General features: G+C 61.5%; 106 protein-coding genes and 2 pseudogenes (2 of these 108 cut by a window edge). 47 read left to right on the top strand and 61 right to left on the bottom strand.

The annotated features are described in order from the left end of the window. On the bottom strand, positions 1–351 hold the 5' portion of the coding sequence (locus tag ACSQ20_RS23945; RefSeq protein WP_436024871.1) for a hypothetical protein. The gene continues 15 nt to the left of window position 1, outside the view; 351 of the gene's 366 nt are visible here — the first part of the coding sequence; it begins with the start codon at positions 349–351; its stop codon lies beyond the left edge, outside the window. A gap of 476 nt (positions 352–827) precedes the next feature. On the opposite strand from ACSQ20_RS23945, the gene ACSQ20_RS23940 reads away from it, so the two are divergent. Beyond that, the gene (locus ACSQ20_RS23940; protein ID WP_436024869.1) at positions 828–1,157 is read left to right on the top strand and encodes a TfoX/Sxy family protein; all 330 of its coding nucleotides are present in this window, start codon (positions 828–830) and stop codon (positions 1,155–1,157) included. A gap of 76 nt (positions 1,158–1,233) precedes the next feature. Further along, a complete protein-coding gene (locus ACSQ20_RS23935; RefSeq protein ID WP_436024867.1) occupies positions 1,234–1,512 on the top strand; it encodes a penicillin acylase family protein in 279 nt (92 codons plus the stop codon). Here ACSQ20_RS23935 and ACSQ20_RS23930 read toward each other — a convergent pair. Beyond that, positions 1,509–2,723, bottom strand: coding sequence for an RNA-guided endonuclease InsQ/TnpB family protein (locus ACSQ20_RS23930; RefSeq protein WP_436024865.1), 1,215 nt, complete (start codon positions 2,721–2,723; stop codon positions 1,509–1,511). The genes ACSQ20_RS23935 and ACSQ20_RS23930 overlap by 4 nt on opposite strands. A gap of 22 nt (positions 2,724–2,745) precedes the next feature. Here ACSQ20_RS23930 and tnpA (ACSQ20_RS23925) point away from each other — a divergent pair, with 22 nt between their 5' ends. The 3 genes and pseudogenes from tnpA (ACSQ20_RS23925) to ACSQ20_RS23915 all read left to right on the top strand — a co-directional run bounded on the left by tnpA (ACSQ20_RS23925) (position 2,746) and on the right by ACSQ20_RS23915 (position 4,140). Further along, a complete protein-coding gene (gene tnpA, locus ACSQ20_RS23925) occupies positions 2,746–3,147 on the top strand; it encodes an IS200/IS605 family transposase (protein ID WP_436024863.1) in 402 nt (133 codons plus the stop codon). A 116-nt stretch (positions 3,148–3,263) separates the two neighbouring features. Next, positions 3,264–3,683, top strand: a pseudogene (locus ACSQ20_RS23920) (penicillin acylase family protein); the annotation flags it as partial. Between the two features lie 61 nt (positions 3,684–3,744). Further along, on the top strand, positions 3,745–4,140 hold the full coding sequence (locus ACSQ20_RS23915; protein WP_436024861.1) for a penicillin acylase family protein: 396 nt from the start codon (positions 3,745–3,747) through the stop codon (positions 4,138–4,140). Positions 4,141–4,171: 31 nt separating this feature from the next. Here the strand turns inward: ACSQ20_RS23915 and ACSQ20_RS23910 are convergent, their stop codons facing one another. After that, positions 4,172–4,549 (bottom strand): hypothetical protein, encoded by a 378-nt coding sequence (locus ACSQ20_RS23910; protein ID WP_436024859.1) that lies wholly within the window; start codon positions 4,547–4,549, stop codon positions 4,172–4,174. Between the two features lie 316 nt (positions 4,550–4,865). On the opposite strand from ACSQ20_RS23910, the gene ACSQ20_RS23905 reads away from it, so the two are divergent. From ACSQ20_RS23905 to ACSQ20_RS23895, 3 genes are read left to right on the top strand one after another with little or no spacing between them, the layout of a single operon-like run. After that, a complete protein-coding gene (locus ACSQ20_RS23905; protein ID WP_436024857.1) occupies positions 4,866–6,113 on the top strand; it encodes a cyclic nucleotide-binding domain-containing protein in 1,248 nt (415 codons plus the stop codon). Positions 6,114–6,144: 31 nt separating this feature from the next. Beyond that, positions 6,145–6,909 (top strand): flagellar motor protein, encoded by a 765-nt coding sequence (locus tag ACSQ20_RS23900; protein ID WP_436024855.1) that lies wholly within the window; start codon positions 6,145–6,147, stop codon positions 6,907–6,909. Positions 6,910–6,931: 22 nt separating this feature from the next. Then, complete coding sequence (locus ACSQ20_RS23895; protein ID WP_436024853.1) at positions 6,932–7,642, top strand: OmpA family protein; 711 nt, start codon at positions 6,932–6,934, stop codon at positions 7,640–7,642. 46 nt (positions 7,643–7,688) lie between these two features. Here ACSQ20_RS23895 and ACSQ20_RS23890 read toward each other — a convergent pair whose 3' ends face one another. From ACSQ20_RS23890 to ACSQ20_RS23845, 10 genes are all read right to left on the bottom strand, one after another. Beyond that, on the bottom strand, positions 7,689–8,012 hold the full coding sequence (locus tag ACSQ20_RS23890; protein WP_436024851.1) for a hypothetical protein: 324 nt from the start codon (positions 8,010–8,012) through the stop codon (positions 7,689–7,691). 23 nt (positions 8,013–8,035) lie between these two features. Further along, on the bottom strand, positions 8,036–8,524 hold the full coding sequence (locus ACSQ20_RS23885) for a hydroxymyristoyl-ACP dehydratase (protein ID WP_436024849.1): 489 nt from the start codon (positions 8,522–8,524) through the stop codon (positions 8,036–8,038). Further along, positions 8,521–9,348, bottom strand: coding sequence for a beta-ketoacyl synthase chain length factor (locus ACSQ20_RS23880; RefSeq protein WP_436024847.1), 828 nt, complete (start codon positions 9,346–9,348; stop codon positions 8,521–8,523). Before ACSQ20_RS23880 ends, ACSQ20_RS23885 begins: the two co-directional genes overlap by 4 nt. Positions 9,349–9,350: 2 nt before the next feature. Further along, on the bottom strand, positions 9,351–10,607 hold the full coding sequence (locus ACSQ20_RS23875) for a beta-ketoacyl-[acyl-carrier-protein] synthase family protein (protein ID WP_436024846.1): 1,257 nt from the start codon (positions 10,605–10,607) through the stop codon (positions 9,351–9,353). A gap of 5 nt (positions 10,608–10,612) precedes the next feature. Next, on the bottom strand, positions 10,613–11,524 hold the full coding sequence (locus ACSQ20_RS23870; RefSeq protein ID WP_436024844.1) for a polysaccharide deacetylase family protein: 912 nt from the start codon (positions 11,522–11,524) through the stop codon (positions 10,613–10,615). Continuing rightward, positions 11,521–13,992: an MMPL family transporter gene (locus ACSQ20_RS23865; RefSeq protein WP_436024842.1), complete on the bottom strand. Its 2,472-nt coding sequence runs from the start codon at positions 13,990–13,992 to the stop codon at positions 11,521–11,523. Before ACSQ20_RS23865 ends, ACSQ20_RS23870 begins: the two co-directional genes overlap by 4 nt. Further along, positions 13,989–14,525, bottom strand: coding sequence for an outer membrane lipoprotein carrier protein LolA (locus ACSQ20_RS23860; protein ID WP_436025869.1), 537 nt, complete (start codon positions 14,523–14,525; stop codon positions 13,989–13,991). The genes ACSQ20_RS23865 and ACSQ20_RS23860 overlap by 4 nt, the downstream gene beginning before the upstream one ends. 75 nt (positions 14,526–14,600) lie before the next feature. Continuing rightward, a complete protein-coding gene (locus tag ACSQ20_RS23855) occupies positions 14,601–15,536 on the bottom strand; it encodes an LpxL/LpxP family acyltransferase (protein WP_436024840.1) in 936 nt (311 codons plus the stop codon). Next, positions 15,533–17,293 carry an AMP-binding protein gene (locus tag ACSQ20_RS23850; protein WP_436025867.1) on the bottom strand — a complete coding sequence of 587 codons (1,761 nt, stop codon included), beginning with the start codon at positions 17,291–17,293 and terminating at the stop codon, positions 15,533–15,535. The genes ACSQ20_RS23855 and ACSQ20_RS23850 overlap by 4 nt, the downstream gene beginning before the upstream one ends. Positions 17,294–17,333: 40 nt before the next feature. Then, entirely contained in the window at positions 17,334–17,999 is a 666-nt protein-coding gene (locus ACSQ20_RS23845; protein WP_436024838.1) for a hypothetical protein, read from the bottom strand. A 425-nt stretch (positions 18,000–18,424) separates the two neighbouring features. On the opposite strand from ACSQ20_RS23845, the gene ACSQ20_RS23840 reads away from it, so the two are divergent. The 6 genes from ACSQ20_RS23840 (at position 18,425) to ACSQ20_RS23815 (ending at position 23,709) form a co-directional block, all read left to right on the top strand. Next, the gene (locus tag ACSQ20_RS23840) at positions 18,425–18,712 is read left to right on the top strand and encodes a phosphopantetheine-binding protein (RefSeq protein ID WP_436024836.1); all 288 of its coding nucleotides are present in this window, start codon (positions 18,425–18,427) and stop codon (positions 18,710–18,712) included. Positions 18,713–18,730: 18 nt separating this feature from the next. Further along, positions 18,731–19,447 carry a 3-oxoacyl-ACP reductase FabG gene (gene fabG / locus ACSQ20_RS23835; protein ID WP_436025865.1) on the top strand — a complete coding sequence of 239 codons (717 nt, stop codon included), beginning with the start codon at positions 18,731–18,733 and terminating at the stop codon, positions 19,445–19,447. 81 nt (positions 19,448–19,528) lie between these two features. After that, complete coding sequence (locus ACSQ20_RS23830) at positions 19,529–20,881, top strand: NAD(P)/FAD-dependent oxidoreductase (protein ID WP_436024834.1); 1,353 nt, start codon at positions 19,529–19,531, stop codon at positions 20,879–20,881. Between the two features lie 14 nt (positions 20,882–20,895). Then, positions 20,896–22,092: an endoribonuclease L-PSP gene (locus ACSQ20_RS23825; RefSeq protein WP_436024832.1), complete on the top strand. Its 1,197-nt coding sequence runs from the start codon at positions 20,896–20,898 to the stop codon at positions 22,090–22,092. Beyond that, positions 22,089–22,913, top strand: a complete 825-nt coding sequence (locus ACSQ20_RS23820) for a lysophospholipid acyltransferase family protein (RefSeq protein ID WP_436024830.1) — start codon at positions 22,089–22,091, stop codon at positions 22,911–22,913. Before ACSQ20_RS23825 ends, ACSQ20_RS23820 begins: the two co-directional genes overlap by 4 nt. A 16-nt stretch (positions 22,914–22,929) precedes the next feature. Further along, positions 22,930–23,709: a glycosyltransferase family 2 protein gene (locus tag ACSQ20_RS23815; protein ID WP_436024828.1), complete on the top strand. Its 780-nt coding sequence runs from the start codon at positions 22,930–22,932 to the stop codon at positions 23,707–23,709. A gap of 346 nt (positions 23,710–24,055) precedes the next feature. Here ACSQ20_RS23815 and tnpA (ACSQ20_RS23810) read toward each other — a convergent pair. Continuing rightward, a pseudogene (tnpA, locus tag ACSQ20_RS23810) lies at positions 24,056–24,471 on the bottom strand (IS200/IS605 family transposase). Between tnpA (ACSQ20_RS23810) and ACSQ20_RS23805 the strand changes: the two are divergent. After that, on the top strand, positions 24,437–25,651 hold the full coding sequence (locus ACSQ20_RS23805; RefSeq protein ID WP_436024826.1) for an RNA-guided endonuclease InsQ/TnpB family protein: 1,215 nt from the start codon (positions 24,437–24,439) through the stop codon (positions 25,649–25,651). The pseudogene tnpA (ACSQ20_RS23810) and the gene ACSQ20_RS23805 overlap by 35 nt on opposite strands. On the opposite strand, the gene ACSQ20_RS23800 is transcribed toward ACSQ20_RS23805, so the two are convergent. The 3 genes from ACSQ20_RS23800 to ACSQ20_RS23790 form a co-directional block, all read right to left on the bottom strand. Further along, a complete protein-coding gene (locus ACSQ20_RS23800; RefSeq protein ID WP_436025863.1) occupies positions 25,648–26,151 on the bottom strand; it encodes a hypothetical protein in 504 nt (167 codons plus the stop codon). The genes ACSQ20_RS23805 and ACSQ20_RS23800 overlap by 4 nt on opposite strands. 202 nt (positions 26,152–26,353) lie before the next feature. After that, complete coding sequence (locus ACSQ20_RS23795; RefSeq protein ID WP_436024824.1) at positions 26,354–26,851, bottom strand: DUF1348 family protein; 498 nt, start codon at positions 26,849–26,851, stop codon at positions 26,354–26,356. A 19-nt stretch (positions 26,852–26,870) separates the two neighbouring features. After that, complete coding sequence (locus tag ACSQ20_RS23790) at positions 26,871–27,473, bottom strand: TetR/AcrR family transcriptional regulator (protein WP_436025861.1); 603 nt, start codon at positions 27,471–27,473, stop codon at positions 26,871–26,873. Between the two features lie 98 nt (positions 27,474–27,571). On the opposite strand from ACSQ20_RS23790, the gene ACSQ20_RS23785 reads away from it, so the two are divergent. After that, positions 27,572–28,255, top strand: coding sequence for a YceI family protein (locus ACSQ20_RS23785; RefSeq protein WP_436024822.1), 684 nt, complete (start codon positions 27,572–27,574; stop codon positions 28,253–28,255). 4 nt (positions 28,256–28,259) lie between these two features. Here ACSQ20_RS23785 and ACSQ20_RS23780 read toward each other — a convergent pair whose 3' ends face one another. The 4 genes from ACSQ20_RS23780 to ACSQ20_RS23765 all read right to left on the bottom strand — a co-directional run bounded on the left by ACSQ20_RS23780 (position 28,260) and on the right by ACSQ20_RS23765 (position 33,913). Beyond that, on the bottom strand, positions 28,260–30,494 hold the full coding sequence (locus ACSQ20_RS23780; RefSeq protein WP_436024820.1) for a putative bifunctional diguanylate cyclase/phosphodiesterase: 2,235 nt from the start codon (positions 30,492–30,494) through the stop codon (positions 28,260–28,262). Positions 30,495–30,524: 30 nt separating this feature from the next. Then, positions 30,525–31,532 (bottom strand): ABC transporter substrate-binding protein, encoded by a 1,008-nt coding sequence (locus tag ACSQ20_RS23775; protein ID WP_436024818.1) that lies wholly within the window; start codon positions 31,530–31,532, stop codon positions 30,525–30,527. Positions 31,533–31,663: 131 nt separating this feature from the next. Next, a complete protein-coding gene (gene tdh / locus ACSQ20_RS23770) occupies positions 31,664–32,695 on the bottom strand; it encodes an L-threonine 3-dehydrogenase (protein ID WP_436024816.1) in 1,032 nt (343 codons plus the stop codon). Positions 32,696–32,713: 18 nt separating this feature from the next. Continuing rightward, on the bottom strand, positions 32,714–33,913 hold the full coding sequence (locus ACSQ20_RS23765) for a glycine C-acetyltransferase (protein WP_436024814.1): 1,200 nt from the start codon (positions 33,911–33,913) through the stop codon (positions 32,714–32,716). Between the two features lie 157 nt (positions 33,914–34,070). Between ACSQ20_RS23765 and ACSQ20_RS23760 the strand changes: the two genes are divergently transcribed. The 5 genes from ACSQ20_RS23760 (at position 34,071) to ACSQ20_RS23740 (ending at position 40,013) form a co-directional block, all read left to right on the top strand. Then, positions 34,071–34,718, top strand: coding sequence for a helix-turn-helix domain-containing protein (locus tag ACSQ20_RS23760; RefSeq protein ID WP_436025859.1), 648 nt, complete (start codon positions 34,071–34,073; stop codon positions 34,716–34,718). Positions 34,719–35,135: 417 nt separating this feature from the next. Then, complete coding sequence (gene ltrA / locus ACSQ20_RS23755; protein WP_436018321.1) at positions 35,136–36,668, top strand: group II intron reverse transcriptase/maturase; 1,533 nt, start codon at positions 35,136–35,138, stop codon at positions 36,666–36,668. Positions 36,669–36,712: 44 nt separating this feature from the next. Continuing rightward, the gene (locus ACSQ20_RS23750) at positions 36,713–37,048 is read left to right on the top strand and encodes a DUF2471 family protein (RefSeq protein ID WP_436024812.1); all 336 of its coding nucleotides are present in this window, start codon (positions 36,713–36,715) and stop codon (positions 37,046–37,048) included. Positions 37,049–37,221: 173 nt separating this feature from the next. Beyond that, positions 37,222–38,256, top strand: coding sequence for an ABC transporter substrate-binding protein (locus ACSQ20_RS23745; protein ID WP_436025857.1), 1,035 nt, complete (start codon positions 37,222–37,224; stop codon positions 38,254–38,256). A 56-nt stretch (positions 38,257–38,312) separates the two neighbouring features. Continuing rightward, complete coding sequence (locus ACSQ20_RS23740) at positions 38,313–40,013, top strand: GMC family oxidoreductase (RefSeq protein ID WP_436024810.1); 1,701 nt, start codon at positions 38,313–38,315, stop codon at positions 40,011–40,013. On the opposite strand, the gene ACSQ20_RS23735 is transcribed toward ACSQ20_RS23740, so the two are convergent. From ACSQ20_RS23735 to ACSQ20_RS23710, 6 genes are all read right to left on the bottom strand, one after another. Then, the gene (locus ACSQ20_RS23735; protein WP_436024808.1) at positions 40,010–41,437 is read right to left on the bottom strand and encodes an aldehyde dehydrogenase family protein; all 1,428 of its coding nucleotides are present in this window, start codon (positions 41,435–41,437) and stop codon (positions 40,010–40,012) included. The two genes, ACSQ20_RS23740 and ACSQ20_RS23735, sit on opposite strands and share 4 nt — an antisense overlap. Before the next feature lie 25 nt (positions 41,438–41,462). Beyond that, a complete protein-coding gene (locus ACSQ20_RS23730; protein WP_436024806.1) occupies positions 41,463–42,257 on the bottom strand; it encodes an ABC transporter permease in 795 nt (264 codons plus the stop codon). After that, entirely contained in the window at positions 42,254–43,165 is a 912-nt protein-coding gene (locus ACSQ20_RS23725; RefSeq protein ID WP_436024804.1) for an ABC transporter permease, read from the bottom strand. The genes ACSQ20_RS23730 and ACSQ20_RS23725 overlap by 4 nt, the downstream gene beginning before the upstream one ends. Next, a complete protein-coding gene (locus ACSQ20_RS23720) occupies positions 43,162–44,526 on the bottom strand; it encodes an NAD(P)/FAD-dependent oxidoreductase (RefSeq protein WP_436024802.1) in 1,365 nt (454 codons plus the stop codon). The genes ACSQ20_RS23725 and ACSQ20_RS23720 overlap by 4 nt, the downstream gene beginning before the upstream one ends. A 4-nt stretch (positions 44,527–44,530) precedes the next feature. Further along, positions 44,531–45,241, bottom strand: coding sequence for an HAD-IA family hydrolase (locus ACSQ20_RS23715; protein WP_436024800.1), 711 nt, complete (start codon positions 45,239–45,241; stop codon positions 44,531–44,533). A 73-nt stretch (positions 45,242–45,314) separates the two neighbouring features. Then, positions 45,315–46,391, bottom strand: coding sequence for an ABC transporter ATP-binding protein (locus ACSQ20_RS23710; RefSeq protein ID WP_436024798.1), 1,077 nt, complete (start codon positions 46,389–46,391; stop codon positions 45,315–45,317). Positions 46,392–46,491: 100 nt separating this feature from the next. Between ACSQ20_RS23710 and ACSQ20_RS23705 the strand changes: the two genes are divergently transcribed. Further along, positions 46,492–47,469: a LysR family transcriptional regulator gene (locus ACSQ20_RS23705; RefSeq protein ID WP_436024796.1), complete on the top strand. Its 978-nt coding sequence runs from the start codon at positions 46,492–46,494 to the stop codon at positions 47,467–47,469. A gap of 179 nt (positions 47,470–47,648) precedes the next feature. Here the strand turns inward: ACSQ20_RS23705 and ACSQ20_RS23700 are convergent, their stop codons facing one another. After that, positions 47,649–48,854 carry a DNA-binding protein gene (locus ACSQ20_RS23700; RefSeq protein WP_436024794.1) on the bottom strand — a complete coding sequence of 402 codons (1,206 nt, stop codon included), beginning with the start codon at positions 48,852–48,854 and terminating at the stop codon, positions 47,649–47,651. A gap of 1,791 nt (positions 48,855–50,645) precedes the next feature. Between ACSQ20_RS23700 and ACSQ20_RS23695 the strand changes: the two genes are divergently transcribed. Beyond that, entirely contained in the window at positions 50,646–52,001 is a 1,356-nt protein-coding gene (locus ACSQ20_RS23695) for a replication initiation protein (protein ID WP_436024792.1), read from the top strand. 125 nt (positions 52,002–52,126) lie between these two features. Here ACSQ20_RS23695 and ACSQ20_RS23690 read toward each other — a convergent pair whose 3' ends face one another. Further along, a complete protein-coding gene (locus tag ACSQ20_RS23690; RefSeq protein ID WP_436024790.1) occupies positions 52,127–53,185 on the bottom strand; it encodes a ParB/RepB/Spo0J family partition protein in 1,059 nt (352 codons plus the stop codon). A gap of 24 nt (positions 53,186–53,209) precedes the next feature. Next, positions 53,210–53,872, bottom strand: a complete 663-nt coding sequence (gene parA / locus ACSQ20_RS23685) for a ParA family partition ATPase (protein WP_436024788.1) — start codon at positions 53,870–53,872, stop codon at positions 53,210–53,212. Between the two features lie 832 nt (positions 53,873–54,704). Here parA and arsC point away from each other — a divergent pair. Then, entirely contained in the window at positions 54,705–55,064 is a 360-nt protein-coding gene (arsC, locus tag ACSQ20_RS23680) for an arsenate reductase (glutaredoxin) (protein ID WP_436024786.1), read from the top strand. Between the two features lie 317 nt (positions 55,065–55,381). Beyond that, positions 55,382–55,945: an NADPH-dependent FMN reductase gene (locus tag ACSQ20_RS23675; RefSeq protein ID WP_436024784.1), complete on the top strand. Its 564-nt coding sequence runs from the start codon at positions 55,382–55,384 to the stop codon at positions 55,943–55,945. 24 nt (positions 55,946–55,969) lie between these two features. Here the strand turns inward: ACSQ20_RS23675 and ACSQ20_RS23670 are convergent, their stop codons facing one another. Together ACSQ20_RS23670 and ACSQ20_RS23665 are read right to left on the bottom strand one after the other, a co-directional pair. Continuing rightward, on the bottom strand, positions 55,970–56,749 hold the full coding sequence (locus tag ACSQ20_RS23670; RefSeq protein WP_436024782.1) for a hypothetical protein: 780 nt from the start codon (positions 56,747–56,749) through the stop codon (positions 55,970–55,972). Positions 56,750–56,809: 60 nt separating this feature from the next. Beyond that, on the bottom strand, positions 56,810–59,059 hold the full coding sequence (locus ACSQ20_RS23665; protein WP_436024780.1) for an ATP-binding protein: 2,250 nt from the start codon (positions 59,057–59,059) through the stop codon (positions 56,810–56,812). 498 nt (positions 59,060–59,557) lie between these two features. On the opposite strand from ACSQ20_RS23665, the gene ACSQ20_RS23660 reads away from it, so the two are divergent. The 6 genes from ACSQ20_RS23660 to ACSQ20_RS23635 all read left to right on the top strand — a co-directional run bounded on the left by ACSQ20_RS23660 (position 59,558) and on the right by ACSQ20_RS23635 (position 65,391). After that, positions 59,558–59,926 carry a response regulator gene (locus tag ACSQ20_RS23660; protein ID WP_436024778.1) on the top strand — a complete coding sequence of 123 codons (369 nt, stop codon included), beginning with the start codon at positions 59,558–59,560 and terminating at the stop codon, positions 59,924–59,926. Continuing rightward, a complete protein-coding gene (locus ACSQ20_RS23655) occupies positions 59,919–60,542 on the top strand; it encodes a chemotaxis protein CheC (RefSeq protein WP_436024776.1) in 624 nt (207 codons plus the stop codon). The genes ACSQ20_RS23660 and ACSQ20_RS23655 overlap by 8 nt, the downstream gene beginning before the upstream one ends. Next, entirely contained in the window at positions 60,539–61,480 is a 942-nt protein-coding gene (locus tag ACSQ20_RS23650; RefSeq protein WP_436024774.1) for a sensor domain-containing diguanylate cyclase, read from the top strand. Before ACSQ20_RS23655 ends, ACSQ20_RS23650 begins: the two co-directional genes overlap by 4 nt. A 247-nt stretch (positions 61,481–61,727) precedes the next feature. Beyond that, positions 61,728–62,576: a presqualene diphosphate synthase HpnD gene (gene hpnD / locus ACSQ20_RS23645; protein WP_436024772.1), complete on the top strand. Its 849-nt coding sequence runs from the start codon at positions 61,728–61,730 to the stop codon at positions 62,574–62,576. A 116-nt stretch (positions 62,577–62,692) separates the two neighbouring features. Then, positions 62,693–64,687, top strand: a complete 1,995-nt coding sequence (gene shc, locus ACSQ20_RS23640) for a squalene--hopene cyclase (RefSeq protein ID WP_436024770.1) — start codon at positions 62,693–62,695, stop codon at positions 64,685–64,687. Positions 64,688–64,716: 29 nt separating this feature from the next. Beyond that, positions 64,717–65,391 (top strand): phosphorylase, encoded by a 675-nt coding sequence (locus ACSQ20_RS23635; RefSeq protein ID WP_436024768.1) that lies wholly within the window; start codon positions 64,717–64,719, stop codon positions 65,389–65,391. A 43-nt stretch (positions 65,392–65,434) separates the two neighbouring features. Here ACSQ20_RS23635 and ACSQ20_RS23630 read toward each other — a convergent pair whose 3' ends face one another. Next, a complete protein-coding gene (locus ACSQ20_RS23630; RefSeq protein WP_436024766.1) occupies positions 65,435–66,289 on the bottom strand; it encodes an MlaA family lipoprotein in 855 nt (284 codons plus the stop codon). Next, on the bottom strand, positions 66,282–68,918 hold the full coding sequence (locus ACSQ20_RS23625) for an MMPL family transporter (RefSeq protein ID WP_436024764.1): 2,637 nt from the start codon (positions 68,916–68,918) through the stop codon (positions 66,282–66,284). Before ACSQ20_RS23625 ends, ACSQ20_RS23630 begins: the two co-directional genes overlap by 8 nt. Positions 68,919–69,253: 335 nt before the next feature. Between ACSQ20_RS23625 and ACSQ20_RS23620 the strand changes: the two genes are divergently transcribed. Further along, positions 69,254–69,850: an MlaC/ttg2D family ABC transporter substrate-binding protein gene (locus ACSQ20_RS23620; protein WP_436024762.1), complete on the top strand. Its 597-nt coding sequence runs from the start codon at positions 69,254–69,256 to the stop codon at positions 69,848–69,850. A gap of 46 nt (positions 69,851–69,896) precedes the next feature. Here ACSQ20_RS23620 and ACSQ20_RS23615 read toward each other — a convergent pair whose 3' ends face one another. Then, on the bottom strand, positions 69,897–70,538 hold the full coding sequence (locus tag ACSQ20_RS23615; protein WP_436024760.1) for a response regulator: 642 nt from the start codon (positions 70,536–70,538) through the stop codon (positions 69,897–69,899). Next, positions 70,535–71,980 carry a cache domain-containing protein gene (locus ACSQ20_RS23610; protein ID WP_436024758.1) on the bottom strand — a complete coding sequence of 482 codons (1,446 nt, stop codon included), beginning with the start codon at positions 71,978–71,980 and terminating at the stop codon, positions 70,535–70,537. Before ACSQ20_RS23610 ends, ACSQ20_RS23615 begins: the two co-directional genes overlap by 4 nt. Positions 71,981–72,196: 216 nt before the next feature. On the opposite strand from ACSQ20_RS23610, the gene ACSQ20_RS23605 reads away from it, so the two are divergent. Together ACSQ20_RS23605 and ACSQ20_RS23600 are read left to right on the top strand one after the other, a co-directional pair. Next, the gene (locus tag ACSQ20_RS23605; protein WP_436025855.1) at positions 72,197–74,272 is read left to right on the top strand and encodes a carbon starvation CstA family protein; all 2,076 of its coding nucleotides are present in this window, start codon (positions 72,197–72,199) and stop codon (positions 74,270–74,272) included. 18 nt (positions 74,273–74,290) lie between these two features. Further along, positions 74,291–74,494, top strand: a complete 204-nt coding sequence (locus ACSQ20_RS23600; protein WP_436024756.1) for a YbdD/YjiX family protein — start codon at positions 74,291–74,293, stop codon at positions 74,492–74,494. A 118-nt stretch (positions 74,495–74,612) separates the two neighbouring features. On the opposite strand, the gene hpnH is transcribed toward ACSQ20_RS23600, so the two are convergent. Further along, positions 74,613–75,767 carry an adenosyl-hopene transferase HpnH gene (gene hpnH / locus ACSQ20_RS23595; protein ID WP_436024754.1) on the bottom strand — a complete coding sequence of 385 codons (1,155 nt, stop codon included), beginning with the start codon at positions 75,765–75,767 and terminating at the stop codon, positions 74,613–74,615. Positions 75,768–75,777: 10 nt separating this feature from the next. Then, positions 75,778–76,722 carry a 4-hydroxy-3-methylbut-2-enyl diphosphate reductase gene (gene ispH / locus ACSQ20_RS23590; protein WP_436024752.1) on the bottom strand — a complete coding sequence of 315 codons (945 nt, stop codon included), beginning with the start codon at positions 76,720–76,722 and terminating at the stop codon, positions 75,778–75,780. Positions 76,723–77,024: 302 nt separating this feature from the next. Between ispH and ACSQ20_RS23585 the strand changes: the two genes are divergently transcribed. Beyond that, positions 77,025–78,221, top strand: a complete 1,197-nt coding sequence (locus ACSQ20_RS23585) for a glycosyltransferase (RefSeq protein WP_436024750.1) — start codon at positions 77,025–77,027, stop codon at positions 78,219–78,221. A 37-nt stretch (positions 78,222–78,258) separates the two neighbouring features. On the opposite strand, the gene ACSQ20_RS23580 is transcribed toward ACSQ20_RS23585, so the two are convergent. The 3 genes from ACSQ20_RS23580 to ACSQ20_RS23570 form a co-directional block, all read right to left on the bottom strand. After that, positions 78,259–78,744 (bottom strand): hypothetical protein, encoded by a 486-nt coding sequence (locus tag ACSQ20_RS23580; RefSeq protein ID WP_436024748.1) that lies wholly within the window; start codon positions 78,742–78,744, stop codon positions 78,259–78,261. 105 nt (positions 78,745–78,849) lie between these two features. Continuing rightward, positions 78,850–79,860, bottom strand: a complete 1,011-nt coding sequence (gene hpnA / locus ACSQ20_RS23575) for a hopanoid-associated sugar epimerase (RefSeq protein ID WP_436024746.1) — start codon at positions 79,858–79,860, stop codon at positions 78,850–78,852. A 96-nt stretch (positions 79,861–79,956) separates the two neighbouring features. Next, the gene (locus ACSQ20_RS23570) at positions 79,957–82,662 is read right to left on the bottom strand and encodes a sensor domain-containing protein (protein WP_436024744.1); all 2,706 of its coding nucleotides are present in this window, start codon (positions 82,660–82,662) and stop codon (positions 79,957–79,959) included. A 193-nt stretch (positions 82,663–82,855) separates the two neighbouring features. Here ACSQ20_RS23570 and ACSQ20_RS23565 point away from each other — a divergent pair, with 193 nt between their 5' ends. Continuing rightward, positions 82,856–83,152: an acylphosphatase gene (locus tag ACSQ20_RS23565; protein WP_436024742.1), complete on the top strand. Its 297-nt coding sequence runs from the start codon at positions 82,856–82,858 to the stop codon at positions 83,150–83,152. A gap of 28 nt (positions 83,153–83,180) precedes the next feature. Then, positions 83,181–84,077 carry an EamA family transporter RarD gene (rarD, locus tag ACSQ20_RS23560; protein WP_436025853.1) on the top strand — a complete coding sequence of 299 codons (897 nt, stop codon included), beginning with the start codon at positions 83,181–83,183 and terminating at the stop codon, positions 84,075–84,077. 5 nt (positions 84,078–84,082) lie between these two features. Here rarD and ACSQ20_RS23555 read toward each other — a convergent pair whose 3' ends face one another. The 3 genes from ACSQ20_RS23555 to ACSQ20_RS23545 all read right to left on the bottom strand — a co-directional run bounded on the left by ACSQ20_RS23555 (position 84,083) and on the right by ACSQ20_RS23545 (position 85,710). After that, complete coding sequence (locus ACSQ20_RS23555) at positions 84,083–84,607, bottom strand: DUF962 domain-containing protein (protein WP_436024740.1); 525 nt, start codon at positions 84,605–84,607, stop codon at positions 84,083–84,085. A 91-nt stretch (positions 84,608–84,698) separates the two neighbouring features. Next, positions 84,699–84,965: a hypothetical protein gene (locus ACSQ20_RS23550; protein WP_436024738.1), complete on the bottom strand. Its 267-nt coding sequence runs from the start codon at positions 84,963–84,965 to the stop codon at positions 84,699–84,701. Then, entirely contained in the window at positions 84,958–85,710 is a 753-nt protein-coding gene (locus tag ACSQ20_RS23545) for a DNA/RNA non-specific endonuclease (protein WP_436024736.1), read from the bottom strand. The genes ACSQ20_RS23550 and ACSQ20_RS23545 overlap by 8 nt, the downstream gene beginning before the upstream one ends. 265 nt (positions 85,711–85,975) lie before the next feature. On the opposite strand from ACSQ20_RS23545, the gene ACSQ20_RS23540 reads away from it, so the two are divergent. From ACSQ20_RS23540 to ACSQ20_RS23505, 8 genes are all read left to right on the top strand, one after another. Next, a complete protein-coding gene (locus ACSQ20_RS23540) occupies positions 85,976–87,511 on the top strand; it encodes an efflux transporter outer membrane subunit (RefSeq protein ID WP_436024734.1) in 1,536 nt (511 codons plus the stop codon). A 44-nt stretch (positions 87,512–87,555) separates the two neighbouring features. Then, positions 87,556–88,845, top strand: a complete 1,290-nt coding sequence (locus ACSQ20_RS23535; RefSeq protein WP_436024732.1) for an efflux RND transporter periplasmic adaptor subunit — start codon at positions 87,556–87,558, stop codon at positions 88,843–88,845. Positions 88,846–88,880: 35 nt separating this feature from the next. Beyond that, entirely contained in the window at positions 88,881–89,576 is a 696-nt protein-coding gene (locus ACSQ20_RS23530; RefSeq protein WP_436024730.1) for an ABC transporter ATP-binding protein, read from the top strand. Between the two features lie 16 nt (positions 89,577–89,592). Next, a complete protein-coding gene (locus tag ACSQ20_RS23525; RefSeq protein WP_436024728.1) occupies positions 89,593–90,738 on the top strand; it encodes an ABC transporter permease in 1,146 nt (381 codons plus the stop codon). Further along, complete coding sequence (locus ACSQ20_RS23520; RefSeq protein WP_436024726.1) at positions 90,735–91,913, top strand: ABC transporter permease; 1,179 nt, start codon at positions 90,735–90,737, stop codon at positions 91,911–91,913. Before ACSQ20_RS23525 ends, ACSQ20_RS23520 begins: the two co-directional genes overlap by 4 nt. A gap of 33 nt (positions 91,914–91,946) precedes the next feature. Next, positions 91,947–92,495 carry an N-acetyltransferase family protein gene (locus tag ACSQ20_RS23515; protein ID WP_436024724.1) on the top strand — a complete coding sequence of 183 codons (549 nt, stop codon included), beginning with the start codon at positions 91,947–91,949 and terminating at the stop codon, positions 92,493–92,495. A 106-nt stretch (positions 92,496–92,601) separates the two neighbouring features. Next, on the top strand, positions 92,602–93,039 hold the full coding sequence (locus tag ACSQ20_RS23510) for a VOC family protein (RefSeq protein ID WP_436024722.1): 438 nt from the start codon (positions 92,602–92,604) through the stop codon (positions 93,037–93,039). Between the two features lie 29 nt (positions 93,040–93,068). After that, the gene (locus ACSQ20_RS23505; RefSeq protein ID WP_436024720.1) at positions 93,069–94,010 is read left to right on the top strand and encodes an SMP-30/gluconolactonase/LRE family protein; all 942 of its coding nucleotides are present in this window, start codon (positions 93,069–93,071) and stop codon (positions 94,008–94,010) included. A 32-nt stretch (positions 94,011–94,042) separates the two neighbouring features. Here the strand turns inward: ACSQ20_RS23505 and ACSQ20_RS23500 are convergent, their stop codons facing one another. The 7 genes from ACSQ20_RS23500 to ACSQ20_RS23470 form a co-directional block, all read right to left on the bottom strand. Continuing rightward, entirely contained in the window at positions 94,043–95,680 is a 1,638-nt protein-coding gene (locus tag ACSQ20_RS23500; protein WP_436024718.1) for an AMP-binding protein, read from the bottom strand. A gap of 19 nt (positions 95,681–95,699) precedes the next feature. After that, positions 95,700–96,095, bottom strand: a complete 396-nt coding sequence (locus ACSQ20_RS23495; RefSeq protein ID WP_436024716.1) for a RidA family protein — start codon at positions 96,093–96,095, stop codon at positions 95,700–95,702. Between the two features lie 31 nt (positions 96,096–96,126). Beyond that, positions 96,127–97,311, bottom strand: coding sequence for an acyl-CoA dehydrogenase family protein (locus ACSQ20_RS23490; RefSeq protein ID WP_436025851.1), 1,185 nt, complete (start codon positions 97,309–97,311; stop codon positions 96,127–96,129). A gap of 13 nt (positions 97,312–97,324) precedes the next feature. Further along, positions 97,325–98,182 (bottom strand): enoyl-CoA hydratase family protein, encoded by an 858-nt coding sequence (locus ACSQ20_RS23485; protein ID WP_436025849.1) that lies wholly within the window; start codon positions 98,180–98,182, stop codon positions 97,325–97,327. Between the two features lie 52 nt (positions 98,183–98,234). Continuing rightward, a complete protein-coding gene (locus ACSQ20_RS23480) occupies positions 98,235–98,723 on the bottom strand; it encodes a MarR family winged helix-turn-helix transcriptional regulator (RefSeq protein ID WP_436025847.1) in 489 nt (162 codons plus the stop codon). 74 nt (positions 98,724–98,797) lie between these two features. Then, positions 98,798–99,577: an SDR family NAD(P)-dependent oxidoreductase gene (locus tag ACSQ20_RS23475; RefSeq protein WP_436024714.1), complete on the bottom strand. Its 780-nt coding sequence runs from the start codon at positions 99,575–99,577 to the stop codon at positions 98,798–98,800. Beyond that, entirely contained in the window at positions 99,574–101,934 is a 2,361-nt protein-coding gene (locus tag ACSQ20_RS23470) for a bifunctional salicylyl-CoA 5-hydroxylase/oxidoreductase (protein ID WP_436024712.1), read from the bottom strand. The genes ACSQ20_RS23475 and ACSQ20_RS23470 overlap by 4 nt, the downstream gene beginning before the upstream one ends. Positions 101,935–102,163: 229 nt before the next feature. Between ACSQ20_RS23470 and ACSQ20_RS23465 the strand changes: the two genes are divergently transcribed. Next, positions 102,164–103,558 (top strand): hypothetical protein, encoded by a 1,395-nt coding sequence (locus ACSQ20_RS23465; RefSeq protein WP_436024710.1) that lies wholly within the window; start codon positions 102,164–102,166, stop codon positions 103,556–103,558. 216 nt (positions 103,559–103,774) lie between these two features. On the opposite strand, the gene ACSQ20_RS23460 is transcribed toward ACSQ20_RS23465, so the two are convergent. The 8 genes from ACSQ20_RS23460 to ACSQ20_RS23425 all read right to left on the bottom strand — a co-directional run bounded on the left by ACSQ20_RS23460 (position 103,775) and on the right by ACSQ20_RS23425 (position 110,890). After that, entirely contained in the window at positions 103,775–104,932 is a 1,158-nt protein-coding gene (locus ACSQ20_RS23460) for an IS66 family transposase (RefSeq protein ID WP_436025845.1), read from the bottom strand. 18 nt (positions 104,933–104,950) lie between these two features. After that, positions 104,951–105,271 carry an IS66 family insertion sequence element accessory protein TnpB gene (tnpB, locus tag ACSQ20_RS23455; RefSeq protein ID WP_436024708.1) on the bottom strand — a complete coding sequence of 107 codons (321 nt, stop codon included), beginning with the start codon at positions 105,269–105,271 and terminating at the stop codon, positions 104,951–104,953. After that, positions 105,271–105,588, bottom strand: a complete 318-nt coding sequence (gene tnpA, locus ACSQ20_RS23450) for an IS66 family insertion sequence element accessory protein TnpA (protein WP_436024706.1) — start codon at positions 105,586–105,588, stop codon at positions 105,271–105,273. The genes tnpB and tnpA (ACSQ20_RS23450) overlap by 1 nt, the downstream gene beginning before the upstream one ends. 410 nt (positions 105,589–105,998) lie before the next feature. Beyond that, positions 105,999–107,000 carry a hypothetical protein gene (locus ACSQ20_RS23445; RefSeq protein ID WP_436024705.1) on the bottom strand — a complete coding sequence of 334 codons (1,002 nt, stop codon included), beginning with the start codon at positions 106,998–107,000 and terminating at the stop codon, positions 105,999–106,001. A 447-nt stretch (positions 107,001–107,447) separates the two neighbouring features. Then, positions 107,448–108,374: a hypothetical protein gene (locus ACSQ20_RS23440; RefSeq protein ID WP_436024703.1), complete on the bottom strand. Its 927-nt coding sequence runs from the start codon at positions 108,372–108,374 to the stop codon at positions 107,448–107,450. Between the two features lie 90 nt (positions 108,375–108,464). Beyond that, the gene (locus ACSQ20_RS23435; RefSeq protein WP_436024701.1) at positions 108,465–109,412 is read right to left on the bottom strand and encodes a hypothetical protein; all 948 of its coding nucleotides are present in this window, start codon (positions 109,410–109,412) and stop codon (positions 108,465–108,467) included. Further along, positions 109,393–110,382, bottom strand: coding sequence for a S8 family serine peptidase (locus tag ACSQ20_RS23430; protein ID WP_436024699.1), 990 nt, complete (start codon positions 110,380–110,382; stop codon positions 109,393–109,395). Before ACSQ20_RS23430 ends, ACSQ20_RS23435 begins: the two co-directional genes overlap by 20 nt. A 10-nt stretch (positions 110,383–110,392) precedes the next feature. Next, positions 110,393–110,890 carry a hypothetical protein gene (locus ACSQ20_RS23425; RefSeq protein ID WP_436024697.1) on the bottom strand — a complete coding sequence of 166 codons (498 nt, stop codon included), beginning with the start codon at positions 110,888–110,890 and terminating at the stop codon, positions 110,393–110,395. Positions 110,891–111,591: 701 nt separating this feature from the next. On the opposite strand from ACSQ20_RS23425, the gene ACSQ20_RS23420 reads away from it, so the two are divergent. After that, positions 111,592–112,101, top strand: coding sequence for a DUF1697 domain-containing protein (locus tag ACSQ20_RS23420; RefSeq protein WP_436024695.1), 510 nt, complete (start codon positions 111,592–111,594; stop codon positions 112,099–112,101). 294 nt (positions 112,102–112,395) lie between these two features. Here ACSQ20_RS23420 and ACSQ20_RS23415 read toward each other — a convergent pair whose 3' ends face one another. Further along, the gene (locus ACSQ20_RS23415) at positions 112,396–113,367 is read right to left on the bottom strand and encodes a DUF6708 domain-containing protein (RefSeq protein ID WP_436024693.1); all 972 of its coding nucleotides are present in this window, start codon (positions 113,365–113,367) and stop codon (positions 112,396–112,398) included. Between the two features lie 12 nt (positions 113,368–113,379). Further along, positions 113,380–115,343, bottom strand: partial view of a T6SS effector BTH_I2691 family protein gene (locus tag ACSQ20_RS23410; RefSeq protein WP_436024691.1) — the 3' portion only. It continues 616 nt past the right edge of the window; 1,964 of the gene's 2,580 nt are visible here — the last part of the coding sequence; its start codon lies beyond the right edge, outside the window; the stop codon is at positions 113,380–113,382.

Raw genomic sequence — 115,343 nt, 5'->3', positions numbered from 1 at the left:
CGAGAAGACGCTAGCGGCCTTTTCCTTGATGCGTTGCCAAAGCGTCTGGTAACCGAGGTCCTGCCATCGTGTCAGTTCCAGCATTTTGATTTTGACGCCCGGTACCGCATCGGCTGATTTCGACCGGCGTATGCCGCGCAATTCCATAAAGACGGTCGTGCGTGTCCACCGCGTGCCGTTTGGGTGTTCGGGCGTCGGAGGGAAATTGGCAACCTGTCTGGTTACGCCCTCGTAGACCCCCGGTCCAGGCATCCAAGGAGGCAGGGTATTGAAAGCCCACGTCTTGTGCGCGGTGCTCTCGGCCGCCTGGGGCGCCCAGCCGGTGGCGCCGATTCCGAATTCCTTCGCCACATCCGATGGCAGTCGCTCGCAACTAACTGTAGGGGCCCAGGCGCTTCGAATCGCGGCCGCTCCTGTTTCACGAAAGCGCGCGCGTACCGGAAGGCCCATCGGGGGAATTGGCACAGGCGGGTAGTTGGCTCTAAACGGATGCACCGTTGTGAAGCCGATGGTCGATGGGCGTCTTGTCGGCCTAACCAATGCATCGCCCTTTGCCTCTGCCGTTTCGCCCGCATCCTCCGGACGCTCGGGTCGTGATCCAAAACCATTGACTCCACCGAGATTCACGATGACGCCCTCCTGAGTATGATTTGATGGCGAAGCTTATCGGCGGGTCCGCTTCGCCGCAGCGAAGCTGCGAACAATCGCTACGCGAAGCGAAGCGCGAAAAACCACGAGGCCGAGCCGCTACATCACGCCAATGAGGATCGCCTATGCTGTCACCTGCACGCTTACATATCGACGCAACCGACAGGAAGCACAATGCAATGGCACGCGATCACGGGCTGGAAGCACTATTGAACGAGGAATTAGGCAGCGTTTCAGGGCTCACGGAAAAAGCGATGTTCGGCGGTTGGGCATGGCTCGTGGACGGCAATCTTCTTTGCTGCGCGCGCGATGACGGCATGCTCGCACGGCTCGGCAAGAATCAAGACGGGTGGGCGCTGGAAGTGCCCGGCATCGAGCCGATGTTCTCGGGCGAACGACGGATGCATGGCTGGGTACGCGCCGCGCCGCATGCATGGGGCAATGATGCGCTACGCGGCAAGCTCGTGCAAAGTGCGCTCGCGTTCGTCAGAACACTGCCTGCGAAATAGCGATTGGCGATTAGCGATGACTGCGTCAATCGAATCGAAGGCAAAAGCATCAACGAGAAAATCGCGTGCGGTGAGCATGCTCGTCTACGTGATCGGCGCCATTTGCGTGACGGCGCTGGCGTTGGCGATGGCCGCGCTGTTCATCGTTCGCGCGAGCCTGCCGCAGCTCGACGGCGAGCGCGTCGAGCGTTCTCTCGGGGCTGTTGTGCGGATGGAGCGCGATGCGCTGGGCGTCGTCAGCTTGTCCGGCACTTCGCGTGACGACCTCGCTTATGCGACAGGTTTCGTGCACGCGCAGGATCGCTTCTTTGACATCCTCTCCGCCCTGAAGGACGGAGATTCCTACCGCGCTTAGGCCGCGATGGCCTGAGTCACTTCGGCGGGCTCCTGCTTCTTCGAGCGGCCTGACCGCACCGTCTCTCCACAGGCTAACAAGCGCTGTCCGCGCTCTAACACATTGATCGCGCCGACGTAATCGGCGTTTGCTTCGTGGCCGCAGCGCACGCACGCAAACAGCGCTTGTGTCTTGCGGTTTTCCGCTGAAATATGGCCGCATGACGGGCACGTGCGGCTCGTGTTCTGCGGCGGGACGGCGACGAAAAAGCCGCCGCGCCACGCCGTCTTGTACTGCAACTGGCGGCGAAACTCGAACCAGCCTTGGTCGAGAATCGACTTATTGAGTCCGGACTTCGCGCGGACATTGCAGCCCTGCGCGTCGGCCGTACCGGCTGCTGATTTGCTCATATTGCGCACCTGCAAATCCTCGACGGCGATCATTGCGTGGTTTTTACTGATCGCATTCGATGCTTTGTGCAGGAAGTCGTTGCGCGCGTTCGCGATGTGCGCATGAATGCGCTGAACGCCGGCCTTCGACTTTTTCCAGTTCGACGAACCTTTGACCTTGCGGGCCATGCGCCGCTGATACTTCGCGAGGCGCTGTTCGTGCTTTTTGAAGCTCGCCAGCGGCACGATATACGTGCCGTCGCTCAGCGTTGCGAAGCGGGTCACGCCGACGTCGATACCGACCGCCGGGCCGTGCGGAACCGATTGCTCGACTTCGCGCTTCGTCAGGATCGAGACGTACCACTTGCCCGCGCGCAGCGATACGCTCGCGCTGCGCACTTCGCCGAGTACATCGCGGCTATTGCGGTAACGCAGCCAGCCGAGTTTCGGAACCTTGATGCGGCCATTGCTGCTATCGATCGCAATCTGATTCTTGTCGGGGAATTGGAAACCGTCGTGCTCGCCCTTGCGCTTGAAACGCGGGAACTCTGCGCGCTTGGCAAAGAAGTTTTGGAATGCGCGATCGCAGTCCTGCGTCGCCATCATAAGCGAATGGCGCGGAGCTTCAGCGAGCCATGGCGTATCAGCGCTGTTGCGCCACGCCGTCAGGTGCTTGCCAATCGCGAACTTTCCGATGAACTTCCCGCCCGCCGCGTGGTTTTCCTTCTGCAACGCCAGCGCCTTGTTATAGACGAACCGGCACGCGCCCGCGAACCGGCGCATAGTGCGCGCTTGTTCGCCGGTCGGCATGAGTTCGAATTTGAAGGCTTGGAGTCGTTCCATAGGCCAAAGTATACTTTGGCCTATGGCCATCGACAACGACATCCGGCGCGAATGCCGCTGCGTTTTCTTGATGCGCGCACATTTGGTCTTCGTGACCAAGTATCGGCGTGGCGTGTTCACAAAAGAGATCATCGACGATCCGCACGTCATGTTCGCCAGCGTGTGCGCCGACTTCGAGGCTGAACTGGTGGAGTTCGACGGCGAGGACAACCACGTACACCTTCTGGTGAACTATCCGTCCAAAGTTGCCGTGGCGGCACTCGTGAACAGCCTGAAGGGTGTTTCGAGCCGCATGATCCGCAAGAAGAACTGCCCGAGCATGCGGCGCAAGCTGTGGGGCGGTGCGCTTTGGTCCCCGTCCTATTTCGCCGGTAGCTGCGGCGGGGCGCCTCTCTCAGCGATACGCGAGTACATCGAGCAATAGCGAACGCCGCACTAAGCGCCCTAGACGGACGGCTCCGGCCGTCCGCGCGGTCCCTCCTCCCGCTGAACGGGGACGATTGCCGCGCATTTGTTCAATATGGCGAAATACGTCGGACGTTGGCGCGGTCGGCGTTACAGCAGCGCGTATCGCCGGAATTGCTCGCCTTTATGCTGCCCACGTCCAGTCATTGGGACGCACCGCTCGATCGCGTATCGATGCCGCGCAGCGCGTCGATCATACCTGCTCTGCCCGAGTGGCTGCGCACGCCGCAGCCCGAACCACTGAAACAAAACCATACACAAACATCGACACTCGCACTCGATTGCGATCCACTCACGTGCGGCACTCTTTCGATAACGGGCAGCAACGCTTGGGCCGTCGATGCGGCGCATAGTGCCGGGCATCACGCAATGATCGCCAGCGACATGCACCTTTCGTTAGGACTGCCGAATATCTGGCATCGCATGTCGCTTGCGTATCGCGCAACGAACGGTGACGTGCGCCGAGTAACCGGCGTGACGCTGCCGGGCACGCCGACGGTGACAGCCGGCAGCAACGAGCAAGTCGCCTGGGGCTTTACGAACAGCTACGGCCGTTTTGTCGATCGACCGCGCGATTTCGGAAGTCACACTGGAGCGCGGCTCGCTCGAACGGGCGAGTTGGGGAGCACACAACCGTGCGGCCATCATGCATCCGTTTGCGCGCATGGTGCCAGCGCCGTTTTCCGCGCTGCGCCGGCTGCTCGCCGCACCACAGGAACCGCTTCCAGCCGACTCCAACATGCCGCGCGTGCAGGGGCAGTCGTTCGGTGCCTCCGAACGCATGGCCGTATCACCCGGACACGAGCAGGAAGGAATTTTCCATATGCCGGGCGGCCAGTCCGGCAACCCTGCTTCACCGTATTTTCTCGCGGGCCATCAAGCCTGGGTCAGGGGAGAGGCAACCCCATTTGAACCGGGCGCGGCCGAGCATCGCCTCGTGCTGCGGCCGTAGGCACCGCGCACCGCTCACCGCTCACCGCTCATCACGTGTGAGACGACGCTGCCCATGTTGCAATGACCAGAAGCACAAACCCCACCACAGCGACAGCGGCGTGCACGACGACGAGCCATTTTGGCAGTGCCAGCATCTTCCAGTGATAGCAGAGGTTGAGCACCGCGCCGCCTGCCGCTGCGAGTAAAAAGAGGATCAGCGCGGCGAGCGCCAAGCCCGGTAACCCGGTGACAGCAGCGGCGTAGAGCAGCAATGTCAGCGCCGCGGCGGCAGCCACGCCGTGCAACATCGCAAGCCACGCTGGCGGGTGGGGTTGGCCGGCAAAACGCATACCGGCCATCGTCAAACCACCGAGCGCACCGAGCGCCAGCAGCACCGTTGACGTTTTCAATACCAATGCGAGTTCCATGGCGTACTCCGTAACGAACGCGGTATCCGTACCGTGCCAACATAGTGTTAGACGTCGCGTGTTTTCACCGCGTTCCGACAGCAAGCACCGCAATTTTCTTGCCGGCGAAGCCTCCAGCCAGACCCGTTTGCATGGAAAACGCATAGATGACAACTGCAATGCTCGAATTCCCTGCCCTCAATTTCCTTCTTTTCGCTAAAGACGCCTCGTATGCGTGTCGTTATTAAGACATCGATTCGCAGTTCAGCCATTGCCATCAAGAGCAACGCAAGCGCGACGCCAATCGAGGGACGGGTCCTAAAAGCGGGGGATTATCTTGAAACAAAAACAGTCGACCTGGACGCGCTCGGCGACGCCGGGTGAAGTCATCTATTCCGAAGGTTTCGCCGGGGACCCGGTCATCTATGTGATCTCCGAAGGCAAAGTCGAGATCTCCACTTATTGCGATGAAAAGAAAGTCGTTCTCGGCACCTTGGGAAAAGGCGATTTTTTCGGCGAAGCGGCGTTGCTGCCCGCCGAGCCGCGCGCACAAACCGCGAAGGCGCTGACCTTTTGTCAATTCACGGTCATCGAAACGAGCATGATCGAGCAGGAGCTCGAGCGAGCTTCCCCGCTATTGCGGCATTTGGTGCGCACCACCATCCGGCGCGGGAAAAAGAAAGACGACTTGCTCGCAACCTATACGCATGCCGATTTCCTTCCGGGCGTGGTGTCCTATGCCCACGTGCTCGCGCTGATGGCCAGTGCCGAAGCCACTGCCGACACTTCCTCCGATGGCTGGGGACGACGCGGGCAGCCGGAAGAAGTGGCGGTGACGCTGCCCAATGCGATCAAGAAATTCCGGGCGATTGCCGGCCATTCGCGCCCGCACGTCATGACCATGCTGCGGCGGATGGAAAAGCTCAATCTCGTCACGCTGGACATCGGACGCGCCGAGCATTTGGCCAACAATGGCCGTTATGCCGCGCAAGACGGCGCCACGGCCCGGCAAGTTATCAAGTTCGATCCGGCGCGCATCATCGAACGAGCGCAGCAGGTGGGCGATCACGATCTCGACGTCGCCATCAACAGCGAACTCGAACTAATCGAGTTGTCCGATCTGGAAACGCTGATTGGCGTGGAAAAGAGAATCATCTTGAACAAGCTTTCGCATGGCGAGATTGCCGAAGACTTGTTCGCCTTTCGCAAAACGCAAGTACTCAACTACGTCGAGCAAAAAGGTATCAACTATTTCACGCGGCGCAACGCGCGGCCGAGCGGTGACATGCAATCGCTCGACGACCTCGAATCTGTCGACCAGCGCACGCTGTTCGAAGCTGTCAGCGCCACCGATACCTACGACCTGGCCAAACTGCTCGCGACGCTCACCGACCCGGTGGTCGCGCAACGGTTGCAGTCCGTGATGACCGAGGCGCGCAAGAAGGAAGTTTCGTGGGTCATGCGCCGCGAGATCAAGATCGATCCACTCGAAGTGAATGACATCGAGCAGCGTTTCATCGAAGCGGTCAGAACGATCCGTGCATCGGCGGGCGGCGCATCCGCGCAGGTTGGCCGCGAAGCTTGAACATTTTTGACGGTAGCTGGGGAGAGCCGGTATGGATCTGCTGACGATATTCGGCGCGCTGCTCGGCACGCTCGCCATTGCCACAGGATTTTGGCTGGAGGGCGGACAATTCGGAATGCTTTTTCAGGTCGAAGCTTTCGTCATCGTGGTGGGCGGCACGCTGAGCGCGGTGATGATTCAAAACACGTGGGCCAGATTCTACGACGGGATCAAACAGCTGCATCTCGCGTTCATGAAGACGCGGCAGGTCGATCGCGAAAACCTTTCGGCGCTGTTGGAATGGGGCGATCAAGCCAAGCTCAACGGCATGCTTGCATTCGAATCGCTCGACATGAGCGGCATCAACCCGTTCGCGCGGCGCGGGCTCGAGTTGCTCGCGAACGGGGTCTCCACGGCCGTGCTCGAAGATGCATTGCGGCGTGAGCTGGCGGCTTACGAACGCAACCGCATGGCCGCTGCGCGCATTTGGCAACAAGCGGGCGGATATTCGCCGACGTTCGGCATTCTGGGCGCCGTGTTGGGCCTGATTCACGTGACCGGCCATATCCTCGAACCTGCGCAGCTCGGAGCCGGCATTGCGGCCGCGTTCACCGCGACGCTTTACGGCCTCGCGTTTGCCAACGTGGTTTTTCTGCCGCTCTTCGGCAAGATCAAGGCGCAAGTCGAAAGCGAACTGCGGTTCAGAAGGCTTTATCTCGACGGCTTGTTGGCAATCTCGCGCAAAGAATCGCCGCAGACGATCGAGACGCGCCTCGCCGCAGAGGTCCGCGAGCGGTCCGCCGAACTGCTGGCCTGATCTACTCGACATCCTCGCCATCATGAATATTTTTGCCGGCGATAAGCACATGTCATCCGATGCGATCGGACACGAACATGGACATGAACACGACGACGATGCCGAAGAGCGTTCGGAGCGTTGGCTGATTTCGTATGCCGATCTCATCACCACGTTGATGGTGTTCTTCCTTGCGCTTTACGTACTGGAGCTGGCCAGATACCGAGAACTCGAGAGCAAGACGCTCGAAGCACGCGTCGTCCAGCATGTCGATGGTTCCGCGAGCAGCGCGGGGAGCGTGGGCGACGGCCCGCGGCAGGCCGCGCAAAAGACACTGCATGCGTTGCTGAGTCCGCTTGGCGAGAACCGCCAGATCGCGATGAAGGATACTTCGCAAGGCGTTGAAATCGCGATCAACGCCAAGCTGCTTTTCAATTCCGGCGATGCGCAATTGCTGCCGAATTCGTTCGGTGTCCTAAGCGATATCGCACAGGTACTGGCAACGCACTCGGCCCGCAACATCCTCGTCGAAGGGCATAGCGACAGCGTGCCCATCTCGAACGCGAAATTCGCGTCGAACTGGGAGTTGTCATCCACGCGTGCGGGTGCCGTCGTGCGTTTCCTGGTGGACAAAGGCGTCGCGCCGCATCGGTTGTCCGCGGTCGGCCGCGCCGACAACGACCCGCTCATGCTCGGCAACGACGAAGCAGCACGCGCGGCGAACCGGCGCGTGACCATCCTCGTTCAATACTGACCGCTTCCGACGCTCGCCGGCTCCCGCAAAAGCTCACCGAACTCCGTTACTGCGCCGTACCGTTCGAAGCCGGTTCGTGACTGTCCGACTTCGATTTACTGACCGTCCTGTGGATGGCATCCTTCGTCGCGTGATAACCGTTGCGGGCGCCCTGCGCTACCGCATGCCCGAACTTCTTCGAGGTCTCGGCGGTTGCATGTGCCGCCTCCCGCGCATCGGAGCCGATATGCTTGCCGGCCGCTTTCGCGTTTTCCTTGAAATCATGCGCGGCTTGCCCAACGTCGGCCTGCGCTGCCGGGACCAAAGCGGGTACGAAAGCCCCGATAACAAACGCTGCCGTTAACCATTTACGAGTACGAGCCGTCTTCAAGAGTGAACTCCTTATAAGGAAGATCATGCATCTGTGCCATCGAGCGATGGCCCGATAGCGGACGCATCGAGTATCACGGCGGCACGGCCGGATAGCACCGTGCGGCCCGCGCATTGCAAGGCGAAACGATAGAGCACGTTATTGGCGTCGCCGCCGATCCGCTGCGCTTCGACGCTCAACCAGTCTTGCAGCGTATCGAGCCGCGCCACCTGCATCTCGACATTGCGAACACTCGCAAGAAAGCCCGCACGCGGACGCTCGAGCGCCGCGCCAAGCATCGCCCCATGCGCGGCCATCGCCTGCGCCGCGTATTCAATTCCGCAGACGGCGGCAAGGCGTCCGTTCGCGCGCAGCGGGTTGTTTGGGTCGCGGTGACTCGTCGCGCGGCAGACGATCGTGTCGTCGCTCCATGCGAGCACCTGATCGAGCAGACACATCGCGCCGCTATGCGGAATGCGCGCCGCGATCCACGCATGATCGAGCGGCTGCGCCAAGTATTCGACCGGTTTCATATAGCGGCTCCTGCATGACGATCGATCACCGCTATCTCGACGCCGAGCCGCATGTCGCTCAAGTAGTCGAGCACGACGCGCGTCGATTGCCGTGTTGCAAGCGCTTCGAGCAAAGGCAGCGAGCGCGCAGCGGGATGATTGCGGCGCAATGCTTCGACGAGCGGCGAGGATTGTGTCGTAGCCGGTTCGGTCGTCAGCGCGATATCGATGCGGGCAAGCGAGTGCGCGCTTGGCTGCGGCGCCAGCACGAGGGCCACGCCGAACGCATCGTCGATCGGACGCAACTCGCGCAACGGGCTCGGATAATCGACGTCGAATGCCACCAGCAGCGCGGCTTTTCCGTCAACGGCCACCTCGCCCACACTCTCGAGCAGCCCCGCCACAAAGCTGCCGTCATAGGCGGCCAGCACATTCGACGACGCCATCGAACCGGTGGCGATGCTCCAGTATCCGGCCGGCGCGTTATGCACGGAGTTATGAAAGCGCGTCGGCGACAACGTCCGGTCCTCTCCCGCCAGCGTTTCGCAGACCGCATGGCAGTTGTGGCCATCAGCGCCCGATGACGCGAAGACCGACTGCAACGTAGCCGGGTCGTGCCCGCTCGCCGCCACGGCCTCGGAGCCGATGGCAAGCACGAGCTTGACCGGCGCACCCGTGCGACGCCGCTCGGCGGAAGGAAGCGCAGCGGGCGGCGGCAACACCGTTCGCTGCGGAACGTAAGCGGTCCGACCGCTCAGCACCTGCACGGCGCTAGGCCAGTCGGTAAGGCCTGGCCCGAGCAGCCCGACGCCGTCAATGAATGCCCGCATGGCTTGCTTTCGCATCGTCATGTCCTCTTTGAATCGCCATCTGAATCGCTACCGGAGTCGGCCCACCCCAATCCCAATATCAAACTGCAATTGGTCCCGCCAAAACCAAACGAATTGCTGAGCGCGGTTCGGACAGGCGCGGCGCGGCTCGTCAACACATACTCGAGCATCAACTCGGGGTCGGGCTGCGTCGTTTGAATACCGGCCGGCAAGAACTGGTGCTTCAATGCAAGCGCTGCGATCACCGCTTCAAGCGCGCCGGCGGCACCGAGCGTATGTCCGGTGGCGCCTTTCGTCGAGCTGCAAGGCGTGCGCTTGCCGTCAAACAGCGCATTGACCGCAAGCCGCTCGGCCGTATCGTTGCCAGGCGTCGCCGTGCCGTGCAAATTGACGTAGCCAATATCGCCTGCCGCCAGGCCGGCCGATGCAAGCGCTTGTTGCATTGCGAGCCGCGCGCCCAGTCCTTCAGGGTGTGGCGACGACATGTGATGCGCATCGCTCGATTCGCCGATGCCCACGAGCGCGATGGTCGATTCGTCGAGTGCCGCGTTGCGCGCGGCAGCATTTTCGGGGCGTTCGAGCAGCGCGAAGGCGGCCGCCTCGCCGATCGAGATGCCCTTGTGAGTAATATCGAACGGTTTGCAAGGCTGTGTCGACAGCAATTCGAGCGAGTTGAAACCGTAAAGTGTCGTCAGGCACAACGAGTCGACACCGCCCACGACAGCGGCGTCGATCAAACCCGCTTCGAGCATGCGCCGCGCAGATGCGAAGACCTTGGCCCCCGAGGAACACGCTGAAGAAACCGCCATCGACGGTCCATGCAATGCGAAGTAGGCGCGCACGAAAGCGGCGAGCGAATAGGTGTTGTGCGTATTTGCGTAGTGAAAGTCAGCAGGAAGCGCGCCCGTGTCAGGATCGCGGCGCCGATAGGCAAGCTCGGTCTCGAAGATCCCGGACGTGCTCGTGCCCAAAAACACGCCGATTCGCTGCGGGCCGTAATGCGCGGCTGCCGCCCGCACGGCTTCTTCGAAACCATCCTGTCGCAACGCGAGCTGCGCCAGCCGATGATTGCGGCACTCGAATTCGCGCAGGTCGCGGCGCACAGGCTCGTCGTCGACGCCGGCGACTTCGCCGGTCCATGTCGTGAGCGCGGCATCGTCGAAACGGCACGGCGCGAGGCCGCCGCGTTGCATCCGCAACGCGTCAAGCGTCGCATCGAGTCCTCGCCCGATGCAGCTCGTGGCCGTAAAGTGAGTGAGCAGGATCGGGTTCACTTTCGTCAGTCCTGGTATCGGTTGGCGTGTGCATCTTGATTCGGCACGGCTGACATCGTTGGCGTCGCTGGTGCTTCTGAGCGCACCAACATCGCCGCACGCAGGGTCGTCCAATGCAGTTGCGCGTCGTGCGCCGCTTGCGCCACTGCGGGCAACACGTCGAGCACGGTCGCGCGGCCGTTCTTATCGCGCGCGGCGTGACCGTCATGCACCAGCAGGATGTCGCGGGCAGCCAGCCTGTTCAACAGCCGCTTCGTCACGAGATCGGCGGCACTCGTACGCGTATCGAAACCGCGTCGGGTCCAACTGGCCAGCGTCAGTCCTTCACGGCAGAGCACGGGTTCGAGAAACGGATTGCGCAGGCCTGCCGGCGCGCGAAAGAAAAGTGGCCGCGTCCCGGTGATTGCCGTGAGCGTCTGTTGCGCTTGTCGAATCTCGTGGCTCAGCGCCCGCGGCCCCATCAGCGAAAAGCTATGTCGATGATGCTGACTATGATTCTCGACGGCGTGTCCGCGCGCGACGATGTCCTGCACGCATTCTGGATGTCTGCGCGCCGCCTCGCCGATGCAAAAGAACGTCGCGCGTATGTCGTAACGCTCCAATATGTCGAGCACGCGCGGTGTCAGTTCCGGGTCGGGGCCATCGTCGATCGTCAGCGCAATGGCGTCGCCCGGTGCGGTGCACGGCAACCGCGTCCAGTTCGGACCGAGCAGGCTACTGCGCGGCCACAGCCCGGATGCGGTCAACGCAAGATGCGAGGCGATCACGCAGCCTGCCGCCCAGGGCCACGCGGCGGGCTGCACGGCGCACGTCGCCGCCGCGCCCGCATGCAGCGCGAGCGTGCCCGTGATGAGGGGCGTCGGCTTCCAACGGCGCGCGAAGGTTGCCTGCTGGTCGATCGATGTGAGCCCGCTCATACGCGATGCTCCAACGCGCTGCGCGGCGCAAGCACGGCGGAAAAGACAAGTGCGAGCACGGCACCAGGTCCGACTGTCAATCCGAACGATTCGAGCATCGGTACACGCGATAGCGCAAGCAGGCCAAATCCTGCCACGGTGGCCAGATCGGCGATCAGCAACGACACAAGCGTTTGCTCGTTGATCGAGCCGCTTTTAACGCGATTGAAAAAAAGCGCGTAGTTCGATCCGACGGCAACGATCAACAACAGACCGATCAAATGCAAGATCGTGAGCGGCACCTGCGCCAACGCAAATCCGGCGCTGACGACCAACACGGCGGCGATCAGCGGGGCAAGCGTGCGGACGACACGCGCAGGCTCGCGCAGCGCAACGAGCAGCAGCACGACGATCGCCGCAAAACCGGCCAGCGACAGTCGAATGTCCTCACGCAAATAGTTCTGGTAAAGCCGATCCGCCTCGCCCTTCATATCGACGAAAAGCGCGTCCGGCACGCCCGCGCGCGCGACGGCTACACGCACTGCGTTTGCATCGAGGCTCGAATCGCGCGCGCGCGCTGCAAGCGGCGCGCGCAGCGAAAGCATCGCATTCCAGACGCCCGCATGTTCGCTCAGCAGCGCATCGACGGCCAGGCCCATCGACGTGCCTTTTAAATCCGCGCGTTTGACGAGCGGCTGCGCGCGCGCGGCGTTCACGTCGACAATGAACGGCGCGAAGGTCTCCGGCTTGATCTGGATGGATTGCCGTTGCAGCGCCGCGCGCAAACGCTCAGACAACACATCGCTTGGCGGCAGACTCGCTTGGCGCATCCGCTGCGTGGCCTCGCTCGGAAGGTAGCGTGCCGGGCTTTCGTAACCCGCGATCACGCCTTCGCGGACGAGCGGCTGCAATTGCGCGCCCACTTTTTCAGCACCGTCCAACGCCGTTTGTTCGTCCTTGCCTTTCACGACCACAAGATAGCGCACGTCGGGCGCGCCGACATCGGCTCGCAAGCGCGCATCGAGCGCCTGGCTCGATGCGGAAACGGGGCTCAGCGCCGCAAGCTCATGACCCCAAAGCTGGCCGCGTTGCAAAACGAGCACGCCAATACAGCCGACGAGCACAACGGCCAACGGCCAACGCAGCGACGGCGCCGCGCGAGCTGCGCGCGCAAGCCAGCCACCCAGCCGCGACACATCGCGTATCGCACGCACGCGGCCGCTGAAATGCGGCAGCACGTAGCGCGTCACCGCAGCGGCGGCGACAAGGCCCGCAATCGAGTAAAGGCCCAACTGCACGAGCCCTGGAAAGCCCGAAAACAACATGGAAGCGAAACCGCATATCGACGTCAGCACACCAAGGCGAATGGTCGGCCATGCGGTGCGAACCCATTCGCGTATCGTGTCTTGCGCTCGCGCAGCGGGTTGCGCCGACAGCCGCGAACGAGCCGATTGCAGGAACAGATAAATCGAATAATCGACGGCTTCCCCGATCAGCGTCGTGCCGAATCCGAGCGTCAAGCCATGCACGGTGCCAAAGACCAGGCTCACCGATGCGATACCGGCGGCCACACCCGTCAAAACAGGCAGCAGCCCGCATGCCAGCGTGAGTGGGGAACGATAAACGACGAGCAGCAATGCGACGATCAGCGCAATACTCACGCCCGACAAACGTTCGACGTCACGCTTGATCGTGTCGCGCGTTTCGACGGAAAACACGCCAGGGCCTGTCATCAGGAGCCGATAGTGCGACGCACCGCTCACGGCCGGCAAAGCCGCATTGAATGCATTGCGCACCGCATGCATCGCGCGTTGCTGGGCGTCCGTATCGGAACCCGCGCCGGCTGTCTGCGCGAGCAGCACCGCGCGTTGACCGTCGCGCGAGGCCCACACGCCATCGGTCGACGACGGCTGTGCGTCGCTGTCGAGCGTATTGACGATAGCCGCGACTTCGCCGGTCGGATCGCGCGGCAAGATGGCCTTCGCCATCAATCCCGCGGACGAGCCGAGCAAATCGAAACTGTCGCTCAACGCGCCGTGCAAGCCCTCCGGCGAAAAACGCGCGAGGCTCACCGAAGGGCTCAACAGGTATCGATGTTCGAAGATGAATTGCTGATCGCGCGCTTGCGTCACGGGTTCGCCGTTATTGACCGACACGAACTGCGGCTCGCTTCGCAAAGCGGCAGCCGTGCGACGCGACAGCTCGGCGCGGCCCTTCGCATCCCCACCTTCAATGGCCACGAGCATCAGCCGCGAAACGAATCCTTCGCGCAATTGATCGACGAGCAAACGTTGTTCGGCACTGGGTGCACGCGGCAAGAACGCCGAAAGATCGGCCGTAAACGTCGCGCGATGAATAAGCACCGCACATGCGAGCAAGAACAACAACCACAACAAAACCGCCGGCCTTCGAACGAAGCCGGCAAGCAACGCCGCACGCGAATGCGACGCGCGCTTGTGTCCGGGTTGCGGCGCTTGGTCCAGCATCATTGCCCCGCGGCGTTTTGAAGCCGCATGACGGAATGGTCGCCATCGGCCTGTTGGATGGTGACCGTGTGCAACAAATGGCGCTCGCCTTCGAGCGTAACGGTGCTCACCAGCTTCGCCATGCGCGTATCGCGCGGCGTCAAGCGCAACACCCAATTGTCGCCTCGGCCGCTCAACGCGACCCGATACACGTCCTCGAGCGCATAGCGGTTCCCGGCCAGCGTGGCGCGGATGCTTTCGATAAACGCGTCGAGTTCGGGATATTGCGCGAGCGCCAGCGTGTACTTATGTTGATTGCGCTCGACCGTCAATTTGTCGCCATCGACAATCAAACGCTCGGGTTTCGGATTCGTCGTGATTTTTTCGAGGTGATCGGGCGCAACGAACGTCAATTCGCCTGAAGACTCGATCGGCGCGGAAGCCATGGCCAGATACTTCGTTTCGACGAACGTTGCATGGCCCGACTTGTATTGCGCAAGCGTCGACATCAGCCGATCGAGCGTCCACGCCGCGGGCGCTGATGTCGCGGTTGGCATCTGCCCCGCTGCCTCGCCACACGCAAGCGGTGCGATCGAGACAAGCGCGGCAACGACGAGCACTGTGCGCATAGATTAGGAGTCCTTATTATCCGTATTCCAGAAGTCAAAATAATTGAACCAGTTATACGGCGCCGAGCGGCAATATTGCTCGAGCAGTGTCACATAACGCGCGAGTGCGGTGTCCACCTCTTCAGCACGCGCCTCGCGCGGCACCTGCGAAAAATCGGCCAACGTTTCGAAGTGCACGTCATAGCGATTTCCACCGCGATAAAGGCCCGTAATGAAAATGACCGGACGTTGCAGCATGGCCGCCATACGCAGCGGGCCGAGCGGAAACGCCGCCTCCGTACCGAGGAATGCGCAACGCGCAAGCGAATCGCGATCGTCGCGCAGCACGGTCCGATCGGCAAGCATGCCGACCATGCAGCCATCGTCGAGATAGTCGCGCGCTTTGAGCATGGAGTCCGCTCGCCCGAGACTGATCACGTCGTGCTTCGCCACCGGATTGACGGTGGCGAGAATCGCATTGACATTGCGCGCGTTCTCCTCGTACATCATGATCGCGACGCGCAAGCCCGGCCGCGTGCGGCCAAGCGCACGGATGACCTCGAAGCTGCCCAGATGCGCGCCCATCAGAAAGGCGCCGCGTCCTTCGGCGAGCGCGGCATCCACGAGTTCACCGCCCTTCACACGAATGTCGAACAGATCGAAACGTTCGTTGAGCAGGTAGATACGGTCGTGAATCGTCGAAGCGAAAGCAAGGATATGGCGGAACACGTCGGCCAGGCCCGCCGGTCTGCCAAACGCACGCGCAAGATAGCTGCGCGAAGCACGGCGCGCGTCCGGCGCGAACGCGACGAAATAAGCGGCTATCGCGCGCAGCAGCATACGGCCCGCCGTTCGCCCGAGCCGCAGCGAGATCCACACCATGATCCGCAGCAGCGCACGATTGCTGCGCTCCTCGCGTTGCGCCCATTCGTTGCGCGCCGGATGGTGGTCGGTGCTCATGTCGGGGCGGGGGCGCTCAATACACCGCTCGCGACGGCGCGCGTGCCGGCATTCACCGAGAAGCGAATCGTTCCGTTGTCGTTTGCCTGAAACGATAATGCCAGCGGCACACCAGGTGCGGCCGGGCTCAGAAACTTAGCAGAACTAACGATATAGCCATCGAGCGCTTGTTCGAGCGCGGCGCCGATGCGGGCAATCGCATAATCGAGCAGTACGACCCCCGGCACAATCGGGCGCCCCGGGAAATGACCCGGCAATGCTGGGTGATTGGCTGGAATGTCAAACATGATCGGCTGCACGTCGGCCACATCAGCCAAGCCGCCCACATGTTGCGCGGCGAGCGCTGCCAGTGCCTGACGCGGCAGCTTGCCCGCCGTATTACGCGGCAGCGTATCGACGAACACTAACGGCCGCGGCATGAACGCTGCATCGATACGTTCGCGCAACGCACTGCGCAGCGCGCGCGCCGACAACGCAGGCGCAACCACAAACGCCATCAGCCGCAACACATGCGGTATTGCTGCACTCGGCGCCGACGCATCGTCGTGCTCCGGCATGAAGAACGTGCCGTCTTCCACGCCCGGTATCGCATTCAACTGATGATTGAGGTAAGCAAGCGAAGTCCGCTTGCCCGCGATATTGACGAGATCGGCCTTGCGCCCGTGAAGCAGAAAGTGCTCGCCGTCGACAAGCTCGAGCGCATCGCCGAGCGGCACCGGCGTCTCGACGTGCCCGCCGGCGGCCCAGATCACGTCTTGCTGTTCGTCTTCGCGCGCATCGCCCGCTTCACCCGCCTCGTTCTTGCGCACCTGCAACGTGACATCGGGCAGCAAATGCCAAACCGGGCCCTGCACGGTGCGACGTGTGGCGATCTGGCCTGTCTCCGTGCTGCCGTAGATTTCCATCAGCGGCGCACCGAGCCGCGCTTCGGCTTCGGCCGCGAGCTTTTCCGACAGCGGCGCCGTGGCCGAGAGAATCAGCGACGCGCTCGGCGGCTCGCCCTCGGACATCAAGAGCGCACGCAAATGAACCGGCGACGTGACAAGCACACGGGGAGAGGCTACCGCTTCGAGTTCGTCGCGAATGTCGAGCGGATAAAACGGCTGTCGATTGCTGAACGCGAGCCCGCCGATCAGCGCGAGCAGCACCGTCGATTCGAACCCGTACATATGTTGCGACGGCACGGTGCCGACTATCGTCGTGCCAGCCGCATCGAGCAGCCCCAACCGCTTCGCCGCCGCGCGCACGTTCTTGACGAGAAAACCCCAAGTCTTGCGATGAGGCACCGGGGCGCCAGTGGAGCCCGACGTGAAGACATAGGCCATCGTGCGCGACGCTTCGATCTCGGGCACCAGCGCTAGATGAGCTAGACGATCAACGGCGTCCGCGCTGGCCACACCGGCGTCGCCGTGCGAACCATCCTGCTCCGGAAAGCGAAAGCGCGGCAACGCAACTGTGCAGTCGTCGGCATCGTGCAGGCAGAACGCATCGGGCGCGAACGTCGCGAGTTCGGCCACGGTTTGCGGCGTGTACGTGGACGGCAGCAAGCTGATCTTGCCGGCGACGAGCGCCGCGCACAGGCCGACGGTAAAGCGATAACGATCCGCACAGGTATTGAACACGTGCCGGCCCGCGGGCAACAGCGCCGCGACGCGTCTGACATCGGCGACAAACGCGCGCACGGGCACGGGTGTGCCGTCGCGCCAGGCGACGACGTCATCGAGCGATGCATGAAATACGAGCGGAAAACGCGGCATCACGTTGTGGAGATCACGTTGTGGGGAGTGGAATAGTCAATTATCGCGGCAGCGCGGTGCGCTCTTGCATCGACTGCCTATACGCGCGAATGCCTTCGAGCAAGCCGCTGTGGGTCATGTCGGGTAACACGAGCCGGCGGCATGCATATTCGACGACAAACATCGCGGCGCTCAGCGGCAACGTCAGATAGTTCGCGAACGTGGACCATACCTCGATCGATGCGGTGATGAAGAGCACAGTCGAAATGGCCGCCATCGCGAGGAAGAAAAGCGCCCATGCAGCTGTAATGCGCCGCGTATACCGGGCGACAGCCGGCGCCAGTGTGCCATGCACCATCGCCGCGAAGCGGCTGCAAAGCGGCACGTTCCCTGCTAGCAACGTGCGTCCGAACAACGCGGCCATCGTCAAATTGAACGTCATGTGCTCGACATAAAGGCCCCACTGGAAGTGCTGTGCGAGCGACGCGCGGACCGTCCACAAGCCCACGAGCGATACCACCACCAGCGGCAGCAGCCACCCGCGCCGCCCCGAGCGCGCGGCCGCACCGACAAGGAGCAGCAGCAACGGCGCGAGCGCAAGCGCAAGTCCGAGCGCCTGTTTGCCCGGCATACGGACCGCCTCGTGCGCGGCAATCTGATAGGCGGCTACAAGCGCCACCCCGGCGGCACCCCGCGCAATACGATCGAATTCGCCAGCCTCAGTCACTTAGCACTCCTACCTTTACTGCGCGGGCCGGCAGAGGCCCGCCCGCTGAAATCTGATGAATCGGAATAATCGGCACTCCTATCTATCGCAAAAGGCCTCGCAAAAGCAAAGCCTGCCCGGCGACGGCACGGGCCTTCGCCAGGTTAGCTGGATGATACGTTTTCGAGATTGCGCCGGCGTTGCGCGACGTTGCGTTTTGTAACCGTTTGTGTGGTTATTTGCATAGCGCGCAATGTGTCGGATTTTATCGCACCTTCCGCAGCTAGCAGCCACGCAGGGATTAATCTGCGCCAACGGCTCGGACGGGCCCCGGCAGGCGCCGGATTCTGTAACCAATTTCCGTAGACCCGCCCCGACCCATCGTCTAGAATCGCTCCGAACTCGGCCGGCTGCCCAATGGCCGCCAGACGGGCCGCCCGTATCCTTTGCCGCAGTCGCCTGCGTCACGCACCATGAACGAATTGGAAAAAACACTCGCCGAAATGATGATCCGCGAGCTGAACCTCGAAGACATCGATATCGATGCAGTCTCGGCCGACACTTCGTTGTACGGCGAAGGCTTCGGGCTCGACTCCATCGATATCCTCGAAACCGCGATGTTGATTTCCAAAACGTACGGCTTCGGCCTGCGGGCGGACAACCCCGACAACGTCAAAATCTTCGCGACGTTAGGCTCACTCGCCGCCTACGTGGCCGCGCATCGTATCCGATAGCCCATGGCAAACACACAGATGAAAGCACTCGTCACGGGCGGCAGCGGTGCGTTGGGGCGAGCCATGTGCGAAACGCTGGCCGCGGCCGGCCACGAAGTCTGGGTGCATGCCAACGCCAACATCGAGCGCGCGCAAGAGGTGGTTCAGCGCATCGCTGCGGCGGGCGGCGTGGCACGAGCGGTCGCATTCGACGTCACCGATGCCGATGCCACGCTTGCGGCGGTGCAACGCATGCTGGCGGATGGGCCGATTCAAATTCTTATCAACAACGCCGGTATTCACGACGATGCGCCGATGGCCGGGATGACGCAGCAGCAATGGCGCCGCGTCATCGATGTTTCGCTGAACGGGTTTTTCAATGTCACGCAGCCGTTGCTGATGCCGATGATCCGCACACGCTGGGGACGCATCGTCAATATCGCCTCGGTCTCGGGCGTAACCGGAAACCGCGGCCAGACGAACTATGCGGCGGCGAAGGCGGGCCTGATCGGCGCCACGAAGTCGCTGTCGCTCGAACTCGCCTCGCGCCATATCACCGTGAATGCCGTTGCACCCGGCATCATTGCCTCGCCGATGATCGAAGAGGCCTTCCCCCCCCAACGCATCAAAGAAATCGTGCCAGCCGGCAGAGTCGGCGAACCGGACGAAGTCGCACAGATGGTCGCCTATCTCGTGTCGGACGCGGCGGCCTATGTCACGGGGCAAGTTCTCTCGATCAACGGCGGGTTGGCCTGAACCACGGACAACGCTGCCTGCACAAGGCTGCCTGCGCTCGGTTGCGTTCCATGGCAGGCCCCACGCACCTGGAGACAGTCGATGAGCGATACGCCGCATAGCGGGACCAGCAATGAGATCGATCAATGGGACGTCGTCGTCATTGGCGGCGGCCCCGCCGGGTCGACGGCCGCCACCTTGCTCGCCGATGCCGGCCACCGCGTGCTACTGCTCGAAAAAGCGCACCACCCGCGCTTTCATATCGGCGAATCGCTGCTGCCGGCCAACCTGCGGCTATTCGAGCAACTCGGCATCGCCGATTCGATACGCGCAATTGGCATGACGAAGCTCGCGGCCGAGTTCGTCTCGCCGCAGCACGGCAACCGAATGCAGCGTTTTCTGTTCGCTCGCGCGCGCGACAAGTCGATGCCCACCGCATATCAGGTCCGCCGCTCGGAATTCGACGAGATCTTGTTGCGCAATGCAGCGGCACACGGCGCAACGGTAGTGGAAGGATGCCGCGTGCGCGATGTCGATTTTTCAAGCGACGATTCGAGCGCCATCGTCCATGCCCAGCACGACGACGGCCGGCAGTATCAATGCCGGGCTCGCTTCATCGCGGATGGCTCGGGCCGCGACACATTGCTTGCGAATCGCTTTCGGTCCAAGCGTCGCAGCGAGAAGCACAACAGTTGCGCGATCTACGGCCATTTCCGCGGCGCACAACGCAATGAGGGCGCCGACGAAGGCAACATCGGCATTTTCTGGTTCGAGCACGGCTGGTTCTGGTTCATTCCGCTTGCCGATGGAACGACGAGCGTCGGCGCCGTCGTTTGGCCGTACTACCTCAAGCGGCGCGATCATTCGATGTCGCTCGAAACGTTTCTTCTCGAGACCATTGCGTTATGTCCCGCATTGGCCGAGCGACTCGAGGGCGCGCAACTGATGAACGGCGCGGAGGCAACTGGCAACTATTCGTACGAGGGCAGCCTTACGCACGGGCGTAATTTCGTGTTGCTCGGCGACGCATTCGCGTTCGTCGACCCTGTGTTTTCATCGGGCGTGATGCTGGCCATGCAAAGCGCATTTGCGGGCGCACAGGCCATCGACACCTGTCTTCGCGAACCCGCGCGCAGCGCCGCTGCGCTTGCGCAGTTCGACAAAGTGGTGCGGCACGGCCCGAAGCAGTTCTCATGGTTCATCTATCGCATGACTTCGCCGGCCATGCGCGAACTCTTCATGAACCCGCGCAATATCTTGCGGATGGAAGAAGCGCTGCTGTCGCTGCTGGCCGGCGATATCTACGGCAAGACGCCGATCTGGACATCGCTGCGCTGCTTCAAGGTCGTGTATTACCTGTCGACGTTGTTCGATGCGCGCCGCTGTTGGCAGGCGTGGCGCGCGCGGCGGCGCAACGTCAGGCATGCGAACGATGCGGGAGCCATCGCCAGTTGATTGCCGATCTGTCCATGAGCCATTTGCATCGCGCGCAGCTCGACCGTGCCGAGCTTCTCGCGCGCTTGCGCCCGGGGGCGCACGACGCTCGTGCGCGGCCGGCGGCAATCCGTCATGCATTTCATCGTGCATTCCCGGGCACACTCGGCATGGCCTGCTTCGGCGATACGAACCTCGGGCTCCCCGTAGCCGATACTGACACTGACACCAGTACCGCTCTCGACATTCCAATCGCGCAGGTGCCAATGGCGCGATTGCGGCCTGCGTCCGAACACGGAGATGGCCACAGCGAAGCGTGCGTCGAAATTTGGCAATGCGATGCAGATGATTTGCAAACAGGGCAGCGCGAGCACTTGCATTACCGCTTCAGTGAGGGAGCCGGTGTCGTATTCGGCTGCCTGACCGTGTACGAGACCGCACACGACAATGCCTCGCCACTCGAACACGCAGCCTACGTCGCATATCGCGAATTGTTCGGACTCCTTAACGATTTGCGCATGCCTCATCCGGTGCGAATCTGGAACGCGATTGCGGCTATCAACGCCGAACAACGCGGCAGTGAGCGATATCGACAGTTCAATGCCGGCCGCCAACGTGCCTTCACGGCATGTCGCCGCGCGCTCAGCGTAAGTGTGCCGGCGGCATCGGCACTGGGCACACACGTCGATGCTGATGTCGATGCCGCCGTATTGAACAAAGCCGGCGTCACGCCGCCGTTGCCGCTCGTCGTTTATTTCCTCGCGAGCCGCGAGCCATCCGATGCGATCGAGAATCCGCGCCAGGTGAGCGCATATCGCTACCCGAAGCAATACGGCCCGTGCGCGCCGACGTTTGCGCGAGCGGCGGCGTGGCCGGCCGGGCGCGGGGCGCACGCGACACCGGCGTTGTTCATTTCGGGTACCGCGAGCATCGTGGGCCATGAAACGTTGCATCGCGGTGACGTGATCGCACAGACACGCGAAACGCTGGACAATATCGCCGCCGTGCTCGCTCAAGCCGGCCGCCAGGGACACCGCGCCTTTGGCATGTCCGAATTGAGCTACAAGGTTTATCTTCGCGATCCCGCGGCATTGCAAGCAATCGATGCCGTCTTGCGCGCGCGCTGCGGCGCCAACGCATCGGTGCTTTATCTGCATGCCGATATCTGCCGCAGCGACTTGCTCGTCGAAATCGAAGCGAGTGGCGGCCATCTCGCGTTGGTAGCGCCGTGAGCCAGGCCAGACTGTCGTCGCGCGAACGTGCCGCGGGCGGCTTCATCCCGCGGCGGCTGCGCGAATGCCGTCAACTCGTCGTGTTTTATTTCTCGTTGCTCGTGTTGGCAGCGGCGTGCCTGAGCTGGCTGCCTTGCGCCGCGCTGGTGCGGGTTACGCTGCCGCGACACACCGCACGCACGATAGGCCGCGCGTTCATACGGCATTTATGGCGAAGTTATTTCCGGTTGCTGTCGTTGCTCGGCGCGTGTCGCTTCGACTTATCCGAACTCGAAACGCTGCGCGATGCCCCACCGATGATTCTCGCGCCGAATCACCCGACGTTGATTGACGCGATGCTGATTGCCGCTTGCGTGCCGAACCTGTGCTGCGTGATGAAAGCGGAGCTCAAGCGCAACTGGTTCCTCGGCCCCGGTGCGAGCCTGGCCGACTATCTGCTCAACGATACGCCGCACGCGATGATCAACGGTGCCGTCGAGGACCTGCGGCGCGGCCATCCACTGCTGCTTTTTCCGGAAGGCACCCGCACCGAATGTTGGCCCGTCAATCCCGCGAACTTGCTCAAAGGCGGGATCGGCCTGATTGCCGCACGCGCCCGTGTGCCGGTGCAAACCATCATCATCGAAGCGGATTTGCCGTTTCTGACGAAGGGATGGCACATTCTGCGCAAGCCGCCATTGCCGCTGACCTACCGCGTCAGGCTCGCGAAAAGATTTGATCCGCCCGACACGGATCCTGCCGCCATTCGCGCATTGATCGCCGAGCTGCATACGTGCTACATGTCGGAGCTCTCCACCGAGTTCCGTCCCCGACGACCCTAGGAAGATGGCTGTGCCCATGTCCGCGATACGCGCATCGTCCACCCATCTCGTACTGATTCCGAGCTACAACCCCGGCGAGAAAGTCGACGAAACCGTGCGCGCTGCGCGAGCACACTGGAGCCCTGTCTGGGTCGTGGTCGACGGCAGCACCGACGGCAGCGCCGCTCGCTTGCAAGCCATGGCAAAAACGGACCCGGGGTTGCGTGTGATCGTGCTGCCGCGCAACCGCGGTAAGGGCGCCGCCGTGCTCGCGGGGCTCGACGAAGCCGCGGCGCTGGGGTTCACTCATGTGCTCACGATGGATTCGGATGGGCAACATCCGGCGCAATTGATCGACACATTCATGCGCGCATCGCAGGCCGCGCCCGAGCGCATGGTGCTCGGCAAACCGGTGTTCGACAAAAGCGCGCCATGTCTGCGAGTCCAAGGGCGGCGCGTATCGAACTTTTGGGCGCGCGTGGAAACGCTCGGGGCGGGAATCGGCGATTCGCTGTACGGGTTTCGCGTATATCCGGTCGATGCGTTGCGCACGCTGATGCATCGTCAAAGGTGGATGCGCCGTTTCGATTTCGATCCTGAAGCCGCTGTGCGGCTCTGTTGGGCGGGCATCACGCCGATCAACATCGACGCGCCGGTACGATACTTCGCGCAGGGCGAGGGCGGCGTCTCACATTTCAACTACGTGCGCGACAACGCTCTGCTCAGTTGGATGCATGGGCGGCTGTTATTCGGTTTTCTGTGGCGGCTGCCGTTGCTGGTCGTGCGGCGGATGAGGCAGCGTGCCGACCTCCCGTAATGGCTCACCATTGAAGCGAATATCAGCATTTGCGACGCGAGAACTTGGTTGTTGTCCTGTAAAGACTCACCTACTCATTCGAGTTGCAATGGGTCGACGAGCGAGTCGACGATCATCACCGGTCTACCGGCTGCCAATATTCAACGGACGATGTTTCCGACGTCGCCGCGCCATCGTCACGAACGCAGTCCCGGAAAAGCTCACCGTGTCTCAAGCCACCAGCCACCAGCCTTCAGAGCCGCGTCTTCAATTGAACAAATGCGCGGCAATCCTCCTCGTTCAGGGGGGAGGAAGGATAGCGCGGATAGCCGTAGCCGTCCGTCTAGGGCGCTTAGTGCGGCGTTCGCTATTGCTCGATGTACTCGCGTATCGCTGAGACAGGCGCCCCGCCGCAGCTACCGGCGAAATAGGACGGGGACCAAAGCGCACGCCGCACAGCCTGCGCCGCATGCTCGGGTAGTTCTTCTTGCGGATCATGCTGCTCGAAACACCCTTCAGGCTGTTCACGAGTGCCGCCACGGCAACTTTGGACGGATCGTTCACCAGAAGGTGTACGTGGTCGTCCTCGCCGTCGAACATGACGTGCAGATCGTCGATGATCTCTTTTGTGAACACGCCACGCCGATACTTGGTCACGAAGACCAAATGTGCATGCATCAAGAAAACGCAATGGCGTCCGCGCCGGATGTCGTTGTCGATGGCCATAGGCCAAAGTATACTTTGGCCTATGGAACGACTCCAAGCCTTCAAATTCGAACTCATGCCGACCTGCGAACAAGCGCGCAATATGCGCCAGTTCGCGGGCGCGTGCCGGTTCGTCTATAACAAGGCGCTGGCGTTGCAGAAGGAAAACCACGCGGCGGGCGGGAAGTTCATCGGAAAGTTCGCGATTGGCAAGCACCTGACGGCGTGGCGCAACAGCGCTGATACGTCATGGCTCGCTGAAGCGCCGCGTCATGCGCTTATGATGGCGACGCAGGACTGCGATCGCGCATTCCAAAACTTCTTTGCCAAGCGCGCAGAGTTCCCGCGTTTCAAGCGCAAGGGCGAGCACGACGGTTTCCAATTCCCCGACAAGAATCAGATTGCGATCGATAGCAGCAATGGCCGCATCAAGGTTCCGAAACTCGGCTGGCTGCGTTACCGCAATAGCCGCGATGTACTCGGCGAAGTGCGCAGCGCGAGCGTATCGCTGCGCGCGGGCAAGTGGTACGTCTCGATCCTGACGAAGCGCGAAGTCGAGCAATCGGTTCCGCACGGCCCGGCGGTCGGTATCGACGTCGGCGTGACCCGCTTCGCAACGCTGAGCGACGGCACGTATATCGTGCCGCTCGCGAGCTTCAAAAAGCATGAACAGCGCCTCGCGAAGTATCAGCGGCGCATGGCCCGCAAGGTCAAAGGTTCGTCGAACTGGAAAAAGTCGAAGGCCCGCGCTCAGCGCATCCATGCGCACATCGCGAACGCGCGCAACGACTTCCTGCACAAAGCATCGAACACGATCAGCAAAAACCACGCAATGATCGCCGTCGAGGATTTGCAGGTGCGCAATATGAGCAAATCGGCAGCCGGTGCGGCCGACGCGCCGGGGTGCAATGTCCGTGCGAAGTCCGGACTCAATAAGTCGATTCTCGACCAAGGCTGGTTCGAGTTTCGCCGCCAGTTGGAGTACAAGACGGCGTGGCGCGGAGGCTTTTTCGTCGCCGTCCCGCCGCAGAACACAAGCCGCACGTGCCCGTCATGCGGCCATATTTCAGCGGAAAACCGCAAGACACAAGCGCTGTTTGCGTGCGTGCGCTGCGGCCACGAAGCAAACGCCGATCACGTCGGCGCGATCAATGTTTTAGAGCGCGGACAGCGCTTGTTAGCCTGTGGAGAGACGGTGCAGTCAGGCCGCTCGAAGAAGCAGGAGCCCGCCGAAGTGACTCAGGCCATCGCGGCCTAAGCGCAGTAGGAATCCCCGTCCATCAGGGCAGGGAGGATGTCAAAGCCGACGGTAAAAGGCAGGTTATCGGAAGGAATGGGCGGCACGAGGATAAAGTTCACGCCGATGCGCTTGTACGCCATCATGATGAGCGGTACCGCAACGGGGCCGATCGAGTGGTCATGTCCGAACCCGCGGCTCCCATAGTTGTAGCCCGAGATCACGCCACCCATCAGGGCCAATCGCACGAACCCCCAATGCGCGAACTCGGGCGCCCACACGCCGCCGCCATACCACGACGGGCGCGATAACGAGTTGCGAAAACCGCCGCCGGTCAACGCCCATTGGCCATTGAACCAACATTCAAGACCGAGCCCCGGGTTCACGTCCTCGAACGATTGCTTCGGGTGCAAGTGATACGACGCGATCATCGCATCCACCCATACACCGCCGCCGCACCAATCGGCAGCGTGCGCAGCCGGCGAGAGCGCGCCGATTGCGCTCACGCATCCGAGACCCATCGCACGAATGAGTTTTTTCCGCCCGCTTGCCGCCGCTGCCACCGCGCTCCCGAAACGCATGCCCGCTCCATTCGCCGGCATCGCGCCGACCGTGCGTTCTTGTTCAATGCGACGAACATGTCGCTTGCCGCGCAATGTACAACACACTGCACGTGGCGCATGCAGAGGACTTACTCGGATTGAACAGGAATGTCGGCGCGTTTCAAAGACCGAGATCGGAAAGTCCCGGATGGTCGTCGGGGCGGCGGCCCAACGGCCAGCGATAGCGGCGATCGCTCTCGCGTATCGGCAAATCGTTGATGCACGCGAGCCGGCGTGCCATCAATCCGTTCTCGTCGAATTCCCAATTTTCGTTGCCATAGGATCGAAACCAATTACCGGAATCGTCGTGCCATTCATAGGCGAACCGCACCGCAATGCGGTTGCCATCGTGCGCCCAGATCTCTTTGATGAGCCGATAATCTAGCTCCTTGGCCCACTTGCGGCGCAAGAAGGCAACGATCTCGCCACGGCCGTTGACGAATTCCGCGCGATTGCGCCAGACGCTATCGGGCGTGTAGGCCAGCGCGACGCGCTCGGGGTCGCGCGTATTCCATCCGTCTTCCGCGGCCCGCACCTTCTGCATCGCGGTTTCGCGAGTGAAGGGCGGCAACGGTGGACGCGGCGCGTTCGATTGGTTCGGCTGATTCGTGTCAGACATGGTCTTCTCCGTTCTGCGGTCAGTGTTGCGTCAATAAGTCGAGTAGTTGTTCGGCCACCTTGCGCGCGTCGCGCGCCGCACCCGCGTTGCCACTGACGAGTGCCACGCTGATCGCGCCGTCGATCAACACGAGCCACTGTCTTGCGAGTCCGGCCGCAGTTCGCGCATCGTGGCCCGCGCAGCGCAGATGTTCGTCGAACAGCCTACGAACGAATTTCAGCAATTGCGCTTTGTGCTCGCGTGCAACGACACGCACCGGATCATCGAACGATTCAATTTCACCCGACGCATTCAGGAACGCACAGCCGTGAAAGTCGGGTGATGCAAACCACTTGCGCAGGACGTCGAACATGCCGATCAATTGCGCACGCGGTGTTTTTCCGCGGCGCCGGGTGTCCTCGATGAACCGATTCATCCATCGTTCATGGCGCCGCTGCAACGCGGCAGTGACGAGTGCGTCTTTCGATTCGAAGTGGGTATAAAAGCTTTTGCGCGTTGTTGACGACTGCCGAACAATTGCGTCAACGCCCGTGGCGTGAATGCCGCCCGCATAAACGAGCGCCTCGGCCGCATCGAGTAACCGTTCTCGTACGCTGTCTTCGTGTCGTTCGGGATTCGCCATCGCGCAAAGGTAGAACGATCGTTCTCCCATGTCAACCACAGTGACATCTCAAAAAGGATAAGCTACGTGTTCGAACTCAGCTTTGAACGACGACAGCGATGAAACGATCAAACCCGGCAACACCCTTCGCGATCCGTGCCATTTTGGCCGCCGCCCTGCTCACCAGCGCAGCGCTGATGCCGGCTTGCACGCCGGTTCGAGTCCTCACGCACACGGTCGGCACCGACGAGGCCCGCGTGCCGACGGGACGCTATCAGATGGATGCCCACCATTGGAGCATCACGTTCGACGTCGAACATCTGAAGTACTCGCGATTCACGATGCGTTTCGATCGCGCGCAGGCGACGCTTGATTGGAAGGCCCCTGGCATGGATGCGAGCGCGGCGACGGTTTCGATCGATGCCGCGAGTGCCAACACCAACGTGCCGCTACTCGACAAGCTTGTCAAAGGCCCGGACATGTTCGATGCGGCGAAGCATCCGGCGATCCGCTTCATTAGCCGCCGGTTCGTGCGCACCGGCGAACGGCAAGGCACACTCGAAGGCGAGTTGACGATCCGCGATGTGACGCGGCCCGTCGAACTCGCGGTGACATTCAACGGTTACGGCATCAACCCGCTCACCAAAGAAGACACCCTCGGCTTCTCGGCGCAAGGACATTTCAGCCGCGCGCAGTTTGGGCTTGGAACCTGGTACCCAGCGGTGGGCGATGACGTTCGGGTTCGCATCGAGGCGGAGTTCGCGCGAGCGGTAAATTCGCAGACGCCATCGCAATCGCAATAGCGGCTCAACCCGCACGCAAGCCGCTGCGGGGTTCCGGCTCACAGCCCTGCGCAGACGCCGCCACCTGACTCACAGCGCCGGACGCGCTCTGTAACAGCCAGCGCTCGAAGCGAGCCGCCGGCTGAGGCTTGGAGTAGAGATAGCCCTGAGCAGTGGTGCAGCCGCATCCCTTGAGAAATGCAGCCTGCGCTTCGGTCTCGACGCCTTCGGCCACAACAGCGAGCTTGAGCGTTTGGGCCAGTGCAATGATGGTCTTGATTATTTCCGCGTCGTTTCCGTCTCGATCCGCGTTCGTCACGAATGAGCGATCGATCTTCAGCACATCGATGGGTAACCTGCGCAGGTTTGCCAGGCTCGAGTAGCCTGTCCCAAAGTCGTCCATTGCGATCACCGTGCCGATTTGGCGCAGCGAGGTAAAAATACGGGCGCTTTCTTGCAGATTGGCCATGACGACGCTCTCGGTGAGTTCGACCTCGAGGTCGGACGGGGGCACGCCGTATTGCCGCGTGAGTTCACAGATGCGCTCGACAAGGTCTCCCTGCTGCATCTGGCGGGCCGAAATGTTCACGGCGATCTTGATCCTGCCCAATCCGCGCGCTCGCCATTTTGCGGACTGGCGACACGCCTCCTCGAGGACCCAGTCGCCCAACCGGACGATCAGCCCGGTAGCCTCCGCCAATGGAATGAAGTCCATCGGAGAAACAATGCCGCGCACCGGGTGACGCCAACGAACCAACGCCTCGACGCCGGATAGCTCGTTCGAATCGAGCGAGATCTTGGGTTGGTAATACAGTTGCAGCTCGTTGTGATCGATCGCGTGACGCAATTCGGATTCAAGCTGCAGTTTCTGCATGAGGGCACCCGTCATCGCCGGTTCGAAGAAGCGATAGGTTTCCCCGCCAGCGGATTTGGCCTCGTACATCGCGAGGTCGGCATGCTTCATCAGTTCAACCGCGGTGTTCGCATCGTCGGGAAAGCATGCGATGCCTATCGAAGCGCTCACCTGCACGGTCCTCCCCATGACTTCCAGCGGCAACGACAATACGTCGATCAAATTCTGCGCGATGCTCGCATACGAATCGGGAGTATCCACGTCGTTGAGCAACACGACAAATTCGTCGCCACCGATGCGCGCGGCCGTATCCGTCGCGCGCAGGGTGGATAACAGTCGCGCAGCGGACTTCCTGAGCAGTGCGTCGCCGGCATCATGGCCGAGCGAGTCGTTGATCGATTTGAACCGGTCCAAGTCGATGAACATGATCGCTCGCCGTTCCGTCTGGCGTATCGCGACGGCAATGCTCTGCTCCATGCGGTCAATCAGCAGCGCGCGATTCGGCAAGCCAGTGAGCGTGTCATGAAAGGCGAGATGACGCAGGTCCTCGTCCTTACTGCGTAATGCGTCAATCGACAGCAGCAGCTCTTTCTGCGAGGCGCGAAGCTCGTCATTGATCTGCTGGTTCTCGCACACAGCTGCCTGCAGCGCGTCGGTACGTTCGCGTACTTTGTGCTCCAACTGCAGGTTGAACGCCCGCAGTTCGCGCCGATGCGCATCGATGATCCTATACGAGCGTGCAATCGCCTGGCTGGAAAAAAAGGCAAATACGATACCGAACAGCAAGACAATCAACTGCGTCACCAGCGAACGGCGAAAGTGGTCGCGCAGCGTCGCAATCTCGGTCTGTGCATCGGTGCGCAGACTGTCCTTCATTTTCGTGGTCTGTTCCGAGATCGCCTGATCGTCGACGTACACAGCGACGTATCCCTGCACTTGTCCACCTGAGACGGACGGGCTGCGTACGACGAACCGGTATTTTTCGCGAAACGCGGGAGGTATCGCATAGCCGACGCGAAACGCGATGCCCCCGCCGCTTTTCCACATCGACACGTACGGCCGATTGTCCTTGTCCGTGATCTCGATGGCGGAGATCTCCGGATAGTCCATAAAAGGCCCAAGCGTCGATGCCATGCCGTCCTTCAACACGTTGAAGGCCTGCGAATTCTCGAGTTGACTTGCCGTAATCTTGGCGATCGTCGAGGATAGCGAAGCGGCGTGACCACGCAACCGTGCCGTCTCCGCCTGTGCCTGCTCGTCCGCATGGACCCGCGCGCTCGCCAGCTTGGCAATGGTGATGTTCTTTAGCAGGTTCTGTTGCGACACGTAGAAGAACAGCCCGTACAGCATGAACGCCACCGCGACGGCAGTTGAAACCCAGTACACTCGCGACCCGGTCAATTTCATGGCGATGATGACTGCGGCTGCACGGCCAGTTCAATATTTGCGGGTCGGCAAGGCCGCCGCTGCATTGTGCGTGGTGTAGACCCTGTCTTCCATATACATCGAGGCCGGAAAGCTACGCCCGTGCAGTACCTCGAGGACGACCTTCAATACGAGTTTGCCAAGCAACGGATTGCATTCGACCAGCGCGTTGAGCTTTCGCCGAATGAGTAGCTCGAAACCATGTCTGACGCCGTCCACGCTAATGATCAGGATGTCTTTGCCCGGCTTCAATGCGAGCTGTTTGTCCGCTTCGATCGCGGCGATGGCTCCGAAAGCCATGTTGTCGTTATGCGCGAAAACGGCGCAAATGTTGGCGCCTTCGTCGTGAAGAAACCCCTGCATCACCTTCTTGGCCTGATCAGCACGCCACATGCCTGGTTTGGAGGCAATGATCTTCATGCCGGGAAATAGGCTCAGCACTTCGCGAAATCCCTTGCCTCGCTCGATCGAAGGCGCCGCGTCCAGAGGACCCTCGATCTCCACCACATTGCAGTGCCCAGCAGTTTCCTGCGCAAGCCACGCGCCCGCGGCGCGGCCTTCGTAACGGAAATCGGAGCCGATCCACGTGACGAAAAGCCCCTTGTTCTGGTTTTCCGGCTGCAGGGTCAACGTGCGATCGGACAGTACGACCGGAATTCTGGCTTTCTTGGCCTCAAGCAGCACGTTGTCCCAACCGTGGACTTCGTTGGCGGACAGCACGATTGCGTCCACCTTCTGCTCGATGAGTTCGCCCACCTGGCGGCGCTGCACATCGGTCTTGCCGCCCGCATCCTTGAACACGAGCGTGATGCCCAAGTCCTTCGCCGCCTCACGAAACGACTCGGTATTGGCCCTGCGCCAATCGCTTTCGGCGGTGTCGCTTTGGGCAAAGCCGATTGTGTAATTTCTGGCGTGAGCGCAGGCGCACAAGAACATCATTGCGATGACACCGATGCGCCGGTCAAGAGTCTGGGTGAGCAGCGCAATGGCGAGCCTGCGCACCAGATCGATAGCTTTCATGGACCTAATTCTGAGTGGGGTGCGAACGCCCTGTTTATGGGCGTCCGAGCTTCTCTGAATATCGGACGAGTTGCGTGCTTCCTTTAGGCCGTCGCTCCGACCCTCGTTTCGAGGCTGCTACACCCGTGCGTTCAAGCGTTCGTCCAGTCGAGAATGACCTTTCCGCTTTCGCCCGACAGCATCGTGGCAAATGCCTTTTCGTAATCGGCGACGGCAAAACGATGGGTAAGAATAGGCGACAAGTCGAGCCCGCTTTGCAGCATGGCGACCATCTTGTACCAGGTCTCGAACATCTCGCGTCCGTAGATGCCCTTGATTTCGAGGCCTTTGAAGATGACCTGATTCCAATCGATGGCGGTCTGCGCGGGCGGAATGCCGAGCAATGCCACTTTGCCGCCGTGATTCATCGCTTCGAGCAGGCTCGTAAAAGCGCTGGGCACGCCGGACATTTCAAGACCGACATCGAAGCCTTCGGCCATGTGCAGCTCGTCCATGACATCGCGCAACGAATCGCGCGCAACGTTGACCGCGCGCGTAGCGCCCATCTTGCGCGCCAGATCAAGCCGGTAGTCGTTGACGTCGGTAATGACGACATTGCGCGCGCCCACGTGCTTGGCAATCGCCGCCGCCATGATGCCGATCGGGCCCGCGCCCGTAATCAATACGTCTTCGCCGACAAGGTTGAACGATAGCGCGGTATGCGTTGCATTGCCGAAGGGGTCGAAAATCGCAGCCAGGTCGTCCGAAATTTCGTCAGGAATCCTAAATGCATTGAATGCGGGAATCACGAGAAATTCGGCGAATGCGCCTGCACGGTTCACGCCTACGCCCACCGTGTTGCGGCATAAGTGCCGCCGCCCCGCTCGGCAGTTGCGACAAAAACCGCACGTGATATGCCCTTCGCCCGAGACGCGGTCACCAATGGCAAAGCCGCGCACTTCCTGGCCCATTGCGACGATCTCGCCGACATATTCGTGACCGACATGCATCGGCACCGGAATGGTTTTTTGCGCCCAGTCGTCCCATTTCCAGATATGGATGTCCGTGCCGCAAATCGCGGTGCGCTTGATGCGGATCATCACGTCGTTATGGCCGACTTCGGGCTTTGGCACGCGCGTCAGCGTGAGGCCTGGCGCGCGTTCGAGTTTTGCGAGTGCTTTCATTCGTTGGCGCTCCTATCGTCAAACGATGCCGAGCGAGGCGCCCACGCGCTTGAACGCGTCGACCGCTCGCTCGACTTGTTCGGCCGTATGCGCCGCGCTCATTTGGGTGCGAATGCGCGCGCGCCCTTTCGGCACCACCGGATAGGAAAAGCCGATCACATAAACGCCTTCCTGCAGCAACGCATCGGCCATACGCGAGGCCATTTGCGCATCGCCGAGCATCACCGGGATGATCGGGTGCTCACCGGGCACGAGCGTGAAGCCGGCCGCGCTCATCGCCTCCCGAAAATGCTCACCATTCGCGCGTACGCGGGCGCGCAGCTGTGCGCCCTCATCGCTTTGCAATAGTTCGAGCACCGCAAGCGATGCCGCCGCAATGCTCGGCGCAAGCGTGTTCGAAAACAGGTAAGGACGCGAGCGTTGCCGCAACAGCTCGATGACTTCGCGGCGTGCGGCGACATACCCGCCCGATGCGCCACCGAGTGCCTTGCCGAGCGTGCCGGTAATGATGTCGACACGGCCTTGCACGCCGCAGAACTCGGGCGTACCCGTGCCATGCTTGCCGATGAACCCGACCGCATGCGAATCGTCCACCATGACGAGCGCGCCGTAGCGATCAGCTAGATCGCAGATGCCCGCCAGATTCGCGATGATGCCGTCCATCGAAAACACGCCATCGGTTGCAATCAGCTTGAAACGCGCACCGGCTGCATCGGCCTCTTTCAGCTTCGCTTCGAGATCGGCGAGATCGTTGTTCTTGTAACGGTAGCGCTTCGCTTTCGACAGCCGCACACCGTCGATGATGCTCGCGTGATTGAGCTCGTCGCTGATGATGGCATCGCTCTCGTCGGTCAGCGTTTCGAAGAGCCCACCGTTCGCATCGAAACAACTCGAATAGAGAATCGAGTCTTCGGTGCCGAGAAATTCAGCCAGCGCCCGCTCGAGTGTTTTATGCACCGTTTGGGTACCGCAGATGAACCGCACCGACGCCATCCCGAAACCGTCCTTCTCGAGCCCCGCTTTTGCGGCCGCGATCAACCTTGCGTCGTCGGCCAGCCCGAGATAATTGTTAGCGCAAAAATTCAGCACGTTTTCGCCGCTCGCGAGATGCACGGCCGCCGCTTGCGGGCTCGCGATAACGCGCTCGGATTTGTAAAACCCATCCGCGCGAATCTGGTCGATCGTCTGGCGCACATGGGCGAAAAAGGTATCGCGCATCGAGGGAGCTCCTGTTCCTGTAAGAGTCGGATTTGCTGCACGGCGCCAGGGTCTCCGGCGAAACCGTGCACATCGTGCTGTTATAGTCGGTCGCCGCCTATAGCGGACAATTTCGTTTTTTCGAACTAAAGTTCGATATAGCGAACGACTCTAAGCGATCGGAAACCAAATGGCAAGCACCACTCATCGACGCGCACCCCGCCTGTTGTCGCAGGCGTCCGCGGCTTCTGGGCATTCGCCGGCCGCGACGCCGGCCGCCCCGCCGCGCGTGGGCGAGCAAATTCAACGCTTGCGCGCGGAACGAAAGATGACGCTCGACGATCTCTCCCGCGCCGCCGGGGTCTCGAAGTCGATGCTCTCGGAAATCGAGCGCGACAAGGCGAATCCGACCATCGCCGTCGCTTGGCGGCTGACCAATGCGCTCGGCGTGAGCCTCGATCAACTCTTTGCCGCCCACAAAGCGCAGGAGACGATCGTCGTGGCAGGGCCGCACGATATTCCGACGCTCGACGGGCACGAGGCGAAGTATCAATTGCGCGTTTGGGGCCCGATCGATCTGGCCGGCAAGTTCGAATGGTACGAGCTCACACTGCAGCCTGGCGGGGCGCTCGCGTCGAATGCTCACGAGCCCGGCACACGCGAGCATTTGACCGTTCTTCATGGTTCGGTGGCGGTGGAGTCCGACGGCGTATCGAGGCGGCTCAAGACAGCGGACACCGCGCGCTACGTCGCCGACGTGCCTCACGCAATCCGGAACGTCGGCAAGAACGAAGCCAAAGCGTTGCTCGTCGTCATTCATGGTTAATCCCGGTGTGCGCCAGCACGCCACCTGAATCCGAATGCTGTATATTTATACAGTGTGCGCCGGGAGACCGGTAGAGATCAAGGGGTGAAAGTCCCCGACATTGCAAGAACTAGCGATTCACGATGTCCCCGAGTCATGCGTGGTCAGCCGCGAGGCGGGCTGCGAAGCGTTGACAGGGGTGCTGATAGGCCAGCCATCGAGCCACGAAATGGATACATTCCCGAGTGCTGACGTACTACTGTATGCGGAAGGCAATACCGCGGGGCGCGCCATCGCAAGCGCCATGCGGACTCGGCGCGGTCTTAGACCCTGGCATGTCAGTACGATCTCTATGCGGGAACCGGGAGATCTCCTATTTGGCCGCGGACGGAGGTGTCGTCGAGCGGTCCGCATCGGGAAGGTGAGGAGCCAAAGCCGATGACGAACGAATGGGAGAAGTCGGACTCGCCCATAGTAGCGAAGAAGCTGGCGAACAAATCCGGGCAACCAGACGCGGAGCCGGCGGAGCGAAGGGGCGGGGCCAAGGGGAACACGGGCTGGTCGCGCATGCGCCGGACGCAGAGCCGGATAAGCGTGTCCCAGAGGCTGGACCGTGTGCGACAAGCCGCAAGGCAAAGGAAGAAGGAGAGGTTCACGGCGTTGTTCCACCTGATCGACTTCGACCTACTGGCGACGGCGTTCTTCTGGCTGAAACGGAAGGCGGCAGCCGGGGTTGATGGCGTGACGTGGCACGACTATGAGCTAGATCTGGATCGAAATCTCGAAGACCTGCATGGCCGACTCCACCGGCAGGCTTATCGGGCGCTGCCCAGTCGCAGGCGGTACATACCGAAAGCGGATGGAAAACAGCGACCGCTGGGCATTGCCGCACTGGAAGACAAAATCGTCCAGCGCGCGCTGGTGGCGGTCCTCAATGCGATCTACGAGACGGACTTCCTGGGCTTCTCATACGGTTTTCGTCCGCGACGCAGCCAGCACGATGCGTTGGATGCACTCGCAACGGGAATCGCTCGCACGAGCGTGAGCTGGATACTGGACGCCGACATCAGCAGGTTCTTCGATACGGTCAACCACGACTGGCTGACCCGATTCGTTGAGCACCGCATAGGCGACCAGCGCGTGATTCGACTGATCCGCAAATGGCTGAAGGCGGGAGCGATGGAAGACGGGGTGATCGAGCCCACCGACGAGGGGACACCGCAAGGGTCTGTCATCTCGCCGCTGCTGGCGAATATCTACCTGCACTACGTCTTCGACCTCTGGGCAAATCAATGGCGTAAGCGCCATGCCGAGGGTAACGTCGTGATCGTCCGATACGCCGACGACGTCGTGATTGGTTTCGATAAACCACATGATGCGAAGCGGTTCAGGCGGGCCATGCAACAGCGACTGGAGCAGTTTGGGCTGTCGGTGCACCCGGAGAAAACCCGGCTGATCGAGTTCGGGCGCTTTGCGGCCCGCAACCGAGCCGGCCGAGGGCTGGGCAAACCCGAGACGTTCAACTTCCTCGGATTCACCCACATCAGCGGCCGTGCTAGAGACGGCAGGTTCATGCTCATGCGCAAAACGCGGAGCGACCGACTCCGCACGGCGCTGAAGGGGATCAAGGATGAGTTGCGGCACAGATGGCACCAGTCGATTCCCGAGCAAGGGGACTGGTTACGCCGCGTGGTCCAAGGGTACTTCAACTACCACGCGGTGCCGACCAACTTCGCTGCGCTGCGGGCCTTGCGCGCACGCGTGATTGACCTCTGGAGGTTGGCGCTACGGCGCCGCAGTCAGAAGGACGACACCACGTGGGCGAAGATGCAACGGCTTGCGAAGCAGTGGATACCCAAGGCTCGCATCCTTCACCCCTGGCCGGTCGTGCGGTTTGACGCCAACTACCCGAGGCAGGAGCCCGGTGCGCGAATCGCGCACGCCGGGATCTGTGCGGGGGGTGTCCAGTAATGGACATTCCTACCGCGACGCTATCTCGATATTCAGAACGGGCCATGAGAGAACAAGACCTTGCCGCGCTGCGCTTTCAAGCCGCCGCGCGCGACCTCGAACAAATCGTCCGCGATATCGCCGGGCGTTATGTTGTGCTGGGCGTGCCGCTGACCTGGCGTTTGCTTCATGCGATCGAAGCCGAAGCGCTTGCCGATCTCGGTTTTGCGAGCCGGCACGATGCATTCATTCTGGAACTCTTCAAACGTCCGGCCGACCTCAGTTATCCCGAAACGGACGACCCCGCAACGTTTGGCCGCTCGAATGCGCTGCCAGCCGCTTTCGCGTTTGCGGTGTCGGCCTACGAGAACGCGCAGGTCGCATCGCACGGCCAGACATAACACCACATCATGACCGCTCCAACAATTGCGGCGTTGCCCCGGTCAAATTGACTCACTATATTTCTTCTCAAGCCCGCGCAATTTGCGGCTTCGGCCTCAAGCTGCAGGCGCCATAGCGCTGACCTGGACGAGGTCTTTCGCTTCAACTGTCTGGAGAAGAAGTCGTGATCAGCATGCCAAGGTTGCGCCCGTTTGCCATTACCCTGGCGTTGAGCGTCGCGAGCACGGCGCCCGCTCTCGCTGCCGGAAAAATAACGTTCGTGTCGCAAGGCGGCACTTATCAGGAGGCCCAGACCAAAGCCATCCTTGACCCGGCGGCGAAGACGCTGGGCATTACGGTCAATCAGGACAGCATTCCGGACGCATGGCCGCAGATCAAGGCACAGGCCGCCACCGGCAAGCCGATCTGGGATGTGGTGGACACGCCCACTTCGAACTGTCTGCGTGGCGGCCGCGAAGGGCTGCTCGAAAAGCTCGATTTCTCGAAGATCCCCAACGCCGCCTCGATGCCCGAAAAGTACCGCACGCCCTACTCCGTTGCGTACGAGTTCTATTCGACAGTGATCGGCTATAACAAGAAGACGCTAAAGAAGGTGCCGCAAAGCTGGGCTGACTTCTGGAACGTGAAGGCGTTTCCCGGCACGCGCGCACTGCGCAACGACCCGCAGACCGTGCTCGAAGCCGCGCTTCTTGCGGACGGCGTGAAGCGCGACAAGCTGTATCCGCTAGACGTCGATCGCGCGTTCAAGAAGCTGCAGCAAATCAAGCCTGACATTACCGTGTGGTGGACTTCGGGCGGTCAGTCCGCGCAATTGCTGCACGACGGCGAAGTCGACATGACGATGATCTGGAACGGCCGCGCGAGCGCGGTCCGCAAAGACGATCCCGACGTGGATTTCACGTTCAACGACGGCATTCTGCAAAACACACAGCTGTGCGTGCTAAAGAACGCGCCGAACTTGAACGACGCGATTCGCTTCTTGAACGCGGCCGTATCGCCCGAACTGCAAGCGAACCTACCGCTTTATATCGACTATGGTCCGGGCAATCCAGCTGCATTCAAGACCGGCAAGATTTCGGCGAAGCGCGCGAGCGAACTGCCGAGTTCGCCGGAGAATGCCGCGAAGCAGGCATTGATGTCCGAAGAATGGTGGGCATCCGATGCCGGCATCCAGGCCAAAGCGCGCTGGCTGAAGTTCATGCAGTAACGGCTGGACGAGGAGCGGTACATCATCGACGGGCGCGCGGTCTTCATCACGCCAACGTGATCGACTATCTGATTCTTGGCGGTGGTTCGGCCGGCTGCGTGCTGGCCGCGCGCCTTTCCGAAGATGCCGGCAAGGCCGTGTGCCTCGTCGAGGCAGGCCGCGACATTTCGTTGGCCACCATGCCTGCCGACATTCGCAGCCGCTATCCGGGCCGCGCGTATCTCGACCTCACGAACATCTGGCAGCAACTCAAAGCGCGTATCAGCGAGCCCGCCATGCTGCGCCGCTATGAGCAGGCGCGTCTGCTTGGCGGCGGCTCGGCCATCAACGCATTGATGGCCAACCGCGGCGCGCCCGCCGACTACGACGAATGGGAAACGCTTGGCGCGCAAGGCTGGAACTGGCAAGCGTGCCTGCCCTACTTCCGCAAGCTCGAAACCGACTGTGACTTCGCTGATGCGGACGACAGCGGCTTGCACGGCGCAAACGGTCCGCTACGCATTCAGCGCGCACCTTCCGCGCGAATATCGCCATTCGTGAGGGCCGTGCTCCATACGTTGAAGCAGCAAGGTTACGCATTGCGCGCGGATCAAAACGGCCCATGGCAAAACGGCACATTCATTGGATCCATTGCGGTGAGCGCCGCCGGCGAACGCACCCCCACGTCCGTTTGCTATCTCGACGATGCGGTGCGAGCGCGACCTAATCTCATCATCCGCACTGGCGAGATCGGGGTCCGCGTTCTGTTCGATGGCCGTCGTGCAAGTGGCGCGCGCATTATCCGGGGTGATGGCACACATCATGAATTGCAGGCTAATTGCGTGATCATATGTTCGGGAGCAATCCATTCGCCGGCATTGCTGATCAGAAGTGGCATTGGTCCCGCCGACGAACTCGCTGCGCTCGGCATCGGCATACGCGCGCATCGCGAAGGGGTCGGCCGCAATCTGATGGAACATCCGTCGATTGCCGTGTCTGCGTTTTTGCCTCGTGCCGCCCGCACGCCGTTTCTCGACGAGCATCATGAGCAGGCCATCGTGCGCTTTTCGTCAGGCCTTGCGGGCACCGTGCCAGGTGACATGCACGGCGCGATTCTGTCGCGCTCGGGCTGGCATTCGGTGGGCTACCGTCTCGGCACGATGTTCTTCTGGGTCAACAAATCGTATTCGCGTGGACGCCTCACGTTGAAATCGACGAACCCGTTCGACGAGCCCGAGGTCGACTTCGCGATGCTGTCCGATCCTCGCGATCTCGAACGCTTAAAACTCGCACTGCGCTTGGGCGCGAAGACGCTGGCCGCGCCGTCGATGGCGGCGCACTGCGACGCGTTGTTTCCGTCGAGTTATTCGCCGCGCGTCGCCGCCATCGCGGTGCCTGGCAGGTGGAATGCGTTACAGCGCGGCACGCTGAGCGCGCTGCTCGACATCGCGGGCCCGTTTCGGGCAGCGCTCGTGCGGCACATCGTGGCGCAAGGTGTCACGCTGAACGAGCTGCTCACCGACGATACCGCGATGACGCACTTCGTCACACGCGCCGTGGGCGGCACGTGGCATCCGTCGGGAACCTGCCGAATGGGCGCCGCCGACGATCCGCTCGCCGTCACGGATTCTCGCGGCGCAGTCTATGGCGTCGAAGGGCTGCACGTGTGCGATGCGTCGTTGATGCCATCGATTCCATGCGCGAACACAAATGTGCCGACCATCATGATCGCCGAGCGCATCGCCGATCTGCTGCGCGGCCGCACCGGTGCGGGCTAATCGCCGTAGCCGACGATGCCCTTCACTTCGAGAAACGCCTCGAGCCCCCACTCGCCGTATTCGCGGCCGTTACCCGATTGCTTATAGCCGCCGAACGGCGAGCCGGCGTCCCATGGCGGATAGTTGATATACACACTGCCGGCGCGCAAACGCAATGCAACGCGCCGTGCGCGTGCCTGATCCGGCGACTGCACATACGCGGCGAGGCCAAACGGTGTGTCGTTGGCAATCGCAATCGCGTCTTCTTCGTCGCGATACGGCATGATCGCGAGCACGGGGCCAAAAATCTCCTCGCGTGCAATCGTCATCGACGGGTCAACGTTCGCAAACACCGTGGGGCGCACGTAGTAGCCGCGCGTCAAACCGTCCGGACGCCCCGGCCCGCCCGCCGCCAGTTGCGCGCCTTCCTCGATGCCCGCGTCGATCAGCCGCTGCACGCGTGCATATTGCGCCTCGCTGACGACAGGTCCCATCGTCGTAGCCGCATCGCCCGCCGGACCGACGCGATGCGCGGCCGCCGCGCGCTGCGCGATGCGCACGGCTTCGTCATGCCGCGTGGCCGGCACGAGCATGCGCGTCGGCGCATTGCACGACTGGCCGCTGTTGCTAAAGCATGCGTTCACGCCCGACGTTACCGCTGCTTCGAAGTCGACGTCGTCGAGCAGAATGTTGGCCGACTTGCCGCCCAGTTCCTGGTGCACGCGCTTCACGGTGGGCGCCGCGAGCTTCGCGATCTCAATGCCCGCGCGCGTCGATCCGGTGAACGACACCATGTCGACATCGGGGTGACTGGCGAGCGCAGCGCCGACAGTCGGGCCGTCGCCGTTGACGAGATTGAACACGCCGGGCGGCACGTCCGCTGCATCGAGACATTCGGCAAATAGCACGGCGTTGAGCGGCGATACTTCGCTGGGCTTGAGCACCATCGTGCAGCCCGCCGCAATCGCGGGCGCGACCTTGCAGACGATCTGATTGATCGGCCAGTTCCAAGGGGTAATGAGCGCCACCACGCCGACGGGTTCATGATTGACGAGCGTCGTTCCCTTCTTGCGCTGCCATGCGAAGGTCTCGCATGTTCGTAAAACCTCTTCCAGATGACGCTTGCCGAGCGCGGCCTGCCACGCATGCGACAGCGTTTTTGGCGCGCCGATCTCGCGCGAGATGACGTCGGCCATCTCGTCGTAACGCGCCATGTAGGCGCTCAGGATGCGTCGAATCAACGCGACGCGTTCAGCGGGCTGCGTAAGCGAAAACGATGCAAACGCGCGCTTCGCGGCAGCGACTGCGCGGTTGACGTCGTCGGCGTCGCCGAGCGCGATTTCGGCGAATGCGTCTTCGGTGCAGGGGTCGATGACGGCCATGCGTGCCTTGCCCGAGGGCGCGACCCATGCGCCGTCGATGTAAAACTTGAGTGCGTTCGACATTGAAGAAGTTCCGATGAAATTAAAACTAAGCGCGTACAGTGGCCGAACGCCGGCTTACGACGACAATCATCACGAGGCACAAGGTCAGCGCGGTCAGCATCGTACTGATCGCCGCGATGGTCGGATCGATTTCGTCACGCAGCGTGACGAACATGCGGCGTGTAAGCGTCTGGTTCGACCCACCCGAAATGAACAGCGCGACCACGGTTTCGTCGAGCGCCTGAATGAACACGAACACCGCGCCTGAAATCACACTGGCCTTGATCTGCGGCAGCGTCACTGCCAGAAAGCTGCGCAGCCTGTTCATGCCGAGACTGCGCGCCACCATCTCCTGCGTGCGGTCGAACGTGCGCAAATCCGCGCCGACAGAAATAAGCACGTATGGCAGGCCCAGCATCGTATCGGCAACGATGAGCCCACTTAGCGTGTTCACGTAACCGGCCTGCGCAAACACAAAAAACACGCCCACGGCGACGATGATGATTGGCACCATCAGCGGCAGCATCAACAGTGTGCGCAGATAGCGCATCGACCAATGCGTGCCGTGCTGGATCGCATAGGCCGCGGCAACGCCGAGCGGCGTCGCGAGAACGGCCGCGCATACGGACGCCGTGAGCGTGGTACGCGCCGCGTCGATCCACGCGGGATTGTCGAAGAACGCGTGATACCAGCGCAACGAATAAGCAGGTGGCGGGAACGTCATGAAGCGCGTGTCCGAAAACGACAGCGGCACGACGATCAGCACGGGCACCATCAGGAACACGAGAATCAGCACAACCCACGCGCCGAGCACGACTCTGCCGAGCGGAATCTTGTTCATTTCGCACCCAGGGTCTTTTCGAGTGGAATCACACGGCTCGCGGCGTAGAAGATCGCGAACACGCAAATCAGCAATACGACACTGACCGCGCTCGCCGCACCCCAACTGTTGTAAATCTCGACGTTGCGGCTGACCACCATCGACACCATGATCGACTTGCCGCCGCCCATCAGCTCGGGCGTGATGTAAAAGCCGAGGCACAGCACGAACACGAGCGTGACGCCTGCGACGACGCCGCTCATCGATAGCGGCAGGAACACACGATAAAACACATGTAGCGGCGAACCGCCGAGACTCGCGCCGGCCTGCGAGAGATTCGCCGGAATTTTTTGCATCGCCGAATAGAGCGGCAGCACCATAAACGGCAACAGAATGTGCACCATTGCGAGAATCGTGCCGAACTGGTTATAGGCGAGTTGCACCGGGCGATCGATCAGGCCCATTTCCAGCAGCGCCTTGTTGATCAGGCCGGTGCGCTGCAGCAGAACGAGCCATGCGTAAGTACGCACGAGCACGCTGGTCCAGAATGGCAAGATCACCATGCCGAGGATCAACGCACTCCATTTTGGCGAGACAGACGCCGCGAAGTAAGCGACGGGATAGCCAAGCACAAGCGTCACGCCGGTTACGATGACGCTCAACTTGAACGTCATCAGAAACGTGTCCAGATACGTGCCGGTAAAAATGCGCTGATAGTTGACGAGCGTAAAGCCGCCGTCATGCCAGATGGACTGCCACGACAGCCACACAAGCGGCACGACCAGCAGCACCACGACGACGAAAAGCGCGGGCGCAAGCAACAGCAGCATCGCGCGATCCTCGCGTTGCTGATGGCGCACCGACGGGTCCAGCGTGCTCGTCTGCGTCAAGGTGGGTTCCTCAAAGATCCGTTTGGCTGTCGTCATCATGCACCCACGGCGTCGAGAAACTGATACCACGCAGCGACGACACGAACGCCCGGCGCGCGCAGCGAATGAAACGGCACAGGCCGCAAGCCTTGCTGACCGAGCAACGCAAGTTCCGGCGTCTCGCCGAGCGCGAGCGCCGCGGCATGCTGGCCAAGCAGACTCGCCATCGCAACACCTGCTCCGTTATACCCGAGACAAAACGTCGTCGCATCGTCGCTGCGGCCGACATGGGGCAACGCGTTGAACGTCATGCCGACATAACCCGACCAGCCGTATTCGATGCGCACATCGGCGAGTTCGGGAAACAGCGCGATCATCGCGCGGCGCAATGCGTCGAAGCCGCCCGACTGCCCTTCCTTGCCGAATGCATCGCGCCCGCCGAACAGCATGCGGCCATCCACCTTGCGGAACCACTTCATCATGCGCCGTGTTTCGGTGTAGCTGCGGCGCTGCACCATCAGGCGCCCTTCGAGATCAGCGGGTAGGCGTTCGGTCGCGATCATCGCGCTGCGAAACGGCACCAGTTCGCGTTGATAGGCGGCGGTCGCGGTGGTCAGATCGGAATAGGCATTGGTCGCGACGATCACCTGCTTCGCATGCACCGTACCGCCCGGCGTTCGAAGCACGACACCGCTCCCAGCCTCACGCTGCGAGCGCGTGATGTCCACGATCGGCGTCGCCTCGTAGATGGGCACGCCGCGCGCCGTGAGACCTCGCGCGATACCGTTCACGTATTCGAGCGGCAAGAGCGTGCCCGCGTCAGCGCTCAGCACGCCACCGACGAAGCCCGCCGATCCCGTCTCGCGTGTCACTTCTTCGCGCGAGTGCACGGTCATCGACGTGTCGCCGAGTTGCGTGCGGACCCATTCGGCTTCGGCGCGAATCGCGGCGAACGCTTTCTCCGTATGGGCACAACGCAGGCTGCCCGTATGCTCGAAACACGCGCGCTCGAGCTTGAATTCGTCGACGAACGATTCGACCACGCGCACCCCGTCGTGCGCGAGCCGGTGCATGCGCTTTGCGGTTTCGAGTCCATGCAGCTTGTCGATCTGCGCAAACGACAACCGAAACTTCGATGACACCACACCACCATTGCGTCCGCTCGCGCCCCAACCGACCGGGTTTGCATCGAACACCGCGCAATCCACGCCGCGCTTTTGCAGTGCGAACGCGGCCGACAAGCCCGAATAGCCAGCGCCGATCACCGCGACCTCAACCGCGAGATCGCGCGTAAGCGGCGCGCCGGTGCTGACGGGCGCTTCGTTGTGCGGCTCGCGCGCGACCATCGCCCGCCATAACGAATCGGGTTGAGGCTTGGGTTGGAGCCCCGACGAAGGGCGCTGGGTAGCGGGTGCGAGCATGACTTTACGCGGCGCGCGCTTCGGCGTCGACGGCGTCCGCGAGCGCGCCAAGGGTGGCGAATCTGAAGGTCGGCGTTGTCACCGCTTCCGGCACCGGCGTCGCGCCGAATCCCTTCATGCCCTGACGGCGTTCGATCCAGCAAGTCGCATAACCGAGTTTCGCCGCGATGCCGATATCGTGATACTGGCTCTGCGCGGTATGCAGAATCTCGTTGAACTTGAAGCCGAATGCCGCCTGGCGTCCGCGGTTATAAGCGAAAAACTGCGGGTCGGGTTTGGCGACGCCGGTTTCATCGCAGCAGACGGTGTCGTCGAACGGATCGCCAAGCGTATGCGCGTAAGCCGACAACGCAACGCGGTCCGCGTTCGTCATCGCCACGAGCCGGTAGTGTTTGCGCAGGCGCTTTAGGGCCGCCACCGAGTCTTCGAATGCAGGCCACTCGAGCACGTCGCGCTGAAACGCGGCTGCGGATTGTGCATCGTCGGGTAAACCCAGCTCCTTGGCGAGCGATAGATACACGTTCGCCATTTGATGACTCGAGCGGCCCGGATGCTTCGCGCGTCCGCGCATATAGGGTTCGAAGATCTGATCGTCCGTCAGATCTTTCGCCGCCGCGCCGCCAAGACGCCGTATGGACGCGAGCACGCCCTGTTCGAAATTGATCAGCGTGCCGACGACATCGAACGTCAGGAGCTTGAAATCGGTGAGCTTCATTGCATCATCCTTTGAGGTTTGCGTGGGTTTCGTAAGACATCAGACCGAAGCCCATACGGGCGACGACGGGAAATCAGGCGGGCACGACAATGGTGTCTTGCGGATCGAGCAGGACTGTCATCTGCTCGCCCGGCGAGGGAATGCGGCGGCGCGCGTCATGGTTGCCGGGCTGCCGCAAGCTGATCGACGTGCCGTCGGCGAGCGTGGCGAACACGCGCAGGCTCTCGCCCTGATACAGCACTTCGGTCACGCTGCACGACAGTCGGTTCGCGGCGGGCTGCGCCGCGCCGCCGTCGATCACGAGCTTTTCGGTCTGCACGGCGAGCAACAGACGCTCGCCGAGCGGCAGCGGCTCGGCGGTGCGTAACACGGCGTCGCCGAGCCGCACTGCATGGTCGCCGGCGCGACTCACGTGAAGCAGCGTCGCTTCGCCGATGAAACTCGCGACAAATGCATCGCACGGCCGGTCATAAAGACGCTCGGGTGTATCGATCTGCACGAGCTTGCCGTTCTTCAACACGGCGACACGATCGCTCATCGTGAGCGCCTCGCGCTGGTCGTGCGTCACATAGACAATGGTTGCGCCGAGCTTGCGATGCAGCCGCCGCAGCTCGATCTGCATCGTTTCTCGCAGTTGTTTGTCGAGCGCGGAGAGCGGCTCGTCCATCAAGATCAGTTGCGGCTCGAAGACCATCGCCCTCGCAAGCGCGACCCGCTGGCGTTGACCGCCGGAAAGCTGGCTGATGTTGCGAGCCTCATAGCCGGTCAACTCAACCATTGCGAGCGCGTCCGCTACTTTCCTCGCCCAGCTGGCTTTCGGCTCGCGGCGCGCACGCAGCGGGAACGCAACGTTTTCGCCCACCGTCATATGCGGAAACAGCGCGTAGTTCTGGAACACGATGCCGATATTGCGTTTGTGCGGCGGCGCAAATGTAATATCACGTTCGCCGACCCACACGGTGCCCGAACTCGGCGGAACAAACCCGCCGAGAATACCGAGCAGCGTCGTCTTGCCCGAGCCGGACGGCCCGAGCAACGACACGAATTCGCCGGGCTCGATATCGAGCGAAACGTCGTCCAGCGCGACCACCGGACCGTAGCGCTTCGCTGCCGACCGGATCGAGACTCCTGTTTTCGCTCGTGCGTCCATTGCGTTCTTTCTCGCTCAAGGGCCTGCGTTAGGGAAAATATAGGTGCCAAACTTATTGGCGGCAATTCCCAAATTGTTGGATCAGGCATAACATCAAGTCATGCCAAACCTACGCAAAAAACTGCCCAGTGCGAATGCGCTGTTTGTGTTCGAGGCCGCCGCGCGTTGCGGCAACTTCACGCGTGCCGCGCAAGAACTCTATGTGAGCCAGCCCGCCGTAAGCCGGATGCTGGCGCGCATGGAGGATCACCTCGGCGTGCGCCTTTTCGAGCGCGTGCGCGGTGGCATCGAGCTGACCGAGAACGGGCGCATCCTGCATCGCAAGGTGTCGGAGGGTTTCGATGGCATCGAAAGCGCAATACGCGAAATCGAGGCGCGTGCGACGGGCGTGGAATCCGTCACGCTATCGGTTTCCACGGGCTTCACGACGCATTGGCTGATGCCGCGCATGGGCCGCTTGAACGAGGCGTTTCCGTCGATCGATCTGCGGTTTCAGCTCATTTCAGGGCGCATCGGTGGGCCACTGGTCGACGTCGATCTCGGTATGCGTTTTCTGCACGCTGATGAGATCGACGAACACAGCGCGCTTGTCATGCCCGAGACGCTGATGCCCGTGTGCAATCCGCGCTATCAGGAGACCGCGCAGACCGACGCGGGCCGAGAGCACGGCGACACCGTCATCGTGATGGACGACGAGGAGCGCGGCTGGCACCACCGCTTTGGCGCGTTCGAGCAGCATGGACGGCGCGTCGCGAGCATGCTGAGTTTCAACGACTACGCGATCGTCGTGCAGGCGGCGCTGCTGGGCCAGGGCATCGCGCTGGGCTGGCTCAATGTTGTGTCGCACTGGTTGGCGCAGCGCACGCTGGTTCCCGCCGAGGAAGAGATTATCGTGACGAACCGACGCTGCTGTCTGGTATCGCCCGCGAGCCGGCCGCTACGGCCGATTGTCGCGAATGTGCGCGATTGGATCGTCGAGGAAATGCGGGCCGATATGCGGACTTTGGAGCGCGCGTACCCGCAGCTGGGATTGCGCGGCGCGTTCAACGAATGCGGGATATCGTTGAGAGCGAAATAAGGCTGTAGTTAGGAATCGGAGGCTGCTGCTGCGTTTGCATGCTCAAAGTTGATGTGCTTTGGCCGACGATCTATCCGCAAAGCCGTCGTACCGGAGCCCCCGAAAACGCTCACCTTCGCGGCCCGCGAAAGTGCAACGCGAGGTGGTGCCCTCTGCGGAGCCTGCGCCGCGGCACACTTTCACACAGCGGATGCCGAATCTTGCGCGCCGAGGAACCGGGTCACAGCCTCCAAACGCGACCGTCCCAGCCCCGACGAGTGATCGCACTCGGGGCACTGCAATTCGAATCCGCCGTCGAGATGGGCGAGCTCCGGCTCGCCGTCCTGACATTTCGGACAATTCGCCGGCAATGCGACATGACCGTCGAGCAGTGTGCCGAGCGCTGTAAGCTCGGCGTCACGCAGGCGCTGAGCGCGAGCAAGCGAACACAGCACATTGGCAATTTCGGGTGCGATTCCAGTGCGCGCGCGAATGGTGTCGAGTTCGCGCGTCAACGCATCGATTTCATCCGACTGGCCTCGCACCTGCGCCTCGAGCCGATCCGCGCGGTTCTTCGCGCTACTTAACTGCTGAATGAAGTCGAATTCCTTGCGGCTTGCGTCGCGAATGCCCGCTTGATAGGTCGAAGCCATGCTGCGCAGCGAATCGAGCTCGACCAACATCGGCTTCACGCGACGCTCGGCTTCGGCTATCGCATCCTTGATCTGCGTCGCGTAGTGCTCGGCTTTTTGCTGCATCTGCGCATGCAGTGCATCGATGCGCTCGCGCAGCGCAGCATTGGCGGCTCGCTCGTTTTCGAGCAAGCCGTTCAGCCTCTCCGTTTCCGCGGTGAGGCGCTTCGTTGTCAGCGATAACGTCTCTTCGTTCGATGTGTGCAGCGTCAGCGTGTTCGCCAAGCGGGTTTCGAGTTCGTGAACGCGGGCCCAGGCAGTTTCCGCACGCGCTTCGCTGCGTTGCAGCGCTTCATTTACCGTATCGCGACTAATCTCGGCGTCCCGAAGGCGACGCTCGGCAGCATCCAGTTCGGTTCTGATTTCCAGGCGCTCCGCTCGCAGCGCTTCTTTCGCTTCGACAAGCGCATGTTCGAACAACGAACCCAACAATGCGCCGGCTTGTTCCTCGAGCGCGGGCGGAATCGCACCGGCACCGACTTTAACCGCAGCCGTTTTGCGTATGCGTTCCCAAAAATGATCGATATCCTTCGGGATGTCGCTGGCGCTACCGGTCTGCGTCAGATCGCGAACGGCAGCCATTGAGGGACGGATGCCGAGGTCGAAGAATAATCGTTTGCACGCATGAAGCGATAAATCCCGTCGGTGGACCCCTTTTGCTTTCATTACTTCGAGTTCGAGCCTGATGCTCTGTCGCTGTTCGTCGAGTGTCATGCCAAGGTCCACGCGATAGGTGTGGTAATCATAACGGATTACGTATTTTTTGATACGAATCGCTTCTGCCCTGTCGCTTTTTTGTAAATGACTTTGGAATGTGCGTTGCCGCGATGCTCAGAACGCCCGTTGTCCATGGGTGCTCGTGAAACAAAGCGAGCATTTGTTCTCACCCCCTTGTTTTATAAGGTTTTTATCTGTTCCCCCGCGTTTTGGCGATTGTTTCACGGCGCTAGGGGTGGACTTTTATCTTTAGACGCTCGACGAAGGCTTGAGAGTAATAGAAGTAAACACCCTTGAATCTTATTTAAAAACGTTAACGCCACGGCAACCCCTTGCCTGGTAAGGCTTTGCAGCCGACAACGTGAGCCTTTGCGGGGAAGATCGTGAGGACTTGCGGGATCTCTCCGTGATGGGATTCGGGGAAGCAGGTGAGTCGATGCAGGGTAGAACGTGAGCGGATTCAGGAAGCACATAAAAAATAGCATGTGCCAAAGGTGAGCTTTTTCGGGGACGACCCTTGGCGAACCCCGGGTGGGCCCGCGTCGCCCACTTTTCTGCGATTTTCCAACGGTGAGCGTTTGCAGGACGGCCGCTTCCTGCCTCGCGGAACGATAATCGAGCGCCAAATCCTCTAATGGTGAGCCAGTGCAGGACGGCAACGACGTTTTCGGTGAGCTTTTGCGGGAAAGCGGTGCCATAGATTATTTGGCGAACCGTTAAGGTGAGCTAATACGGGGGCCTCGTTGGATATGGAAAAACCTATGTTTTAGCCCGCCTGCCAATCACGCGATGGATTCCAAGGTGAGTGTTTTCAGGAGCGCTGATGCCATTTGCTTGCTCAATAGTCACTCGGAACCGCCAACATTCAACGGTGAGCCTTTGCGGGAGCTCTCCAAAAGGATCTCTTGCCGAGTGGATCGAAGTTAGCCATTACTTTCGATATGAATGGCATGCAGACTGATAGGTGAGGACGAATTTGATACCGCCGTCATTGCAAAGGTGATGGTTTGCGGGAGGCATTGACGACGACCGGTATATCGAGCCGCCTCGTCGCAGGCGCTTATTAGGTGAGCCAATTCGGGAGGAGGCGGTAGCGAAAGCAACGCTCGAAAGTCAAAGACTAAGTCCGCGAAGATAAAGCGAATTTCCTGCGGGCGGAAGGTCAGGTGAGCTTTTTCGGGACCGTCTTAGTCGCGAGCGGGTGGCTGCCAAACGGCGATCACTCGTGGGTAAAGCCCGCTTAAAGGTGAGTGTTTTCAGGGAGCCGAAGCGGCGTCTGCGCGAAGCCCAATTCGCTGGCAGTACCTATCCACGGACGCTTCCCTTCGAGGAACGGTGAGTGTTTGCGGGAGGCATTCGAAAGTGCACGAACTGATAGAGCCACCCGCTATCGTGCGGTGTGGGGATGACGTTCTGCGTCGGCAGGGAATGTTTGTCCGGATCAATGCTGCGCGCGGGTGCTTATTATTCTCGTTAGAGCGCATTTGATGCTCGCTACCGCGAGAGCCTGATAATCGTCGCAAAACCGCCACATCGGATGTGGTGAGCGTTTCCGGGAGCTGTAAAAGGCGGTTGGGAACTACAGCCGAAGCGAGTACTTTCGTCTACGCCGCGATTTATAACGCAGCTGCTTGGCCTTCAATGCGTGCATGGGTGATAGTTTTCGGGACCCCTCGAGGTGAGTTCGCGTTTCTAAGCGGGATTCACCGGAGAGGGTGAGAACGTGCCTGTAGACGAGGTTCACCGCACTCCGGTATGCTCTTGGCAACCCTCTTCCCGACCCGACGCATGGCAACGAAGCGCGCGAAGAAAACCGATGTGGTGAGCCCAAGCTCAGCCGAACTGCGCAAGGCCGTCGAGGCAATTGCCATTCAGCCGAAGAGCGGGAAAATCACGCTGCTCACTCGCAAACTGTTCAACGTCTTGCTCGCGGTGGCGCAGCAGGCGGATGAATCCGGCGATACCTATCGCGCTTTGCTCTCCGATATCGTCGCGAATTCGGCCTTCGATTCCAACGATACCGCGCTTGTCAAAGAGCACCTTCGGCGCATGGTCTCGGTGCAGGTTGAATGGAGCCAGGGAACCTCGAGCCAGAAGCCGGGCCGCAAATGGGGTATCTCGACGTTGATTGCAGACGCCGAAATTCTCGAAGATCCGGCTACGCGGCGCGTCTGGGTGGAGTTTTCGTTCGCACCGAAGATCAAGAAAAAGCTGTTGGACCCGGTGCAGTATGCGCGCTTGAGCCTTCAATTTCAAAGCCAACTGCGCAGCAGCGCGGGCTTGGCGCTCTATGAAATATGCGTTCGCTATCTGACGAATCCGAGCCATCTCACGATGCGCGAGTCGTGGGCATGGTGGCGGCCCATCCTCTCGGGCACGCCCGATACAGAGGCCGGCGACGAAGCGAAACGCGAATACAAATATTTCAAACGGGATTACCTGCGGCCGGCCATTGCCGAGGTGAACGCCGTCACGAACATCTTTGTCGAGCTGATCGAACACCGGGAAGGCCGGCGTGTAGCCGAGATTCAGTTTCGCGTCACCGAGCGCAAGCAGCCGATGCTCGCGCTCGACGAACATCCAAATGTCTTCGACAGCACGCTTGTCGATCGTATGGTCAAGATCGGCATTCCGCTCAAGGAAGCGCAAACGCTGTACGCGGACAGCGAAGAGAATCGAATCCGGGCCGCACTTCAAATGACCGAGCAGCGCATGCGAAGCACGACGCTGCCTCCGGTGCGAAGCGCCCCTGCACTGTTCAAGGACGCGCTCAAAAAGGGCTACGCTCCGGCTGTCGAAATGACGCCGCCCGCTGGCACGGCTCAGAAGGCTTCAGCGATTTCCGCGCCAACGGATGAGCTCAAGGCTCGCCTGCTCGATGAGTACGGCGCATACCGTCGCAAGGAAGCGAAATCGCTCTACGAGGAGCAAGGTGAGTCGGAACAGGGGCTTGCTCGGCAGTCATTCGAAGAAGAAATATTGCCGGGGCTTGGTGCGCATTTGAAGGACGACTGGCGTCGTCGTGGTCTGGGCTCCAAACTTGCCGAGACAGCGTTCTTTGATTGGCTTGCGCGCAAAACGTGGGGCGAGCCGACCGATGGTGACTTGCTCGCCTTCACGCTCCGACATTCCCGCGCGGCTTGACGTGCCACCGGCGTTACTGAAGCCTCGAACCGCTCTACTCTGTACCCTCTCGCGTCGATCGCGATAAGGTATTGCGGGTGTTGCGGTGAGCGAGTTATGCCATGTGTGTGCTCACCGCCTTCGCATCACTGCTTGGGCAGCAAGATGAGTTCTAGTTGGTGCAGGATCTCATCGCGCTTTTCCCGCGACAAGCCGCGCAACCTTAACTCCAGCCGATCATCGCCGTAGGACTTCAAATCGCCGACCGAGACGCCGTCGAGCTTGATCTCCATCCGTTGGGCGTAACGTTGGCGGCCCGCAGGCTTGGGGCTTTCTTGCGGTCCGGTACGGCCCTTGACGATATCGGCCACTTGGCGCGTGCTCAGATCGTCCGAAACAATTTTGTTGATGAGCCGCAACGTCGCGTCGACGCCGCGCGCCGCGTGGTAGCGGCCCACTTGATACGCCATGTTGGAACCGAAACGATCGGGCCTGCCCACCATTTCCTGCATGATCGACTCGGGGAGCTTTGAAAGCGAAAGCGCTACGGCGACGGTCGACTCGTCGAGGCCGAGATGCTCGGCGAGCTCCTTTTGACTTTGGAAGTGCTGTTCGTCAAGGAAGCGTCTCCAGACAATCGCGTTGTCGAAAACAGTCTGTGAATCCCGTTGAACGTTGAGATCGTAGCCGAGCTTGTAGCTTTGAATGCCAATAGGAAGGTCAACGACGATTGCCTTGACGGTCTCCTTATTCGCTTCTTTTAGCGCACGGACGCGCCGCCCGCCATCACTGACGAAGTAGGTTCCAGGGTTCGCGTAGTCCGGTATGACGTGAATCGCTTGCTGCTGCCCCTGCTTTGCGAGGTTGACGGCGAGCTCCGCGATCGACGCTTTCAAATAGAAATGACGCGGATTGAACGGACTCGGCTTGATCGCCTTGAGCTCGAGATCAACGACTTGCCCGGGGCTGTAGCCATGCGCCAGACGCCATGTGCGGTATTCCGCTGATTCATTCGCGGTGTCGTCGTTATCGGCCGCGGGGGCAAGGTTTGCCGCCCTCGGATGCTGCGGAGGCTTGGTCGCTGGCGAGCTGTCGCTCTTGACCAAATCATCGATCGCATTCAACCGGTCAAGCGCCGTACGCTTTTCGCTGCTTGTGGTATCGGGCCGCGCTTGGAAGCCTTTGGCGAACTGGGATGGTTTCATTGGGGTTCCTTTATGCGCATAAACTCAGGGGAGCAACGCGGCAAGCTCTGCGGCGCAGGCACGAATCTCAGCGGCGGCCAGCTTGGCGCCGCGGTCGTTCATTTGCAGCACTGTTTGGCCAAGGGCCATTGCTTGCTTGTAGGCCTCTCGTGTGGGGATTTGGGTTTTCAGTAATGGAAACCCTAGCTCTTCCAGTGCGCGCTTTAACTCACGCGTCAACATTCGCTTCTCTTCTGTCTTGTTCAGAAGGAATACGGCTCTCAGGTCTTCGTTCATCACCTGCGCTTGTTGGATGAGCTTTACGAGTCCGACGCTGGACCAGTAATCGGCAGGCGATGAAGACGTTGGAATGACGGCGATCGACGCAGCAAGTAGTACGACCCCTGACACCTTCTCGGTTATCGAAGGCGGACAGTCGACAACGATGACGTCATAGTCGCCGATGAATTTTTTTATCTCGCGGTGGATCTGGCTACCCGCTTCGGCGAGGTTCACCACTGGAAATGGAATGCCCGAATCGCCATCGGCGGATGCGCTTGACCAATGGATCAACGTATTTTGACCATCGGCATCGACGACAAGGACTCGTTTCCCGCGTTCGTGGAAGGCCGCGCCAAGATGCATGGCGATCGTGCTCTTGCCAACCCCGCCTTTTTGTTGAGTTACCGCGACGATTTCAGCTGCCAATTTATTCGCTCCGTAACAAGTCGATGAATTCTACCTTGCCGATTTTTTATTACAACCGATTTTCTGTGGTGTTCTTGCGACATTTGGCTATTTGGCCAGGTTTATGCGCATAAAGAGGTCGCTGCGGTGCGTAAGGGCGATCCGTACGGCCAAATTTGGCCTGGCTTTTCGGGATGCTCTCGTGTTTGCTAGTCCGCCGACGCATTTTGCGGCGGCGTCCGACTCGACCGTCTGTTGCGAGCCGGTATGTCTCAATCGTAATCGCTGCCCGTCTACGCTGGATCCATCGCGGCGCTGACGCCGGCGCCAGGTTTCTTCTTGCATCGATAGGCTTCGTCACAGCCTCAGTCTTTATGCGCATAAAGACTGAGGCGCGATTCAATTGCCGCCTTATTACGATCGCGCATGCATTCAGATCTCGCGACCCTCACAGTTGATGTGTGCAATTAGGCGCTGCTCAACTCATGCGATAGCCATTAAGCGGGAACGAAGAGGCGCGAATAGCGCCTACGTTCGCTTGCGATACCCTTCAAAACCGGCATTCGACAGGTGCGCGGAATCGTTCGTGAACGCGGAGTAGCGCTTTCAAACGTTCGTAGACGAATTCGACTCCAAAGGGGAAAAAATCAATGTGGACTGGATGCTCGGCTGAGATTGCCAAGATCCAGCCTGCGGCGAGCATCGAGCGAAAACCTCGGTTGCTATTTCTTTTTGTCGACGATTAAAAATAAATCAATAGAAATCGAATGCAACCGCTGATGCGAGTTAAGTCCACCGCGTCATCTCGTACAATCTGGTTCCGTTTATCCAACACCGACAAGAGGTTATCGTCGTGGTCACGATTTATCACAACACGCGCTGCTCAAAATCTCGCGCCGCCTGCGAGCTCGTTCGGGGCGCAGTGGCGGCCTCGGCAGAACCGGTACGTGTCATCGAGTACTTGAAAGAGCCGCTCGATAAAGAGCAATTGAAAGATTTGCACCGAATGTTGGGTGGCGCGGTGCGCGACATGATTCGAGATTCGGAGCCGCTTTACGAGCAACTCGGTCTGGACGACATTGCGCTCAGCGATGCGGCGCTGTTCGAAGCGCTTGCAGCTCACCCGCTGCTGCTGCAACGGCCGATCGTCATCCGCAATGGACGGGCAGTTATCGGTCGTCCTCCCGAAGCCGTGCGCACGTTGTTCGACTGAACCCGACCGTATCGCTACGACCGCCGGCATATAGTTCTCCAACACGTAGACGAGTGCACAGCGTGCGTGCGGGCTGCACACGATGTTTCATAGTCATGAAAACGTCACGGATGTGACGATTCGTAAGTCAGGACGATGCCACCGGAGTTATCCACAGATTCTGTGGAAAAGCTTGTGGAAAGGAGAGCGCAAACCCATAGCCCGCCGACATCAGGCTGGCATGCATGCAAAATGGCCTTCGCGTAATCGCATAGGCGACTATCATCGGAGGCACCCCAAGCACTGCTTCGGGATTTCCTCTCAAAGGAGCGACTGGAATGGCTTATCGAATCGGAGTAGTCGTAGGCAGCTTGCGCCGCGACTCGTTCAACAAGCAGCTCGCGCACGCACTGACGAAACTCGCTAGTCCCGAGTTTTCGTTCACCTTATTGGATATCGGCACGCTGCCGCTCTATTCGCAAGACTACGACCCAGACTTTCCGCAAGCTGCGCGCACATTCAAGCAGCAGATCGAGGCGAGCGACGGGCTCCTTTTCGTGACCCCCGAATACAACCGTTCGATGTCAGGAGTGCTCAAAAACGCACTCGATTGGGGTTCGCGTCCGTGGGGCAGTAACTCATGGAAGGACAAGCCCGCCGCGACCTGTGGCATCTCGGTAGGATCCACCGGTACGGCGCTCGCGCAGCAGCATCTGCGCAATGTGCTGGCGTACCTCGATGTCCCGACGCTCGGGCAGCCCGAAGTCTTTTTGAAACACACGGACGACTTCTTCGATGCGTCGGGCGGCATTGCAAACGAGGGCACGCGAAAATTTCTGCAAACCTTCGTCGACCGTTTCGAAGCCTGGGTCAAACGGCATTCCGTTACTGCCAAGGAGTGAAAGTAACGGTGACAGCGTCCTGACTCATCGATGTTCGCCTGCGTCACTGCCGTTGTCTTCGCCCTCGCCGCGAAAATGCTCTTCTTCTTGGAGATACTCGTCAGGCACCGAGGCCGGCGACCCGGTGGATGCCGCAGACGCTGCCGGGGCATCGGATGCAGCCGGCGTCGCGCCACTGCGCTGAGCTTTTCCATGGCCAGCCGTCAGCACCGCGCCCATGCCCGGTGCTGAGCCGGCTGCAACCGCCATCGCCGCCGCTTCATCTGCCATCATCTCGCGCGGCGCGCGAGCATCAGGGGCGGGCGAACTATCTGTATCGCGTGCGTAGCTGCGCACAGGGCCTTGTGCCGAGGCACGCCCGCCGCGGCTAATACCGAGCTCCTCGAGCGGAGAGCGCTCGCGGATGGCCGCATCACTGGGTGCCGTCCACGTGGCGGCGCGCTCTTCGATATCGATCGGGTGCATCGTCGCAAGCGTCGCGCGCGCCGACTCGCATGCCTCGTCGCTCGCCGCATCGACACTCAGCATGACCGCGCCCCGGCGCACTGCCTCGGCATATTGCCTCGTCTCCGGTTGCGCTGGCGTGCTGGCAAAAAGCGATTCAAAGAACCGCTCGATACTGGCCAGCAAGCCCTGATCGCTTACTGGCGGTTCGACGACGGTCGTCGCGTCGGTGACATAGGTCGGTTCGCATCGCGCCTGCAACGCGACGGATTCCCTCGCGATCCCATTGGCGACCAGGGCCTCGCGCGCTGTCTCCGCTGCGGCATAAGTATCGAAGAATGCAATAACTGTGTGTTGCATGATGCTCTCCTCGCGTTTCGCTAGCGGTGCACGAATTCACGCAAGAAACGCGCCGAGGCCTCAGCCCGACTTACCGGCGGTGGGCATGCGTTCCTCGCTTTCGCGTCGAATGGTCTGCAGTATCGTTTCCAACAGGTCAATATCGAACGGCTTCGACAGCACGCGTGCTGTGCCATTGCGCGCGCGCTCGAGTTCCTGCGCGTAGCCGGTAATCAGAATAACGGGCAACGGGGGCACGAGCGTCTGCGCGAGTTCCGCAAGATCGATGCCGTTTTTGTCGCCCGGCATGTGTATATCTGAAATAAGGACATCGAAACGCGCAACCGGCGCGCTTTCAATCAATTGCGTCGCTGCATCGGCATTGAACACGCAAGTGACTTCGTGTCCCATCATTCTTAACAAGGCTTCCGTGCTGGCCGCAACTTCGTCGTTGTCTTCCACGAGCAAAATCCGCAAGCCGCTGCTTGTCGCAGTGAGGTCGTCGAAGCACGGCTCGGCGAGCGAATTCTCCGCGGGCTCGCCATGTGCTCGGGGCAGGTAAAGACGTACGCAAGTCCCCGCGCCCAGCTTGCTTTCGATTGTCGCAAGCCCGCCGGAGCGCTCGCAAAACGCGAATACTTGCGGCAAGCCAAGGCCCGTCCCCATTCCTTGCGGCTTCGTCGTGTATAGCGGCTCGAACGCGTGAGCGAGCACGTCGGGCGCCATGCCGGTGCCCGTATCCTCGAGCGAAAGCTGGACAAACTCGCCATCAAGCGCAAAGCCGCTTTCGCGTCCAAGATGCAGGTTGGCCGCGCGTACCTTGAAGCGCCCGCCGTTCGGCATCGCATCGCGTGCGTTCACCGCGATGTTGATAAGCGCCAATTCGAGTTCGGCGTTGTCGACTTCCACAGGCCATATGTGCGGTGCAACGTCGATGACGAGGCTCGCCTTCGGCCCAAGCGACGCACTGAGCAACTCGCGGCTGGACGAAAGCCAGCGCGCCAGGTCGATCGTTTCGCTTCGCAGCGGTTGCTTGCGCGCGACGCCAAGCAGTTGCCGCGTCAGCGATTGGCCGCTCTTGAGTGCACGTTCGATGGCACCCAACTCGCTTTCCATTTTGTTGGCGCCGCGCCGTCGTGCAATCTGGACGTTGGCGGCGACAATCATCAGTAGATTATTGAAGTCGTGCGCGACGCTGCCGACGAGGTTGCCAAGCGCCTCCATCTTGCGCGCCTGTCGGTAAGCCGTTTCGATCGAACGGCGCATCGAGGCTTCGGTCTGCCAGCGCGTCCATGATTCCTCTTCCGCCGAGAGGCGCCGCAACGATAAACCGAGCGCGAACCAAAGGACGATCGACGGGGCGAAGATCGATGCGGCAAACACCGCAGCGCGTCGATACCAGTCCGCCCAAATCGCAGCGCCATCGTACGCACACGAAACGTAGACGGGATAGGCGCCCACGCGTCGGAAAGCGAGAATCTCGCCGCTGCCTGTTTCGGGCGATGACCCGACACGCAAGATGCCTGATCGGCTATTGCCGGCCAGCTCGGACGCGAATGCGGCGGGGATCGGGGCTTCGTCGGATCGAGGCGGATAAGAGGCGAGCAGCGCGCCGTCGGCGCGCCTCAGCGACAGGGTGAGCGCGTGCGCTTCGGGCCCAAGGAGCTCGCGATAAAACGATTCAAAATAGAAACGCCTGAGCGCGATCGAGACCAGGCCTGCGAACGAACCGTCCGCGTTGCGGCGTGCAATGCCTGTGTTGAAGACGGCTTCGCCCGTGCCGGCATGCCAGGTCATCGTTTTCGAAATGTGCTCGAGAATGCGCCCGCCGCGGATGCCGACAAAATCCTCGCGGTCTGCGATCGATGCATGCGGCGCCGGGTAGTAGCGGCTGTTCGCGAGCAGGCTACCTTGAGGACCGAAGATCGAAACCGCTGCAACCTGCGGATAACCGCCGCCCATTCGTTGCAGCGCGTCGTGAATCCCGGCTTCCTGCGCGCGTATGTTGTCGTTGTCGAGACCGCGCACGAGGTCGTCGATGCGCGCGTTCAAGGTTTCGTTCAAATCGAATACTTTCAGTGCGTGTTCTTCGGCAATGCGCACCGTGCGAACCGTTGCATCGGTTGCCGCAGCAACACGTGTGCGAAAGTCCGAGTAAGCCATCGCAGCGGCGTACACGCACGGCAATATGATCGCTGCGCCGAGCAGCACGATGAGCGTGATGCGCCTTACGGCGAAATCCGGCTCGGGAAGAGCCGGGTACGACGTTTCGTCCTGCCAGCCAGAAGGGCTGCCGTTTGCTTCGGGTGCGCCGTGCCGCAGACGCGTCATGGTGGAAAGGTCCAATAAGGGTGCGGTTGCTTGGCTCAATCATAAGCGAGTTGAACCGTGACCTGACGTAACATTCACGGCGCTGCGGGGTGCCATGCCCCCCTTGGCTGACTTAAATCAGCGACAAATTCCGAAGCGCAAACGTACATAAAAGAATAATTCTCTCGGCGGCGGCGCGGCACGTCATATTTATTTCTTCGCGTCAGCGGTGGGTACGAGGATTCCGCAAGTCGTCCGAAATTGAAGAGTTGATTTTTCGCCTGTTTGCCAACAAACTTTCGCTTCAAGTTTTTCAGAAAAAGATAAGGCCAGTCACATCGGGCACCGTGAAGTGAGCGGCTTCACGGCGAGACGGCGCGCGCAAGCCGCGCCTTGGCGCCTGCCACCGTGGGGGTAACCGGCAGCACTGCGAACTGTCGACACATGCTTCTCGCTAAAGAACATTCCCGGTCCGCCGTTAACCCGGCATAGTTTGTTTTGTTTCTCGTCACGCCTGCCATGCCTCTGCCGATTGTGATCGCCGATGATTCTCTGCTCGCCCGCAAGGTTTTGACGAAAGCCTTGCCCGACGATTGGGACGTCGACATCGCATATGCATCGAACGGACGGGAGGCGCTTGCGCTTTATCGCGCCGGCAAAGCGTCGGTGATGTTTCTCGATCTGACGATGCCGGACATGACGGGTTACCAGGTACTCGAGGCGCTGCAGCACGAAGACCTCAATACGTTCGTGATCGTCGTCTCGGCCGATATTCAACCTCTCGCACAAGAACGCGTGCGTGTGCTGGGCGCCGCGGCGTTCATTGCGAAGCCCGTGACCCCGGAGGCGTTGTTGCCCATCCTCAAGGAGTACGGGTTGTATGCGTGAGCACGCCTTGTCCGAAGAACAGCGAGACGCGCTGCAGGAAATCGCCAATCTGGCGATGGGCCAGGCCGCCACGCGCCTCGCTCAACTGCTCGATACATTCATTGAGTTGTCGGTACCGCGGGTGCGTGTCGTGCGAGTGGAAGAGGCGGCGTTGACGCTGCGCGAGATGACCGGCATCGACGAGCACGTGACCGCCGTGCGCCAGGGCTTTCGCTCGGACATCAAAGGCGAAGCGCTCGTCATTTGCCGCAGCAGCGGCGTGGGCAACCTGTGCGCACTCGTCAACGACCCGTACGTGCATTCGGCCTATGAATCGGTGAGCCAGACCGAGCTGATGTTCGATGTGGCCAATGTGCTGACCGGCGCGTGCGTGTCGTGCATCTTGAACCAGTTCGACCGCACGCCGATCTTCTCGGCGCCCGGCCTGCTTGGCGAAAAAATCGTACTCGAGGACGTTTTTCAAGCCGACGTGCTCGCGTGGAAAATCGCGCTGTTGCTCGAAGTCAACTTCGCACTGGAGAATCAAACGTTCCGTGCACACCTCGTGATGCTGATGGCCGAAGATTCAATCCGCCGCATGCACGAAGCGCTCAACGGGATCCTGTCCAGCCTATGAGTACGCAGACGGAGCAACCGCTTAGCGATCTCGTCATCGAGCGGGTCGGTTTTGGCATCTTCGTGCTCGATCGTGCAATGAACGTGCTGATGTGGAACCGCTTCATGCAGGATCACAGCGGGCTCACGGCAGAGCAAGTGGTCGGCAAATCGATTTTCCACAGTTTTCCCGAGCTGCCGCGCGTGTGGCTTACGCGCAAGGTTGAAAGTGTCTTCCAACTCGGCAGCTTCGCTTTCAGTTCGTGGGAGCAGCGTCCCTACCTCTTCAAGTTCGATCACGACCGGCCCATTACCGGTGGGGTCGACTTCATGCAGCAGGATTGCACGTTCATGCCGGTCACACGCGGGCGCGACGTCGTTGCCGTGTGCGTGACGATTTCCGATGTGACACACGTGAGCGTCATGCAGCGCGAGCGCGAGGAAGCAGTCGTCAAGCTGCGTGAGTACGCCAATCTCGACGGGCTGACCGGCATTGCCAACCGGCGCTTTTTCGAAGGGCGCCTGCGCGACGAGTTCACACGCTGGCAGCGCTACGGCGGCGAGTTGTCGGTGCTGCTTTTCGATCTCGATCACTTCAAGAACATCAACGACCGCTACGGCCATGCGGTGGGCGACACGGTGCTGCGCGTCATGGCGCAACGCGTGGTCGGCGCCGTTCGCACGCACGATACTTTCGGCCGTTTCGGCGGCGAAGAATTCGCGTTGTTGTTGCCCTGTACGCCGCTGGCCGATGCCATGGTCGTCGCCGAGAAGATTCGTATGACTATTAGCGGCACGCCGGTCGAGGCAGAGGGCATGCTGGTGCCCGTGACCGCGAGTGTGGGCGGCGCGAGCGCCCGCCCGGGGCTGCCGACTTACGAAGTGCTGATCAACGAAGCCGATGCCGCGCTTTATAGCGCAAAACGGCAGGGACGCAACCGCTCGGTGACGCTGACGTAAGCGCTATGCCGGCTCACGGCTGCGGTTCGCGGCTGCAATTCGATCGACGCTGCGACAGGGCCCGGGGCGGCTCGGCACGGCGGTTGCCCGATCTAAACGGCCCTAAAAAACATTGCTATACTTTGGCCCGTTCCGGCACACCCGCCGGCGCTCCCGCCCGAGCGACGCTTAAGCGTGCTCGAGCGGCTCGCTGCATGGACAACACCGATTTTCAATCGCCCGGGAGGGCGCCACAGCGGAGTTCGCCTTGGCTGTTTCCAATCTTGTCGTGGACGAACCAGAAACTGACGCCGCTGCCGTCACATCGAGCAGTTCGTTTTATCTCGCGATGCGCATCCTGCCGGCCACGCAACGCGACGCGATGTATCGGATCTACGCATTTTGCCGCGCGGTCGATGACATCGCCGACGGCAACGCCCCGCGCCCCGAGCGTAGTGCAGCGCTGCAGCGCTGGCGCGAAGACATCGACGCTTGCTATGCCGGCACGCCGCGGCCGTTGCTGGCCGCACTGACGCGCCACATTCGGACATTCGACCTGCAGCGCGAGGATTTTCACGCGATGATCGACGGCATGGCGATGGATGCCGCCGCCGATATTTGCGCACCCGACGAAGCGACGCTCGATCTTTACTGCGACCGCGTGGCCAGCGCCGCGGGCCGGCTTTCGGTACGCGTGTTCGGGATGCCCGACGAGCCAGGCCGCGCCTTGGCGCATCATCTGGGCCGCGCGTTGCAGCTGACCAATATCTTGCGCGACGTCGACGAAGATGCTGTGATCAATCGCTGCTATCTACCGCGTGAGTTGCTCGCGCGCGAGGGGATTGCCGCGACGAATCCGTCGGCCATCGCGGATGATCCGTCGCTGCCGCGTGTCTGTTCGATACTGGCTGAGCGCGCACTCGGCCATTTCCGCGAGGCGGACGCCATCATGGACGCCTCGCCGAAAAAAACGGTGCGTGCCCCGCGCATTATGTCCGGCGTTTACCGATGCCTGCTCGAACGAACGCTCGAGCGCGGGTTCGATCTGCCGCGCCCGCCCGTGGCGAAGCCGCGATTGCGGCTCGCCATGATCGTTGCCCGTTACGCGTTGTTCTGAACGCTTGCAGGGCTTGCCGCTCGTGAGTACGAGTGCACGAGTGCGCGCATCAGCATCCATTCGAAGCGCATGACACGGTCATGCGCTTCCTTCCTAATCGAACGCATGAAATGCCAATGAACGATTTTTCCGCAGCACCGGCTGCCGCGGCGACGCCCGATGCGATGAGCAGCGAAGCGCAGCCCTATCCGCTCGATGTGTCGATCGAGCGAGCGACCGATGCGATCCTCGCCGATCAGCGGCCGGACGGACATTGGGCCTATGAACTCGAAGCTGACGCCACGATTCCGGCCGAGTACATCTTGCTTGTGCATTATCTCGGCGAGACGCCGAACGCGGCGCTCGAGCGCAAGATCGTGCGGTACCTGCGCCGTATTCAGCTTGCCGATGGTGGTTGGCCGCTTTTCGCCGAGGGCGCGCTCGACGTCAGCGCGAGCGTGAAGGCCTATTTCGCGCTGAAGATGGCCGGCGAACGCGAAGATGCCGAGCATATGGTGCGCGCGCGCCAGGCGATCCTCGCGGCCGGTGGCGCGGAAAGGGTCAACGTCTTCACGCGCATTCTGCTCGCGTTATATGGCGTGATGCCGTGGCGCGCCGTGCCGATGATGCCGGTCGAAATCACGTTGTTGCCGGACTGGTTTCCGTTCCACCTTTCGAAGGTTTCATACTGGGCGCGCACGGTCATTGTGCCGCTGCTCGTACTCAACGCGCGGCGGCCGGTTGCGCGCAATCCGCGCGGTGTACGAATCGACGAACTGTTTGTCGGCTCGCCTGCTTCCGCGAGGCTGTTGCCGCGTGCGCCACACCAGAGCCGCGGCTGGTTCGCCGTGTTTCGTGCGGTGGATACGGTCTTGCGCGCGGTTGACCGGTTTTTTCCGAAGGCCGCACGCGCACGCGCGATTGAAGCGGCCGTCGCGTTTGTCGACGAACGTCTGAATGGCGACGACGGCCTCGGTGCGATTTTTCCCGCCATGGCGAACGCCGTCATGATGTACGACACGCTCGGCTATGCGCCCGACCACCCCAAGCGGGCCATTGCGCGTGCGTCGATCGACAAGCTGCTCGTGGTGACGGACGACGAAGCTTACTGCCAGCCGTGCTTGTCCCCGGTCTGGGATACCTCGCTGGCGGCGCATGCGCTGCTCGAAACAGCGCTGCCGCGCGCGGAGCAGGCGGTGTTGCGCGGCTTGCAATGGCTGCGCCCGCTGCAGATTCTCGACGTGCGCGGCGACTGGATCTCGCGCCGCCCCGATGTGCGCCCGGGCGGATGGGCCTTCCAATACGCCAATCCGCATTATCCGGATGTCGACGACACGGCCGTGGTCGCGTTGGCGATGGATCGCGCGGCCAAGCTGACGCATTCAAACATCGACCGCGAAGCGATTGCCCGTGCGAGAGAGTGGGTGGTCGGCATGCAAAGCGGCAATGGCGGATGGGGTGCCTTCGAGCCCGAAAATATCCATTACTACCTCAACAACATTCCGTTCTCCGATCACGGCGCGTTGCTCGATCCGCCGACCGCCGATGTTTCCGGCCGATGCCTGTCGATGCTGGCCCAGTTGGGCGAACTGCCGGGCAACAGTGACCCGGCTCGCCGCGCTTACGAATACTTGCTCGAGGAACAGGAAGACGACGGCAGCTGGTACGGGCGCTGGGGGATGAACTACATCTACGGCACATGGACCGCACTGTGTGCGCTCAATGCTGCCGGACTGTCGCACGACGACGCGCGGATGCAGCGCGCGGTGCAATGGCTTGTCGCGATTCAAAACGACGACGGCGGCTGGGGCGAGGACGGTACGAGCTACAAGCTCGATTACCGTGGCTACGAGCGCGCCTCGAGCACGGCTTCGCAAACATCGTGGGCATTACTCGGCCTGATGGCGGCGGGCCAAGCGGATCATCCGGCTGTCGCGCGCGGCATCGCTTATCTGACGCGCACGCAATGTGCACACGGTTTGTGGGACGAAACGCGTTTTACGGCGACGGGCTTCCCACGCGTCTTTTATCTGCGATATCACGGCTATCGCAAGTTCTTTCCACTGTGGGCGCTTGCGCGTTACCGAAATCTCAAGCGTGCGGGGCAAGCACGCGTTAGCGTCGGCATGTGAAGATGGCGCAACGGACGGCGCGGCCCACTATGCCTGTTATCGCCGTGGCAGGAATGGCGTTCGAAGCACGTATCGTGCAGGGGCACGACGTGCAGGCCGTCTTTGCCGCGCGCGCCGATCTGCTCGAGCGCGCGCTCAGTGCGGCGCTGGCGCAAGGCGCATCGGGTGTGATCAGCTTCGGAACCGCCGGCGGGCTCGCACCGGATCTCGTGCCCGGCACGCTCATCGTCGCCGATGCAATCGAGGGGCCGTCGGGCCGCCTGGCGACCGATGCGGCATGGAGCGAGCGCCTCGGCGCGGCACTCGCCGCGTCGTCTCTAAAATCGTCCTGGCGGCGCGGCACGCTCGCCGCAGTGACGGCACCCGTTACGACTGTCGCGGAAAAGGAGGTGCTGCACCGTCTGGGTGGCGCGCTTGCTGTCGATATGGAGTCGCACATCGCCGCGGCGATGGCGCACGCGCATGGGCTGCCGTTCGCGGCCTGCCGTGCGGTCGTCGATCCGGCGTGGCGCGCGCTGCCGGCGGCTGCGACGGCCGGCCTGCGCGACGATGGCACGACCACGCTGCTGCCCATTCTCGCGGCACTCGCGCGAGCACCGTGGCAGTTGGGCGCCATGATTCGCTTGGCCGGAGATGCACGCGCGGCCCGGCAGGCGCTGATCGAGGCGCGGCGCGCGCTGGGACACGCGCTTGGGTGTCCTTGAGCCGCTCCCGAGCGCACCCCGAGTACAGGGTGCGGCCAGCGGTTTATTGAGCGGCAGGCATGCTGGCCGGGGCGGGTGATGCAGGCGACACCGGCGACGTCGGCGAGCCAGCCGCCGGCGCGCTGCTGACTCCCGACGCCGGTGCAGCCACTGCGGCCGGCGCAGTGCTCGAACCCGTATCTTCTTCGTCGCCATAGTCCGGCAGCGCCGGTGCGTTCGATGAGCCCGAATTCAAGCGTGATTTCCGTTGCTGAAGATAAGCGTCGCGGACGAACGAATACTTATCGAGCGCGGCTTGTTGGAGGATGTTCGTCGCGCCGAGCATGTCCGAGCGTGCACTGACGAATTGAAGGATGTAAAGCGGCGTGCGCGCAGCGGGCTCGGCATAGTTGAGCGGATTGAAGCGCACGTCGACGGCAAGCCCCACGCCGTCACGGAAGGTGCTCGGGCCGAAGATCGGCAGCACGAGATAAGGCCCCGACGGGATGCCCCAGCGGCCCAGCGTCAGGCCAAAGTCCTGATGATGCTTCGGCAACTTTGCGAGCGTGGCAAAGTCGATCAGACCGCCAATGCCGAACGTCGTGTTCATCGTGAAGCGCATCAAGTCCGCGGTCGCATCGGTAATTTTCAACTGCAGCAATTCATTGGCGACGTTGCTCAGATCGCCAAGATTCGAGAAGAAATTGCTGATGGCTGTGCGCAGCGGATGCGGCGTGATTTTCTGATAGCCCTTGGCGATCGGCACGGCCACGCTTTGGTCGACCGCATCGTTAAACCTGAAGATGGCACGATTCATCGGCTCGAGCGGGTCGCCCGCCGTCCGGTTCGGCGCGCTCGCGCAGCCGGCCATGAGTGCCGCGGCAGCAAGCGCCGCCGGCAAAGTCCGCAATTTATCCATCGATTCCTTCTAATTCTTTTTTCGGTGCGGGCGCCTCGCGCGGCTTGCCCATCAATATTGGCTGAAAAACAACTGCGCCGACGAGCGTACACGAAAGCGCGAGCGCAAGCAGTCGGCCCATGCTGGCCGTGCCAGGATGGTGTGATAGCCACAGGCTGCCAAACGCGGTTGCCGTCGTGGCGGCACTGAACAGCACCGCATGTGTGAGACTCGAGCGCAGCAGGCTCGTTTGCCCCGCCCGCCATGCCATGACGAAATAGACTTTGAATGCGACGCCAACGCCGAGCATCAACGGCAGCGCGATGATATTCGCAAAGTTCAGCGGCATATCGAATACGACGCATAGCTCCAGCGTGACGAGCGCGGACACGAGCAGCGGGATCAGCGTGCGAAGCACGTCGCCAAAGCGGCCCAGCGTGATCCACAGCAAAACCGTAATCGAGAGCACGGCAAGCATCGCCGCCTGCAAGAACGCCTTGATGATCGTGTTCGCCGAATGCAGGATCGAAATCGGGCCGCCAATGGCGCGCGGGTCGGCCTTCTTAACTGCGTTGGCGAAGCGACGCAGCATCTTGTCGTCGCCGGAATCCACGCCTGGCGGCACGCGCGGTGAAATCCGCACCAGTGCGCGGCCGTCCGAGGCAACCCATTGACTGGCGATTTCCGGCGGCAACGTCGCGCGCGTGATCGTCGAAGGCTGCAAGAGCATCGTGAGCTGGTGCAGTGCAAGCCGAAGCGGAGTGGAGAAGGCCGCCTCTGCCCGCTCGCGCGCCGCAGGCGCGGCTGCGGCAAGCTTGGCGAGCGCTGCTGACAGACGCTGCGCTTCGGCCGCGCCCGGGCCGGGATGATCGTCCGCCGCGTAGGAGAGCTGGTTCGATGCGCGTTTGAGGGCGGCAACGCGTTGGGCGTCCGTTGGGGCCGGTGCGAGCGGTTGGGTCAGCGCCGGAATCAGCGCCTCGGATGTCGCTGCGATCGACGCGAGTTTCGGCGGCTGCTCGGCGGGAATGAAGCTCGCGAGCGTGGTCACGCGGCCGACCTCGGGCAGCGCCGCGAGCCGCTCGGCGGTGGTTTCGGCGGCTTGGAGCGATGGCGTGAGCACCGAGACGTCGTTGACCGAGGCCTCGGGCGAATCCTTGAGCGAGAGCAGTGTCGCCATCGATTCGGTGCTCGAGTCCTTCAAATGCAGCGGATTGAAGTCGAAGCGCAGATGCGTCAGCAAGGGCAGCGCGCCGATCACGACGATGAGCGTGCCGATCAGAATCGGCTTGCGATGCGCTTGCAGGTAATCGTCGACGGGCGCCAGCCGCGCAAAGCCGGGGTGCGATGCCTCGCCCCGCGGCGCGAGCAGCTTGAGCAGCGCGGGCAGCAACGTCATCGTGCTCAGATAAGCGACGATCATGCCGACCCCGGCGATGAGGCCGAGCTCGGAGACGCCGCGGTAGGCAGTCGGCAAAAACGAAAAAAAGCTGGTGGCGACGGCCGCTGCGGCCAGCGTGAGCGGCATGCCCATCGAATGCGCTGCGCCGACGAGCGCATGATCGAGACGCTCGTCGCCAAAACGTTCTTCGCGGTATTTGACGCCGTATTGGATCGTGAAATCGGCCCCGAGACCGACGAACAGCACCATGAACGCAACCGAGATCATGTTGAACGAGCCGACCATCAAGAGCCCGAGCGCGGCCGTCACCGGCAGGCCAACCGCAAGCGTCACGAAGACCGCACCGATCATCCGCTTCGAGCGCAGCGCCAGCCAGAGAATTCCCAGCACGACAACGAGCGTGCCAACCCCGTTGACCGCGGCGCCGTCCGCGACGGATGCGAACTCTTCGTCGGCAAGCGGTTGCTCGCCTGTCAGGCGCACCACAGCGCCGTAACGTTTTTGCAGTTCGAGTTGTTCGGCGGCGGTGCGAATAGCGGCCGAGGCTTGTGCACCGGCACGCAGTGCCGCGTAGTTGACCACCGGCTCGACCGTTACGAATGCGCGGGCGGGTTGACGGGCTGCATCCGCATCGACGAGCGCGCGCCACGAAAAAGCAGCGGGTTTGCCGGCCAATATCGCGTCGACGGTGTCGGCACTGCGCGAGAACAGCGTTGCCATACCCGGCAGGCTCACTTGCCCTGATGCGAGCGGCACGCCGAGCAAGGTTGAGAGCGTCGTGGCCAGACCGGTCAGACTCGGGTCGTGCGCGAGCGTGTTGATCAGCGGCCGCCCGCTCGTCAATTGCGATGTTGTGCCGGCGAGCGTTCGCGTCGACAGGAACAGCATGCCGTTATGCTCAAAAAATGGCCCACCGCCCGGTTGCGAGATATCGCCGACCTTGCCGGCATAGGCTGGCGTCGTCAAGCCGGCGGCGAGCGCGTCGGCGGCGGCGTCGGCAAGCTCGGGAGCCGGTGCCTCGACGACCGCTAAAATCGTGCCGCTACGCTGTGGAAACGCGTGGTTGATGGCGTTGCTGAGCGCGGACCATCGAGGCTCATTTTCAATGAGCTGGGTGACATCGGTGTTGATCTTGAAGTGGCGAACGACATACATGCTGCTTGCGGCCGCCAGCACGAGCGCCAGCGCGACGACCCACCAGGGGCGGCGCACCGACCAGGCAACGAGGCGAACGATAAGGGACGTCAGCATGGATGGGTCGGCAAGAGGTGGGCAAAGAGCAAAACGTCTAAGTATACCGGCGTATGGGTGGCACGCCAGATTCCGCGTGCTGCAATGCGCCACGGCGCGATACGCTCCCGGCACGCGCAATGCTCGTGCCGGGTAGGGCCATGGCCGGCTACGGGTCAGCGGTATCGGCAGGTATCCGTTTGCAAGCGGGTGTATCAAGCGCGCTACTGCTGCGAGGAGGCTCGGTATACTGGCGGCCATCACCGCTTGTCATCGGCCGTTGGCGCGTCAGGTTTGGCGATGTCTGGCAAGCCGATTGCGCCGGCCAGCACTTTTTTCACTCAGTCGGATTCCCCATGAAACGTTATCTGTTTGCATTTTTCGCCGCCGCGTTTGTCAGCGTAACCGTTCATGCCCAGACTGCGCCTATCGACGTGGTCAAGCAGGCCGTCGTCGGCACGGTCGATGCTATGAAGAAGGACGCTGCTGCCCGCAGCGGCGATATGACGAAGATCACGAAAATCGTCAAAGAAGACTTCATTCCGTCGACGAACTTCGATCGCACGGCGCGTATTGCTATCGGCGATGCGTTCAAGCAGGCGACACCCGAGCAGCAAAAAGAGCTGGCCGACCAGTTCCGCACGCTGATGACGCGCACCTATGCGGCGTCGCTTGCGCAGCTCGGCAATCAAGACGCGAAGTTCGCTTTCAAGGAGGGCGCGATCACCGGCAACGATGCGGTCGTCAACTCAACGGTGACGACGCCGGGCGATAGCCAGAACGTCGGCTATCGGCTTGGAAAGGCGGGGGGCGTGTGGAAGATTTACGACATCGACATGTCGGGTGCGTGGCTGATCCAGATCTACCAGGGGCAATTCAAGGCGCAACTGCAACAAGGCGGCGTGCCGGCGTTGATCGACTACCTGAAAAGGCATAACGCCCGCGACCAATGACACGCCGGTTCGAGCAAGACGTGCGGCGCGACTGCGGCTGCTACCGCTATCGCCGCCGCCGCTCGACCGCGAACTTGATCAATTCCGCTTGCCCTTCGATGTCGAGCTTGCGTTTTAGATTGAGCCGGTGCGTTTCGACGGTGCGCACGGACAAGCCATAGCGTTGGGCGATCTGCTTGCTCGACAGGCCTTCGGCCAGCGCGTCGAGAATCTCGGACTCGCGTGGCGTGAGCCGCTCGACCGGCGTTTGCAGCGCGCTTGCTTGAATCATCCGCGATGCGATGCCGGCGCTGAAAAACGTGCGGTTATCGAGCACGGCCTCGATTGCATGGACGATTTCGGTGGCCGGCGAGTCCTTGAGCACATAGCCGCTTGCCCCAGCGCGCACCGCTTGGGTCACATACTCGAGGTTGTCGTGCATCGACAGCATGAGCACCCGCACCTCGGGAAACCGCTCGTGAAAAATACCGGCCAGTACGATGCCGTTCATTCCGTTCATACCGACGTCCATCAGCGCAAGTGCGGGGTTCAGCGCTTCGGCGAGCGCGAGCGCGTCTTGCGCGTTACCGGCTTCGCCGGCCACTTCGAGCCCGGGCACGGCTTCGAGCCGCAGACGCAGGCCGTCGCGCACGAGCGGGTGATCGTCGACGATGATGATTGTGGCGTTGCGTTGACCCGATGCCATCATGAGGTGCGGCCTTCGTGCGTGAGTGAGAGAGAGGAAGCCGATTCGTAAGCGCGCGGCGGCAGCGGCACATGCGCGGTAACCACCGTGCGTCCCGGTTGCGAGGAAAGCGACAGCGTGCCGCCGAGCGCATCGAGCCGCTCGCGCATGTTGCGCAGCCCGATGCCGCCGCGCGTATCGGCTTGCACGTGATCGACGTCGAAGCCGCAACCGTCGTCCGCAATCGACAGCGTTACTTCGCGCGATGAGACATCGAGCGCGAGCGTAGCGTGCGTGGCATGCGCGTGTCGCAGGATATTGGCAAGCGCTTCCTGGGCGATGCGAAACAACGCGGTATTGAGCCCATCCGGCAGTGCGGGCGCGCGCGGCTGAATGGTGCGCGTGAACGCGATATCGATAGCCGCTTCCACGCCGAGCTCGCGGCTCAGTTGCTCGAGCGCTGCGGCCAGGCCGAGATCGTCGAGCATGGCGGGACGCAGCGCATGCGAGATCCGGCGCACTTCGCCCAACGCGTCGGCAAGCCGCACCAAGCCAGTCGAGAGCGCCGCTTCGGCGCTCGGCACGCGCGCATGCGGCGCGTTCGCGGCTTCGAGCCGCGCCAGTGCGGACTCTAGCAGCAGCTTCACCGAGACCATCTTCTGACTAATGCCGTCGTGCAATTCTCGCGACAGCCGCGCACGTTCTTGTTCCTGCGATTCGACGACGCGCTGCGCGAGACGTTTGAGCTTGGCATCGGCGCTGCGGTATTCGGTGACATTGACGAACACGGCGAAGGCGGCAATGACGACGAAGCCGGCCAATGCGATCGCACCGATCCACATCATCGTGCGATGAATGTTCGCCGAGGCGCTTTCGTCGATGCGTGCGAGCGCCGCATTCACGCCGTCGAGATAGATACCGGTGCCGATCATCCAGTCCCATCGCGAAAGTGGGGCAACGTAGCCGAGCTTCGGCTCGAGTTGATTGGTCGACGGCCGATGCCAGACGTAGCGGACGTAGCCGCCGCCTTGCGCTGCAGCTGCGATCAACTGCTGGATCGGCAAGGCCCCCTGCGGGTCGCGCAACGACCAGAGATTGTGGCCGACCAGGTCCGGTTCGCGCGGATGCATCAGCGAATTGCCCTTCATGTCGTAGACGAAGAAATAGCCGTCGCGTCCGAAATCCATTTTTTGCAGCACCGAGAGCGCTTCAGTGCGCAGCGCGTCGGCGTCCGCGTCGTGCCGGCCATCGACGCTTGCCTCGTACAACGGCGCAATGGCGCTCGTCGCAAGGTCGACATAGTGCTTGAGTTCTTGCTCCTTGCTCGACATGTAAGCGGCTTCGACCGTGGCGTGCTGTGCTTTTGCGAGCGCGGTCGCCTGCAACCGCACGCCGATACCGATGCCCGCGATGGCCGCAAGGAAGGGCACGACCGCGAGAAGAAAGATTTTGGTTTTGACCTTCATTGCTTTCGGGGAAACCGGGACGGCATGCGTGCAAGTTGTTACGTAGTACTACGTAGTTGGGTTACGTAGTTGTGCGCTTGTGAGGCCTGACGCGAAGCTGAATACTACACGGCCATCAGCGGGTCGCGTGGCTCACGCTTGGCTCACGTTACTCGCCGGCGACCGGCCGATGCGGTGGAATTATTCATAACAAATCTTGGAGACAGCATGAATCCGATGAATCGGCTCGGCCGATTTGCGCTGTGGACGGTGCTCGCACTGCTCGGCGCTTATGCGTTCGGCACCATTGCCCTCGCACATGGCGAGCGCGTCAGCGCGCTGTGGGTTGTTATCGCGGCCGTCTGCGTCTATTTGATCGGCTATCGCTTCTATAGCCACTTCATCGCAAGCCGCGTGCTGCAACTCGACCCACGGCGAATGACGCCGGCTGTCAAACACAACGACGGCCTCGACTACGTCCCGACGCATCGCTTCGTGCTGTTCGGCCATCACTTCGCCGCCATTGCCGGTGCGGGGCCGCTGGTCGGGCCGGTGCTGGCCGCGCAAATGGGCTATACGCCCGGCATGCTGTGGATTCTCGCGGGTGTCGTGTTCGCCGGTGCCGTGCAGGATTTCATCGTGCTTTTCATTTCGACTCGCCGAGACGGCCGCTCGCTCGGCGACCTCGTCAAAATGGAACTAGGAACGGTGCCGGGAATGATCGCGCTGTTCGGTGCGTTCCTGATCATGATCATCATCCTGGCCGTGCTTGCGCTGATCGTCGTGAAGGCGCTGACGAATTCGCCGTGGGGCACGTTTACGGTTGCCGCAACGATTCCGATTGCGTTGCTGATGGGCGTGTACACGCGTTTCATTCGGCCTGGGCGCATCGGTGAAGTATCGGTGGTCGGTTTCGTGCTGCTGATGGCGTCGATCGCATTCGGACAGTACGTTCATGACATCCCCGCGCTTGCCGCGTGGTTCACGTTCACCGGTACGCAGCTCACCTGGATCCTGATCGGCTACGGGTTCATCGCATCGGTGCTGCCCGTATGGCTGCTGCTTGCTCCGCGCGATTATCTGTCGACGTTCCTCAAAATCGGCACCATCCTCGGACTGGCCATCGGCATCCTGATCGTCTCACCCGAGATGAAAATGCCGGCGTTGACGAAATTTGTCGACGGCACGGGCCCCGTGTGGTCGGGCAATCTGTTCCCGTTTCTGTTCATCACGATCGCCTGCGGCGCGGTGTCGGGGTTCCATGCATTGATCGCCTCGGGCACGACGCCGAAACTGCTCGAGAACGAACGCGATGCGCGCTTCATCGGATACGGCGCGATGCTGATGGAGTCGTTCGTTGCGATCATGGCGCTCGTTGCGGCCTGCGTGATCGAACCGGGCGTCTACTTCGCGATGAATGCGCCGGCAGCGCTGCTGGGCTCGACACCGGATGCCGTGGCCCAGACGGTCACGCAGTGGGGCTTCCTGCTGACGCCGGACATGTTGACTGAAACCGCGCGCGCTGTCGGCGAAACGACGATCGTCGGGCGCGCGGGCGGCGCACCGACGCTCGCGGTGGGAATGGCGCAGATTCTGCACCACGTGATCGGCGGGCCGGCCATGATGGCGTTCTGGTATCACTTCGCGATTCTGTTCGAGGCGCTGTTTATCCTGACAGCCGTCGATGCCGGCACGCGAGCGGGGCGCTTCATGCTGCAGGATCTGCTCGGCGCGTTTCATCCGGCGCTCAAGCGCACGGAGTCCTTGCCTGCGAACCTGGTTGCCACGGGCCTGTGCGTCGCCGCATGGGGCTACTTCCTGTATCAAGGCGTGATCGATCCGCTCGGCGGCATCAATACGCTGTGGCCGCTCTTCGGTGTATCGAATCAAATGCTGGCCGCGATTGCGCTCGTGCTCGGCACGGTCGTGATCTTCAAGATGAAGCGCGAACGCTACGCATGGGTGACAATCGCGCCAACCATTTGGTTGCTCATTTGCACGTTGACGGCGGGTTGGCAAAAAATCTTTTCGGACAATCCGAAGGTCGGTTTCTTGGCGCATGCAGCGAAGCTCAGTGCCTCAGCGGACGCGGGCAAGGTGCTCGCTCCGGCTAAGTCGATCGAACAAATGCGCCGTATCGTTTTTAACGATTATGTCGATGCGACGTTGTCGGCGCTGTTCGTCATCGTCGTGCTGAGCATGGTTGGGTATGGCGTGGCGGCTATTATTCGGGCGCGCCGCAGTGCTCGGCCGAGCGCGGAGGAGACGCCGTTCGAAACGTCACCTATCGTGCAGACGGCCGGCGTTCGATAAACGAAAGCCGAGCGAACGATGTTCTCAAACCTCGGTGAATTGCGCAGCGCAGGCCGGTACCTCGGCCAAGCGTTGCGTCTGATGGTTGGCTTGCCCGACTACGACGGCTACGTGGCGCATATGCGCGCCACGCACCCCGACCAGCCGGTCATGAGCTACGAAGCGTTTTTTCGCGATCGGCAAGATGCGCGGTATGGGGCCGGCGCCGGAAAATGCTGTTGAATGCGACGGTGATAACCGTGCTCGACTGGGCGTAATGACAAAAGCCCCGCGTTTTATTCAAACGCGGGGCTTTTGCAAGCGCGCCAATAACTCAGCGCATGTCGTCATTAATCGTCAGTCAATGCGCAGTGGCCGCCCGTTGCCCTTTCTTTGCGTTCGCCGTGCGTCCGATTTCCTCGAGCTTGATTTCGACGTGCCGCGAGAACACATACTCGGCGGGACGCTGCTTATCGAGCGGGATATCCTTCGCGAAAGCGCCGTCGAGCTTGGGCCCCCGCAAGCTGACACCGAGCGCCTTGAGCGGGTGCGCGACGGTGTCCATCACCGCCGTCGCTTCGAAGCCGCTGTGGACCATACAGTCAGCGCACTTCTCGTAGTTGCCGGTTCCGTAGGCGTCCCAATCCGTGTCTTCCATCAATTCCTTGAAGGTCTTCGCATACCCTTCGCCGACCAGATAACAGGGGCGCTGCCAGCCGAACACCGTGCGCGCAGGGTTGCCCCAAGGTGTGCAGTGGTAAGTCTGGTTGCCGGCGAGGAAATCGAGGAACATGGCCGATTGGCTGAACGACCACTTCTTGCCGCCGTCGCCGCGTTTGAAAATTTCGCGGAACAGCTGTTTCGTCTTGTCACGGTTCAAGAAGTGCTGCTGATCTGGCGCGCGCTCATAGGCGTAACCGGGTGAGACGGTGATGCCGTCCACGCCCATCGGCCCGACCGAATCGAAGAACGCGGCGACGCGTTCGGGCTGCGCGTCGTTAAACAGCGTGCAATTGATGTTGACCCGGAAACCGCGCCGTTTCGCTTCGCGAATGGCGGCCACGGCTTTCTCGTACACGCCATCTTGCGAAACCGAATGGTCGTGCATGGCTTGGTCGCCGTCGAGGTGCACCGACCAGACGAAGTACGGACTCGGCCGGTAGTCGTCCATCTTCTTTTCCATCAGCAGCGCGTTCGTGCAGAGATAGACGAACTTCTTGCGTTTGATGATGCCTCGGACGATTTCCGGCATCTCGCGGTGTAAGAGCGGCTCGCCGCCGGCGATCGAGACCACCGGCGCACCGCATTCGTCGACCGCGCCAAGGCATTCTTCGACGGACAGCCGTTGATTCAAAATCGGATCGGGATAATCGATCTTGCCGCAACCGTTGCATGCAAGGTTGCAGCGGAATAGCGGCTCGAGCATCAGCGCGAGCGGATAGCGTTTATTGCCGGTGAAATGCTGGCGCGCAATATAGGCGCCGACGCGAACTTTCTGTAGAAGCGGGATTGACAAGGCGTCCTCCTTAGACTTGACGTGCGGCGACGGGCTCGGCGAGCTTCGACGGCAGCTTGAATTCGACTTTTTCCTCGCGCCCGTCCATCGTGGTGACCTCGACGGGGCCGAGCGCGCGCAATGCGTCGATTACATGGTCGACCATTTCCTCGGGCGCCGACGCGCCGGCCGTGATGCCGACCGTCTGCGCGTTGGCGAACCATTCGGGCTTGAGCTCGAAACCGTCTGCGACGAGATAGCTCGGCACACCGCTTTCGGCACCGATCTCGCGCAACCGGTTGGAATTGGAACTATTGGTTGCGCCCACGACGAGCAGTACATCGACGTGGGCGCTCAAATCGCGTACCGCGGCTTGCCGGTTTTGCGTGGCATAGCAGATGTCGCGCGTATCGGGGCCCACGATATCGGTGAAGCGCCGCATCAGCGCATCGATGATGCCGCGCGTATCGTCGACCGACAGCGTCGTTTGCGTGACATAGGCAAGCGGTGCATCGGCCGGCAAATCGAGCTTCGCCACTTCGGCTTCGCTTTGCACGAGCAGCACCTTGCCCGGAATCTGGCCGATCGTGCCCTCGACTTCCGGGTGCCCGGCGTGGCCGATCAGAATCAGGGTACGGCCGGCGGCGACATACTGACGCCCCTGCACGTGGACCTTGGTCACGAGCGGGCAGGTGGCATCGAGCACGTCGAGGCCTCGATTGTCGGCATCGCGCTCGACGCTTTGCGCAACCCCGTGCGCACTGAATACCGTGACCGCGCCGTGCGGCACTTCGTCGAGTTCTTCGACGAAACGGGCGCCCTTGCTGCGCAAGTTTTCGACGACGTGCCGGTTATGCACGATTTCGTGGCGCACGTAGACGGGTGCACCGTGTCGTTGCAACGCGCGATCGACGATCTCGATTGCGCGAACGACTCCCGCGCAAAAGCCGCGCGGTTGAGCAAGGATGACTCGCATGTTATGGCGAACTCCGACTGAATCGGGGTATCGAATTTAGCCGACGTGGCGGCTCATAATCGCCCAGACCCAACTTAATTATTAGAAAGCGGGCGTGATAGCCGGCAAACCGAAACCAAACGCGCATTCTAACGCTATCGGGCCGAAGCGGGTCGGCAAGCGTTGTACGCATGCTTAATCGGTGCGGTACGGCGGCGTGCGCGCCGCGCCGGCCCGCTACCCAGTAAACTAGGCGGCTTTGCGGCGAACCTTACGGTTCGCTTAAAACCTCAATAGTCTGCCTTATTGCTTCGGTCCGTCGCATGCATTTTGATTATTTCGAAAAACTGGCGCTTTTCGCACTTTCGCTCGTTTCGCTCGCCATTTGGTGCGTGTTGCTGTTCGCGCGGGGCGGCTTTTGGCGCACACGCCCGGCCGCACCACTGCCGGCCGTGCTGGCCGACGCGCAGCAGGGCTGGCCCGCCGTCGTGGCCGTCGTCCCGGCGCGTAACGAGGCCGATGTCATCGCGCAGGCAGTCCGCAGCCTGCTCGCGCAAGACTACGCGGGCGCATTCCACGTGACCGTGGTGGACGACCACAGCACCGATGGCACCGCCGACGCCGCGCGGGCCGCGGCACTCGCGCTCGGGCGGCCGGAGCGGCTGAGCGTCATTGCCGCGAAGCCGTTGCCGGCAGCGTGGTCCGGCAAGGTTTGGGCGCAGTCGCAGGGCATTGCGGCGGCCAAGTCGCTCGGCTTGCCCGCCGATTACCTGCTGCTGACCGATGCCGACATCGGTCACCCGCCCGACGCGCTTGCCCAACTCGTTGTGCGCGCAACCGTCGAGGCGCGCGATCTGGTTTCGCTGATGGTTCGTCTGCGCTGCGATTCGTTCTGGGAGAAGGCGCTGATTCCGGCGTTCGTGTTCTTCTTCGCCAAGTTGTATCCGTTTGCCTGGGTCAACAATCCACGCAAGCGGACAGCGGCAGCGGCGGGCGGCTGCATGCTCGTCAAACGGACGGCGCTCGAGGAGGCGGGCGGTATCGAGTCGATCCGGGCCGAATTGATCGACGACTGCGCGCTGGCGGCACGAATCAAGCATCGAGGCACGGGCGGGCACCCGATTCGCCTCGACGTGGCAGCGCGCAGCGTCTCGCTGCGGCCCTATGACAGTCCGCGCGAGATCTGGCACATGATCGCGCGCACGGCGTTCACGCAACTGCGTTATTCGCCGTGGCTGCTCGCGGGTACGCTGGTCGGCATGACGCTGATCTATCTCGTGCCGCCTGCCGCCGCACTCGTGCTTGGTGCGCCGGGCTGGCCAGCGTGGATCGCCTGGGCTGCGATGTGTTGCGCTTATGCGCCGATGCTCCGCAATTACGGCCGCACACCATACTGGGCGCCGGCGTTGCCGCTCGTCGCGCTGTTTTATGTCGGCGCGACGTTGGCGTCCGCGCTTCGCTACTGGCGGGGTAAGGGCGGACAGTGGAAGGCACGCGTGCAGGCGCCGGTTGACCGCTAACGGCGCACGTTGCGCGTGTGCTTATACGCTTATGCGCTTACTGCGTGAGCATCATGTAAAGCTGCACCACCACATCCGGGGAAAAGGTGAACGGGACCCAGCCGTAACCGGTATGGCGAGCAACCAGCAGGCGGTCGCCGTTGGCTTGCTTTTGCACGGCCGTGACCGGGTTTTTGGTCGAGACGAAACGCCAGCCCGGTGCAATCGCCATCGGCGGCTCGGGCGACATCGACGCACGCGCATTCGCGAGCTCTTCGATGAGTTGGCCGATTTGTTGCGGCGCCAGCGTGACGGCTTTCCCGCCGATGTTGAGCGTGAGCGCGTCGTGCGACGGACGGCTCACCCGCAATGTGGGCTTTTCGTCGGCGTTTTCAATTGCGACATCAGGCGCCGCTTGCAGCGGGGCGGGATCGCGTTCGGCGGCGGTCGCGAGTGCGGCTCGTGCGAGGCGATTGAGTCGGTCGAGTTCGTTGATCTGATCGATGCTCGCTTCGAGTTCGCCGATCTGTTCGTAAAGGTTCATGCGCGGCTTTCTCTTGAAAGAACCCGCGATTTTACCGGCTCGCGGCAGCGTATCTCGCGCGCCAGCACATCGACGTTGTAACAAAATGCATGCGCGCCGCGCCACTTACCGAACGAGATACCCCGCTTCGCTGAACCAATCGAGTGCGTCGTGCAAGCCTTCGCGATAGGGCCGTGACCGATAGCCGAGCTCGCGCTCGGCTTTGGCCGACGTGAAATACATTTTGTTTTTCGACATCCTGAGACCGTCGACAGTCACGAACGGCTCGCGCTTGGTGATTTTCGCGATGCACTCCGCGCCGAACGCAAGCGGGTAGAGCGGCCAGCGGGGCAAGCTGAGCGTCGGCGGCTTGCGGCCGGTGCGCGTGGCGATATCGGCAAGCATCTGTTGCAGCGGCAAGTTTTCGCCACCGAGGATATAGCGCTCGCCAATGCGCCCGTGCTCGAGTGCAAGCAGATGGCCGGCTGCGACGTCATCGACGTGCACGAGGTTCAAGCCGGTGTCGACGAACGCGGGAATCTTGCCGAGCGCGGCTTCGACGATGATGCGCCCGGTCGGCGTCGGCCGTACGTCGCGCGGCCCGATCGGTGTCGATGGATTGACGATGACCGCGGGCAGCCGTCCGGTCGAGATCATGCGCTCGACGGCGCGCTCGGCGAGCACCTTGCTGCGCTTGTAGACGCCGATGGCGTCCGCGGCTGCGAGCGGCGCGGTCTCGTCCGCGATGCGGCCGTCGCGCGTCACTTTGAGCGTTGCGACGCTGCTCGTATACACGATGCGCTCGACACCCTCGGCCAGCGCCGCGCGCATCGTGGCTTCGGTGCCCTCGAGGTTCGCGCGTTCGATCTCGAGCGGATCGGGCGCCCACAGGCGATAATCCGCCGCGACGTGAAAAAGGTAGCGCACCCCGCGCAGCGCATCGCGCATCGAGGCTTCGTCGCGCATATCGCCCACTACGATCTCCGCGTCGAGGGCGTCGACGTTTTTGCGCGAACTGGTTGCGCGCACGAGTACGCGTACGGCAAAGCCGCGGGCGAGCGCCGCACGCGCAACAGCCGAGCCGACAAAGCCCGATGCACCCGTGACGAGTACGAGATCGCCTAAGGAGGCTCTCATCTGCATTGATTTCCCGTTTTTCATGGCAAGCGATGCGGCTCGCTGGCCGCATCGAACCGGGCAATTGTAATCGCGTAGCAGCGTCATCGCGCTGGTTCAACCCAGCGCGAGCGCGTCTTGGTTGAAGCGGCGGATGAACTCGTGGGCCTGAGCGGCCATCATCGGACGCGCGAAGCGATAGCCCTGCACGACGCTGCAGCCGTGACGACGCAAGAACGCGAGCTGAGTGGCAGTTTCGACGCCCTCCGCAACCACGCTGAAACCGAGCGCACGGGCGAGCGACAGAATCGCGCGCGTGATGATCTCGTCTTCGCGATGCACGCCGATGCCGCGTACGAACGACATGTCGAGCTTGAGCCGTTCGGCGCGAAAGCTACGCAGATAGGACAAGCTCGAATAGCCGGTGCCGAAGTCGTCGATGGCGATGTCGATATCCATCGCGCGCAAGGCCTGCAAAACATCGAGCGAGCCAAGGCTGAGCAGCGCGCTCTCGGTGATCTCCACCTCGAGCAACTGCGGGTCGAGCTGCGCGCGTGCGAGCGCGCGCTCGATCACGCGCACGATGTCGCCGCGCGCGAACTGGCGCGCCGACAGATTGACCGACATGCGCAAGCCCGGCAGGGTCGCTTGCCAACTCTGGGCCTGGAAGCATGCCTGCTGCATCACCCATTCGCCGATCGGCACAATAAGGCCGTTTTCCTCGGCGATCGGAATGAATGTGGCGGGGCTGACGGCGCCCATTTCCGCATCTTCCCAACGCAGCAATGCTTCCACACCGATCACGCGATTGGTCTGCAAATCGACTTGCGGTTGATACGCGAGACGGAATTCGCCGTTTGCAAGCGCACTGCGCATGCGTCGCGACAAGGCGAGCCGCTCGTCCGCCATCGTGCCGAGTTCGGGCGTGAAGCGCTGCAGCCCGTTACGGCCATTCGATTTCGCGTGATACATCGCAAGATCGGCGCGGCGCAGCAGCGTTTGCGCATCGGCGCCGTCGGTTGGGAAGCAGGCAATGCCGATACTTGCCTCGACACAGAACTCGGTGTCGTCGATCCATACCGGCCGTGCAAATGCTTGCGAAACGCGGGCCAGCACTTCGGTCACCCTATCTTCTTCGGCGCTTCCTTCGAGCACGACCATCACGAATTCGTCGCCGCCATATCGCGCGACCGTATCGGCTTCGGAGACGCATGCAGCCAGCCGCGCGCCGAGTTCCTGCAGCAGCCGGTCGCCGACGCCATGGCCCAGACTGTCGTTGACATCCTTGAAGTGATCGACGTCCATGAAAACGAGCGCCACGCGTGTGCCGTGCTTACTCGCGTAGGCGATGGCGCTCGTCAGTCGTTCGTTGAAACGATTGCGATTGGGCAGCGCCGTCAACGAATCGACGTTGGCCTGCTGGCTCAGCAAATCCCGCGACTGCACGAGTTCCGTTACGTCATTGACCACGCTGATGTGGTGAGTGATCCGGCCTTCGTCGTCGCGTACCGGCGCAATATAGATCTGATTCCAAAACAGTGTGCCGTCGCGTCGATAGTTGCGCACGAGCGTGGTCACTTCGCGCGCTTGAGCCAGCGCGTGGCGGATCGCCTCGATGCCAGCCTGGTTGCGGTCCTCGCCTTGCAGGAAGCGGCAATCGGTTCCTTGCACGGCCGCGATCGAATAACCGGTGATGCGCTCGAACGCGGGGTTCGCATATTCGATCAGATTGCCTTCGTCGGCGGAACTCGTAATAAGCACTGCGTTGACGCTGGCATCGAGCGCACGGCTGCGCAATCGCAATGCGAGCTCAGCGTCTTTCAGGTCGGTCACGTCCTCGTAACTCGCAAGCACGCCGATGACTTCGTTGTTGCAGCTCATGAGCGGCACTTTCGTTTTGCGCAGCCAGCGCCAGCCGCCGCTTGCCGACGGCACGAATTCTTCGTAGTGCGAAGCTTTTCCGCTTGTGATCACCTCGAGATCGCGCGCGCGAGCGCCGACGGCCGCGGCGCGCCAGGGCATGTTGTCATCGGTCATGCCGATGATCGCTGCGCGATCGTCGACACCGACGTCGTTGGCGAACGCGCGATTGCATCCCAAATATCGGGAATTGACGTCCTTCCAAAAGATACGCTGCGGCACGCTGTCGAGGACCGTTTCCAGCATCTGCTTCGATTCTTGCAGCGCGGCTTTTGCCAGTTCTTTTTCTGTAACATCGACGACCACGACGAAGCAGGCGCGGCGCTCCGCATACGTCATCAGGTGGTAGCTGGGTTCGACGAAAAAGCGTGTGCCGTCTTTGTGCAGATGTGCCCGCACGCCGGGCGAACCGTTTTTCGGCCCAGCCCCGTTCGCGAAGCTGGCAAAGCGCTCGAGGAACGCGGCGCGCTCCTCTGGCGGCCGTAATTCGACGATCGGCAGATCTTCGAATTCATCGCGCGTATAGCCGTAGCGCCGCACGGCAGCGTCGTTGACGGCGCTGACCGTGTTGGTCTCGACGTCGTACACGAGCATGGGCAGTGGATGGCCTTCGAAATACTCGCGAAAGAGCGCTTCGCCCTTTTCTTCGGCGAGCGACGCGCGTACGCGCTCCACCGCAAGCCGGTGACGCGCGTGCACGCCATAGACGAGAAATGCAAAGGCCGCCGCGACGGCGATCCAATCGACATCGTGCCTGGCGACCCAGCGGGCGGCCATATGTGCGACGACGCACGCCACCAACGCGAAAACCGCGATGGTGGCTGCCGTGCCGCGATGTTCGACGAACCAGCCCTTGACCACTCCGTTGCGATCGACTCGGGCTGCGTGGTGTCCTTGAGCCACCGGAAACTCTCCTCGCACGCAAATGAGCTATCGCGCAAACGCAATTAGTGCAATAACGGCTGGTCGCGACGCTTTCTTTAGCGGTTACGCGAAATGTTCAAAATCCGCTCTCCATTTGAACGATGAACCGCGACTACAATGCGGCGTTGGAGCGATTAAGCATTTGAGCATTTGAGCGTTGGGAGAGACGGGTATGACGGGCCCCGATTTGAGTACGAGGATAGAGACGTATTACGTGCGGGTGCGCGGTGTCGTTCAAGGCGTCGGGTTTCGCCACGCTACGGTGCGTCGCGCGCATGAGCTTGGCATTACCGGCTGGGTGACGAATGTGGCCGATGGCTCGGTGGAAGCCATGCTGCAGGGGCCGGCCGAGCAGATCGACCGCATGCTCGAATGGTTGCGGCGCGGTCCGCCGTCGGCGCATGTTCAGGATTTTGTCAGCGAAGAACGTCCGATCGAGAAACGTTTTGCGCGGTTCGAACAACATTGAGGGAATCGGCACCGCGCCGATTACGCCTATCACTTCCATTACACGGTTTTCGGGTCGAGGCATTGCGCTTTCGGTAGCTGCATCGGCATTGTTTGCGTTGATGTCGGCCTATACCCGATTGCTTGCACCGCTAGATGGTCTCGACATCTTTGCATGGCGCATGATCTGGACCGCGCCGGGTGCGCTGCTGCTCGTTGCACTGCGTGGCCGTTGGCCGCAATTACGCGCGCTCGCGCTGCGGGCATGCACCGCGCCGCGCACCGCGCTCGCGCTCGTTGCCTGCGCCGCCCTCATGGGCACGCAGCTTTGGCTCTTCATGTGGGCGCCGCTGCATGGGCGCGTACTGGAGGTGTCGCTTGGCTATTTTCTGCTGCCGCTTTCGATGGTGATCGTCGGCCGCTTTTACTACCACGAGCGGCTTGTGCCGCTGCAATGGCTTGCGGTTGGCTGCGCGGCGCTCGGTGTCGGACATGAGCTGTGGACGACGCATGCGTTCTCGTGGCCCACGCTGGTCGTGGCGCTCGGGTATCCGCCGTATTTCGTGATTCGCCGTGCGATCGGTGCCGATTCGCTCGTCACGTTCGCCGCGGAAGTGCTGTTGATGCTGCCGCTGGCCGTGCTGCTCGTTGTGACGAGTGCCGGCGCGCGCGCCGCGTTTGACCACCCGCAGCTGTGGGCGCTGCTGCTGCCGGGCCTTGGCGCGCTGAGCACCATGGCGCTTGCCTGCTATCTGAGAGCGAGCCGCCTGATGCCAATGGCGCTATTCGGCATTCTCGGTTACGTCGAGCCGGTTTTGCTTGTCGTGGTGTCGGTCACGCTCTTGGGGGAAACGTTGTCCGCACAACAATTGGCAACGTATGGGCCGATCTGGGCCGCCGTCGCTGTGACGGGCGTGCATGCCGTGCTTTTGATGCGGGCGCGTTAGTTGAATCAATGCCTTTCGTTGGCACCGGACGCGCCGCACTTCGCTTCGATCGCGTCGCGTAGTGCGGGGCGCCAGCCGAGCTCGAACAGCGCCTCGGCAAGCACGAACAGCGGCCCGATCACGAGGCCGATCACGTCGTCGGCAAATGCGGGTTTGCGGTGCTCGTAGGCGGCATGACCGACGAACTGAAAGGCCCATCCAATGACGAAAAGCCCGACCCCAATGCCCAGCCATGTCAGCGTCGACAATGATGCTGCCCACCACCCGAACGCCAGACAGATCGCGGAAAAGACGACCATGGCGAGGCCCAGCGCGGCATCGAGTGCCAGATAGTAGACGCTTGCTGTGCCGAAAAGCAGCCATGCCGGCGAGAGCGCGACCGGCAAGACGCCCCACGTCGACGCCGGCCGGCTCAGCAAGACGGCAAGCGCCAGCACGATCATCGGAATGCCGACGAAATGCGTGGCGATATTGCGTCGATCGCGGTGGTAAGCCGCATATTGCGCGAGTTGTTCGGTCAGCGTTTTCATGAATGCGAAGAATCGCATGATCGCCAAGCCGTTTTCAAGCGATTGAAGTGGGCATTCAATGAAAAGCCGAAAGCCGCACAGCACACACAGATCAGGAAAACGGGTTGTCGATCGTGGTCCCGGCGGCCGGCGGCGCATCGTCGAGCTTATCGGGCAAGGCGGGTGCATGCCGCAACGCATCGACGATGCCGTCGAGCGCCGCTTTCAGCGCGAGCGCGGCTTTGAGCCCGCGCTTGTCCCGCGCGATTTCGAGCGTGCCGTTAATCACGATGCGGGTTGTACCGTTCGATACCGTCAGCGCATCGCCTTCGATATTGAGCACTTCATCGTCATTTGCGTAAGCGTGAAAGTCAGACACCTCTGAGTCCTCCGATGCGTTGGTCCTTCAGCGATTCGGGAATACCGGGAAAGCGAATGCCGCTCATCGATTCCAATTCGTGGACGGTCTTTACGTCATAACGGTTCGTCGCCGTATTGTCGACAACGAGCGCAAATGCCTTGCCCGCCGACGGGACGTAGACGAGCTTGAAAAGCTGAGTCGGCACGATCACATGCGTGGCGCCGATCGCACGTAACTGGCCGCCCGCGAACAACGGGCCTGTCACGACAAAAACCTCGCCGTTTTTGACTGCGATTTTGCGCACCGAAGATTCGATGCGTGCCCATAGATGCTGATTGTTGTCACGATCTTGCGGGACGATATTGGCGAGCGTGAACGATTCGGCCATCGCCTCAGGGTTCCAGCGGTCGCCGGCCGGGCTCATATGCCCGCGGTCGAAGCCGCTGCGCTTGTAGTCGGCCAGCGTCGCGCCTTCACCGGCAGGCAGCGCGGGTTCCTCGTAGAACTTGTTGGTACGCACTTGCGCTTTGGCGGCATCGAGCCGCTCGCGCGTCAAGCGTTCGGCGGACCAAAGCGGGCCGTGCGTGATGCCCGAATGCAGCACGGCGAAATCCGAGTAGCAAAGCAGGCGCGTTTTTGGCGCCATCCTGGCGTTGCCGAGCACCGGAAATTCGGCGCCCGGGACGAACTGCGAGCAAGCGGGTGCGGCGACGCCATGAACGGCCGCCACGGCCAGGAGCAGGCCGGCGAGAAATTGCTTCATCGATTAAAAACGTGTGTTGGTGTTGAGCGGGGCAAAGAGTATAGCGATCCGGCGCGGATTTGACTGACTTGTGGGTGAGTACTATCGAAATTCGTGGTTGTTCATGCTTTTGACGGAGACGATTGCCATGTCAACTGACTATCAGCAAACAGGTGCCGGCGCTATACTCATTGCCGCATTTCAAGCCCGACAATGCCGAGCTTCAAGATCTGCACGCAATTGACAAGAGCGAAGGACGAACGCTACCGGCTTCCCGATTTCAAATATGGATTACTACAAGCGTGGCGCCATGCGCCCGCATCCGAGAGAACGTCGGCCACTTTCATCGCCTTACCGCACGCTGCTCGCGTTAATCGCGACAGCGTCTGTTGCTGCTTGCGCGGTCGGGCCGGATTTCAAGACGCCGGCTGCGCCCGCAGGCTCGTCCGTCACTGAAACGCCGCTGGTGGCCCGAACCCAGGCGACGCCAGTAGCAGGCGGCGAAGCGCAGACGTTCAGCGCAGGCCTCGCGCTCGATTCGCGCTGGTGGACGGCCTATGGCAATGCTCAGCTCGATCGCCTTGTCGACGAGGCCTTGCGTGCGAGCCCGACCGTGGCCGCAGCACAGGCTGCGCTGCGCGCCGCCGAGCAGCAGGTGGTGGCGCAGCGTGGCGGGCTCTTTCCGTCGGTGAACGGGACCTTCGGTGCGACGCGGCAAAAGATCAATGGCGCAACGCAGGGCATTGCCCGTCGCGGCGATATTCTTTTTACGCTTTACAACACGTCGATCGGGCTCTCGTACAACTTCGACGTGTTCGGTGGCGTGCGGCGCGGCATCGAATCGCAAGAAGCGGCGCGCGACGCGCAGCGTGAAGAATTGCAGGCCACGTACCAGACGCTCGCGGCCAATGTGGTGACGGCCGCGCTACTGGAGGCTTCGCTGCGCGCGCAAATAGCGGCCACCCAAGAGCTGATTGCCTCGGCGCAGCATCAGCTCGACCTGAGCCGCCAGCAGTTCGAAATGGGCGGAGCTGCGCGCTCGGATGTCTTGTCGGCGGAGTCGAATCTGGCGTCGATGCAGGCGTCGCTGCCGCCGCTGCAGCAGCAACTGGCCATGGCGCGCAGCCAGTTGGCTGTTTATCTCGGCAAACCGCCCGCCGAATACGGCGAAACCGGCTTCGATCTTGCCTCGTTGCAACTGCCGCGCGATATTCCGCTGATGCTGCCGTCGGATATCGTGCGGCAACGGCCCGACATCCGGCAGGCCGAAGCGCAACTGCACGAAGCGAGCGCCGCGATCGGCGTGGCAACAGCCAACATGTTGCCGCAAATCGGGCTGTCCGCGAGCATCGGAGACGCTGCGTTGTCGCTGGGCTCGCTGATGTCGAGCGGCGTATTTTCGCTCGCCGGCAATCTCACGCAGCCGTTGTTTCAGGGCGGAACGCTCAATGCGAAGCGGCGTGCCGCCATCGCGCTTTATGAACAATCGCGCGAGCAGTATCGGCAAACCGTGTTGCTCGCATTCAAGAATGTCGCCGATTCGCTGCGCGCGCTTGAAAACGATGCGTTGACGCTGAATGCGCAGTATCGCGCGGAGCGTTCGGCATCGGACAGCCTGCATCTGATCGAGCAACGCTTCGGCCTCGGCGGCGCCAATCACCTCGAATTACTGACTGCACAGCAGCAGTACGAACGTTCGCGCGTCGCCTATGTGCAGGCGCTCGCTGCGCGCTATCAGGACACGGCTGCGCTATTCCTTGCGCTCGGCGGGGATTGGCGGGCCGGCGAAAGCGAGCTCGGCGACGCGTCGCGTCGCCAATGACGGACAACGAAGGCGATCATCATTCGATACGCGGAAAACCATACATGACGGATAAATCGGAGTTGCTGCGCCAGTTGCGCATCGATCGCGGCGAGCGAGGAGGGGACGAAGGCGGGCCGTATCGCAACTGGGTGATCGGTGCGATCGTCCTGCTGCTGATCGTGCTGGGTGTCGGCGCGTACTTCGGATTGCGCTCGCCGGCGCCGATCGTGAAGGTGGCCGTCGCACGTGCGCTTGCATCTGGCGCGAGCACCGCCGGGACATCGATTCTCGACGCATCGGGCTACGTCGTTGCGCGCCGGCAGGCGACGGTATCGGCCAAGATCACGGGCAAGCTCGACCAGCTGTTCATCGAGGAAGGCCAGCACGTGAAGGAGAACGATATTGTCGCGAAGCTCGATGACACGAATGCGTCGGCTTCGCTGATGCAGGCGAAAGCCGGCGTAATGCAGGCCGACGCAACGCTTGCGCAAGCCAAGGCGGCGGCGGATGACATCGCGCCCATCTATCGCCGCAATCAGAAACTGGCGGCGACCGGTGTGATCAGTACGGAAGCGTTGGAAACAAGCAAGGCCGAGTTCGACGCGAAAAAGACCGATCTTGCCGTGGCGCAGGGCAATCTCGCCGTGCGTCGCGCAGCGCTGGAAATCGCGCAGCGCGAGGAAAACGACACGGTCGTGCGCGCGCCGTTCACCGGCGTTGTGACGACGAAGAACGCCCAGCCGGGCGAAATCGTTTCGCCATTGTCGGCGGGAGGCGGCTTTACGCGCAGTGGTATTTGCACGCTGGTCGATATGGATTCGCTCGAAGTCGAAGTCGACGTCAGCGAGAATTTCATCAGCCGTGTGCGCGCGGACGTGCCGGCCGTGTTGAAGCTCAATGCTTATCCGGATTGGCAAATACCGGCTTATGTCATCGCGGTGATTCCCACGGCTGATCGCAGCAAGGCGACGGTGAAGGTGCGCGTCGGGTTCAAATCGCGCGACCCGCGCATCTTGCCCGAGATGGGCGCGCGCGTGTCGTTCCTGAGCGGCGGCAACCCGCCTGGCGGAGCGGGCACGCAGCAAGCGGGCGGTGTGGCGATACCCCCCGACGCCGTACTGTCGGCGGCCAATGTTGGCGCCAACGCTGGTGCCGGCGCCAACGCGAACGCGAACGAGGGCGTCGTATTCGTGCTGCACGACGAGACGGTCGAGCGGCGCGTCGTGAAGCTCGGCGCGCGCGCCGACGAAGGGCAGATCGTGCTTTCAGGGTTGTCGGCAGGCGAGCGTGTTGCGCTTGGCGACTTGACCAAGCTTGCGGACGGTACACACGTCAAGGTGGCGGAACAGTGAACCCGCCATTCGACACTTCAACCAGGAGCAATGCAATGAGCGCAATCATTTCTCTGCGCAACGTCGTGAAGACTTACACGCGCGGCAAGCAAAGCGTCGAAGTGCTGCACCACCTCAATTTGCAGGTCAACGAGGGTGACTTCGTCGCGTTGATGGGGCCGTCCGGGTCGGGAAAAACAACCGTGCTGAACTTGATCGGCGGAATCGATCACCCGACGAGCGGCGAAGTCATCGTTGCGGGCGAGCATATCGACAGGTTGAGGGGTGGGCATCTTGCGCGCTGGCGCGCGAATAACGTTGGCTTCGTGTTTCAGTTCTACAACCTGATGCCGATGCTCAACGCCGAGCGTAATGTCGAGTTGCCGCTCTTGCTGACTTCACTGAGCAAGGAGGCGCGCCGGCGCAACGTGCAGGCGGCGCTGGCCGTGGTTGGCCTCGAGGACCGCACGAAGCACAAGCCGTCGGAGCTATCGGGCGGGCAGGCGCAGCGCGTCGCGATTGCGCGGGCACTGGTGTCCGATCCGAAGCTGCTGGTATGCGACGAGCCGACGGGCGACCTCGACCGCGCCACGGCCGACGAGATTCTGCACTTGCTGCAAGTGCTGAATCGTGAATACGGCAAGACGATCGTCATGGTCACGCACGATCAAAAAGCGGCGGATTTCGCAACGCATACGCTGCATCTCGACAAGGGCAGGCTGGTCGACGAGCCACTCAAGACCGAAGCATGACGCGAGGAATCTTCCGATGAAATATCTCCCACTGATGTGGGCGATGCTCTGGCGCAAGAAGTTGCGCACATCGCTTACGCTGTTATCGATTGCGATCGCGTTCCTGCTATTCGGCATGTTGCAAGGGATCAACGCCGCGTTTCAGCAGACGATCGAGCGATCCAATGTCAATCGTCTGATCGTCACCAACAAGATCTCGCTGACGGAAAGTCTGCCGTACTCCTACCTTTCTCAACTCGAGACGATCCCGGGCGTGTCCGCGGTCTCGCATGAATCGTGGTTCGGGCCGTATTACCAGGACCCGAAGAACGTGATGGCTGCGTTTCCTGTCGAACCCGAGCGCGAATTCGCGGCGCATCCCGAGATTGTCATTCCGAAGGCGCAGCTGCAGGCGCTGGAAAATACGCGTACCGGCGCAATCGTCGGCGTCAGCTTGGCGAGAAAATATGGCTGGAAGATCGGCGACCACATCCCGCTGCATTCGACCATTTGGGTGAAGGCTGCGGATGGCAATTCCGATTGGACGTTCGACATCGTCGGCATCTACGAAGCGCCGTCGAATCGCGCGCGCGAGGACGCGCTCTTTTTCAATTACAAGTATTTCGACGAGGCGCGTAGTTTCGGCAAGGGCACGGTCGGCTGGTATGTCGTCCAATTGAAAGACCCACGCGAGTCGGCGCAAATTGCCTCGACCATCGACAAGCTATTTGCCAATTCGCCAAACGAAACGAAAACGCAGACCGAAAAGGAATTTCAGCAGTCGTTCATGAAGCAGATCGCTGATATCAGCCTGATTGTCACGTATATCCTGTTCGCGGTGTTCTTTGCATTGCTGTTTGCCGTCGGCAGTACCGCGATGCAAGCGGTGCGCGAGCAGGTGCCCGAACTCGCGGTGCTCAAGACGCTCGGCTTTAGCGATACACGCGTGCTGACCTTGGTGCTGCTGCAAACACTGGCACTGTGCATCGTTGCAGCGATGATCGGGCTCGGCATTGCCGACCTCTTGTTCCCGCGGCTTAGAGACACGCTGGGCGTCGTCAAGATGCCGCTGAGCGTGGTGATAGAAGGTGTGGTGATGGCCGCTGTCTTTGCTGCGCTGACGGGCTTCGTGCCTGCTTGGCGCGCTAAGCGGCTCGTTATAGTGGAGGCGTTGCGCTCATGATCAAGCAAATTCTTACTGTCACGGCCATGAACCTGCGCAGCCTGCCGCAACGCGCCGGCACGGCGTGGGTCATCGTCATCGGGATCGCCGTGACGGTGGCGGTCATGGTTTCGGTGCTCGCGATGGCCGAAGGCTTTACGAAGACGCTCAAAGGCACTGCCCGAGCGGACCGCGCGATCGTGTTGCGCGCGGGCTCCGAAGCAGAGCTTGCGAGCACGATGTCGCGTGAGAACACGCAGACGATCATGGATGCGGCAGGCGTGCGCAAGGATCATGCAGGTCGCCCCATTGCTTCTGCGGAAGCCGTTGTGATCGTGGCGTTGCCGCAGCGCAAGGACGGTGTCGATGCGAATGTGACGCTGCGTGGCATCGGCCCGAACGCGCAGGCCTTGCGGCCCGAAATGCGCTTGGTCGCCGGGCGCATGTTCAAGCCGTCAGTGCGCGAAATCATCGTCGGTAAGTCGGCACTTGCACAGTTCAAAGGGCTCGAGCTCGGCAGCCGCATCGCGTTCCGCGATTCTGAATGGACCGTCGTCGGCATATTCGAAAGCGGCGGCGATGCGCACGAATCGGAATTGCAGGGTGCCGCTGAAACGGTGTTGTCCGCTTATCGACGCAACTTGTTCCAATCCGTTTCCGTGATGCTCGATTCGCCCGCGGCATTCGACCGCTTCAAAGCCGCACTGACGACGGACCCGACGCTCAAAGTAGGCGTCGAGCGCGAGAACGACTATTACGCTGCACAGTCACGCAATCTGGCGAGGCTCTTGAATCTGCTCGCGTATTTTGTCGGCGGCATCATGGCGCTCGGGGCCTGCTTCGGTGCGGTCAATACGATGTACACGGCCGTATCCACGCGTACGCGCGAAATTGCCACGCTGCGTGCAATCGGCTTTAGCGGCGTGCCGATCGTTATTTCGGTGCTTGTCGAGTCGCTGCTGCTTGCGCTGATCGGCAGCGCGATCGGCTCCGTTGCAGCCTGGATCTTTTTTGACGGCAACACCGTCAATACGCTCGGTTCCGGCTTTACGCAGGTCGTGTTTCACCTGACGGTCACTGCATCGCTCCTGGTGTCCGGTGTATTCCTGGCTTGCGTGGTCGGTATGCTCGGCGGGCTGATGCCCGCAGTGCGCGCAGCGCGCTTGCCGATTGCGACCGCATTGCGCGCCAATTGACGGCAGGCGGGCGAGCCTTATTCGGGAGCAGGCGTGGATCAAGAAGCCGTCGATAACATTGCCGTTCGGCGTCTGGCACCGGATGAAGCCTCGCGATATGTCGAAGCGCTGGCCGATGTGCTGATCGATTGCGTGGAAGGCGGGGCATCGGTCAGCTTCATGTTGCCCATTACGCGCGAGACAGCGGCTTCGTTTTGGCGCGGGGTAGCGCAAGGGGTTGCGCGTAACGAACGCGTGCTGCTCGTCGCGGAAGATGCCGAGCAGCGGGTGGTGGGCACCGTGCAATTGATTACCGCATTGCCCGAAAACCAGCCGCATCGGGCCGACGTCGCAAAGATGTTGGTGTTGCGCGCCGCGCGCCGCCGCGGCATAGCTCAGCGGCTCATGGCGGCTGTCGATGAAGTGGCGTACGTCGAGGGCAAAACGGTGCTCGTGCTCGATACCGTCACCGGTGGCGATGCCGAGCGCCTTTACCAACGCGCGGGCTGGCAACGCGTGGGTGTGGTGCCCGATTACGCGTTGATGCCCGATGGCGCGTTTTGCGCAACGACGTTCTACTATAAGCACCTCCCGCGCGTATGAGCGTGCGCGATAATGGTTCGGAGTCCTAACCGTTCGGCCGCACGTCTTGGCCGATCTTTTTGCGTTATCTTTGCCAATCACTCATTCGACAGATTGCGAAAACGCCATGAGCACGCCCACGAATCACCCCATTCCGCCGTTTCACCTTGCGTTCCCCGTTCACAGCATCGAAGCCGCACGCCGGTTTTACGGCGAGTTGCTCGGCTGCTCCGAGGGGCGCAGCGCCCCGCAGTGGGTCGATTTCAATTTCTACGGGCACCAGATCGTGGCGCACCTCGCGCCCGAAGAGGCGGGCCATCGCCATACAAGCGCGGTCGATGGCGATGCCGTACCGGTGCGTCACTTCGGCGTGGTACTGAGCATGGAGGAATGGGAAGCTGCCGCGCGCCGGCTGACCGATGCCGGCATTCGCTTTGTCATCGAGCCGCATGTGCGCTTCAAAGGCGAGCCCGGTGAGCAAGCGACGATGTTTTTTCTCGATCCGTCGGGCAACGCATTGGAGCTGAAGGCCTTTGCCGATATGTCGAGGCTTTTCGCCAAATGACGGCCCAGCGATCCCGAGGAGCGTAGCGCATGTGGCAACAAACCGACCGATATCCGGACCCGCGCGTCCAGATACTCGAGCCCGAATTCGAAGCACTGTGTTTCCCGCATGCCGCCGTCGAACGCATTGCCACCGGCATGCGCTGGTGCGAAGGCCCCGTGTGGTTCGGAGATGGCCGCTTTTTGCTGTGGAGCGATATTCCGAACGAGCGGATCATGAAGTGGGAAGAAGAGACGGGAGCGGTGAGCGTTTTCAGGAAGCCGTCGAATTTTGCCAATGGCAATACGCGTGACCGGTACGGACGTCTTGTCACATGCGAACACGGCGGCAGGCGTGTGACGCGTACCGAATATGACGGCACGCTAACAGTGATGCTCGACAGCTTCGGCGGCAAACGGTTGAATTCGCCGAACGACATCGTCGTGAAGTCGGACGGATCGATCTGGTTCACCGATCCAACGTTCGGGATCCTCAGCCACTACGAAGGGCACCAGGCGGAGCCCGAATTACCGCAAAACGTCTACCGTGCCGATGGAACGACTAAAGAGGCGACGATTGTTGCCGGCGATATCGCCGGGCCAAACGGTCTTTGCTTTTCGCCCGACGAGCGGCTTTTTTATCTGATCGAGTTGCGCGCTACACCGAACCGCACCATCCGGGTTTACGACGTGTCCGCCGACGGCCGTTCGATCGAAAACGGCCGCGTGTTTCTCGATGCGGGCGAAGGCACGATCGATGGCATGCGTTGCGACATCCACGGCAATCTCTGGTGCGGCTGGGGTATGGGCAGCGACGCACTCGACGGCGTGATGATCGTGTCGCCTCGCGGCAAACTGATCGGGCGCATCGCATTGCCCGAGCGATGCGCCAACCTATGCTTCGGCGGCGTGAAGCGCAATCGACTTTTCATGGCGGCGAGCCAGTCCGTCTACGCGCTGTATGTCAATACGCAGGGCGTCGCTGGCGGTTGAACTGAACACGAGCAAGCGGGCTGCCGCATCCACTACATCGCTCTGAGCGCATAGCGCTTCAGTTTGCCCGTTTCAGTACGCGGCAATGCGTCGGTGAAGCGAATGATGCGCGGGTATTTATAAGGTGCAACGTTGCTTTTGACGAAAGCCTGCAACTGCGCGGTGAGCGCATCGTCCGCACGGTAGCCGGGTTTCACGACAACGAACGCCTTGACGATTTGCCCGCGCTCGGCGTCAGCCACCCCCACCACGCCACATTCCGCAACCGCTTCGTGCTGCATCAGCACGCTTTCGACTTCGGGGCCGGAGATGTTGTAGCCGGCGGAAACGATCATGTCGTCTGCGCGGGCTTGATAGAAGACGTAGCCGTCTTCGTCGATAGAGACGGCGTCGCCCGGCATGTTCCAGCCGTCGCGCACGAATTGCTTTTGTCGTTCGTCCGCAAGATAACGGCAGCCTGTCGGCCCGCGCACCACAAGTTTGCCGACGGTGCCTGCGGGTACAGGCTGCATGTCGTCATCGACGGCGGCGATCTGATAGCCCGGCACCGCCTTGCCTATCGCACCGCGCCGAACGTCATCGCCGGCTGCGGACACGAAGATATGAATCAATTCGGTGCCGCCGATTCCGTCAATCATTTCGATGCCCGTTGTGTCGCGCCATAATGCGCGCGTGGCGTCGGGCAGCGCTTCGCCAGCCGACACCGTTTTGCCGAGACTCGACAGATCGAAGCGGGCGGCAAGCGGCGCCATCTGTCGATAGAACGTCGGCGCCGTAAATATGATGGTGGCGCGAAAATTCTCAACAGCGTGCAGCAGTGTCTCGGGCGTGAGCCGCTCGATCAGCACCGTCGATGCGCCCACGCGCAGCGGAAAAAACAGCAGGCCGCCGAGCCCAAATGTAAAGGCGAGTGGCGGCGTGCCGCAAAACACATCTTGCACCGTGGGCTGCAGCACATGGCGCGGGAACAAGTCACACATCGCAAGCACGTCGCGATGAAAATGCATGCAACCTTTCGGCGCGCCGGTCGTTCCGCTCGTGAACGCGATTAGACAAACATCGTCGGCCGATGTGTCGCATGCATCGAAATGTGCGGGCTTCGTCGCGGCCTGCATATCGATCGAATCAACCGCATCGCTATGAAAGCATTTGACTTGCTGCAGATCGGGACAAAACCATTCGCTATCAGCTTCGCAACATCGCGCCAGTTCTTCGACGAGTCGCGCGTCGCACAGGGCTGCCGCAACGCGCGCTTTGTCGACGATTTGCTTGAGCTCCTTCGCACGCAGCAGCGGCATGGTGGGCACGACCACCAACCCGGCTTTGAGACTGGCGAGTATAGCCACTGCCATTTGCAGCGTATTGGGGCCGCGCAACAAAATACGATTGCCGGGCCGCAATGCCATATCGTCGATCAGCACGTGAGCCCAGCGGTCGACCATCGAGCGCAGCGCGCGATACGTCGTGCCGTGCGGCTTGCCGTCGATCTCGGACCACACGGCCACGCGCTCGCCGTGTCCGGCCTCGATCGTGCGATCGAGTAGTGCCGACGCACAATTCAGGCGCGTGGGATAAGCAACATCGGGATGGTCGAGCAGCAACACGGGCCACTGATCGTGCGGCGGCAAGTTGTCGCGCGCGAACGTGTCGATGTGGGCGGATGGTTCCATGACCCCTCCGGTTCCAATGTCAATCGGGGATGACTGCGGTGGCTTCGATTTCGACCTTCGCGTCATCCTCGATCAAGGCAGCCACCTGAATGGCGCTCATCGCGATGTCGTAGTCGCCGATCACCTCGCGAAACGCGTAGCCGATGGCTTTTAACGAAGCGAGGTATTCGCGCTTGTCGATTACATACCAGGTCATTCGCACGAGATGCTCTGGGCGTCCGCCCGCGGCAGCGAGTACGGCCACGACGTTGTGCAATGCTTGCCGTGCCTGCGCCGCGAACTCCGCCGATTGAAATTGCTCAGAAGCGTCCCAGCCAATCTGCCCTGCGATAAAGACTTGTGTGCCGCGTGCGGCGACGCCGTTGGCATAGCCACGCGGCTGGGTCCATCCCTGCGGCAAGAGCGCGCGTTTCATGAATGTGAGTCCTGATAAAGCAAAGACATCCTCATTGCGAGGCTCCCTGGCATGCGGCATATTCGCTAAGCAGATCGCGGCCCACGATCAGTTGTTGAACTTCGGTTGCGCCTTCGTAGATGCGTAGCGAGCGAATCTCGCGATAGAGCGTTTCAACTGCTGTGCCGCTTCGCACACCTTCACCGCCCCAGATCTGCACCGCTGCATCGATAACTTGCTGTGCCCCCTCGGTGGCGTGCCATTTCGCCATGGCCGCTTCGCGTGTCACGCGCTTGCCTTGATCCCGCAACCATGCCGCGCGATAAACGAGCAGCGCGGCCGTGTCGATCGTCAGCGCCATTTGAGCGAGCTTCGCCTGCGTCAACTGAAAATCGGCGAGCGTTTGTCCGAAGAGGTGCCGCGACGTCGCGCGCTCGAGCGCGGCCGATAACGCGCGACGCGCAAAGCCGAGCGCTGCGGCTGCAACGGATGTCCGAAAAACATCGAGCGTGCGCATCGCAAGCTTGAAGCCCGTTCCGGGCGGTCCAAGCAAGTTACGCTTCGGCACGCGCGCGCCGGTAAAACAAAGCCGCGCGAGCGGATGAGGCGCCATCACGTCGAGTCGCTCGGCCACAACGAGCCCCGATGTATCGGCATCGACCACGAACGCGCTGATGCCGCGTGCGCCCGGCGCTTCGCCTGTGCGTGCAAACACGACGTAAAAATCAGCGATGCCGCCGTTCGAGATCCATGTCTTCTCGCCATCGAGAACATAGTCGTTGCCGTTCTCGCGCGCCGCGAGCGTCAGCGCGGCGACATCGGAACCGGACTCGGGTTCGGTCAACGCGAAGGCGGCAATGGCAGTGCCCGAAGCGGCGCGGGGCAGGTAGCGGTGCTTTTGCGCTTCGGTGCCGGCGAGCGTGATCGCGCCCGAGCCGAGGCCTTGCATTGCAAGCGCGAAGTCGGCAAGGCCCGCATGTTTGGCGAGCGTCTCGCGTAGCAGACAGACGGCGCGCGTGTCGATCTGCTCGCCATGCCCGCCGTAAGCGGTGCCGCCGATGCCATAGCGCAGCCAGCCTGCTTCGCCCAACATGCGCACGAGTTGGCGACAGGCTTCGTCGACGGTGGCGCGTTCGTGCATCAACGGCTCGACGGCGGGCAGGTGTTCGCCACACCAGGCGTCAATCTCGCGGGCCAGCGCGCGATGCCGATCGTCAAAAAACGGCCAGTCGAGCATCTCGGCGCTCACCTCAGTCTCCTTCGAATTGTGGACGCGTTTTGGCTGCGAACGCGCGATAAGCGCGCTCGAAATCGCGCGTCGCCATGCACAGTGCCTGCGCTTGCGCTTCCGCCTCGATGGCTTCGTCCACGCTCATGTTCCATTCCTGATGCAGCATGCGCTTCGTGACGCCGTGGGCAAACGTCGGGCCTGACGCCACATCATGGGCAAATCTAGTTGCGTGCGCAACGAGTTCATCGGGCTCGCTCAGGCGGTTGTAAAAGCCCCAAGCATGTGCCTCTTCGCCGCTTGCCGAGCGGCCGGTCAGCAGCAATTCCGTCGCTCGCCCTTGTCCGATGATGCGCGGGAGAATCGAGCATGCCCCCATGTCGCAGCCTGCAAGGCCGACGCGCGTAAACAGAAATGCCAGCTTGCTGCGTGTGGTGGCAAAGCGCACGTCGGCGGCCATCGCGAGGATCGCCCCCGCGCCGGCGCAGACGCCATCCACCGCTGCCACGATGGGCTGTGGGCAATGGCGCATCGCCTTGACGAGATCGCCCGTCATGCGCGTGAACATCAGCAACTCCGGCATCGGCAGACCGATCAGCGGACCGATGATGTCGTGCACATCGCCGCCCGAACAGAAATTGTCTCCCGCGCCATGCATGACGACCGCTTTCACATCGCTGGCATAAACGAGCTGACGAAAGAGGTCGCGTAGTTCGGCGTACGAATCAAATGTGAGCGGGTTTTTGCGCTCGGGACGATTCAAAACGATGGTAGCCACGCCGTCGTGAACGCTCCAGCCGACGTGCTGTGCAACGTAGCCTGAAAGCGTTGTGCGGTTACCGGCACGAAGACGCTCGGCCGAGGCGGAAGATGTTGGCATAGTCATAAGATGTTTCGTTCTCCTAACCAATCAATAGCGGCTCGTGCGGTGCTCAGCGCTCGACTGTATCGAGCAAATGTGCTTTTAGCTTGCCGAGCCGTTGATACATCTTCGATTTGTCGTCGAGTCCCAGTCCGCCGAGAAGCTCGACGACCCATTGCTCATGGGCACGCGCCATCTCGTTAAAGCGCGCACGCCCTGTCGGCGTCAGGCGAACGCTGAATGCACGGCGGTCGTTCGGGTCCGCATCGCGGGCGACGAGCCCTTCGTTTTCGAGTTGATCCGTAATGCCTGTCACATTGCCGCCCGTCACCATCAGGCGCTTCGAGATCTCGTTCATCTTGAGTCCCTTCGGATGGCGTTCGAGTTGTGCCATCAAATCGAAACGCGGCAGCGTCGTGTCGAACTGAGTGCGCAAGCGACGGCGCAATTCCGTTTGCACGAGATTGGCAGTCGTCAGGAGTCTTAACCAAAGGCGCAGGCTCATATGGCGTTGTGCACCGGTGCGCAGTTCCATATCGACCACGTTGCCCGCTTGCACTTGCGCATGAGATTCAGCGTTTGCGCGCGCACGCGGCGCGCCGGTTTTCCGGGGTATTGGACGAGCGGGGCGTGTCACATCACTTCTCCACCGGAGATCGAAATCGATTGGCCCGTCATCGCGGCCGCATCGGCGCTGACCAGCCAGAGGACCGCGCGCGCCACTTCGTCCGGCGCGATGAAACGTTGCTGAGGATTGGCGCGCAGCAACGCCGCGCGAGCAGCTTCCTGGCTGCGTCCGGTTTTGGTGACGATCTGATCGAGCGAGTGATGCAACAGTTCCGTTTCCGTGTAGCCGGGACAGACCGCATTGACGGTGACGCCCTGCGTGGCCACTTCCAACGCCAGCGAGCGTGTAAGGCCGATTACGCCGTGCTTGGCCGCGCAATATGCCGCGACGTACGGATAGCCTTTTTGGCCCGCTGTGCTGGCGATATTGACGATGCGCCCGTGGGCGCGCGTCAGCATCGAGGGCAGGGCGGCTTGCGTGCAGAGAAAGACACCTGTGAGATTAACATCGAGCATCTGTTGCCAAAGCGATAAGCTGGTCGCAGCGAATGGCGCGGCCTGTGCCTGGCCAGCGTTGTTGACAAGAATATCGACTGGCCCCATGGCTTGCGAGGCCGCGGCAAACGCGTGAGCGACGGAGTCCGCTTCGCTGACGTCCATGGCGACGCAGCCCACATCGTCAAAAGCCGTAAGACGTTCGCGCTGCGCCGCGAGCTTGCGGCCGTCGCGGCCCATCAATGTCACGCGCGCGCCCGCTTGCGCAAGTGCGGCGGCGATGGCCGCACCGATGCCGCTGCCGCCGCCTGTGACCACCGCATGCTGGCCATCGAGTGTCGTCGCACTCATAGCTTCTCCCGATCCCGCGATAGTTGAATGCGTTCGCGCTCGAGATTGCGTTCGAGCTGCGTTTTCGCCGCTGCGTATTGCCTGGGCCACCTGACATCGAAATAGCCGATCTTGGCTGCTTCGGTGAGCGTCCACGCCGGATTCACAAGATGCGGCCGCGCGATCGCGCAAAGATCGGCGCGCCCGGCGGCAATGATGCTATTGACGTGGTCAGCCTCGGAAATTGCACCGACGGCAATTGTCGCGATGCCCGCTTCGTTGCGGATGCGATCGGAAAAAGGTGTTTGAAACATGCGCCCGTAGACGGGCTTTTCCAATTTGCTGACTTGGCCCGACGACACATCGATGATGTCTGCGCCTGCGGCCTTGAAGGCACGGGCGACGGCTACTGCGTCGTCGGGCGTGGTGCCGCCGTCCACCCAATCGTGCGCCGAGATGCGAACCGAGATGGGTTTGTCGTTTGGCCAAACGCGTCGAATGGCGGCGAAGACTTCGAGCGGATAACGCAGCCGGTTGTCGAGCGAGCCGCCGTACTCATCGGTGCGTCGGTTCGTCAGCGGCGAGATGAAGCTCGAGAGGAGGTAGCCATGTGCGCAGTGAAGTTCGAGCCAGTCGAACCCTGCTTCATTTGCCATGCGGGCCGCGCATACGAACTGTTGTTCGATATCGCGCAGCTCTTCGCGGCTTGCTTCGCGCGACCATTGGCTAACGCCAGCAAGGTACTGCTGCGGCGAGGCCGAGACGAGCGGCCAGTTGCCGTCCGCAAGCGGCAGATCGATACCTTCCCAACTGACACGCGTCGACGCTTTGGCGCCGGCGTGGCCGAGTTGCATGCCGATCTTCGCGGCGCTCGCGTCATGCACGAATTCGACGATGCGTTGCCAGGCCTTGCGGTGCTCACGCGTATACATGCCAGGGCAGCCGGGCGTGATGCGGGCTTCCGGCGAGACGCAAGTCATTTCCGTCATGACGAGCGCCGCACCACCCATCGCGCGTGCGCCGAGATGCGCGAGGTGATAGTCGCCGACGGTGCCGTCTTTGGCCGAATACTGCGCCATGGGTGAAACAATCACGCGGTTTTGCAATTTGACGCCGCGGACTTGGTAAGGCGTGAACATCGGCGGAATCGATCGCGCGGTGCGTTGCGTGCTGTTCGCGTTTACGTTTGCCGTCGCGTTCACGCTGCCACGCGTGGCGAGCCAGTTTTCGAATGACGCAACATAGGCCGGGTCACGGGCACGCAGGTTCTCGTGCGAGATACGCTGCGAACGCGTGAGCAACGAATAAGCGAACTGCTCGGGTTCGAACGACGCATAACGATCGACATGCTCGAACCATTCCGTCGAATTACGCGCCGCGTTTTGCAGCCGCAGCACGTCGACGCTGCGCGCGGACTGGTATTGCGCGAGCGCCGCTTGCAAATCGCCGGAATGCGCGTCGATTCTGTTGGCGAGTTCGATGGCGTCTTCCAGCGCGAGCTTCGTCCCGGAGCCGATCGAAAAATGCGCCGTATGCGCGGCGTCTCCTATCAGCACCACGGGCGTGGGGACGCCATTGCGCGTCTTTGTATGCACCCATTCGCGATTGATGACGCGAGCAAAGCGCAGCCATTGCGATGCGCCTTGTCGATGCGCCGAGTTGGACATCAACGCATGACCATCGAGGTACTTGGCGAAGAGCCGCTCGCAGAAGGCGATGCCTTGCTCCTTGTTCATTTCGTTGAGGCCTGCCGCACGCCAGACGTGCTCCGGTGTTTCGACGATGAACGTGGAGGTGTCGTCATCGAATCGATAGGCATGCGCTTGAAACCAGCCCCATTCGGTTTGTTCGAAGGCAAACGTGAAAGCGTCAAAGCGTTTGTGCGTACCTAGCCAGACAAAGCGGCAATCGCGCAGGTCGATGTCGGGTTGGAACGTTGAGGCGTATTTGCTGCGGATGATGCTGTTCGCACCGTCGGCCGCGACGATCAGGTCGGCATCGTAATCGTCGTCGTCGGTGACGGTCGTTTGGAATACGAGCTTGACGCCGAGTGCTTCGCAGCGTGCTTGCAAGATGTTGAGTAGGCGCTTGCGACCGATTCCGCAAAACCCGTGGCCGGAGGAGCGGACGGTACGGCCGCGGAAATGGATGTCGATGTCGTCCCAATGGCTGAAGGCATCGAGGATCATCGCGGCGCTTGCCGGGTCGGCTGCGCGGAGATTGTCGAGCGTTTGATCGGAGAAAACGACGCCCCAGCCGAAGGTGTCGTAAGGGCGATTGTGCTCGACGATGCGGACATCGAATGCGGGATTGCGTAATTTCATTAGGAGACCGAAGTAAAGGCCGGCCGGCCCCCCTCCGATGCATACGATGCGCATGCTTGCTCCTTACGTGGCGATGGAGAAAATTTAGATTGGAATAGTTTAGATGTCAAGTAAATGTCGAGGTATAAAATCCGCCAAGGGGTCGGATCATCAGGCGCCTACGATCAGGTAGTTTCGGGGGCGTGCCGTTCGCGTGGCTGCGCTGTATTTCGGACGCTGGCCCGTTCGGAGTAGACGAGCGAGGTACAGTCAGGACATCGGACATCTCGTATTAGAGGGCGGCATGAGCGGCGGCGATATTGGTAATGTTGGCAATTTTTCTACGAACGGAAATGGTATCGGATCCGGTGCCGGTGACATACCGGATCCGCAAACTGAGATTTCGCCACGCGCATCAACTCAGCCAAAAGCTAGCGGTCCTTTGGAGTGCTTTACTTTCGTTTGCGGACAACGCCCATCTGATGTCGTTATCGCAACGCGCTTTTCTGCGACGGACGTTAATGTTGCGGATGACGCCTCGTCCAAAAAAATCGCTCGCGCGATTGCCAATGCTGATACTGAACAGTTGATGAAACTCATTGGTTCGCCAGGCGTTGCCGGCGACACCATATGGTCGATTCCCAAGCAGAAGCTGCCGGAATTGCTTGCCATGGCGGCAGATCGGGTTGCCGCAATGGATGTGCATGAGTCCGATGAGCAATCTGCACTGTGGCATGCCGTCTTTCGCGCGGCCAACACTCTGAGCCCCGTCGAGTTTTTCACAGTCATGCCAGCGTTAGCGAACGCCACTCATAACAGCAAAGGTTCGAGCCGCGTCGATCAATATAGAAAACTGTGTGAACGTGCTGGGCTTAAATCAAAAGCTGCAAACGCTGATCTGAAAAAGTGTGCCGATGCATACGTAGAAATGGCGAGAATGGGACGTAAGCCCGACACCGAAGAGCAAACCGAGATCGATTCAGCTTGGATACACGCGCTCACGGCGCTGCCAGTGGAGCATTGGGCTGTTCCAATTCATGCGCAGTTGCGCGCACAAGAGCACGAGCCTGACCGAGTAGTCGAGACAATCGAAAATACCTTGGCGAATTTGTACAAAGTTCATGCTGAATGTAAAAGGCGGAGTTCGAGGCCACCAAGCACGGACCCGCTGTTTGCGGTCCTTGCGTTGCATCTGATATCGGGCGCGTCGGTGGATGACCCGGTACGAACATCTACAAGAATCACGAATACACTGAGACGCCTGATGGTGACCGCAGATTCTGAATGCGTGCGCTTTGTTGAAGGACAAATTAGGCTTTATCTGACATTTGCTAACTTGCCCTTAGCGCAGCCGGACGGCATGAGGCAGACGAGCCCGGCTCCACCGAGTGAAAGAGATACGTCAGAGTTGGCGAAGTCGTTTCGAGCGCACTTTAACCATGTGAGTTTACTTTTTCCACCAGAAGTGCAGCTTGATGAGAAAAGCAGAAAGATCGATATGTTACTGTCTATGCGTTCCGAGAATAAGGTAACCCTCAAGGCATGGATGCCATTACTCGCGGTGGTGGGTGAGGTCATGGTGGCCACCCCATCATTGCGAACCCCAGAACGGATTAGAGAATTGAACCGCGCTTGCGAGGGGCTCGGAAAATCATCAACAGCAGAACTGTTTAATTCCTGGTTTGGGACTCGCGATTGAATAGCGGCTATTTTATGACCGCCGACAAGGGGCATTGTCGGTGTTTGCAGCTTTCTATTTGAGATTCATGAAGAAACCGAAAATCGAGCGCCGTGGCGCCGGCCCAGTGCTTGACAAGGCGTGACGACACCACGAATGATAGTTACGACGTTGACCACGGCCTTTAGGGCGAGCCAGGCCGAACGTAATCGGTAACTCACCGACGTTCTTGCGATCTCAGGCGATCTGATGCAAGGGCGAGCGCGGCGGGTTGTCGGCGAAGAGCGATTTCCACATCCTCGGCGTGAGTTCATGCACGCGCGAAGCCGGATGCTGACCTACGCGCTGTAGCACGTCGACCAAGTAATCGTAGGGATCGATGTCGTGCACCTTGCACGTCACCAACAGACTTTGCGCGATGCCGGTCTTCTTCGCATACCAGGCGTACGCACTGTAGCCGTCCGTATGCAACACGCCCCCGGCCACGGCCGCTGGCCCGAGCAGTTGTTCGACGTGTTCCTGCCGCCGGCTCGGCTGGTAATGGAAGCAAATCTCCTCGTGTTCGCCCATCACGGGCCAGAAGTACGCCGAGTTCATCTTGCCCGGGCCTTCTCGCCCTGCCTTGAGCGGCGTCTCGTCCATGCGCTTGACGCGTGAGACGAGGACCGACTGCCACTGCGCATCGTGGAGCGGCTCGATCAATGCAATCGCCGCTTGCGCGATCTGCGTGAGCCACTGCCGCGACACGCGGATACCACACTGGGCCAGCCGCTGATGTTGACGGTACAACGGCAAGTGGTACACGAGCTTGTCCACCAGCAGGCCGGCGATGAACGACACATCGGCACGACTGCCTTCGATCACGCCTACCGGCGCTGCCGGACACGACAGGGCCTGCGTATCGCGCCGCTTGATTACCGGGCGCACGTACTTGAGCACCACATAGCTGCCCGGACGTTGGGCGAGCCGATGGCTGACGCGCTCGCCGATCACTTCGTAGTCCTCGGGAGCAAGTCCCGCGGCCTCGGGGTTCGCCACCGCGATCACTTCGACCGGCACCTTGCCCTCGTCGAAGAACAGCGTAGATTCGTCGGCATCGGCCCGCTTGGGCTTGGTGCTGCGCTCGTGGCCCGCTACGCGTGTCTTCTTGCCTGGGGCAGGCGCATCGGGTGCCGCATCGAAAGCTTCGCCCAGCGTGCCCTGTGCCGCATCGGGCTGAACGATGCGACGCTCGCTCTTGCGGCCGAACAGCTGGCGCTGGAACCACGCGACTTGCGCACGCAATTGCGCGTTCTCGCTGAGCACCGCTTCGCATCGCGCCGACAATGCCGCCACTTGCGCGGTCAGCGCAGCGAGGGTTTCGTCGGTGGCGGCAGTCGATGTCATGGCCGCCATCATAGAGAAAGACATGCCTCATGGCGAGAGCCTCACCGGCAATTGCGGCTGTGGATGCCGGTAACGATGCCTTTGCCGCACGACCTCGATCCCCTCGAGCAAGAGCTTCAATTGCGTGAGGTCGATCTCACGCGTGACGACCCGCTTCCAGTCGGCCAGAAAACGGCCTTGTTCAAGCCGCTTGGCCCACACGCGATTGATGAACGCGAACAAATGGCCCGCCAGCGGATCGGCCCGCATGCCGTGGCGCGCAATCGCGTACAGGCCATCGAACGAGCGTCGCATGTCGACCGGCGCACCGTACAGGAACACACGCACCTGTTGTTCCGGGAAGCACATCAGCCCCTCGCGATCGTCAGAACGATGCCGCCGGGCAAATCAAGGCGGATCGTCAGATTGGCCGCGCCTGTCGGGGCGGCCGATTCGATGCGCGTGCCACTGGCCGCGATCGCGCCCAGATCGACAAACGCCGCTGATTCAGCGCCCCCGCCGCATGGCACTGCCGGTCGCTGCAAGCGCTGTCGCCAATGGTAGAAGCTGCACGTCGACACCGACTCCTCATGGCAAAACGTCTTCACCGTCTGGCCGCTCTGCGCAAAGCGCGACAGCCTCTGACGCCACGACGATTCCACTTCCGCTCTTGTCGATGCCGTCATCGCGCGCCCCTCCTGGGCGAATTCAATGACGACATTGTGCGACTGCCTTCACGCGAGTTCTATAACGCCTATGGCTTACCGCTTACACATTGGCTAACTCGCCTGGTCTGAACGCATTGACTCAGTCTAGGCGATCAATGCGTTTTCAAACGCCCTCGGCCATCTTCAGCCGCTCATTTCGGCACGCAGGTGGTCATTCAGGCGGCTGCTCTACTCAAACAACGGACCTTCATGTTCGTATCGTGTTGGACGGAGGGTGTCAGCTATTGCAGCCTTTGGTCTACGAACATGCCAACGGCCGGGACGGGTTCTTTGGGCCGACGTCAGTAGAAAAATTGGAAGAACTCGGCACCCCCCGCTTTGACGATCGCGGAAGGGCGGTGCACGCCCCCGTTCCGGACAACGAGACATCAAGCATGAAAGCCCCAAAGCCGTCCTTCTGGCTGAGACTTGACGCGAAGGCTCATGAACTCCGATAGCGCCAATACGCATAACGAGGTGGTAAGCACGCCACGCAACTCCGCGTTCGGCGGTGGTAAGGGCCCGTCGTCGCGCGGTGGCACCAGTAGATATGCCGCACCGCGCCACCCGCGCAGCAGCCCGAGATCAAGCAACTGGTTGGCGAGAATTTCGGCACATCTTTCGTCGCGGAGCAGTGTGGCCATCATCAAGCGATGCGCACATTCGAAGGCATCGGTCGCAAGCGGCCTTGCGCGCAACCATGTCTGTGCGTTCGAGTACTCCGCGTCAGGCAAGCCGGCACCAAGCGCACTGAGCAAGCGCAGCGTCCAGGCTATCCCGTAGGTCGGTGTCGACCACCAGAACGTCTGTACCGGCCATCGCGCCCTGAGCCGGCGCCCGATGCGCTGCGCAAGTGGTCGCGAGGCGGCACAGTGCAGCAGCGCGAGGCCGACATTGGCTGCGACATCGTCATGCGAGTCTGTCCACGAGCCGTAACCGTCGTCGACGAAGGTGTGTACGCCGCCGCCCGCGTCGACAAAGCGGTTGAGCCACGGCAGTGGATCGATGCTGACGTGGCACGCCGCGAGAAACCGCAACGCCCAAGCCGTGCTGTCGGCGTCGGCGCCGCCGGCACGGTTGTAACCCCAACCGTCGTCAGGGCGACACATTCGGCCCACCGCCGTGGCGGCACGCATGCAGGACCAACGAACGCGCCGTCGCCGCGGGAGCGCGGCCGGCATCAGGTCGGGCCGGACGGATGCGGAATCTTCGGCGGTCGTGCCGTCCGAGCGCAGCAGGCACCAACCCACCCACGCGGTGGTCCACGCCTCGGCGGCGCCGGGATGCAGTGCGAACTCGCGCCACAGGCCGTCTTTGTCCTGCTGGTCTAGCAGCGCATCAATACCGCCAGCGATAGCGGCTCGCACGGCCCGGTCGAAGGGTAGCGTCATGGCGAGTCCATCTCGTCCCTAGTTAGGCTCAGGCAAAGCTTGCGCGCCGCGGCGCGCATGGTCCCGTGGCTTGCGGCCACGGCTCACCAATCATCAGGCGAGGTGATGCCGAAGCACACGCCGCAAGGGTAGGGAGTGTGGTGGTCCAAAGTGCCGAAGCCTACGAACTGACCGTTCCAGGACGCTGGCGCCGAGCCGCCTGGACAGAAGTACACGTCCTTGCACCAGAGCACGAGGCCCGTACAGAAAGTGTCGGTGCCGAGGGGACGACATTGCTTGGGCGAGTCCCAAGGGCCCGCCAGCGCGACGGCGGGGTCGGATTGTGGTATCGCGGTGAAACCGGGAAGCATGGTGCTCGCTCCTTCGAAGTGGTTGAGGACGGAAATGCCGTGGCGTTGTTGGTCGGAAGGCTGAATCTCAGGCGGGCGTTGCGAGCGTGGTCGAAGGTCAGTAGTGCGGGCCCCGCCGCATCGCACGCAGGTGGCGCTGCGAGGCCAGCGTCGGCAGGCCGGGCAGTCGCGCGTAGGACGGCTCACAGGCGAAATAGAGCCGCCAGCCCACGAACCCGCCGGTGCCATATTGCGCGCCGACGTAGCTTGCACTGTCCGCGCGCAGCCCGTAGGCCACTGCTTGTAGTGCGGCCACGCGCGCTGCTGATACCCCTTTACCCGCCACGAAACTCAGGGCGGCAGCCAGTGGCACGTTGGCCGGGTCGAACTTGAGGGCGCCTGCAGTGCCGCCGTTGCCGCGGCCATCCCCGCTGTCCAGACCGACGACACCCAACGGGCCGGGCCGATACAGCGGCCGCAGGTCGGCCTCTATCGAGCGTGAGAGGTCGGGCGCGAAGCCGCAGGCCGACAGCAGTGCGGCCAGCCGCTCGCCCCACGCGGTGCCAACATGCTGCTCGCTCTTAAAGTACAGCGCTGCGTGCAGCGATCCGTCGTGGCTGACCCGCAGCGCGATGCCGCGCGGACCCGGCACCCCCAGTGCAGCGGCCACTCCCGAGGGCGCTGGGCCGAGCCACGCAAAGGGCCGCGCATGCGCGAGCGCGCCAAAGAACGCTGCATCGTCTGGCTCCGCGGGAAACCGACAGTAGAGTGTGACCGCATTGGCGTCGGGGCCCTCCCAATCTAGCCGTAGCAACAACGCGTCGGGTCGCACTGCCTTAACGAAACGTCGCACTGACCAGGACCAATCGCCGGCGAAGCGCAGTGCGACAGCCAGTTCCGCGACCTCAGCGAGCACACCCTCGCCGCACAGCGGGATCATCGTCGTCACCCGATCGGGCAACTCGCTGAAGCTGTACTCGACTTGGCGTGCCAGCGCGCTGCGGAACAGGTGGTGAAACGTGAGCGCGGCTGTCGACGGCGACACAGGGTCGGGCCTGTGTTCGTTCGCTGTACTCGGAGTGATGACAAGGCGCATGGGTGGAGTGATCATCGCGCGCGACAGGTCGCGGTGCGGTTACGCGCTTAGCGTAACCGCCGTTTCGACAAACGGGGCGAAGCCCAATGGCGTGCCCGACGGGTGCGCGCCAACGACGAAGGGCCACTCCTCCGTTACATCGACCGTGCAGTAAAGCCGTTCGGGTACTCCGGTCGTGCGATCTAGGAAGGTCAACACCAACACGACGTGGCGGCGGCCTCCCGCCGTGGGCGCCATCCGCGTCTCGACATGGTCGAGCACGTGGTCTCGCCGCTCGGCCGCCGCAAGGAACAGACCGGGGTGTTGCACGAGCAGGTAGTTGAGCGCGCGATGACCGTCGGCGCTGCCCAGATTGTCGGGTGTGGCGCAGAGCTCTCGAAACAGCGTCTTCGCCACCGTATCGAAATGCGTCGCCTCGATCTTGCGCGATTTGAGCGCCGCTTGCGCAATCCCGGCAAGGCGCTGCCCCCACTCGTCGAGTGAAAAGTCGTAGAGCTGGTCGGCCGTCACGCTTGTCAGCAGTAGGCCGCCGTAGGCCGGCGCGGCCGCGAACCCACCGGTGCGGCCGATCAGCGTACAGTAGTGGTCCTTGTCATCGGCGTGGGTCAACGCGGCGAAGAGCGACTCTTTCAAGTGGCCGCCGGCCGGGCTGAGTGCGTACACCGCCGTGCCGTCGACCACAAACAGATAGCCCATGCGCAGCGCAAGATGCGGGTTCTTCTCGAGCACAGCGCGGATTCGCGCCGTGCGTGATGGCTCCTGCAGGTCAGTCAACGCGCGTTCGCGCTGCTGGTACTCGCGTTCGATACCCAGCGACGGAAAACGCACGTCGAGCCGGCCAATCGCATAGACAAACTGCTCGACAGGGACGCTGCTAACGCGCGCGGCACACTCGGGACATGGCGCGGACAGGGCCGATGGCTCGAGCGAACCTGGCTCAACCGGTGGCTGCAGTGGCATGGAAGCATCAAGCGATGGGGGCTGCATGTTGCGTCTCCCTTGGGACGGACAGCATTGACGAAGAAGCGAAGAGCGCGCCGGCATCAAGCCGGCGCCTCGGCGGCGGGAACAGGCCGGCGATGGTGTCAGACACGCTGCGTTCGGGCCCGAGCATGCCCGCGAGGGCGAGCACGCCGGCTGCCATCGCGGCGGCAAAGCTGGTGCCCGAGCGCACCGATACGGTGCCTCCGGCCACCGCGCCCGGGATGTCTTCACCGGGGGCGAAGACCGTGCGCGCACCGAGTCCAGCCGCGACAGAAAACCCCGACGGCCCGCCATGCGACGCCAGCGACGCGACGACGAGCGCCTCGGGCCATGTGCAGGGTGTCTCGGTCCATGTCCCAGGCCGGTTGCCGGCCGGCAGCACGACGATCGCGCCGGCCGCGCGCGCGACGGCGATCGCGTCGCGCAGGTGGCGCCAGGAGGGCGACTCTGGATAGCGGATCTCGACACCGAAGACGATCGTGCGGCAACGCGCGCGCAGTGCCTGGCGTACCGCCACGGCGAGCGCTGCGGCCACCTCGGGCAACGGCATCGAACCGGTAAGCATGGGCGTGCTGACGGCCGCACAATTGACGAGTGTCGCGCCGCGGCACAGGCCGAGCACGGTAGCAGCTCTATCGGCGCGGCGCGCCTCTTCAGCTCCGACTAGGATCGATGCGCAGAAGGTCGCGTGCTTGGCCGCCGGGTCGCCAGCAGAGTCGACGACAGCGGCCGCTGCCGATGACGTCGGCAGTAAGGCGCCGAGGCACTCGATGCGGGTGCCGCGCAGCGCCGGGTGCGACGCGTCGACCGCGCCGTCGACGAGCGCGAGGCGTGCGGTCCGCACGCTGACGGTGTCGATGGCGCGCGGATTGAGCCCGACTTGGCGCAGCGCGAAGCTGCGCGCACTGTCGAGCATCGCGTTACAAACCGTATCGCTCATCGGTGCGGGCGTGGGGGAATCGATCGAGTGCATGGCCGTGCGCTCAGCCGCCCGCGATGACGTTGCAGTCGGTCGCGAATGGGTATTGAACCTGATTAGAGTTTTCCTTCGCGCCCAGTGTACCGGGCGCTGGGGGCACGAGCGGGTACAGCAGGAAGTAGTTGACCGAAGCCGCGTCCGAGCCGTCGGCGTTGCCGGTCGTCACAAGGATGCCCATCGGCACGTTGACTGTTACGTCCTGTCCGGCGGCGATCGCGACTGGTCCGGGTCCGCCCAAGTTCTGTTCAGACGGCTCATTGACCTGCAACGTGGTCGAGTCGAAGGACCAATTCTTGTTGGTCTTCGTGTTGTCGATGTGCAAGACGCGAAAGATAATGATCGCCCGCGAGGGCGGGACATTGATGACGCCATTGCCAGTCTGCGCGCGTGTGCACGCGCCCAGTTGCTTGTAATGGATAACCGCGATGGGGTCGATTGGAGTTGTGCATGCGCTGAGCGTGACGCAGGCAGTCACCAAAGCAGTTCGGAGCGATATCGGCACGTCATCCTCCCTCACGGATCCACAACGGCCAGGGTGCCGCAGCCGTGCTTTAGTACTTGGTGAAGCGCGTGCATAGCCGCAAGTCCCCAGGTGATGGCTTACTTCGCGGCTAGTCCAGAGAATCTTTTGCGTTACGAACAGCGCTTGCAACTATAAATATGGAATTCGATGGTCGCCCTGATCCCGGCACTCGTCGCGTAGTTGACCGAAAAGGCCGATAATACGACCACTCTGTCTGGCCCGGCGAACGATTGCCTTCTGACTGCGATGGATGGTCAAAAAGGGGGAATGTGGATAAATGCGTTGCTTGACAACATGATTATTTCGCATCTCTACATGTCTATAATGGCCAGCAAACCAGTGGCGTTAATACGTGCTTCCAGTCCGCCAGTGAGTTGCCACTTTTTGCCCGACAGAACTCAGATCAACTCTAGGAATTTCTAAGACGCCTTTCAAGGGAAAGGTCATAAAAAAGCGTGCCCATTGGAGCACTTCGTTAATCCTGTTGAGGAAGGCATTTCGTTGTCGACGTCGCTACCGCGCGTTGTACTGTCTGCAACATCGGTGCCGGATGGCCGAACGCGGAGCAGGTTTGATATCGGACGGCGCAGCAGGCAAGAAGTTTAATGACGCGCAAACAGCGGCGGTTTTAGCGGCGCAAACGTGTGTCACGTTAGTTAATGTGGCGATAGAATGCACCGATGACTACATATGTCGCTCTCTTGCGAGCCGTGAACGTCGGCGGCACAGGCAAACTCCCTATGTCCGAGTTGCGGGCGATGTGCGAGTCCATCGGCTTTGCCAAGGTGCGCACGTATATCGCAAGCGGCAACGTCGTCTTCGAAAGCAAGCTCTCGGAAACTTCGGTGAAGACCGGGCTGGCGCGTTGTCTGGAGTCATACGCCGGCATTCAGATAGGCGTTATGATCCGAACCGGTGCGGAACTGGCCGCGGTTCTCGCGGGAAATCCTTTCCGTTCATCTGCACCGAATCGAACGGTCGCTATATTCCTCGATGCGCCGCCACCGACTGACACCCTGGCCGGCGTGAGCGGCCAACAGACGGAAGAGATCGCGCTCGGAAAGCGTGAGATCTACGTGCACTATGGAAATGGAATGGCGCACTCGAAACTGAAGATCCTGGCCGCCAAGTCCGGAACCGCCCGCAATATGAACACGGTGGCAAAGCTCGCCGAATGGGCTGCAGCGTAGACCGATCTTCCTCTGGCGTCTTCGCGTGGCCATCATGCGTCATTCGTACGAGCTGTAGTGGCTATCACCGCGATGATCTCGGCGAGTGACACCTGCCATTCTCGCTATAAACTCTCGAAGTTCGATGTAGGCTAGCTCGACGCGTCCTTGACCTTTTCAGCCAGCACGGGATGGTTCAGCACAAATGCGCGCAGCAGCGGATTACGGGTATCCGTCACATCGTCCTTCGCCCATTTGATGAGCACGTCGACGGTTTCCGTTCGGTCCAGTCTCCTTTGCGAATGAATCGGCGGCTCATGATGCAAGCCCCTCGACAGAAGGTAGGCGAGCGTTGCACGCCTGCTCGACCTCATCTGGCCACACGGGTTCGCGACAGGTCAGTTGCGCAAGGTAATGAACCGTCGCTTGGATAAGGCTTGGGAGCGCGGTGATAGCAAGCAGCAACCACAGCAGCGGATGCCCGGAATTAAGGATGTCCGGTACGTCCTCAAACTGCATTCTGAGGGAGTTCCGGAAGGAAACCTCGCTCGACAGCAACTTTGCTACCGGGGGTACGGACGACGGACCTTCTTCCATGAAACGCCGGTAGTATTCGAAGTCTCGATACAGTTCTTCCATCGTCTGCTGGCCAGCCGGGCTGCTCTCGTCGAATGCGAGCACCACCCGCTTTCCGATAGAGAACGTGTCTACAACCAGTCCCTTGTCGTTCAGGACGAGGCAACGGACGACACGCGGTGCAGTTCTACCGAGGCCGGCTTTTGGTTTGCGCTCAACGTACAAGAAGGCATTGTCCCACGGAACGGATATAACACCGCGTGGACCATTGTTGCGAAAAGCATACATCGTGCGGTCCGCCCGGCTAAATCGCACTGGCTTCCGCGTGTAATTAAAGCAGTCTCTCGTCAACGCCCAAACCCCGACAGCGCTCAGGCCAAACATTACGAGTAAGAAGAAGCTCAATATACTGTAGATAAGTCCCAACTCTCCTCGCTGCTCATAGATTGGCGGCATGTGGGTCATCATCCACACAATGACAGCGGTGGCTCCCAGAGAGCCAAGGCCCGGCAACAGGAATGCTATGACGCCCCATCCCTTTTCTGAGTAATTGCCATCGCAGATCTCGAGGCAGCTTTCATTCGCCAAAAATACGGTATTGCAGTCCTTAGGCGAGTCAGACCACGACTTGTCGGTCGTTAGACGTGACGCCAATTCTTCGCCGCTTACTGGCCTATTAAGGCGATACCAGGAAAACCCGTCAAATGCCATCTTGCATCCTCGTTACGAAATCATGGCAACAAATGCCTTCCGGTCTTCGTCTAGCGTAGGAAATCTGTCGCCCGAATTTTTCAAACCAAAATAGCACCTCTCAAGCCATTCGTAGACTTCCCGCCCCTTAAAGTAATTTATCAGTGCGCCAATCAAAGCCGCGAGAAGCAGTAACGGCAGGGCGACAACAGCGGCAGCTGATGCAGAGAAAAATACGGTCACATAGGCAAGCGTAAACCCGACGGCAGTCGACGCCAAATCCAGGGCCACCATTGTCGCGTTGCCTTCCTTCCAATCCCCCGACGCATGATAGACATCGATAGCTGCTGACACGAGCCCAACCACCGCTCCGCCATACTTTCCGGCAAGCTCCAAGCGATGAGCCCAGCGTAGCCAACCGGCGGACAGCTTCACGCCTCCATTCTCCAGCCCCTTGATTGTCGCCCCGCCATACTGCGCGACGCTTGCGGTAAGCCCAGCGACCGCATTGTCGAACTTGATGGCATTCTCCGTCGCGTTAAACCGGTTTGACTTCTTCAGCTCTTCCCGCGCCAACCGCAGATTGATAGCATTAAAAATCGCCCCGATGCCCGCAAATGCCGGCTCACCTCTGGCCATCAGCCGAAACTTCGGCATGTAGATATTTTCAACGACATCCGGCGTCAGCATCGACGCGGCCATTTGCTTGGACACGCTAGGCGTGCCCTTGGCGCTGGACAGGTGGGCAACTTCCTGTTCAGCGCTTTGAACGGGCACGAATTGCTTGACCTTCACCTCCCAATCTTTGTCGCCCGCAGGCGCCGCCTTCTCGCGCAGCTTCGTTTGCAAATCCCGCACATCGATTTGTTGCCGTCCCGGCATCATCTCTTGCATCTGCCGCGCGATGTAGTTCACCCACTGATCGGGCGAGCCCCATAGTGCTTTGAACTCGAACAGCTTTTTCGTCCGCATGCACATCGCCGCGTAGATTATCTTGGCGGCGGCTGTATCCACGCCGGCGCTCACGGCTTCGACAATCGGGCCGCCCGCCTGTTGCAGAAGACGAGCGACCGAGCCGGCGAGCGCGCCTGGGAGGCGAGGGTCCGCCTGTTTCGCAACGTCCTCTATCTGGCTGTAGGACTCGATGAGCTTGGCGATAAACTCTCGCATCTCGATGTACGGATAGCTCGACGCTTGCTTGACCTTCTCGGCCAGAACGGGATGGTTCAGCACGAGCGCGCGCAGCAGCGGATTACGCGTATCCGTCACATCGCTTTTCGCCCATTTGACCAGCACATCGACCGTTTCCTTGCGGTCCGCCGCACCTTCGATGCAGCCCGTGAACGTGTTCGTGTAGTTGACGCCGCTGCGGCAGTTGCCCTGTTCGTAGTCGAATTGAAAGACGTTCAGCAACGCAGGACTCGTCAACCAGGCCTGGTGGTCCTGCGATAGCGGTACAAGCGTGCTTGCCTGCTCGTGCTTCAGCGCCTCGGCCATTTGCTCTTTGAAATCGACGATGGCCTGCCGCCGATAATGCGTCGTGTAGGGCTTCCACGCTTCGGGGCCTGCGCTGACAAGGTCCGCTTGCTTCATTGCCTCGATGCTCTTGAGCTGCTTTTCGAGCAGCTTGCCGCCGTCGAATATCGCACTGGCTCCCAGCCCCTGGTACGTGTTTGCCTCCATCAACCGGGCACCACTTTCCACGTCCTCCTTCGCCGACGTAATAACAGCTTCGTGCAGCGCATCGATGGCGCTCGTGGCCCAGATACCGTGTTCGTATGGCTCGAGCGTGGCCCCGAACGCCAGTCGCTGCTCGAAGTTCAGCTCCTGCGTGATGCCGACCGGGTCCCACAGCGCGAAGATGAGCCCCTTGTCAGGCGTAATGGAATCCATTGCCTGCTTCAGCGCGGGCCCTTGCCCGGAGCGATTGTGATACGTGAAGCAAGCGCTTAACCAAGCCTCGGGCGGGCCGCCTTTGTATTCGCTCAGCAGCTCCG

It is taken from the genome of Trinickia sp. LjRoot230 (assembly GCF_964253315.1).
Classification (GTDB): Bacteria; Pseudomonadota; Gammaproteobacteria; order Burkholderiales; family Burkholderiaceae; genus Trinickia.
Note: the sequence above shows the minus strand (reverse complement) of the source record. Positions and strands in the feature narration are given on the sequence as shown.

Coding starts and splice junctions, on each gene's coding strand:
- ACSQ20_RS23940 (WP_436024869.1), top strand. CDS start 828: ATGGCACGCGATCACGGGCTGGAAGCACTATTGAACGAGGAATTAGGC.
- ACSQ20_RS23935 (WP_436024867.1), top strand. CDS start 1,234: ATGCTCGTCTACGTGATCGGCGCCATTTGCGTGACGGCGCTGGCGTTG.
- ACSQ20_RS23930 (WP_436024865.1), bottom strand. CDS start 2,723: ATGGAACGACTCCAAGCCTTCAAATTCGAACTCATGCCGACCGGCGAA.
- tnpA (WP_436024863.1), top strand. CDS start 2,746: ATGGCCATCGACAACGACATCCGGCGCGAATGCCGCTGCGTTTTCTTG.
- ACSQ20_RS23910 (WP_436024859.1), bottom strand. CDS start 4,549: ATGGAACTCGCATTGGTATTGAAAACGTCAACGGTGCTGCTGGCGCTC.
- ACSQ20_RS23900 (WP_436024855.1), top strand. CDS start 6,145: ATGGATCTGCTGACGATATTCGGCGCGCTGCTCGGCACGCTCGCCATT.
- ACSQ20_RS23895 (WP_436024853.1), top strand. CDS start 6,932: ATGAATATTTTTGCCGGCGATAAGCACATGTCATCCGATGCGATCGGA.
- ACSQ20_RS23885 (WP_436024849.1), bottom strand. CDS start 8,524: ATGAAACCGGTCGAATACTTGGCGCAGCCGCTCGATCATGCGTGGATC.
- ACSQ20_RS23880 (WP_436024847.1), bottom strand. CDS start 9,348: ATGCGAAAGCAAGCCATGCGGGCATTCATTGACGGCGTCGGGCTGCTC.
- ACSQ20_RS23870 (WP_436024844.1), bottom strand. CDS start 11,524: ATGAGCGGGCTCACATCGATCGACCAGCAGGCAACCTTCGCGCGCCGT.
- ACSQ20_RS23865 (WP_436024842.1), bottom strand. CDS start 13,992: ATGATGCTGGACCAAGCGCCGCAACCCGGACACAAGCGCGCGTCGCAT.
- ACSQ20_RS23860 (WP_436025869.1), bottom strand. CDS start 14,525: ATGCCAACCGCGACATCAGCGCCCGCGGCGTGGACGCTCGATCGGCTG.
- ACSQ20_RS23855 (WP_436024840.1), bottom strand. CDS start 15,536: ATGAGCACCGACCACCATCCGGCGCGCAACGAATGGGCGCAACGCGAG.
- ACSQ20_RS23850 (WP_436025867.1), bottom strand. CDS start 17,293: ATGCCGCGTTTTCCGCTCGTATTTCATGCATCGCTCGATGACGTCGTC.
- fabG (WP_436025865.1), top strand. CDS start 18,731: ATGAAAGCACTCGTCACGGGCGGCAGCGGTGCGTTGGGGCGAGCCATG.
- ACSQ20_RS23830 (WP_436024834.1), top strand. CDS start 19,529: ATGAGCGATACGCCGCATAGCGGGACCAGCAATGAGATCGATCAATGG.
- ACSQ20_RS23825 (WP_436024832.1), top strand. CDS start 20,896: ATGAGCCATTTGCATCGCGCGCAGCTCGACCGTGCCGAGCTTCTCGCG.
- ACSQ20_RS23815 (WP_436024828.1), top strand. CDS start 22,930: ATGTCCGCGATACGCGCATCGTCCACCCATCTCGTACTGATTCCGAGC.
- ACSQ20_RS23805 (WP_436024826.1), top strand. CDS start 24,437: ATGGAACGACTCCAAGCCTTCAAATTCGAACTCATGCCGACCTGCGAA.
- ACSQ20_RS23800 (WP_436025863.1), bottom strand. CDS start 26,151: ATGGGTCTCGGATGCGTGAGCGCAATCGGCGCGCTCTCGCCGGCTGCG.
- ACSQ20_RS23795 (WP_436024824.1), bottom strand. CDS start 26,851: ATGTCTGACACGAATCAGCCGAACCAATCGAACGCGCCGCGTCCACCG.
- ACSQ20_RS23790 (WP_436025861.1), bottom strand. CDS start 27,473: ATGGCGAATCCCGAACGACACGAAGACAGCGTACGAGAACGGTTACTC.
- ACSQ20_RS23785 (WP_436024822.1), top strand. CDS start 27,572: ATGAAACGATCAAACCCGGCAACACCCTTCGCGATCCGTGCCATTTTG.
- ACSQ20_RS23780 (WP_436024820.1), bottom strand. CDS start 30,494: ATGAAATTGACCGGGTCGCGAGTGTACTGGGTTTCAACTGCCGTCGCG.
- ACSQ20_RS23775 (WP_436024818.1), bottom strand. CDS start 31,532: ATGAAAGCTATCGATCTGGTGCGCAGGCTCGCCATTGCGCTGCTCACC.
- tdh (WP_436024816.1), bottom strand. CDS start 32,695: ATGAAAGCACTCGCAAAACTCGAACGCGCGCCAGGCCTCACGCTGACG.
- ACSQ20_RS23765 (WP_436024814.1), bottom strand. CDS start 33,913: ATGCGCGATACCTTTTTCGCCCATGTGCGCCAGACGATCGACCAGATT.
- ltrA (WP_436018321.1), top strand. CDS start 35,136: ATGACGAACGAATGGGAGAAGTCGGACTCGCCCATAGTAGCGAAGAAG.
- ACSQ20_RS23750 (WP_436024812.1), top strand. CDS start 36,713: ATGAGAGAACAAGACCTTGCCGCGCTGCGCTTTCAAGCCGCCGCGCGC.
- ACSQ20_RS23745 (WP_436025857.1), top strand. CDS start 37,222: ATGCCAAGGTTGCGCCCGTTTGCCATTACCCTGGCGTTGAGCGTCGCG.
- ACSQ20_RS23735 (WP_436024808.1), bottom strand. CDS start 41,437: ATGTCGAACGCACTCAAGTTTTACATCGACGGCGCATGGGTCGCGCCC.
- ACSQ20_RS23730 (WP_436024806.1), bottom strand. CDS start 42,257: ATGAACAAGATTCCGCTCGGCAGAGTCGTGCTCGGCGCGTGGGTTGTG.
- ACSQ20_RS23725 (WP_436024804.1), bottom strand. CDS start 43,165: ATGATGACGACAGCCAAACGGATCTTTGAGGAACCCACCTTGACGCAG.
- ACSQ20_RS23720 (WP_436024802.1), bottom strand. CDS start 44,526: ATGCTCGCACCCGCTACCCAGCGCCCTTCGTCGGGGCTCCAACCCAAG.
- ACSQ20_RS23715 (WP_436024800.1), bottom strand. CDS start 45,241: ATGAAGCTCACCGATTTCAAGCTCCTGACGTTCGATGTCGTCGGCACG.
- ACSQ20_RS23710 (WP_436024798.1), bottom strand. CDS start 46,391: ATGGACGCACGAGCGAAAACAGGAGTCTCGATCCGGTCGGCAGCGAAG.
- ACSQ20_RS23705 (WP_436024796.1), top strand. CDS start 46,492: ATGCCAAACCTACGCAAAAAACTGCCCAGTGCGAATGCGCTGTTTGTG.
- ACSQ20_RS23700 (WP_436024794.1), bottom strand. CDS start 48,854: ATGACACTCGACGAACAGCGACAGAGCATCAGGCTCGAACTCGAAGTA.
- ACSQ20_RS23695 (WP_436024792.1), top strand. CDS start 50,646: ATGGCAACGAAGCGCGCGAAGAAAACCGATGTGGTGAGCCCAAGCTCA.
- ACSQ20_RS23690 (WP_436024790.1), bottom strand. CDS start 53,185: ATGAAACCATCCCAGTTCGCCAAAGGCTTCCAAGCGCGGCCCGATACC.
- ACSQ20_RS23675 (WP_436024784.1), top strand. CDS start 55,382: ATGGCTTATCGAATCGGAGTAGTCGTAGGCAGCTTGCGCCGCGACTCG.
- ACSQ20_RS23670 (WP_436024782.1), bottom strand. CDS start 56,749: ATGCAACACACAGTTATTGCATTCTTCGATACTTATGCCGCAGCGGAG.
- ACSQ20_RS23665 (WP_436024780.1), bottom strand. CDS start 59,059: ATGACGCGTCTGCGGCACGGCGCACCCGAAGCAAACGGCAGCCCTTCT.
- ACSQ20_RS23660 (WP_436024778.1), top strand. CDS start 59,558: ATGCCTCTGCCGATTGTGATCGCCGATGATTCTCTGCTCGCCCGCAAG.
- ACSQ20_RS23655 (WP_436024776.1), top strand. CDS start 59,919: ATGCGTGAGCACGCCTTGTCCGAAGAACAGCGAGACGCGCTGCAGGAA.
- ACSQ20_RS23650 (WP_436024774.1), top strand. CDS start 60,539: ATGAGTACGCAGACGGAGCAACCGCTTAGCGATCTCGTCATCGAGCGG.
- shc (WP_436024770.1), top strand. CDS start 62,693: ATGAACGATTTTTCCGCAGCACCGGCTGCCGCGGCGACGCCCGATGCG.
- ACSQ20_RS23635 (WP_436024768.1), top strand. CDS start 64,717: ATGCCTGTTATCGCCGTGGCAGGAATGGCGTTCGAAGCACGTATCGTG.
- ACSQ20_RS23630 (WP_436024766.1), bottom strand. CDS start 66,289: ATGGATAAATTGCGGACTTTGCCGGCGGCGCTTGCTGCCGCGGCACTC.
- ACSQ20_RS23625 (WP_436024764.1), bottom strand. CDS start 68,918: ATGCTGACGTCCCTTATCGTTCGCCTCGTTGCCTGGTCGGTGCGCCGC.
- ACSQ20_RS23620 (WP_436024762.1), top strand. CDS start 69,254: ATGAAACGTTATCTGTTTGCATTTTTCGCCGCCGCGTTTGTCAGCGTA.
- ACSQ20_RS23615 (WP_436024760.1), bottom strand. CDS start 70,538: ATGATGGCATCGGGTCAACGCAACGCCACAATCATCATCGTCGACGAT.
- ACSQ20_RS23610 (WP_436024758.1), bottom strand. CDS start 71,980: ATGAAGGTCAAAACCAAAATCTTTCTTCTCGCGGTCGTGCCCTTCCTT.
- ACSQ20_RS23605 (WP_436025855.1), top strand. CDS start 72,197: ATGAATCGGCTCGGCCGATTTGCGCTGTGGACGGTGCTCGCACTGCTC.
- ACSQ20_RS23600 (WP_436024756.1), top strand. CDS start 74,291: ATGTTCTCAAACCTCGGTGAATTGCGCAGCGCAGGCCGGTACCTCGGC.
- ispH (WP_436024752.1), bottom strand. CDS start 76,722: ATGCGAGTCATCCTTGCTCAACCGCGCGGCTTTTGCGCGGGAGTCGTT.
- ACSQ20_RS23585 (WP_436024750.1), top strand. CDS start 77,025: ATGCATTTTGATTATTTCGAAAAACTGGCGCTTTTCGCACTTTCGCTC.
- ACSQ20_RS23580 (WP_436024748.1), bottom strand. CDS start 78,744: ATGAACCTTTACGAACAGATCGGCGAACTCGAAGCGAGCATCGATCAG.
- hpnA (WP_436024746.1), bottom strand. CDS start 79,860: ATGAGAGCCTCCTTAGGCGATCTCGTACTCGTCACGGGTGCATCGGGC.
- ACSQ20_RS23565 (WP_436024742.1), top strand. CDS start 82,856: ATGACGGGCCCCGATTTGAGTACGAGGATAGAGACGTATTACGTGCGG.
- ACSQ20_RS23555 (WP_436024740.1), bottom strand. CDS start 84,607: ATGAAAACGCTGACCGAACAACTCGCGCAATATGCGGCTTACCACCGC.
- ACSQ20_RS23545 (WP_436024736.1), bottom strand. CDS start 85,710: ATGAAGCAATTTCTCGCCGGCCTGCTCCTGGCCGTGGCGGCCGTTCAT.
- ACSQ20_RS23540 (WP_436024734.1), top strand. CDS start 85,976: ATGGATTACTACAAGCGTGGCGCCATGCGCCCGCATCCGAGAGAACGT.
- ACSQ20_RS23535 (WP_436024732.1), top strand. CDS start 87,556: ATGACGGATAAATCGGAGTTGCTGCGCCAGTTGCGCATCGATCGCGGC.
- ACSQ20_RS23530 (WP_436024730.1), top strand. CDS start 88,881: ATGAGCGCAATCATTTCTCTGCGCAACGTCGTGAAGACTTACACGCGC.
- ACSQ20_RS23525 (WP_436024728.1), top strand. CDS start 89,593: ATGAAATATCTCCCACTGATGTGGGCGATGCTCTGGCGCAAGAAGTTG.
- ACSQ20_RS23520 (WP_436024726.1), top strand. CDS start 90,735: ATGATCAAGCAAATTCTTACTGTCACGGCCATGAACCTGCGCAGCCTG.
- ACSQ20_RS23510 (WP_436024722.1), top strand. CDS start 92,602: ATGAGCACGCCCACGAATCACCCCATTCCGCCGTTTCACCTTGCGTTC.
- ACSQ20_RS23505 (WP_436024720.1), top strand. CDS start 93,069: ATGTGGCAACAAACCGACCGATATCCGGACCCGCGCGTCCAGATACTC.
- ACSQ20_RS23500 (WP_436024718.1), bottom strand. CDS start 95,680: ATGGAACCATCCGCCCACATCGACACGTTCGCGCGCGACAACTTGCCG.
- ACSQ20_RS23495 (WP_436024716.1), bottom strand. CDS start 96,095: ATGAAACGCGCGCTCTTGCCGCAGGGATGGACCCAGCCGCGTGGCTAT.
- ACSQ20_RS23490 (WP_436025851.1), bottom strand. CDS start 97,311: ATGCTCGACTGGCCGTTTTTTGACGATCGGCATCGCGCGCTGGCCCGC.
- ACSQ20_RS23485 (WP_436025849.1), bottom strand. CDS start 98,182: ATGCCAACATCTTCCGCCTCGGCCGAGCGTCTTCGTGCCGGTAACCGC.
- ACSQ20_RS23475 (WP_436024714.1), bottom strand. CDS start 99,577: ATGAGTGCGACGACACTCGATGGCCAGCATGCGGTGGTCACAGGCGGC.
- ACSQ20_RS23470 (WP_436024712.1), bottom strand. CDS start 101,934: ATGCGCATCGTATGCATCGGAGGGGGGCCGGCCGGCCTTTACTTCGGT.
- ACSQ20_RS23465 (WP_436024710.1), top strand. CDS start 102,164: ATGAGCGGCGGCGATATTGGTAATGTTGGCAATTTTTCTACGAACGGA.
- ACSQ20_RS23460 (WP_436025845.1), bottom strand. CDS start 104,932: ATGGCGGCCATGACATCGACTGCCGCCACCGACGAAACCCTCGCTGCG.
- tnpB (WP_436024708.1), bottom strand. CDS start 105,271: ATGTGCTTCCCGGAACAACAGGTGCGTGTGTTCCTGTACGGTGCGCCG.
- tnpA (WP_436024706.1), bottom strand. CDS start 105,588: ATGACGGCATCGACAAGAGCGGAAGTGGAATCGTCGTGGCGTCAGAGG.
- ACSQ20_RS23445 (WP_436024705.1), bottom strand. CDS start 107,000: ATGACGCTACCCTTCGACCGGGCCGTGCGAGCCGCTATCGCTGGCGGT.
- ACSQ20_RS23435 (WP_436024701.1), bottom strand. CDS start 109,412: ATGCAGCCCCCATCGCTTGATGCTTCCATGCCACTGCAGCCACCGGTT.
- ACSQ20_RS23430 (WP_436024699.1), bottom strand. CDS start 110,382: ATGCACTCGATCGATTCCCCCACGCCCGCACCGATGAGCGATACGGTT.
- ACSQ20_RS23420 (WP_436024695.1), top strand. CDS start 111,592: ATGACTACATATGTCGCTCTCTTGCGAGCCGTGAACGTCGGCGGCACA.
- ACSQ20_RS23415 (WP_436024693.1), bottom strand. CDS start 113,367: ATGGCATTTGACGGGTTTTCCTGGTATCGCCTTAATAGGCCAGTAAGC.